Genomic DNA, 100,327 nt, shown 5'->3' with positions numbered 1-100,327 from the left:
AAATTATGCCTGGAAAAAAGAGTTGCGTTCATTATCTCTCGTCAAAAATCAGGTCAGAGGTAAAGAGAGGAGAATATTATAGGTGACCTTTCTACCGATGGGAATGATTATTAATGGCTTATCGCCAATAAATTATCGGGTTTTGATTGGTCACCCACATATTTTTGGTTTTAGCACTGATACATATTGACTATGCTTTTGTTCATTATTCGCGAGTTATTCATCCCGAGTTTCTTCATAATATGTACCTTATGGCTGTGGACCGTTTTATGATCAATGTCGAGAAGCACCGCAATCCTTTTACTGTTATTGCAGGCAATAATTAACTCCAGCACCTGAAGTTCCCTGGCGGTCAGCTTGCGGCGGGTGCATAGCCCCTGGCAGCCATCGGCGGTTGAGGGCCTGCTGATGATAGCTGAGTAATCTGCCAGCGAGGATTTTTCGGTCAGAATCAACAGGTTTTCTAGATCAAGCAGCTCCCGGAACAGGCTGGACAGCTCGCTTTTGACGATCAGCACCAGCAGCGCGCAATGCGTCAGGCGCTTGCGCAAAGTGTTCAGTAATGCGACCGTTGTGGCCGCAGAGATATCTTTGTGGATGATATTGATAATAACGGTGGCTGCCGGGGAGGCGCCGACCCCTTTCACAATATCCTGAAATTTCAGGGTGGTGATATCCCTGGCGCGATCAATCATATAATCATGGATTGATTGCCCGATGATATTGTCATCAGTGTAAAGTAATATACTGTCCAATGGTTCAGACTCTCTTTTTTCTCTTGGCTTCCATAATCAAGTCGAGCAGTACTTTCTCTATTCGCTTCTTGTTATCAAGATGGCGAAATTTAAACTGACAGGAGATCTGGTAGTAGCTATCTGACTTCTCGTTATCATCTAAAGTCACCATAACAACATTTTTTATAACTAAATCTACGGTGATTTCGCCATATTCAGCGAGGGCGAGGATAGCGTTCTTGAGGATGGCGTTATGGCTGAGGAATTTCAGATTGGGGCTCCTGGTCATCAGCGCGCAACCGCCGTCCGAAATGTCTTTGATTTCGAATAGATAGTTTTCTCCGTTTTTGTGTCGGCCGTGACAGAAGAATTCGTGCTCGTGGCGCAGGCGGAATCGGGGATCGCGCCGGCGTTGAACCACCTGGATACATTCCGGTAAGGTAAATGCGACCTTCCTGCATTTCCCTTCGCCGCCGGCATAGCTTTTCTTTAGCGTAGAGCAAAACTCGATTTTCCCTGAATCGCTATGCAGAATAAATTTAACTTTATGCCCCGCGGGGATTTTGCTGGTGGTGGAGATATGAAACTCGGCAAAATCTACCCGCGTTAGCTGGGTAATAGTGCTTTTGTTATTAACAAAAACTTCTATCTCCGCCTGCTTTCGGAGCTCTTCCCTGAAAATAGCAATAATTTCATACTTACTCGTCTTTATCGTTCCCTCTGTCATGTGAAATCCTTGTAAATTGTTATTGTGTGTGGTCGATTTTTTATATAGCAATACAAACATTCTGATTGTGTTAACCAGATGTTTTTATGAGCATTTGATGTTGTTAGCTATCTTTGCAGCTAAATTGATTTGTATAAACTTTGAATGAGATATTGTTTTTCCTGTAATCAAGAGTTCGAAAATTTTGGCGAGACAAAAACGACAGAAGCCTCCAATTAGGAGGCCAGTCGAGAAAGTTTAAATCTATGCTTTGCATAGGGTTATCCGTAAGAGAATAAAGCGGATAACGCCTAATTTGTAGGATGTATAGTGCCAGCGGCGTTAAGGTAATTCCAGGCAAATATTGAGGAGAAGGCTTCTGCGAATATCGATCCGCAGAAGCCTGAAATCAGGAGCGGGGCTGGAGATTATCCAGAATGGCTAACGCTTCTGGTGGGAGCGTTAATTGCGCGGCGGCCAGATTCTCGTGCAGATGCTGTAGCGAGGAGGTGCCCGGAATGAGCAGGATATTCGGCGAGCGCTGGAGCAGCCAGGCCAGCGCCACCTGCATCGGCGTGGCGTCAAGCGAAGCGGCGACTTCGTTAAGCTCCCGGGCCTGAAGCGGGTTAAAACCGCCGAGGGGGAAAAAGGGCACCCAGGCGATATTTTGCGCCGCCAGCTCGTCGATCAGCGGATCATCCTGACGGTTCGCCACGTTATATTGGTTCTGAACGCAGACGATTGGCGTCAGTTTTTGCGCATCGCTCACCTGTCTGGCGGTGACGTTACTCAGCCCGATATGGCGAATCAACCCGCGTTCTTTCAGCTCCAGAAGGGTGGTTAAGGGCCCCTCCAGCGAACCTTCAACCGGGCCATGCGTGCCGAGCATACTGCGCAGGTTCACCACCTCAAGCACGTCGAGGCCCAGATTGCGCAGATTGTCCTCCACCGCCGCAGTGAGCTCCGCGGGCGACATCGCGGGCAGCCAGTTGCCTTTATCGTCGCGGCGAGCGCTGACTTTAGTGACGATGCACAGATCGGCGGAATAGGGATGCAGCGCCTGGCGAATGAGCTGATTAGTCACGTGTGGACCGTAAAAATCGGAGGTATCAATATGATTGACGCCCGACTCGACCGCTTCCTGCAGTACGCGGATAGCGGTTTGCGGATCTTTTGGCGGGCCGAAGACGCCGGGCCCCGCAAGCTGCATCGCCCCGTATCCCAGACGATAAACCTGACGATCGCCTAACGTCGCAGTACCGGATAATTTTACGCTGGACATATAAACCCCTGCTTTCTTGGTATGCAAGGGATAAGTGTATGTCCATCAGGGAGATTGGTGGGGGGAGAATGTTGGCAGAACGTGCGGCGAGGAAAAGACTCGCCGCACGGAGAGGATTAGCTAAAAAACATTACCGACACGCAGAGCAAACCGACAACCAGGGTAATAAAGCTACCCACCGAGCGGTAGGGCTTCAGCGCCGGAATAAGATACGTGGAGAGGGTTGGCATGATGAACAGGATCATCGCGATAAGCGGGCCGCTGACGGCGTAAATCATTGAGATAGCGTTGGGATTGATAAAGCACACCACGAAGGTCAGCGTCGAAACCAGCAGGATCGACATCGCCCGGTTAAACGCGCGGCTTTTACGAATCCCCGCCTGGGCGAGGGACGTTTTGACGATTTCACTGGCCCCTTCAATCACGCCAAAATAGGTGCCAAGGAACGATTTCGACATCGCCACCACCGCCACAATAATCCCGGTGATCGCCAGCCACGCCGGCGACCCCGGCATCATCGACAGGGCGGAAAGAATCGTGACCCCTTGATGGCGGGCGGTTTCAATATAGCTCGCCGGTATCGACAGCAGGCAGCTGAAGACGAAAAACAGCACGCTGGCGCAGATGAGGGTGTAGGCCACCTTCATGATTTTTTTGCATTTACCCATGGCCTGCTCGCCGTATTTCTCCTGCTGATCGATAGCAAAAGTCGATATGATCGGCGTATGGCTAAAAGCGAAAACCATCACGGGAATCGAGATCCAGATTTGGTGGAACGTGTGCGGGGTCAGCTGCATCTGGCTGGTCAGATAAGCCGGCTGCCAGCTCCCCATTAAATAGATGGAGAGGAACAGGAAACAGGCGATCAGCGGGAAGACTAAAAAGCCCATGACTTTAATCGTGACGTGGCGGCCCATTAAAAAGATCAGATTCAGCACCAGCACCACGCCCAGGCTGAGCAGCGCCCTGACCTGAGAAGTGATGGGCACATGTCTGGAGAGCTGCTCCGCGAGCGAGTTAGTAATGGCGACGGCGTAGATCAGCACCACAACGAAAAAGGCGAGGAAATAGAGGCCGGTAATCAGGCTACCGATCTTTTTACCGTAATAGTGATTAACGGCGCCGGTGATCCCCGCGCCCGGGGCGATGTTGGCGGAGAGAATAAACTGGCTCAGCGCTTTATGCGGCCAGTAGGTTAACGGCCAGGCGACCAGCGCGGTGATGAACAGAACGATAGCGCCCGCGGATCCCAGTTGGATCGGCAAGAATAACGTGCCAGCGCCTACAGCAGTGCCATATAAGGCGAAACTCCAGAGAGTTTCTTCTTTAGACCAAATTTTAGACATTATGCGACTTTATCAACCAGAAAACGAACAAAAAGGAGTGCAATTTATCACATTTATGGATGAGCTGTGGCGATAGTTTCTGGCGCAGAAATGAAGCGGCGGAGCGCCCGTTACCGGCCGGGCGCTTTGCTAAAGATTACTCGCGGGCGGCGATCCGCTGCTGGCGAACCTTAATGACCCGCTCGCGCAGCATATCCCAGACCCAGTTAAAGGCCATGGTGTAGGGCAGGAAGAACAGCATAAAGCCGATTTCCAGCATAAACGCCTGCATCAGCGAAACGCCCAGCACCAGTGCGACCATCGTGACGCCGATAATAATAAAGCCTGACTCGAAGCCGATCGCGTGCAGCGCGCGGACCCGCAGGGTACGGACGACCCGGGTTACCGGCCACAGCCGGTCGAAGAGGGCGTTATAGATAATGTTCCAGACCATCGCCAGCGTCGCGAGCAGGATACTGAGCCCGCCCATTTCAACGACCGAACGCTGCATGAGCCATGCGGCGGTTGGGGCGAGGATCAGCGTCGCCAGACCTTCAAAGCTTATCGCGTGGATTACCCGTTCCGTCAGCGTTTTGCGCTGGGCGTTGACTTGTTGCATGGCTTGTTGCCTCCGGTCTTTATATGAAATTACCCGGCATTTTATGGATAAATATGATAAACAAAAGATAGTATCCATCGATAAAGTAGATAGTTCATGCGCTATTCTCCCGAAGCTTTAACCGCGTTTGTCGAATCCGTGGCCTGCGGTTCATTCTCTGCCGCGGCGCGGCGGCTGCGCAAAAGCCAGTCCACCATCAGCACCGCAATCGCCAACCTGGAAGCCGATCTTGGCGTGACGTTGTTCGATCGCACCTCCAGACAGCAGACGCTCACGCCGCAGGGCGAACAGGTGTTGAGCTACGTGAAGGCGATTCTGGCGGCCAGCGACAGGCTGGATGAGCTGGCCATTTCGCTGTCTGGCAACACCGAAGCGCGTCTGACCTTTGTGCTCTCCGATACGCTGCATCCCGATGTGCTGGAAGATCTGCTGGCGCAGTTCGATCGTCGTTTTCCGCACACCGAATTTGAGTGCCTGATTGGCGAAGACGACGACGTTATCGATCTGCTGCAAAAGGAGCGGGCGCAGGTGGGGCTGATTGAGGCCAGGGACAGCTACCCGACAGAAATAGGCAGTATCCGGCTGCCGATGCAAACCGAAATGGCTATCTTCGTGGCGCCCCGGCACCCGCTGGCGGCCCAGGGCAGCGTCACCCGCGACGAGCTGTTCAGCTGGCGCGAGCTGCGCCTGAGCACCTATCTGGAAAATACGGCGGAACCGGCGCGCGGTCTGGTATGGTCGGCGCCTAACTATCTGCTGCTGTTCAGCATGGCGGCGCAGGGGTTGGGATGGTGTATTTTGCCCAGCGCGCTGGTGGAGGAGTTCGCCGGGAGCGGAAGCCTGGTGGCGCTGGATATTGCCGGCTGGCCGCGGATGATCTCCACCGATTTGCTGTGGAATAAAAAGGCGCCGCCGGGAGAAGCGGGAAGCTGGCTGCGTCAGCATCTGCAGCGGCACGGGCGCGAATAGGGGCCATTTTTACCATCGCCGACGATCTTTGTGATTTCCCTCACTTTTTTTAAACAATTGCGAAAATTTTTGATAACAATTCACTACTATGATGCTGTTTCTTTGCGCAGAGGCGGAGCAGAGGTAGAGGATGAAAGATGTCGTAATCGTCGGCGCGTTGCGAACGCCAATCGGCTGTTTTCAGGGCGCGCTGTCGCGTCATTCGGCGGTGGAGCTGGGCAGCGTGGTGGTGAAGGCGCTTGTTGAGCGCAGCGGCGTCGATCCGCAAAGTATTGATGAGGTGATCCTCGGCCAGGTGCTGACGGCAGGAACCGGACAGAATCCGGCGCGTCAGTCGGCGATCCGCGGCGGGCTGCCTAATACCGTTTCTGCTATTACCATCAACGACGTCTGCGGTTCCGGACTGAAGGCGCTGCACCTGGCGACCCAGGCGATTCAGTGCGGCGAAGCGGACGTGGTGATCGCCGGCGGGCAGGAGAATATGAGCCGCGCCCCGCACGTGCTGACCGACAGCCGTACCGGCGCCCAGTTGGGCAATAGCCAGCTTATCGACAGCCTTGTCCACGATGGCCTGTGGGATGCGTTTAACGACTACCATATGGGCGTGACGGCGGAGAACCTGGCGCGCGAGTATGGCATCAGCCGTGAACTGCAGGATGCGTGGGCGCTTAGCTCGCAGCACAAAGCGCGGCGGGCGATTGATTCCGGACGCTTTCGCGATGAAATCGTGCCGGTGGCCAGTGAACTCAACGGTACCCCCCGCCTGGTGGATACCGATGAGCAGCCGCGCGTCGACCCCAGCGCAGAAGCGCTGGCCAGCCTGCTGCCGACCTTTGACCAGCAGGGTTCGGTCACCGCCGGCAATGCCTCAAGCATTAACGATGGCGCGGCGGCGGTGATGATGATGAGCGAAGCTAAAGCCGAGGAGCTGGGGCTGCCGATTCTGGCGCGGATCCGCGCTTTTGCCAGCGTGGGCGTCGATCCGGCGCTGATGGGGATCGCGCCGGTCCATGCCACCCGTCGCTGCCTTGAACGCGCGGGCTGGAAGCTGGATGAAGTCGATCTTATCGAAGCCAACGAAGCCTTTGCCGCGCAGGCCATTTCGGTGGGCAGGGTACTGGAATGGGACGAGCGGCGGGTGAACGTGAACGGCGGCGCCATTGCGCTGGGCCACCCGATTGGCGCTTCCGGCTGCCGCATTCTGGTTTCCCTGGTGCACGAGATGATTAAACGTGATGCCCGCAAAGGGCTGGCCACGCTATGCATCGGCGGCGGCCAGGGCGTGGCGCTGGCGGTTGAACGCGAATAAACCCTTTCTGATATATGCGTTAACTGAGCCTCCCTGTGGAGGCTTTTTTTTTTGCTTCCCGCCAGGCGTTACCCTGCCAAAAATTCCTTTCTGACGCGCTATTTTGTTGAGCGTTGTCACGTCTTTCTGTGCCACCTTTTTTGAAACAAATATTTACGATCGCGATCACTAAAACATTATTGCCTAAAAAATAAAATACGGTTTTATAAAAACGAAACGATATTTTAATTATGAGGGGTAATTTATGTTCGCAAGATCTCTGGCCCTTGCTGCACTCTGTGGCATGTCTTTCGCGGCTTCAGCCGTCACGGTAGATTTACGTCACGAATTCATTGACGGCGGCAAATCGGATAAGAGCAACGCCGACCGCGTCTCCGTCTCCCATCGTTTCGCTAACGGCTTTGGCTTCTCCGTTGAGGCGAAGTGGAAGTCGGGCGGCGATAACACCAGCCAGCCTTATTCAGATTTCGTCGGTAATGGTCATGAAGAGAGCATTACCTGGCAGTGGAAGGCGAATAAAAACTTCTCGGTCACGCCGGGGTTCAATATTGAAAGTAACGATAGCCGCTCGATCTACAAGCCAAACCTGCGCGTGCAGTACAGCTTCGATAATGGCTTCTACGTCGCCGCCCGCTATCGTTACGACTATACCCGCTACCCGGCGAATGCAGGGAAAGATGATGACAAAGTTAACCGCGGCGATGCGTGGGCCGGTTACGTCTTCGGCGACTGGCGTACGGAGCTGAACTACGTTTATGCGCGCAGTACCGAAGGGGTTAAGCGCAACGACAACAAACCGTACTCGCAGGAGTACAATCTCAAGGTTGCCTACAAGCTGGATAAAAACTGGGCGCCGTACGGCGAGCTCGGCAACGTTGGCGTCAACGATCGCAGCGACCGCCAGACCCGTTTCCGCGTAGGTGTTGCCTACTCGTTCTAACTTAAAAAATGTCCTCATCGTTTACCCCGGAGCGGTCAGCCGGGGTTTTCCTTTGGTATTAATCCCTCTTCCCGGAGCGGCGCAATGCGCCCCATCGGCACGGAATGTAGCCCGGATAAGCGCAGCGCGATCCGGGGAAAACGCCGGGCATAAAAAAGCCCTCCGAAAGGAGGGCAAGGCCAGTTACAGAAACACTAACTCAAACAGTGGCTAACGCTATGCCTTCAGCATCTCAGGCTGGGGCGGCAGCTTCGCGATATACACGGCAGGTTTGCCGTCTTTATCGGAGCTGAACAAAATGGCGCTATCGTCCGGCGTAAAGGACGGGTGCGGGTGGGTAACCTGGCGACTATTGGCCACGGTTGCCCAGGAGGTATCGTGACGCGCAACGCGGAAATAGGCCTGCTTCGCGACATCGAAAGCGTACAGATACGGGTCGTTATCAATGGTGTAGCCGCTGGTGTCTTTGACGTCCACCGGGGTACCGGAACCATCGCCAACCAGCATCGTGCCGTCAAAGTTACTCATCAGATGCGAACAGGCGGGCATCTGCATCACCGCTTCATTAACGCCGGTATCCGGGTTGAAGCTGTAAATTGTCCGGCCCTGCTGGCCCTTCAGATAAGAGACGTACACCAGCGCGGAGCCGTTCGGTACCCAGAATTCGTGGGTGCAGCTTTCGCCTTCCGCATGCGCTTTGACTTTACGCACGTTGCTACCGTCTTCATTTACCATCCACATCCGCGCATCGACCAGGTCATGCGGCCCTTCATGGCAGAAGGCGACGGTATGGTCATCAAACGGACGATAAATCGGATGGCCCAGCCATTTCTTCTCTTCGTGGATCACGCTGCTTTCGCCGGTTTGCAGGTCGACGCGCAGCAGGCGGCAGTGGGGGCCTTTGTGGAAGAAATCGTGGAAAATCTGCCAGTCGTTGAGCGGCGTCCAGTCGCTTTTGGCAATCTCGATGCCAACCAGTTTGGTGCAATCGCTGTTGGCCACCCAGGTACCGTAGCCCACCCAGTCATCGGCGACGCGATACACTTCACGCTCTTGCAGCGTGGTGAGGTTAACCTCCAGCAGCGTACGGTCGTTCTTCACGTAATAAAGGGATTTATCATCCGGAGAAAGGAAACCACCAAACGTGTTATCACCGGCGCCTTCCGTTAGCTGCACCGCCTCGGCCTTTGCGAGGTCCAGCAGATAGTAGTTCCAGTTGCCGTCGAATTCGCCGGCAAACAGCAGGTGGCTGCCATCGTTAAAAAAACACTTCTGATAGAAATAGTTACGATGACAGGTTACTTCCGGTGGGGTTAAGCGGGTGATCTCCGCGCCGGTGTCCGGATCGCGGCTGACGTCATAATTCAGTTTAACCCGCATGCCTTTAGCCATGATGTACTCCTTTTCCTTCCTGAGATGTTGCCCGCCTGCGTTGACCGGCCAGTGGAAGTAGATTTAAAAGATGGGTGTTAATTTATCAAAACATCGTTTCATTATTTGTGATGGCGGACGCAATTCGCAACAACTTCTTGCTATAGATCGCCTTTTTTTGCTGACAGTACGGCCGGCATCCCCGCTCTCTTTGTTTTCCTGCCGTTTTTTTTCGATCCGCCGTCTTTTTTTAAAGTTTGAATAACTCATTGTATTTTATTGAATTAAATAGGAGTTTCACGGTTTATCAATCACCGCTTCGTGATCTGTTTTGCATTTTTAACATTTAACAGTCTTAAAATTGAAACGATGTTTTAATAATAATTGAAAATGACTTTAGCCGGGGCTAAGATGTGCTCACTGTAAAACGGAACTCTGTTTTATTTTTAGAAGGGGCAATCCCTGCGAGTTCTTCAAACCATAAGGGTCTGCACAAGCCGCAGGCTGGACTATCAGAACCTTGCCTGTACCTACACAGGCTCTGAAAGATTAAGGAACCAAGTATGATTCTCGACGCATTCTCCCTGCAGGGCAAAGTAGCCGTGGTGAGCGGTTGTGATACGGGTCTGGGCCAGGGCATGGCGGTGGGCCTGGCGGAAGCCGGTTGCGATATCGTGGGTATCAATATTGTTGAACCGACGGAAACCATTGAGCGCGTCACGGCGCTGGGCCGTCGTTTTCTCAGCCTGACCGCCGATCTGCGCCAGATTGACGGTATCCCGCAGCTGCTGGAGCGCGCGGTGGCGGAGTTCGGCCATATCGACATCCTGGTTAACAACGCCGGCCTGATCCGTCGCGAAGACGCGATCGAATTCAGCGAGAAAAACTGGGACGACGTGATGAACCTGAACATTAAGAGCGTGTTCTTTATGTCTCAGGCGGCGGCGAAGCACTTTATTGCCCAGGGGACCGGCGGCAAGATTATCAATATTGCCTCGATGCTCTCTTTCCAGGGCGGGATCCGCGTACCTTCCTACACGGCGTCAAAAAGCGCGGTGATGGGCGTGACTCGTCTGCTGGCGAACGAGTGGGCGAAGCACGGCATCAACGTCAACGCGCTGGCGCCGGGCTATATGGCGACCAACAATACCCAGCAGCTGCGCGCCGACGAACAGCGCAGCAGCGAGATCCTCGACCGTATCCCGGCGGGACGCTGGGGTCTGCCGAGCGACCTGATGGGGCCGGTGGTCTTCCTGGCCTCCAGCGCTTCTGACTACATCAATGGCTACACCGTCGCGGTGGATGGCGGCTGGCTGGCGCGCTAATATTTGCCGCGTTATCAGCGCAAAATGGAACCCTGCTTCGGCAGGGTTTTTTTATGTCTGAATAACAATTGTCCATATGATGAAACTGAAATAGTCCATATGGTTTATTTGTTTTTGAGGTAAGTATCTATATGTAACAGGGGTTGTTGAAGATGAAATGTTTATTTTATGCTCTTCTGAAAGTTGAATGTCCATCACAAAACCATTGCCTGTAGCAACTTAATCCATATCTTTGGCGTGTCCTGCCTGACACCTTACGCCGCCGATCCCGTAGTTTCATCGTATGTCTTACTTCGTCTGGCAGGAAAAAAATGACCACTCTCAGTCACGACTCTACAACCATGCCGCGTACGCAGCGCGATACCCGGCGCATGAATCAGTTTGTCTCCATTGCCGCCGCGGTGGCAGGGTTGCTGTTTGGCCTCGATATCGGGGTGATTGCCGGGGCGCTGCCCTTTATTACCGATCATTTTGTTTTATCCAGCCGCCTGCAGGAGTGGGTGGTGAGCAGCATGATGCTGGGAGCCGCCATCGGCGCGTTATTTAACGGCTGGCTCTCTTTCCGCCTCGGGCGCAAATACAGCCTGATGGTGGGGGCGGTGCTGTTCGTTGCCGGCTCCGTGGGCTCCGCGTTTGCGACCAGCGTCGAAATGCTGCTGGTGGCAAGGATCGTTCTCGGGGTCGCCGTGGGGATCGCCTCTTATACCGCGCCGCTGTACCTGTCGGAAATGGCGAGCGAAAACGTGCGCGGCAAGATGATCAGCATGTATCAGCTGATGGTGACGCTGGGTATCGTGATGGCGTTTCTCTCCGACACCGCGTTCAGCTATAGCGGCAACTGGCGGGCGATGCTTGGCGTACTGGCGCTGCCGGCGGTGGTGCTGATTATTCTGGTGATCTTCCTGCCGAACAGCCCGCGCTGGCTGGCGGAAAAAGGGCGTCACGTGGAAGCGGAAGAGGTGCTGCGGATGCTGCGCGACACGTCAGAAAAAGCCCGTGACGAGCTCAACGAGATCCGCGAAAGCCTGAAGCTGAAGCAGGGCGGCTGGGCGCTGTTTAAGGTCAACCGCAACGTGCGGCGGGCGGTATTCCTCGGCATGCTGTTGCAGGCGATGCAGCAGTTTACCGGTATGAATATCATCATGTACTACGCGCCGCGCATCTTTAAAATGGCGGGCTTCACCACCACCGAACAGCAGATGGTCGCGACCCTGGTGGTTGGCCTGACCTTTATGTTCGCTACCTTTATCGCCGTCTTTACCGTCGATAAAGCCGGACGTAAGCCGGCGCTGAAAATCGGTTTTAGCGTGATGGCCATCGGCACGCTGGTGCTGGGCTACTGTCTGATGCAGTTTGATAACGGCACCGCCTCCAGCGGTCTCTCCTGGCTGTCGGTGGGGATGACCATGATGTGTATTGCCGGCTATGCGATGAGCGCCGCGCCGGTGGTGTGGATCCTGTGTTCGGAAATTCAGCCGCTGAAGTGCCGCGATTTCGGCATCACCTGCTCAACCACCACCAACTGGGTGTCGAACATGATTATCGGCGCGACCTTCCTGACGCTGCTGGACGCGATCGGCGCGGCAGGAACCTTCTGGCTTTATACCGCGCTGAACGTCGCCTTTATCGGCGTGACGTTCTGGCTGATCCCGGAAACCAAAAACGTCACCCTGGAGCATATTGAACGCAGGCTGATGTCCGGCGAGAAGCTGCGCAATATCGGCAATTAATTACAACGACTCGCGCGGCAGCCACGGGCTGGCTACTTTCACCGTCTCCCGATGGCTGTCGCCGTTAATAATGTGCTGGGCGCTCAGGCGCCCGATATCATAGTGCGGTAGCTGCACCGTTGAGAGCGACGGGAAAAACAGATCGCCAATCCCCACCATATTGTCATAACCCACCACCGCCACATCCTGCGGAATGCGCAGCCCGCGCGCCAGCAGCGTCTGATAGACCATAAACGCGATGCGGTCGTTGCCGCAAATCACCGAGTCGAACTGCGGCTTGCGCTGGTGAATATGGGCCAGCACGATGGCGGGAATATCGCGATAGTGCTCATCGCCGTAGGCCATATAGCAGTGAGCGAGCGTATCCGGGTCAACACCCGCTTCCCGGCAGGCGCGTTCCAGCCCCTGACGGCGGCGGACGGTCGCCAGATGATTCGCCGGCAGATGCAGGCACAGCGGCCGGCGATAACCGGCGGCCAGCAGAGCCTGCACCGCCGTATACTGACCCTGTTCGTCGTCCGGGATATAGCTGGCCACCGGGTCGTGCAGGCTTTCGCAGTTGGCCAGCACGCAGGGGAGGGTTAACAGCTTGGCCGGTAGCGGTACCTGACGCAGACCCATCGTGGTGTAGATAATGCCGTCCGGACGATGGGAGAGCAGCAGGTCGACGATAGCGTCCGGGCTATCGTCAGAGAACATGTTGACCACGAAGCTGTTCCAGCCGTGCGCTCGTGCGGTCTCTTCGATGGAGAGCGTAATCTCCACCGAAAACGGCGTGGTGACGGTATCCAGCGCCAGTACACCGATGGTGTTTGGCGTCGCGTGAGCGCCGCGGATTTTCTTCGCCGACAGGTCGGGGACGTAGTTGGTCTCTTCGATAGCCGCCTGGACCCGAGCCAGGGTCTCCGGCTTGAGCCTTTCCGGGCTATTAAGCGCCCGGGAGACCGTCATTAGCGAGACATTCGCCAGCTTTGCTACATCCTTCAGAGATGCCATATTAAGTGCTCCACCCTTGCCGCCAGCAGCGGGGTCAACTAAGTTACTGATGTAAAAGGATCATACAATATTCTATCGTACACGTAGCGCGAGCGAAGAAGATGAATATTTGATCGAGATCTCATCTCCTTTATGTTAACGTTAACTTTTGTGATTAACATCATGAATCGCAACAAAACGAAGTGAGTTTCGCTTTTTGTTAACGTTACCATAATAGCATTACTCCAACATGAGAATGTCATGATGAAAGCGCATCACTCTCACAGCTATCCGTTACTCAGTGCGTTACTCTTTTTCTTTTTCGTGACCTGGTCCTCTTCAGGTTCGCTGCTCTCTATCTGGCTACATCAGGAAGTGGGACTTAAGCCGGGGGATACGGGAATTATCTTCTCAGTGCTTTCCGTCTCCGCGCTTTTCGCCCAGGTGTGCTACGGCTTTATTCAGGACAAACTCGGCCTGCGTAAAAATTTGCTCTGGTACATCACCGTACTGCTGATCCTCTCCGGCCCGGCCTATATGGCGTTTGGCTACCTCCTCAAAATTAACGTCTTACTCGGCAGCATCTTCGGCGGGATTTATATCGGACTGACCTTCAACGGCGGTATCGGCGTGCTGGAATCCTACACCGAGCGCGTCGCGCGCCAGAGCCAGTTTGAATTCGGCAAGGCGCGGATGTGGGGCTCGCTGGGCTGGGCGGTGGCGACCTTCTTCGCCGGTTTGTTGTTCAACATTAACCCGCACTTAAACTTCGCGGTGGCCAGCTGCTCCGGACTGGTCTTTTTTTTCCTACTGGCGCGACTGCGGGTCTCTTCCGCGCCGCATGCCATGCAGGAGGCGGTATCCGGCGGTAAAGTCACGCTGGAAGACGCCCTGCGTCTGCTGACCCTGCCGCGCTTTTGGGCGCTGGTCTTCTTCGTCATCGGCACCTGTATCTACGGCGTTTATGACCAGCAGTTCCCGGTCTACTTCTCTTCCCAGTTCCCGACCCTGCAGGAAGGCAACGCGATGTACGGCTACCTGAACTCGTTCCAGGTGTTCCTGGAAGCCGCCGGTATGTTCTGCGCACCGTGGCTGGTTAACCGCGTCGGCGCGAAAAACGGCCTGATCTTCGCCGGAATGGTGATGGCCATGCGTATGGTGGCTTCCGGGCTGGTGGAGGGGCCGCTGCTGATCTCCATCACCAAGCTGCTCCACGCCGTCGAGCTGCCGGTACTGCTGGTATCTATCTTTAAATACAACAGCTTAAACTTCGACAAGCGTCTTTCATCCACGCTGTATCTGGTCGGCTTTGCCTGCACCAGCTCGGTTATCGCGACGGTTCTGTCGCCGCTCGCTGGCTATAGCTATGAGAAATACGGCTTCGCCCAGTCCTATCTGATTATGGGACTGCTGGTGTTCTGCACCACCTTTATCTCCATCTTCTTGTTGCGCTCCAGTAAGTCCTCTTCGGACCCGCTAATGCCGCAAACTTCCGCTATCTGAATCAAAAGAGTAATGAATATGACGTATTCAATTTCCCGGGCTGAGCAAGAACTGCAGGCTAAACATGAACAGCTGAACCTGCGCTGGTATCCGCGCTATCACCTGGCCGCCCGTGCGGGCTGGATCAACGATCCCAATGGCCTGGTCTGGTTTGACGGCTGGTACCACGCGTTTTACCAGCACCATCCGTACTCCACCAAATGGGGGCCGATGCACTGGGGTCACGCGCGCAGTAAAGATCTGGTGCACTGGGAGCATCTGCCGGTGGCGCTGGCCCCGGAAGGCCCCGAGGATAAAGACGGCTGCTTCTCCGGCTCCGCGGTGGTGGATGGCGATACGCTGGCATTGATTTATACCGGGCATAAATTCCACGGCGATCCCAGCGACGAAGCCAACCTTTATCAGGTGCAATGTCTGGCTACCAGCCGCGACGGCATTCACTTCGAGCGCCAGGGGATCGTGGTCGACACCCCGCCGGGCATGCACCATTTCCGCGACCCGAAAGTGTGGCGAGAAGGGGACAGCTGGTACATGATCGTCGGCGCTCGCGATGGCGACACCGGCCAGGTGCGGCTGTATCGTTCAGCCGATCTGCGCCAGTGGCAGGATGCTGGCGTCCTCGATGAGGCGGAAAAAGAGATGGGCTACATGTGGGAATGCCCGGACTTCTTCGCCCTCAACGGCAAGCATATTCTGATGTTCTCTCCGCAGGGGCTGGCGGCTAAAGGCTATCAAAACCGCAACCTGTTCCAGAGCGGCTATCTGCTCGGTGAATGGCGGCCGGGGCAGGCGTTTGTGCGTGAGGGCGAGTTTGTGGAAATGGATCACGGCCACGACTTTTATGCCCCGCAAAGCTTCCTCACTTCCGACGGCCGCCGCATTGTCATCGGCTGGCTGGATATGTGGGAGTCGCCGCTGCCGGAGCAGCAGGACGGCTGGGCAGGCATGCTGTCGCTGCCGCGTGAACTGAGCCTGAGCGCGGATAATCGACTGCAGATGCGTCCGGCGAAAGAGGTCGAGAGCATGCGCGGCGCCAGCTTCCCGTGGCCGGTGACGACCCTGAAAAACCAGCAGACCACGATGGTGGAGAACTGCGAAGCGATGGAGGTGATCCTGCACTGGGATGGCCTGAACAGCAGCGCCGAGCAGTATGGCCTCAGCTTCGGCGAAGGTTTGCGCGTTTACGTGGATGCGCAGATGCAGCGCCTGGTGCTCGAGCGGCACTATCCGCAGCATGGCCTGTGCGGCACCCGCAGCGTCCCGTTGAATGAAGGCGCCGATCTGAAGCTAAGGATATTCTTCGATAGCTCTTCCGTCGAAGTGTTTGTTAATGATGGCGAGGCCTGTCTTAGCAGTCGTATATATCCGGATGCCGATCGTCGCGAATTGGCTTTATTTGCCTGGAGCGGTTCGGCTTATTTAACCGAAGCCGGCGCCTGGCAGCTGGAATAAGCTTTACTGAATAGTTGTTAATAACCCGTCTTCGACGGTGGACGGGTTATTATTGTCGAGCTTTACCCATAAATAAAAAATACTATTTAACTAAATAATAAAGGGTTATTCCGATGAATAAAATCTGGGTCGGGTGTGTTCTGACGTCTTTATTTACCCCTCTGGCTAATGCTCAGGCGCCGTTATCCCTTGAGGAGCGGCTGGCGCAAATGGAACAACGGCTAAAGGCGACAGAGCAGCGGGCGGCCAGCGCGGAGGCGGAAATCCGCGCGCTAAAAAAACAGGAGGCACAAGCGACGACGGTGGCCAGCGCCGCACCGGCTAAACCCGCTTTACAACTTAATGATTATGGTGAATTAAAATTCTATGGCGACGTTGAGTTTAATATGGACGGCGCCAGCCGCACCGGTAGCCTGACGTCGGTGAAAACCAGCGCCAATAAAAACTGGGCGCCGGGAGATAAAGAGCGCTGGGATATTAACGGCCGTATTCTTCTGGGCTTTGATGGATTACGCAAAGGGGCTAACGGTAAATATGCCGGATTCAGCGTGCAGCCGCTGGCGGATATGAACGGTAAAATGAATCTTGATGATGCAGCCTTTTTCTTCGGTCAGCAGGACGACTGGAAAATTAAAATCGGTCGCTTCGAAGCCTACGATATGTTCCCGCTAAATCAGGATACGTTTGTTGAATATTCCGGCAACACGGCGAACGATCTGTATAGCGACGGCTACGGCTATATTTATATGATGAAAGAAGGGCGCGGACGCAGCAGCAGCGGCGGCAACTTCCTGCTGAGTAAAAATCTCGATAACTGGTATTTTGAGGTGAATACGCTGGTGGAGGACGGCAGCTCGCTGTTCGTGGACCAGAATTATCACGGCAACGCGCTGGATAACCGTAAAAATGTGGTTTACGTGCGTCCGGTCGCGGCCTGGCAATCCGGCGCCTGGTCGGTGGCGGCGGCGATGGAGAGTAACCTCGTTAATAATGCTTACGGTTATGAGAATCAGAATGGACGTTGGGTCGATCAGTCCAGCCGCACCGGCTACGGCATGACGATGAGCTGGAACACGCTGAAAACCGATGCCGAGGACGGGGCGGTGGTGAACTTAAGCACCGCGTATCTGGACGCGGCGGACGAAAAGGATTTCAGCGCCGGTATCAATGCGTTATGGCATCGCGTGGAGCTGGGCTATATCTATGCGCATAACAAAATCGACCAGTTTAATATGTCCGGCGTCAACGCGGAGTGCGATAGCGACTGCGCGATTCTGGCGCCGGGGCGCTACGACATTCACACCATTCATACCTCATGGCATTTGCCGAATATTATGGATATGCCGAACTTTAATATTTATCTCGGGGCCTATGCGTCATGGCTCGATTCATCGGCAGCGAAAAGCGGCAATACCGATGAACGCTACGGCGCGCGGGTGCGGTTTAAATATTTCTTCTGACGGTCTTCCCGGGTCGCGGCGTAAACGCCTTACCCGGGCTACCGGAACTCAGACGGCAGTGAACATGTAGCCCGGCTAAGCACCGCGCGAGCCGGGACGTTGCCGAATCACTACACCTCCGCCAGATACAGCGCCGGCATACCCTCTTTATCGGAGGTAAACAGCACCCAGCGGTTATCCGGTGAAAATGACGGATGCGGATGCGTCGCCTGGCGCTCGCCTTCAATCACTTTCCAGGTGGAGTCGTGGCGGCACACCGCAGTCTGCTTATCGGCGGCAATATCAAACACCCAGATAAACGGATCGTTAAGCTGTATATCGCCGGTGCTGTGCGGCGCGCCGTCGCCGACTACCAGGGTGCCATCGTGATTGCTCATCAGATGTGAGCAGGGGGGAATGGACATCAGCTGGCGATTTTCCAGCGTTGCCGGGTCGGCGCGATACAGATAGCGATGCGGATCGTTTTCCTGATGCGCGACATAGTAAAGCGCGGATCCATCCGGCACCCAGAATTCGTGGGTAAAGCTCTCTCCCGACCGGTGCTGGCGAACCTTGCGCATATGGCTGCCGTCAGCGTTGATAAGCCACATTCGGGCATCGATAGCATCGCGCGGGCCTTCGTGGCAGAAGGCGATGGTGCCGTCATCAAACGGGCGGTAAATCGGGTGGCCGAGCCAGCGTTTTTCCTGCAATATCACGCGCTGCTCGCCGCTGCGCAGGTCGATATTAATCAGCCGGCACTCCGGCTCGGTGAAGTAGAATGCGCGGAACTTGCCCCAGTCGGTCAGCGGCTGCCAGTCGCTTTTTTTGATTTCGATACCCACCATCTGGCTGCAATCGCTATTGGCGACCCAGGTCCCGTAGGCCACCCATTGGTCATCCACCTGATACACCACCTGCTCCTCCAGCGAGGCCAGATCCACGCGGCGCAGCTGCTGGTTGTTTTTCACGTACCACAGCGACCGGTCGTCGGCGGAAAGGAAACCGCCAAAGGTGTTATCGCCCGGCCCGTCGGTGAGCTGGGTGGCCTGCTGGCCGGCGATATCGAGTAAATAGTAGTTCCAGTGGCCTTCAAACGCGCCGCCGAAAATCAGCTTGCTGCCGTCCCGGGTAAAGCATTTTTGATAGAAGTAGTTGCGGTGGCAGATAACATGCGGTGGCGTCATCCGGATCACCTGGTGACCGGTTTCGCTGTCCTGCGTATGCAGAAAGCTCAGCGGGATGATTTTGCCTTTCATGATTCATTCACTCCTTGCTAAAAAAATACCCCGCAGCCGGAGCTGCGGGGTAGGGACCGATAACGGGTTGTTAGCGCATCGCGCGGCGCAGGATGCGGTCAGACTGACGCTGGAAGTCAATTGCCGTCTCTTCTACGGTTTTCTGCCCGTAGTCGATGTACTGCAGAGAGGTGCCAAACTGGGCGACGATCTGCGGGTCATCAAAGTATGGCGACACCGAGAGTTTGGCCGGTAGGGACTGCGCCAGGCGCAGACCTGATACCGCCGGATCGTCCTCTTTGATCGCGCCGTTTTCGGTCAGGTATTGCACCGCGACTTTGCTCAGCGGCACGCCGCGCTCAAGTCCCAGCGTCTCAACGCCTTCTTTGCTGTTCAGCAGGAAGTTGATCACCTTCGCCGCCGCTTCCGGATTTTTGGTGGATTTACCAATGGAGAGCATCTGCGCAGGTTTAAAGAACAGACCCGCGTCGGTAGCGCCCGGCAGCATCGGATAGCTGCCCAGCTCCAGCTTCGCCGGCGGCTTCAGGTTGTCGGAGTATTTGTTAATGGTGGAGTTCCACATATAGGTCCCCGCCCACTCGCCCTGAATCCACGGCTTCATTTCATACATATTGCTCTTACCGAACGAGGCATAGTACTTGGTGTCCGGCATGACGTGGCTGTCGATAAGCTTTTTATACATCTGGAAGAATTCGACCCACTGCTCTTTGCTGTAGGAGAATTTCTTGGTTTTTTCGTCGATAGCCGGCTGGTTGTACTTCTGAATCATATATGAATTGAGCAGCGCCAGGGTGTCCTGGTGCTCCAGCACCACCGGGTAATACTGTTTACCCAGCTTGCTCTCAAAGGTTTTACCCGCCGCCATCAGCTCGTCCCAGGTTTTCGGGTACTCGACGCCGGCTTTTTTCCAGGTCTCGTCGTTGAAGTAGAACACGCGCGCGGTGACGGAAATAGGGATACCGTTAAGCTTGCCGTCCACCGTGGTGGTTTGCAGCTCTTTGGCATCAAACTGGCTCAGGTCGATTACGTCCTTCATCTTATTCAGATCGTAGAAGCCTTCGCCGTTTTTCGAGAAGATCGGCAGCCAGTTCCAGTTAGTTTGCATCACGTCCGGCTCCGTGCCGCCGGCGATTTGCGTGGTCAGGCGCGAAAGATGGCCATCCCAGCCGGTATATTCCGCTTTAACATTAATATCCGGGTTTTGTTTATGAAACTCTTCCAGCGCCTTCAGGGTTACCTGGTGGCGGCCGTTGCCGCCCCACCATGACATACGCAGGTCGACATCCTTCGCCATGGAAGGTAACGCGGTAAGGCCCAAAGTTGCGGAGATTGCGGCGCTTAAAAGCACTTTTTTCATTTTAATACTCCAGGGTTCACAGAGAGATGTTCTGTTCAGTTTTGGCGTCAAAGATATGACACTTGTTGAGATCGAACTTGAAATGCACCGTGCGATGAAGCCCTTTCTCAATCATTGGCTTCGCTTCATCGGACGGCACGCGGGCGGTCAGTTCATAATCGGCAACCTTCAGGTAGACGAAGAATTCATGGCCCATGTTTTCCACCCGCACCATTTCACCGGCGCAGGAGCCTTCAGCAAACGGTTCATCGGAGATGGAGACGAACTCCGGGCGGACGCCAAAGAACACCTGCTGGTTCTTATGGGTCTCGACCTTACTCTGCAATCTGTCGTTTAGCGGCAGCAGCCCGTCGCCAACGGTCAGATGCAGGCGACCCGCTTGCTCAACCAGCTTGCTGGGACGAATATTCATCTCCGGCGCGCCGATAAACCCGGCCACAAACATGTTTTTCGGCTTGTGATAGAGGTTGTCCGGGGTATCCACCTGCATGATATGGCCCAGCTTCATCACGCAGATGCGGTCGCCCATGGTCATCGCCTCGGTCTGATCGTGGGTAACGTACACGGTGGTCGCCGGTTTACCGGATTTCTTCAGCTGCTTATGCAGGTCGGAAATACGGATGCGCATCGAGGCGCGCAGCTTGGCGTCAAGGTTAGAGAGCGGTTCATCGAACAGGAATACATCCGGTTTCTTCACAATCGCGCGGCCAACCGCCACGCGCTGTGCCTGGCCGCCGGAGAGCTGGCGCGGCAGGCGGTCCAGCAGCTCTTCCAGCTCAAGGATTTTCGCCGCTTCGTTAACCTGGGCCTCAATCTGGTCTTTTGGCAGCTTGCTCAGCTTCAGGCCGAAGGCAAGGTTTTCGCGCACCGTCATATGCGGATAGAGCGCGTAGTTCTGGAAGACCATCGCGATACCGCGCGCTTTTGGCGCGAGGTTATTCACGATTTTTTCGCCAATCCGCACTTCGCCGCCGCTGATGGTTTCCAGACCGGCCAGCATGCGCAGGGTAGTGGATTTGGCGCAGCCGGACGGCCCAACGATAACCATAAACTCGCCGTCCGCGATTTTCAGATCGATACCATGTACCGCTTTGAAGCCGTTGGAGTAGACTTTTTCCAGTTTGTTGAAAATAACTTCAGCCATGATATTTCCCTCTTAACCTTTAATTCCGCTGCTGGTAACGCCCTGTACGAAGTAGCGTTGTGCCAGGAAGAACACGATGATGGACGGCAGAATGGAGATGCTCGCCATTGCCAGAATTTCGTTCCACGGAGCGCCTTCCGTGACGTCGATGGACATTTTCAGCGCCAGCGCGATGGGGTATTTATCCACGCTGTAGACGTAAATCAGCGGACCGATAAAGTCGTTCATGGACCACATGAACTGGAATAGCGCCACCGAGATAATCGCCGGTTTCAGAATTGGCACCACCACGTACCACAGCACCTGAATAGAGTTGCAGCCGTCAATCTGCGCCGCTTCTTCCATGTCGCGCGGAACGCCGCGCAGGAACTGAATCAGCATGAAGACGAAGAACCCCTGAGTGGCAAAGGCCAGCGGCAGATACAGCGGCAGATAGCTGTTCAGCATGCCCATTTCACGGAACATCAGGTACTGCGGGATCAGCAGTACGGTGCTCGGCAGGAGCATGGTGGTGATCAGCGTGGCGAACCAGAATTTCTTCCACGGGATCTCGAAGCGGGCAAAGCCGTAGGCCACGATGGTGGAGGAGATAATGGTCAGCAGCACTTTCGGGATCACATACTTGAAGGTGTTCAGCATGTAGTGACCGAAGTTGTACTCGGTGCCGGTTTTCCAGCCGTTGATAAAGCCATCCCATGTCGCGTGGGCAGGCCACAGGCTCAGGGTGGTGAAGATCTCGTGGTTCGGTTTGAACGACGCCGAGAACATCCATACCAGCGGGTAGAGCATCAGCAGGCCGACGAACAGCAGGATCACGTAGCGAATTGAGCGGCTGACTTTTTCACGACGCAGCGTCCGCGCGACTTCACGTTCGGCGATGTCCCTTGCTTCAGAGATTTGTTGGATATCAGCCATTTTTGCCTCCCTTATCGGCGGAGTAGAACACCCAATATTTTGAAGACTTAAACGCAATGGCGGCAAAGACCGCGACCACCAGGAACAGTACCCACGCCAGCGCCGCGCCGTAGCCCATATCGAAGTACTTAAAGGCGGTGTCGTAGATATAGAGCGAGAACAGATAGGTGGAGTAGGTTGGGCCGCCGCCGGTGATGACGTACGGGCCGGTAAACTCCTGGAACGCCTGAGTGGTCTGCATGATGAAGTTGAAGAAAATCACCGGCGTGATCAGCGGCACCGTGACCTTCATAAACATCTGCCATTTTGACGCGCCATCGATCATCGCCGCTTCATATTGTGATTGCGGAACGTTCTGCAGCGCCGCAAGGAAGATGACCATCGCCGAACCGAACTGCCAGACGCGCAGCAGGGTGACGGACATCAGGGCCAGCGAGGGCTCGCCGAGCCAGTTGACCGGGTCGAAGCCAAGTACGCCGATAAAGCTGTTCAGCAGGCCGTCGATAGCAAACAGCGCGCGCCACAGAACGGCGATCGCCACCGAGCTACCGAGAATGGACGGGATATAGTAGGCGGTACGGAAAAAACCGATGCCGCGCAGCTTAAAGTTGAGGACAAAAGCGATCCCCAGCGCGAAAGCCAGCTTTAACGGGATGGTTAAAAAGACATACGCAAACGTCACGCCCATCGATTTCCAGAAGAGGCCATCTTCGGTCAGCATGTAGCGATAGTTTTCGATGCCGTTAAACACCGGTGGACTCATCAAATCGTACTCAGTGAAACTGAGGAAGAAAGATGAAACAAAGGGAAAGGCGGTAAAGACTATCAACCCTATGATATAGGGGGATATCCATGCCAATCCCAGCATTCTGTTTTCATTCATACATACCTACCTGGCTTACGAGTTTGTAATACGGATTCGGGGTTACTGCCTTTCCCGCGGCCCGTGCCGCCGGAAAGTTAATGCGTTCCTGGTATGTCAGCGGTAAATCATTCCTTGTTAACGGTGCGTGTGTTGAGCGCTTTTGCGCGCTTGTCGTCCCTGGAGAACATCTGTTTTTTGATTTTGTCTTACCCGGCGTCCTGATTTTGTAAAACGCCGTTTTAATTTTATTTTATTGCTATTTATTACGGAGTCATTCGGTTGATCGCGGAAATGTGATCAAAGTCGAAACGATGTTTCAAAAAGGTGCTGGCGCGCGCATTTTGCAGGAAGCCAAGTCATAGAAAAGGATGAGCGGCAGGCGCAGTGAGGCTATTCAGGCGGGATTAATTGCTCTGCTAATCATTATGCTACGACATACTTTATGACAATTATTATTAGCGGAAAAGTTCAGAAAATGGTGGGCACGCCTGGCATGCCCTGGGGCAGGAGAAATTACTTTTGCAGAAAATCCTGACGAACGGGAGTAAAGGTATCAAGAAGCGTGCCCGGCTTCAGGCAGACGCAGCCGTGCATAATTTCCGGCTTCTTATAGAGCGTATCGCCGGCGCTGACCACGTGCTTTTCATCACCGATGGTGAACTCAAACTCGCCGGAGAGCACATAGGTGAGCTGCTCGTGCGGGTGATTATGCATCGGCCCGATAGCGCCCGCTTCGAAGTTCACTTCAACCGCCATCATCTTGCCATCGTGCGCAAGGATGCGGCGGGTGACGCCATTGCCCAGATCTTCAAGGGTGGTCTCTTTATGAAAAATAAACATCCGCTGGTCCTGTAATTAAATGAAACAATGTTTCATTTAATCTATCGCATAATCTTCTAAAAGGAAACGATCGTCGGGAGAAGTGGAAAGTCGATCACAACTTTGTTTTACTGAAAACCTCACACAAGGAGGGATGATGAAAACGATTGGTCTGTTAGGCGGCATGAGCTGGGAATCGACGATTCCTTACTACCGGCTGATTAACGAAGGTATTAAAGCGCGCCTCGGCGGCCTGCACTCCGCCAGCCTGCTGCTGCACAGCGTGGATTTCCACGAAATTGAAGCCTGCCAGTCAAGCGGCGACTGGCAGCGCGCGGGCGAGATCCTCGCCCAGGCGGCGGCCGGCCTGCAGCAGGCGGGCGCAGAGGGGATTGTCCTGTGTACCAACACTATGCATAAAGTCGCGCAGGCGATTGAAACGCGCTGCGATGTGCCGTTTTTGCATATTGCCGACGCGACCGGACGGGCGATTACCGCGAAAGGGCAGAACCGCGTTGCGCTATTAGGGACCCGCTATACCATGGAGCAGGATTTTTATCGCGGGCGCCTGCAGCAGCAGTTCGCTATCGACACGCTGATCCCGGAGGCTGAAGATCGTGAGCGGATTAACCAGATCATTTTTGATGAACTGTGCCTCGGCGTCTTTAGCGAGCATTCACGCGACTACTATCTTCAGGTCATCGAGCTCCTGGCGGAGCAGGGGGCGGAAGGGGTGATTTTCGGCTGTACCGAAATCGGCCTGCTGGTGCCGGAAGAGAGCAGCCCGCTGCCGGTGTTTGATACGGCCGCGATTCACGCGGCGGACGCGGTGGAGTTTATGCTGTCGTGAGTACCGCTTCGAGCGGCGTCAGGATACGCGACATGCTGTTTTGCAAATGCAGGGCGAAGGCATCGACCAGCGCGGAGCCGGGGCGGTGAAGCGGGCGCACCAGGCTAACGGTAAAAGGCACTTCAACGCTAAAGCGGCGTACCACCACGCCGTTCCCGGCATAATCGAGGGCGGTGAGCGGGTTAACCACCGAAATGCCGACCCCGGCTCTTACCATCGCGCAGATGGAGGCGGCGCTGTGCGTCTCCACCACCATCCGCCGTTTGACCTGATGTTCGACAAACAGGGCATCGAGCAGCTGGCGATAGCTATCGGTGCGCGACAGGCTAATGTAGTTTTCGCCGTGAAAATCCGCAGGCGTCAGCATCGGCTTAGCCGCTAACGGATGGCCCTGCGGCAGTACGCACACTTCATTCAAGGTCAGCAGCGGCGTACGCTCGGTTCCGGCGGGGGTATGCAGGGTTTCCGTCAATCCCAGATCGTGGCGCTGGGCCGACAACCACTCCTCCAGCAGCGGTGATTCCTGGGGGACAATTTGCAGGCTGACGTCCGGGTAGCGCGCTAAAAACGGCGCCAGCAGCAGCGGCAATAGCGATTGGGAGAAGACCGGCAGACAGGCTATCGACAGCTCGCCCTGGCGGAACTCGCGCAGGCTTTCTGCGGCGCTGACGATTCTGTCCAGACCGTACCAGGATCGCTGCACCTCTTCAAACAGACGTAATCCCTGAACCGTAGGCTGCAGGCGCCCGCGCGTGCGGGAGAATAGCGTCAACCCCAGCACCTTTTCAAAACGCGCCAGCTCGCGGCTGACGGTGGGCTGCGAGGTATGCAGCATGCGTGCGGCCTCGGTCAGATTGCCGGTGGTCATCACCGCATGAAAGATTTCAATATGACGCAGGTTGACGGCGGGCATGGGGGTTCCTTAAGTGGCGCAAGCCATATCATTTTTGCATAGAGTGGCAATAAAACGATATTTTTTATTGCGTACGCGCTGTGGCGTAATCGTAAAAAACAGAAATAACGCACACACAGCACCGGAGTTCCTTATGCCACACTCGCTTTACGCTACCGATACCGACCTGAGCGCAGAAAACCTGCTGCGTCTGCCCGCCGAATTCGGCTGCCCGGTTTGGGTTTACGACGCGCAGATTATCCGCCGCCAGATTGCCCAATTGAGCCAGTTCGACGTGGTGCGTTTTGCGCAGAAGGCCTGCTCCAATATCCATATTCTGCGCCTGATGCGCGAGCAGGGCGTGAAGGTGGATTCGGTGTCGCTGGGCGAGATCGAGCGCGCGCTGGCGGCCGGGTACGATCCGCATCAGCATCCGGAAGATATCGTCTTTACCGCCGATCTGATCGACGATGCAACCCTGGCGCGGGTTAAAGAGCTGCAGATCCCGGTCAACGCCGGCTCAATTGATATGCTGAGCCAGCTGGGCGAAGTCTCTCCGGGCCACCGCGTCTGGCTGCGGGTTAACCCGGGCTTCGGCCACGGCCACAGCCAAAAAACCAATACCGGCGGCGAGAACAGCAAGCACGGGATCTGGCACAGCCATTTAACGGCGGCGCTGGAAGTGATGCGTCGCTATCAGCTCCAGCTGGTGGGGATTCACATGCATATCGGTTCTGGGGTCGACTATGGTCACCTGGAACAGGTCTGCGGCGCGATGGTGCGTCAGGTTGTTGAATTCGGGCAGGATCTGCAGGCGATCTCCGCCGGCGGCGGACTGTCGATCCCGTATCACGAAGATGAAGAGGCGATCGATACCGATCACTACTTCGGCCTGTGGAACGCGGCGCGCGAGCAGATCGCTAAACATCTGGGCCATCCGGTCGCGCTTGAGATCGAACCGGGTCGCTTCCTGGTGGCGGAGTCCGGCGTGCTGGTTTCTCAGGTTCGCAGCGTGAAGGAGATGGGCAGCCGCCACTTCGTGCTGATTGACGCCGGTTTTAATGATTTGATGCGCCCGGCGATGTACGGCAGCTATCACCATATTACCGCTCTCGCCGCGGACGGCCGCGATCTGCGCGCCGCGGCGGAGGTTGAAACCGTAGTGGCCGGGCCGCTGTGCGAATCGGGCGATGTATTTACCCAGCAGGAGGGGGGGAAAGTGGAAACCCGCCTGCTGCCTGCGGTGGCGCCGGGGGATTATCTGGTGCTGCACGATACCGGCGCTTACGGCGCGTCGATGTCTTCTAACTACAACAGCCGTCCGCTGCTGCCGGAAGTGCTGTTCGACAACGGCAAAGCGCGGCTGATCCGCCGTCGCCAGACCATTGAAGAGCTGCTCGCGCTCGAGCTGCTGTAAGGCGCTGCCCGATGGCGCTTCGCTTATCGGGCCCGCTAATTATGCGTAATACGGCCCGGTGGTGACCGACTCGCGCAGCACCAGCTTGCCGGTAAACGGCGGTATGGTCTCGATCGGCTGGCCGTTGGCCAGCTTGATGGCCTGATCGATAGCGGTGGTGATCATGTTATCGATCGGCAGATAGACCGTCGACAGCCCCGGCTCCAGCCATTTCGCGCTCGGCGCGTCATCAAAACCAAACAGCGAAATATCCTGCGGGATCCGCAGCCCTGCCTGATGCAGCGCTTTCGACGCGCCCAGCGCCATATCATCGTTACAGGAAAACAGCGCGCTAAACGGCGTTTTCTCTTCCAGCAGCTCGCAGCAGAGTTCATAGCCGCGGCTCATGGTGGAGTCGCCGTATTTCACCTTCGCCGGATCCCACTTGATGCCGTGCTTCTTCAGCGCGTTGCGATAGCCTTCCAGGCGAGCTTTACCCGTCGGCGTGTGCATCGGCACGGTCAAACAGGCAATATCGCGATGGCCCTGGGCAATGAGGTACTCAACCGCCTGAAACGCCGCGTCCTGCTGTTCGAAGAACACGCAGCGCTCCCGGGCCTGGCTAACGTCGCGGTTGATCACCACCAGCGGCATGGCGATAGACTCAATAAGCGACATAATCTTCTTTTCGCTCATATGGCGCGTGTAGAGCACGATGGCATCGCACTGGCGATCGGCCAGCATCTGCACCGCCTCTTCTTCACGCTCCGGCGCATCGTGGCCGTCGGTGACGATCAGCTGTTTGCCCCAGGCTTCCGTCTGGCGAGAAGCCTGCTGCAGCAGGCGGCCAAAATAGAAACCGTCAAAGGTGGAAACCACCAGACCGATGCTGTTGCTCGTGCGGTTTGCCAGCGAGCGGGCGAGAAAGTTTGGCCGATAGCCCAGCTCTTCCATCGCCTTAAAAACCTGTTGGCGGGTGCTCTCTTTCACCTGACCTGTGCCGTTCAACACGCGGGAAACCGTCGCTTTAGAGACGCCTGCGCGAATTGAGACATCCAGCATTGTAGCCATTCATCCGATTCCTGATATCACGTGGTGAACCGCAGTTTATCACAGACATTCAGGGGGATATGGCTTCATGGCGCGGTAAAAAACCATCGCGATCACGCTTTTACAGGAATTGATCGCAGGGAAAAGAAAACCGCAAATGCGGTATGCCAATTATCGCCTTTCTGGAATACCAATGAACGGGTTGGGAGCTTAATCACAGAACTTATTCTCCCCAGTGGCTATTTTTTGGTATGCCAATAGGTGTTTGGCTGTACACCTGGTGCGCTAAAAGCCCTTAAACCTGAGGTATCCTCTATGGCATTGCAGGACAAACTGATCGACTCACTGGGGAGTTTCGCCACGAAATTCAACAGCTACCGCTACATCATGGCGATAAAATCCGCTTTTATTACCCTGATGCCGGTGATCATCGTCGGCGCCTTTTCGGTGCTGATCTCCAATATGGTGCTGGATCCGAAAAACGGACTCGCCAGCTTTCAGGCGCTCTCTTTTCTGGCGGCGCTGAAACCCATTACCAGCGCGATCAACTACGCCACCCTTAACTTTCTCAATATTGGCGCGGTCTTTCTTATCGGCATCGAGCTGGGGCGGATTAACGGCATCAAGAGCCTGTTCCCCGGTCTGCTGGCGGTGATCTGCTTTATCTGCGTGACGCCGACCACCGTCGAAATGATGGTCGACGGGCAAATGCATGAAGTGAAAGATGTGCTGCTGCGCCAGTTTTCCGATACCCGTAGCCTGTTCCTCGGTATGTTTATCGCCATTCTGTCGGTGGAGATCTACTGCTGGCTGGAGGGCCGCAAGGGGCTGAAGATCAAGATGCCGGATACCGTGCCGCCCAACGTATCGGCGTCGTTCTCCGCCCTGATCCCGGCCATTATCACCACCACGGTGATTGCCACCTTTGGCTTTATTTTCCATCAGGCCACCGGCATGTACCTGTATGACGCGGTCTATCAGGTGGTGCAGCAGCCGCTGGAGCGGGTGGTGCAAAGCCTGCCGGGGATCCTGCTGCTGATGTTTGTCGCGCAGTTGTTCTGGGTTATCGGCATCCACGGCAACCAGATGATCAAACCGATCCGCGAACCGCTGCTGCTGGGAGCCATCACCGTCAATATGAGCGCCTTTGAGCAGGGCAAAGAGGTGCCTAATATCATCACCATGCCGTTCTGGGACGTTTATATGAGCATCGGCGGATCGGGGCTGACGATTGGCCTGCTGATCGCGGTCATGATCGCCACCAAACGCAAAGAGATGAAAGAGATCGCCAAGCTGTCGATTGGGCCGGGTCTGTTCAATATTAACGAACCGGTGATTTTCGGCATGCCGATCATGCTCAATCCGATCCTCGCGATCCCTTTTATCATTACGCCGCTGGTGACCGGCAGCATCGGCTACTTCGCGACCGCCGCCGGCTTTGCCGGTAAAGCGGTGGTGATGGTGCCGTGGACCACCCCGCCGCTGATCAACGCCTGGCTCTCTACGGCGGGTTCGATGGGGGCGGTGGTGACGCAGCTTATCTGCATCCTGACCGCGGTGCTGATCTATCTGCCGTTCGTCAAAATAGCCTCCCGCCGCGCGGAAAACGCTCAGCGCCAGGCAGAGAACGACCAGGCCAGCCAACAGATATGAGGACACAATGACGACAGTAAAGATGGCGATCCCCCGCGACTTTATCCTCGGCGCCGCCGCTTCCGCGTGGCAAACCGAGGGCTGGAGCGGTAAGAAAGCGGGCCAGGATTCCTGGCCGGATCTCTGGTACAAGAACGACCGCCGCGTCTGGCATAACGGCTACGGCCCGGCGGTGGCGACCGATTTTATCAACCGCTTCCGCGAAGACGTGCAGTTGATGAAGCTGGCGGGGCTGACCCACTACCGCACGTCGATTAACTGGTCGCGCTTTCTCACCGATTATGAAAACGTCACGGTCGATGAAGACTATGCGGCGTACTACGACCAGCTCTTCGATGAACTGCTGGCCAACGGCATCGAGCCGATGATCTGTCTTGAGCACTATGAACTCCCCGGCTATCTGCTGGAGCAGTACGGCGGCTGGGCGTCAAAAAAGGTGGTTGAGCTGTTTGTGCAGTACGCGGAGAAAGTGTTCGCCCGCTATCACCACAAAGTCACGCGCTGGTTTACCTTCAATGAACCGATCGTGGTGCAGACCCGCGTTTATCTGGATGCGCTGCGCTGGCCTTACGAGCAGAACACCGGCACCTGGATGCAGTGGAATCACCACAAGGTGCTGACGACGGCAAAAGTGGTCCGGCTGTTTCGCGAGAAAGGCTATCGCGGCACGGTAGGCTGCATTCTTAACCCGGAGGTCACCTACCCGCGCTCAAAAGCGTCGCACGATGTACGCGCCGCCGAACGCTACGATCTGTTTTATAACCGGGTTTTCCTCGATCCGCTGGTCCACGGCCTCTACCCGCCTGAGCTACTGGCCCTGCTCGAACAGCACGGGGTCTCCTGGGATTATGACGCGGAGGAGCTGGCGATAATCCGCGACAACACCGTTGATGAGCTGGGGATTAATCTCTACTACCCGCATCGGGTTAAGGCTCCATCGCGCGCCTGGCATCCGCAGACGCCGTTCCATCCGGCTTACTACTATGAGCCCTTTGAGCTACCGGGGCGGCGGATGAACCACTCCCGCGGCTGGGAGATTTATCCGCAAATCGTTTTTGATATGGCGATGCGGATCAAGCAGGACTACCGCAATATTCCGTGGTTCGTGGCGGAAAGCGGCATGGGCGTGGAAAACGAAGGGCAGTTTCGCAATGGTGAAGGCACCATCGCCGACGACTACCGGATCCGTTTTATCAGCGAGCATCTGTGGCAAACGCTGCGCGCGCGGGAAGCAGGGGCCAACTGTCACGGCTACATGCTGTGGGCGTTTACCGACAACGTTTCGCCGATGAACGCGTTTAAAAATCGCTACGGGCTGATTGAAATCGATCTGCAAAATAATCGTGCGCGGCGGCCCAAGGCGTCCGCCAGCTGGTTCCGTAAGCTAGGCGAGAGCCGGGAATTGACGCTGGATATTGACGATGAGTGGCGCTAGCCGGGCTGAAATTTTGCTAAGATAGCGGCCGATATTGACTCGCAGGCTCATAACGCACAGGTGATATTGTGGAGAAGGCTATCATTCCGCCGGAAAAGAAACCCTACCAGGAAATAGGTGATGATTTACGCGCACAGATTGCGCAGGGGCGCTATCCCATCGGGTCGCGCCTGCCGCCGGAACGCAATATCGCCGAGACCTACGGCGTGAGCCGGACCATCGTCCGCGAAGCGCTGCTGATGCTGGAGCTGCAGGGGACGGTCGACATTCGCCAGGGCTCCGGGGTGTACGTGATGCGCATCCCGCACGAGGACGATAGCGAGGAAGAACAGATGTTGAGCAGCGACGTCGGGCCGTTCGAAATCCTGCAGGCCCGCCAGCTGCTGGAGAGCAATATCGCCGCTTTTGCCGCCAAAATGGCCACCCGCGCCGATATCGATAACCTGAAGCGGATTATCGAGCAGGAACAGCGGGCGATTGCCGCCAACGATACCAGCCAGGATAACGCCCGGCTGTTTCACCTGGTGCTGGCCGGCGCGACGCAAAATCAGATGCTGCTGGCGACGGTTGAGCGCATCTGGCTGCAGATGGACAGCAGCCCGCTGTGGCAGCAGTTCAACGTGCATATCGCCAGCCGGGCGTACCGGCTGAAGTGGCTCGGGGACCGGCAAACGCTGCTCGCCGCCCTGCGCCGACGCGATGTGATGGGGGCCTGGCAGGCAATGTGGCAGCATCTTGAAAATGTCAAAAACAGCCTGCTGGAGCTCTCCGATGAAGACGCGCCGGACTTTGACGGCTATCTCTTTGAATCGGTACCGATTTTTCAGGGAAAGCTGGTATGATTATTCACCCCCTCTACGCTGTGCCGCAGCACGCTTCATGCGTAACGGAGTGGCTCTGGCGAGCGTTTGGCGCTGACGCGCTGCCGTGGGCGTTCTTCGCCAGCATTGTCGAACATAGCCAGACGCCGGGAGCGCTGCCCATTACCTTTGTGGCCGTGGAGGGCGAGAGGCTGCTGGGCACCGTCGGCCTGTGGCGCTGCGATTTAATCAGCCGCCAGGATCTCTATCCGTGGATGGCGGCGCTCTACGTGGCGCCTGAGGCGCGCGGGCAGGGGCTGGCGGGAAAACTACAGCAGCACGTCATCGGATATGCCAGAGCGCAGGGCTATACCGAGCTATTTCTCTACTCCGCCTGCCGCGATTTTTATGAGCGTTTTGGCTGGCAGTATATCGGCGAAGGCCTGGATTATCCGGCCAGCGCCGTCAGTTTATACCGCTACGATTTATCGCTGTCGAGGGGCGCAATCACCGAGTGACGGCGGACCAGCGTGGGGCTGAAAAGGTGGGTAATCTCCGGCGGCGGGCGATGCTCCGCCAGCGCTAACGCCAGCTCCGCGGCCTGCGTCGCCATGGTGACAATCGGATAGCGTACGGTGGTCAGACGCGGGCGCACGTAGCGCGAAATCAGCACGTCATCAAAGCCAATCAGCGAAATCTCACGCGGCACATCAATCCCGTTATCGTTTAATACGCCCATCGCGCCGGCGGCCATCGAGTCGTTATAGCAGGCGACGGCGCTGAAGTTCCTGCCGCGGCCCAGCAGCTCGGTTATCGCCTGTTCTCCGCCGCTCTCATCGGGCTCGGCAAAGGTCACCAGGCGATCGTTGCACGGCAGATCGCTCTCTTTTAACGCTGCCCAGTAGCCCTGCAGCCGGTCTTCAGCATCGGAAATAGCGTGATTAGAGCAGAGATAGCCGATGCGGGTGTGCCCCTGCTGAATCAGGTGGCGGGTCGCGAGCCATGCGCCGTAGCGGTCATCCAGCGCCACGCAGCGCTGCTCGAAGCCGGGCAGGATGCGGTTAATCAGCACCATGCCGGGGATTTGCTGCATCAGCGAGGCCAGTTCGTCATCGGGGATCATTTTGGCGTGGACCACCAGCGCCGCGCAGCGGTGGCGAATCAGCTGTTCAATCGCCTGGCGCTCTTTATGGAGGTTGTGATAGCCGTTACCGATCAGCAAAAAATTGCCGGTATTGTAGGCGACCTGCTCGACGGCTTTCACCATCGCGCCGAAGAAGGGGTCGGAGACATCGCCCACCACCAGGCCGACGGTTTCCGTTGACTGCTGCGCCAGCGCGCGGGCGTTGGCGTTGGGGTGATAATTTAGCGTTTCCATCGCGGCGCCTACCGACTGGCGCGAGGCTTCGCTGGCTTTCGGTGAATTGTTAATAACGCGGGAGACGGTAGCGACGGAGACTCCTGCGAGCCGGGCTACATCCTTAATAGTCGCCATACCAGGCCTTTTTTAGGGTAAGCGTTTACATGGCATTTATGTTACGGGAAAGCGCGGCAGATTCAAGGGTTGGTACTTTTGGGTTAATGCAATTGTGACGCAGATTAGCGTTGCGGGTGAAATAGTTACCCACAGGGGTGCGGAGAATGATTCCGGGAACGGACAATTCACACCTTTGCTTACACTTTGCGATTGGCTGTTGCGAATGTTCGCTGGTTTACCCATTCATTGCATTGATACTCTGGCTATCCCAGAGGTATTGATAGGTGGAGTCAACTTCAGGTTGACCACTTAATTACACCAGCCTGCGCAGATGCGCAGGTTTTTTTTTGCCCGCTGCTAGCCGTTGTTACAGTTCGCGAAAAAAGTAATAACTGGTTGCACTTAGGCTCATTCCCTTGCGTTTTATGGCTGGCGCCGGCGGCGGGAAAAACGAGACAATCAGGATCCCAGAGGTATTGATTGGTGAGTTTTTTAAGTACGCTTTTCGTACTGATTATCTTGCACCGACCTGCGCGGATGCGCAGGTTTTTTTTGTCCTGAATTCCGCTCCTCCTGGTGCATTTTCCGTCCCTTCTCATGTAACCTGCTTTGACTGATTAACCGGTCAAACGGAGTTGTTATGCTTTTGGGATTTTTCAGACTACTTTTCAAAGGATTGTACCGGGTCAAGTTAACCGGTGACCCCCAGGCGCTGCAGCAGCAAAAGGTGCTGATTACGCCAAACCATGTCTCCTTTATTGACGGCGTACTGCTGGCGCTTTTCCTGCCGGTGCGCCCGGTGTTCGCGGTCTATTCCTCAATCAGCGATCGCTGGTTTATGCGCGCGCTAAAGCCGATTATTGATTTTGTGCCGCTGGACCCGACCAAACCGATGTCGATAAAACATCTGGTCCGCCTGATTGAGCAGGGGCGCCCGGTGGTGATTTTCCCGGAAGGGCGGATCTCGGTGAGCGGTTCGCTGATGAAAATTTACGACGGCGCCGCCTTTGTGGCGGCGAAGTCGCAGGCGACCATCGTGCCGCTGAGAATCGAAGGCGCTGAACTAACCCCCTTTAGCCGCCTGAAGGGGCTGGTCAAGCGCCGCCTGTTCCCGCGCATTCAGCTGCATCTGCTGCCGCCGACGCATCTGCCGATGCCCGATGCGCCGCGCGCCCGCGACCGGCGTAAAATTGCCGGTGAAATGCTGCATCAGATCATGATGGAGGCGCGGATGGCGGTGCGCCCGCGCGAAACGCTGTATGAGTCGCTGCTGGCGGCCCAGGACCGCTTCGGCGCGCGCAAACGCTGCGTGGAAGATATCAATTTTCAGCCGGACACCTACCGTAAGCTGCTGACCAAAACCCTCTTCGTGGCGCGCATTCTGGAAAAATACAGCGCCCAGGGCGAAAAAATCGGCCTGATGCTGCCGAACGCCGGAATAAGCGCGGCGGTGATTTTTGGCGCGATCGCCCGCGGACGAATCCCGGCGATGATGAACTATACCGCCGGGGTCAAAGGCCTGAGCAGCGCCATTACCGCGGCGGAAATCAAAACCGTGTTTACCTCACGCACCTTCCTCGAAAAAGGCAAACTCTGGCACCTGCCGGAGCAGCTGACTCAGGTACGCTGGGTATTTCTCGAAGATTTAAAAGGCGAGGTTACCGCCGCCGATAAGCTGTGGATTTTTGGCCATCTGCTGATGCCGAAGCTGGCTCAGGTTACGCAGCAGCCGGAAGACGCGGCGATGATTCTGTTTACCTCCGGCTCGGAAGGCAATCCGAAAGGGGTAGTGCATAGCCATAAAAGCCTGCTGGCCAACGTCGAGCAGATTAAAACCATTGCCGACTTTACCGCCAACGACCGCTTTATGTCGGCGCTGCCGCTGTTTCACTCCTTTGGCCTGACGGTCGGCCTGCTGACCCCGCTGTTTACCGGCGCGGAGGTCTTCCTCTACCCCAGCCCGCTGCACTACCGCGTGGTGCCGGAGCTGGTATATGACCGCAACTGTACCGTGCTGTTCGGCACCTCCACCTTCCTTGGCAACTACGCCCGCTTTGCGAATCCGTATGATTTTTATCGCCTGCGTTACGTTGTCGCCGGGGCGGAGAAGCTGCAGGAGAGCACAAAGCAGATCTGGCAGGACAAGTTTGGCCTGCGCATTCTTGAAGGCTACGGCGTCACCGAATGCGCGCCGGTGGTATCGATCAACGTGCCGATGGCGGCGAAAGTGGGCACCGTCGGCCGCATTCTGCCGGGGATGGACGCGCGTCTGCTGGCCATGCCCGGTATTGAAGAGGGGGGCCGTTTACAGCTTAAAGGGCCGAACATCATGAACGGCTATCTGCGAGTGGAGAATCCCGGCGTGCTGGAAGCGCCCGCGGCGGAAAATCAGCACGGCGTAGTCGAGGCCGGCTGGTATGACACCGGGGATATCGTCAGCTTTGACGAACAGGGCTATGTGCGGATTCAGGGACGCGCGAAGCGCTTTGCCAAAATCGCCGGTGAGATGGTGTCGCTGGAGATGGTCGAGCAGGTGGCGCTGGCGGTTTCGCCGGACAAAATGCACGCCACGGCGATTAAACAGGATGCCAGCAAAGGCGAGGCGCTGGTGCTGTTTACCACCGATAATGAACTGAATCGTGAAAAACTGCTGCGCTATGCCCGTGAACACGGCGTACCGGAGCTGGCGGTACCGCGCGACATTCGCTGGCTGAAGCAGCTCCCGGTACTGGGCAGCGGCAAGCCGGACTTTGTCACCCTTAAAGGCATGGTTGAACAGGCGGAAGATTCGAATGAGTGAGTCAGTACACACTAACACATCTCTGTATTCGAAAGGGATGATGGCGGTTATCTGCGCCCAGTTTCTTTCAGCGTTTGGCGATAACGCGCTGTTGTTCGCCACCCTGGCGCTGATGAAGCAACTGTTCTACCCGGAGTGGAGCCAACCGGTATTACAGATGTTGTTTGTGGGCGCTTACATTCTCTTCGCGCCGTTTGTCGGACAGTTTGCCGATAGCTTTGCCAAAGGGCGGGTGATGATGGTGGCGAACGGCCTGAAGCTGATCGGCGCGGGGTGCATCTGCTTTGGCGTGAATCCGTTTGTTGGCTATACGCTGGTGGGCATCGGCGCTGCCGCCTATTCTCCGGCTAAATACGGCATTCTCGGCGAGCTGACCACCGGCGATAAGTTAGTGAAAGCGAACGGCCTGATGGAGTCCTCGACCATTGCGGCGATCCTGCTCGGCTCGATGGCGGGCGGTATCCTGGCGGACTGGCATATCATGGCGGCGCTCGGCGTCTGCGCGGTGGTGTACGCCGGCGCGGTGGTCGCCAACCTGTGGATCCCGAAGCTGCCGGCGGCGCGTCCCGGGCAATCATGGCGTTTCAGGCCGATGACCCACAGCTTCTTTAGCGCCTGTACGATGCTATGGCGCAACGGTGAGACCCGCTTTTCGTTAGTCGGCACCAGCCTGTTCTGGGGGGCGGGCGTGACGCTGCGCTTCCTGCTGGTGCTGTGGGTGCCGGCGGCGCTGGGCATTACCAGCAACGCCATGCCGACCTACCTTAACGCGATGGTGGCGGTGGGGATTGTGCTGGGGGCCGGCGCGGCGGCGAAGCTGGTGACGCTGGAAACGGTGTCGCGCTGCATGCCCGCCGGGATATTGATTGGCGTGGCGGTCATCTTTTTCGCCATCCAGCAGGCGCTGCTGCCGGCGTTTGCCCTGCTGCTGCTGCTCGGCGCGTTCGGCGGCTTCTTTATCGTGCCGCTTAACGCCCTGCTGCAGGAGCGAGGGAAACATACGGTCGGCGCGGGCAACGCTATCGCGGTGCAGAACCTCGGCGAAAACGTGGCGATGCTGCTGATGCTGGGCCTCTATTCGCTGGCGGTGAGCATCGGTATTCCTGTCGTCGGCGTAGGGATTGGCTTTGGCGTGGTGTTCGCCCTGGCGATTACTGCCCTGTGGATTTGGGGACGGCGTAAATAATCTCCCGGAGGCGGCGCGTCGCGCCTGTCCGGGCTACAAACCGCACGAACTTGTAGCCCGGACAGATGCGTAGCATCGCCTCCGGGAGCTTTTACGGCCTTACGGTGCCGGGTAGGTATAAACCTGATGCACCGCTTCAATCTCGGCTAAAACCTCTGCGCTCAGCTCCAGATGCAGGCTTTCGACGTTGGTTTTCAGCTGCTCCATGGTGGTCGCGCCCAGCAGGGTGCTGGCGACAAACGGCTGACGACGTACGAAGGCCAGCGCCATCTGCGCCGGGTCAAGGTTGTGCCGCTTCGCGATATCGACATAGGCCGCCACCGCTTTTTGCGTCTGCTCGCCGCTGTAGCGCGTAAAACGGCTGAACAGCGTATTGCGTGCGCCTGCTGGTTTTGCGCCGTTGAGGTATTTCCCGGTCAGCGTGCCGAACGCCAGGCAGGAATAGGCCAGCAGCTCCACGCCTTCATACTGGCTAACTTCCGCCAGGCCCACTTCAAAGCTGCGGTTCACCAGGCTGTACGGGTTCTGGATCGTCACGATGCGCGGCAGGTCGTGCTTGTCCGCCAGATGAAGATAGCGCATCACGCCAAACGCCGTTTCGTTAGAGACCCCGATATAGCGAATCTTGCCGGCGCGCTGGAATTCGGCCAGCGCGTCCAGCGTATCCAGCAGGGTGACGACCGGGGCGGAATCGGCCCAGGTGTAGCCCAGCTTGCCGAAACAGTTGGTCGGGCGCTGCGGCCAGTGTACCTGATAGAGGTCGAGATAATCGGTCTGCAGGCGCTTCAGGCTGTCGTGCAGCGCCTCGCGGATATTTTTACGATCCAGCTTGTGGTCAGGACGAATGCTGCTGTCGTTATTGCGGGCAGGGCCGCTCACTTTAGAGGCGATAATCAGCTTTTCGCGATTGCCGCGCTTCGCCAGCCAGTTACCGACGTAGGTTTCCGTCAGGCCCTGGGTTTCCGGGCGCGGCGGGACGGGATACATTTCCGCGACGTCAATCAGGTTAATGCCCTGACTCACCGCGTAATCGAGCTGCTCGTGCGCGTCTGCCTCGCTATTCTGCTCACCAAACGTCATTGTGCCCAGCCCCAGCGTGCTGATTTCAAGAGAACTGTGTGGGATACGGTGATACTGCATAGCCGGCTTCCTTTTTTATCAACAAGGTCAGGCGTTCCCCGACAAAGGAATATAAAAATGGCAGAGGGGGAGAAAAAGGGGAAGTAAAAAAATCAAAAAAGCCGGGCTGACGGAATCCGGCCTGATGAATCCTCGCGGACAGATCAGGTTTATCCCGACTTTTCTCTGAATGCTGAAGAATAAAGAACGCTGCTCAACGGTGCGATAAAACGCTAAATCGCGACCTGACGGCGGGACTTAACGTTTAATAATCTGCGAAACGTCGTCACGATTGATCTGCATTTTATTACCCTGCTGATCTTCGTAGCTGATAAGGCCGGTGTCGTCGTCTATGGCGGGTTTGCCGTCGGTCAGAATCATGCGACCATCTTTGGTTGCCATGACGTAATCGCTGCTGCAACCGGAAACCGAGAACGCCAGTCCTACGGCGGAAATCAATACTGCCCATTTTTTCATCGCTATCACCCCTATTATAGCCGCACCTCGTACCAGTATATTAATAGCCTGATTTGTGAGACATAAAAAGCAGTTAAGTCTTAAAAAAGAATTGCAGCCCGTTTCAGGGCTGCGTTTTAGCGGGCTACAGCGGATTTTTTTTATTGCGCAGCAGGTTGAGACTTTCAACCGCAATCGAAAAGAACATCGCGAAATAGATGTAGCCTTTCGGCACGTGCACGTCGAAACTTTCGAGCATCAGCGTAAAGCCGACGAGGATCAAAAACGACAGCGCCAGCATTTTCACCGAAGGATGGCGGTCAACAAAATCGCCTATCGAACGGGCGGCAACCATCATCACCAGCACCGCGATTACCACTGCCGCCATCATAATAAACAGATGGTCCGACAGCCCGACGGCGGTGATCACCGAATCGAGGCTGAAAATAATATCCAGCAGCATAATCTGCACGATGGCGCCCATAAATGAATGGACGTTGGTTTTCAGCCCTTCTTCTTCGCCTTCAATGGATTCGTGAATTTCTTTACTCGCCTTCCAGATCAGGAACAGCCCGCCCAGCAGGAGGATCAGATCGCGAAACGAGATCTCCTGGCCTAGCACGGTAAAGAGAGGATTAGTGAGCTTGACGACCCACGCGATTGACGCCAGCAGCGCCAGACGCATGATCATCGCCCCCATCAGCCCAATACGGCGGGCGTGGGCCCGTTGCGCTGTGGGCAGTTTTGCCACCACCAGAGAGAGGAAAATAATATTATCGATCCCGAGCACTATCTCCAGCAGCGTCAGCGTACCAAGCGCCAGCCAGGCGTTAGGATCGGTTACCCATGCAAATAACATCGTTCAAAGTCCTGCAAAATAGAAAGATGCGATTATATGCAACCGCCACGGCAGAACAAAAAATTAATCATCTCCAGGCCGTTATTTCGAGGAGAGAAGGAAATGGCGGGCGAGCAGGGCGGCGGTAAAGTTTTTCTTCAGATAGAAACCGCGCGGTAGGGTGAGGATCGGTTCGCCGCGGGCGCCTACCGCCTCGGTCAGCGCTTTGCTGTTTGCCGCTTTCGGGCGCAGCTGCAGCACTTCGCCGTGGCGGGCGGTGATGCGCTCGACCTGGCCGAGGACGATCAAATCCATCAGCTCTTCCCAATCCATACGCAGCTGGCGATCTTCTTCTTCGCTGGGGCTCCACAGCAGCGGTGCGCCGACGCGGCGTTCGGCCAAAGGAATCGCGCGATCGCCCTCTACCGGTACCCACAGTACCCGCTTGAGCTTATGACGCACGTGGCTGCTCTCCCAGGTGACGCCGCTGTTGCCGGTCAGCGGCGCGACGCAGACAAAGGTGGTTTCCAGCGGGCGACCTGATGAATCGATGGGGATGGTTTTCAGCTCGACGCCGAGGGCGGCGAAATCCTGCTCCGGCTTGCTGCCTGCGCTGGCGCCAAGCCATATCTCCAGCAGGATGCCGATCCAGCCTTTATCACGTTTTAAATCGCGCGGAATCGGAATCCCGGCAAGCTGGGCCAGCTCCCCCAGCGAATAGCCTGCCAGCTGCTGCGCCTGGGCCAGAAGCTGCTCCTGGCTTTGCGGGGGGGATAAGAGCGGCGCGATGGTCGGCATAGCGTAAAACCTCTGGCTAAAAAGTGAGCAGTAATTTCATCCGTTGTGGATAGAGTTTACCTTTTCTTGAGTAAGTATGACAATTTGATGATTCATATGGTTTTTTTTGCGATTTTTTGCCACGGTGAAAATGGTGAAACCGGGTTTTCCAGAACTGGTCACCGACAATGAACAGGATCTTACACCCTGTTATCCACAGAAAAATGGGATAACTGGGGAAAAGCCCCACTACTGTTTCCATTTACAGCCTTGACGTGAGATGAAAATCGAGTTTTTAGACAAAATATGCCCAGAGCACATGCGTAATCTGTGGATAAAACCAACATTGCTCGATCTTTCATCAGTTCCAGGATCTCTTATGTGATGATCGTCACGTTATACTGTGAATTATGAAATTTTAACATGCTAACTTTATGAAAATTAGGTCATTATAATCAGGTGCTATCGCTACGCTGTTCGGATGATTCCGGGTTTTCCCTGGTTAATTCCGTACTTCTTCACAACTCTATCCACAGAAAAAGTGAATAAAATCGTCCGGGTATGGCTTTCGCTGTTTATAACTCCGGGTATTACTGTGAGTTATTCAAATGTTATTCGATCTCATCCCCCTCACAGAGTGGTTTACCGTTTCCAACGAGTGTGAAACAATCATTCACATTGAAGCTTATTTTGAGGTAGTCCGGTGATTGATGACGATGGCTACCGCCCAAATGTCGGTATTGTAATCTGTAATCGCCAGGGCCAGGTTATGTGGGCCAGGCGCTATGGTCAGCACTCGTGGCAGTTCCCGCAAGGGGGCATAAATCCAGGGGAATCAGCAGAGCAGGCGATGTATCGGGAATTGTTCGAAGAAGTTGGGCTAAGCCGTAAAGATGTGCGGATCCTTGCTTCAACCCGTAACTGGTTGCGTTACAAATTGCCTAAACGTTTGGTGCGTTGGGACACAAAGCCGGTATGTATCGGCCAGAAACAGAAGTGGTTTCTCCTGCAATTGATCGGCAGCGATGCGGATGTCAATATGCAAACCAGCAGTACACCTGAGTTTGATGGCTGGCGATGGGTAAGCTACTGGTACCCGGTGCGTCAGGTGGTGTCGTTTAAGCGCGACGTATACCGCAGGGTGATGAAAGAGTTTGCCAGCGTCACCATGGCGCTGGCGGAAAGCACGCCTAAGCCGCAAAGCGCGCCTGCATATCGACGTAAAAGAGGTTAAGCCACGCACATTATGCTCACTCGGTTGCGAGAAATAGTCGAGAAGGTCGCGAGTGCGCCGCGTTTAAACGAGGCGCTGGATATCCTGGTCACCGATATCTGCGCCGCGATGGAGACGGAAGTCTGTTCGGTTTATCTGGCTGACAATGACCGACGCTGTTATTACCTGATGGCGACGCGCGGGTTGAAAAAGCCGCGCGGGCGCATCGTTGCGCTCGCTTTTGACGAAGGCCTCGTGGGCCTGGTTGGCCGCCTGGCCGAACCCATTAACCTCGCCGACGCGCAAAAGCACCCCAGCTTTAAATATATTCCCGCGGTCAAAGAGGGCCGCTTTCGCGCCTTCCTCGGCGTGCCGATTATCCAGCGGCGTCAGCTGCTCGGCGTGCTGGTTGTGCAGCAGCGCGAACTGCGCCAGTTTGACGAAAGCGAAGAGTCCTTCCTGGTCACCCTGGCCACGCAAATCGCCGGCATTCTCTCTCAATCCCAGCTGAACGCGCTGTTTGGTCAATATCGTCAGACCCGCATCCGCGCGCTGCCCGCCTCGTCAGGCGTGGCGATTGCCGAAGGCTGGATGGACGTCAGCCTGCCGCTGATGGAGCAGGTTTATGAAGCCTCGACGCTCGATACCGCTTCCGAGCGCGAGCGGCTGACCGGCGCGCTGGAAGAGGCGGCGAATGAGTTTCGCCGCTACAGCAAACGCTACGCTGCCGGCGCGCAGAAAGAGACGGCGGCCATCTTTGACCTCTATTCGCACCTGCTTTCCGACGCGCGCCTGCGCCGCGAGCTGTTCGCTGAAGTGGATAAAGGCGCGGTGGCCGAATGGGCGGTGAAGAAGATCATCGAGAAATTCGCCGAACAGTTTGCCGCGCTCAGCGACGGCTACCTGAAAGAGCGCGCGGGCGATCTGCGCACGCTGGGCCAGCGGCTGCTTTTCCATCTCGATGACAGTATCCAGGGGCCCAATACCTGGCCGGAGCGCATCGTGCTGGTGGCGGATGAACTGTCGGCCACCACCTTAGCGGAGGTTCCTCAGGATCGTTTAGCCGGCGTGGTGGTGCGCGATGGCGCGGCGAACTCCCACGCCGCGATTATGGTGCGCGCGCTGGGCATTCCGACGGTGATGGGGGCGGATATTCAGCCTTCGCTGCTGCACGGCCATACGCTGATTGTCGACGGCTATCGCGGCGAGCTGCTGGTCGATCCCGAGCCGGTGCTGCTGCAAGAGTATCAGCGCCTGATCAGCGAAGAGAACGAGCTTAGCCGCCTGGCCGAGGACGATCTTGAACGCGCTTCCGAACTGAAAAGCGGCGAGCGGGTAAAAGTCATGCTCAACGCGGGCCTGAGCCCCGAGCATGAAGAAAAACTCGGCAATTTCGTCGACGGTATTGGCCTTTACCGTACCGAAATCCCCTTTATGCTGCAAAGCGGCTTCCCTTCCGAAGAGGAGCAGGTTGCCCAGTATCAGGGCATGCTGCAGATGTTCAACGAGAAATCGGTGACGCTGCGCACGCTGGACATCGGCGCGGATAAACAGCTGCCGTATATGCCGATCAGCGAAGAGAATCCGTGCCTTGGCTGGCGCGGTATTCGGATCACGCTCGATCAGCCGGAGATCTTTCTGGTACAGGTCCGCGCGATGCTGCGGGCCAACGCGGCAACCGGAAACCTCAGCATCCTGCTACCGATGGTCACCAGCCTGGATGAAGTGGATGAGGCTCGTCGCCTGATCGATCGCGCCAGCCGCGAAGTGGAAGAGATGATCGGCTACGCCATTCCCCGCCCGCGTCTTGGCGTGATGCTGGAAGTGCCGTCGATGGTCTTTATGCTGCCGCAGCTGGCGAACCGCGTTGATTTTATCTCCGTTGGCACCAACGATCTGACCCAGTACATTCTGGCGGTGGATCGCAACAACACCCGGGTCGCGAGTATGTATGACAGCCTGCATCCGGGGGTACTGCGGGCGCTGGCGATGATTGCCCGCGACGCCGAGCGTTTTGGTATCGACCTGCGCCTGTGTGGCGAAATGGCGGGCGATCCGATGTGCGTGACGATCCTGATTGGTATGGGCTATCGTCATCTGTCGATGAACGGTCGTTCGGTGGCGAGAGTGAAGTATTTGCTGCGGCGCATCGATATCAATGAAGCCCAGGAGCTTTCCCAGCGTAGCCTGGAAGCGCAGATGACCGCCGAAGTGCGCCATCAGGTCGCGGCTTTTATGGAGCGACGCGGACTCGGCGGCCTGATTCGCGGCGGCCGCTAGCACGGGCTACGGTTCATGAATTTGTTGCCCGGGTAAGGCGTTAGCCGTGATCCGGGACAACGCTGACGAGGTTCGGGCGGCCTGAGGGTTGGGTAGCCCGGACAGGCGCAGCGCGCCGCCTCCGGGAATGCTCAGCCGCGAATTCGCATTCGTATACATATCTTTTACATGTCCGGCGCGGATCGCCCTTCGCGCTTATGCTATCATTCGCAGCCTTTGGAGCGCCCGTTTCTGACGCGCGCGAACGATCCCCGCTGTCCACTTTCGGCGGAATAACAAGTGTTTATGGTGACAGATGAATAGTGGCTACCTGCATTTTCCGGAGTTTGATCCGGTAATTTTTTCCATTGGACCGGTCTCCCTCCACTGGTACGGTCTGATGTACCTGGTTGGGTTTGTTTTTGCGATGTGGTTGGCCACCCGTCGGGCCAATCGTCCGGGCAGCGGTTGGACAAAAAACGAAGTTGAAAACCTGCTGTACGCCGGCTTCCTCGGGGTTTTCCTCGGCGGGCGTCTTGGCTATGTCTTCTTCTACAACCTGCCGGTGTTCCTCGACGATCCGCTCTATCTGTTCCGCGTCTGGGACGGCGGTATGTCCTTCCACGGCGGTCTGATCGGCGTGATTCTGGTGATGATCATTTTCGCCAAACGCACGAAGCGCACCTTCTTCCAGGTTTCCGACTTCATTGCGCCGCTGATTCCGTTTGGCCTCGGCGCCGGGCGTCTGGGCAACTTTATCAACGGTGAACTGTGGGGCCGCGTCGATCCGAACTTCCACTACACCATGATTTTCCCCGGCTCTCGGGCGGAAGATCTGGCGCTGCTGCCGTCGCATCCTGAGTGGCAATCGCTGTTTGATACCTACGGCGCGCTGCCGCGTCATGCTTCGCAGCTCTATGAGCTGGCGCTGGAAGGCGTCGTGCTGTTCCTGATACTGAACCTGTTTATCCGCAAGCCGCGTCCGGCCGGTTCGGTTTCCGGCCTGTTCCTCATTGGCTACGGTCTGTTCCGCATCATCGTGGAGTTCTTCCGTCAGCCCGATGCCCAGTTTACCGGCGGCTGGGTACAGTACATCAGCATGGGGCAGATTCTTTCGATTCCGATGGTGCTTGCGGGTATCATCATGATGGTCTGGGCGTACCGTTGTCGTCCGCAGCAACAAAATTCTTGAGGAACCATGAAACAGTATCTTGATTTGATGCAGAAAGTGCTCGATGAGGGCACGCAAAAAAATGACCGCACCGGTACCGGCACCGTCTCCATCTTCGGTCACCAGATGCGTTTTAACCTGCAGGAAGGATTCCCGTTGGTGACGACCAAGCGCTGTCATTTACGCTCCATCATCCATGAACTGCTGTGGTTCCTGCAGGGTGACACCAACGTGGCGTATCTGCACGAAAACAACGTCACTATCTGGGACGAATGGGCGGATGAAAACGGCGATCTGGGGCCGGTTTACGGCAAGCAGTGGCGCTCCTGGCCCGCGCCAGACGGCCGTCATATCGACCAGATCAGCACGGTGATGGAACAGCTGAAAAACGACCCGGATTCTCGCCGGATTATCGTCTCGGCATGGAACGTCGGCGAGCTGAACAAAATGGCGCTGGCCCCGTGCCACGCGTTCTTCCAGTTCTACGTCGCCGACGGCAAGCTCTCCTGCCAGCTCTATCAGCGCTCGTGCGACGTATTCCTCGGCCTGCCGTTCAATATCGCCAGCTACGCGCTGCTGGTGCATATGGTGGCGCAGCAGTGCGACCTCGAAGTGGGCGATTTTGTCTGGACCGGCGGCGATACGCACCTGTACAGCAACCACATGGAGCAGACGCATCTGCAGCTGAGCCGCGAACCGCGGGCGCTGCCGAAGCTGGTGATCAAACGTAAGCCGGCATCGATTTTCGACTACCGTTTTGAAGACTTCGAAATCGAAGGCTACGACCCGCATCCGGGGATTAAAGCGCCAGTGGCGATTTAACCCGGAAGTGACGACGAAAAACCGGCGCCTGCGAGCGCCGGTTTTTTTATGCCTCAGCCGAGCCGACGGCCAGCTTTATTCCCCCAACGGAACGCTTTTTTGCGAGCAGATTTCCGGCACTGTTGAAACCCGCTGCAACGCCTTTAATACTCTCCGGCGCGCGCCGCAAACCCGCATTTTACCGTTCGAATAAAGCCTCAATGCTCCGCATACTTGGCCCATGAACAGAGAACATGGCTATACCCTGATTGAAACCCTGCTCACCATGGTCGTGGTCGTCATTCTCGGCGCCAGCGGGCTGTACGGCTGGCAGAGCTGGCAACGGCAGCAGCGCCTGTGGCAAACCGCCTGCCAGGTCCGCGACTACCTGGTGCTGCTACGCGATGACGCCAACTGGCACAACCGCGACAGGGTATTAAGCGTCGGCCAAAGCGCGGAGGGCTGGTGCCTGAGCGCCAGCGGGGCGATGGCCGACTGTCTCCGCAGGGACGCTTTCACGCTGCAACCGCTATGGCCGGAGGTTTCGCTCAGCGCGATGACGCCGGGGCTGGGGTTTTATGGCCTGCGTAATACCGCCTGGGCCGGGCATATCCGCCTGCAAAGCGCGGCGGGCGGCTGGAACATTATCGTTTCTCACTGGGGGCGCATCCGCCTGTGTCGCGGCGAGGAGACGGCATCGTGTCTGTAAAACAGCGCGGCTTTTCCCTGCCGGAAACGCTGATCGCGATGGCCATCAGCTCCGTGCTGCTGCTCGGCAGCGCGCGTTTTCTTCCGGCGCTGCAGTGGGCCGCGCTTCGCCAGACCCGGCAGCAGTCGCTGGAAAATGAGCTCTGGCAGCGAATCTACACCGTCGCGAAGCATCTGCAGCGCGCCGGATACTGCCGCGGCCGCTGTTACGGGCAGGCGCTGTATATCGCAGAGGGCGGTGATTGCCTGCTGGTGAGCTGGGATAGCAACAGCGATGGCGTCTGGAATAGCGCGCCGTCATCGGAATCGGATACCACCGGGTTTCGCCTGCGCGATGGCGCGCTGGAAACCCTGCGCGGCGCAAGCGCCTGCAGCGGCAAAGGCTGGGAGAAAATGACCAACCCGGCGGCGATTCAGGTCACCGCGTTTCAGGTTACGCGCCTGGAGAGGGCGGGCTTCGCGCCTGAATTATCGATTACCCTTGCGGCGCACTCGGTCGCCGACCCGCAAATCCGCGCGCGGGCGGAATACGGCGTAACGGGATATAACCTGTGAATCGCCAGCGCGGGCTCTCTTCGCTGCTGATGGTGCTGCTGCTGTTAGCGCTCGGCACGCTATTACTCCAGGGGCTGCACCAGCAGCAGCGTTCGCTGTTAGCGCAGACGGCCAGCGAAACGCGGGCGCTTGGCGATGCCGCTGATGCGCATTCCGCGCTGCAGTGGGGAAAGGGGCTCGTCTGGCCGCTTCAGGAAACGGTTAGCTGCCAGCAGAACGCGGCGCTCGGCTGGCGCGCCTGCCTGCGAGTCTTTAGCGACGCCTCGGTATTGCTGATTGGCGGCAGCGATGGCGGCGGCATACTGCTGTGGCAGTCAGGCGTAATCGAACAAAACCGCGTCCGCTTTTCGCCTCACGGCTGGAGCGATTTTTGCCCGTTAAAGGAGGCAAGCCTATGCCAGATGCCCTGAGGCGGCAGAGAGGGTTTAGCCTGCCCGAAACGCTGCTGGCTTTAGTCTTGCTTATCGCAACCGTGACCGCGCTGGCGGGCTATCAGCGTGGGCTGGCCAACGGCTTTATGCAGCTCAACCAGTACCGTCAGCTGTGGCGCGATGCGTGGCGATTCAGTCAGCTTAGCCCACCGGTGATTCCCGCGAATCGCCAGGTATCCCGCATGCAGACATCGGTGCAAAGATGTGTCAGCATCACGGTAACGATCACGATGCCCGCAGCCAGGCGGGCGCAGATGACCCGGCTGCACTGCCCGGTCAGTCAGTAGCCAGGAGCGAATATGTTAAGGGTGTACCACTCAAACCGTCTGGATGTGCTTGAAGCCTTGATGGAGTTTATCGTCGAGCGCCAGCGGCTGGATGACCCTTTTATGCCGGAAATGGTGCTGGTACAGAGTACCGGGATGGCGCAGTGGCTGCAGATGACGCTGGCGCAGCGCTTTGGGATTGCGGCCAACATTGAGTTCCCGCTACCCGCCAGTTTTATCTGGGACATGTTCGTGCGGGTGTTAAAAGATATTCCCGGAGAAAGCGCGTTCAGTAAGCAAAGTATGAGCTGGAAACTCATGACCCTGCTACCGCAGCGGCTGAACGATGAAGCCTTTACGCTACTGCGCCACTATCTGCACGACGATAGCGACAAGCGCAAGCTGTTTCAGCTGGCCGCCAGAGTGGCGGATCTCTATGATCAGTATCTGGTTTATCGCCCCGAGTGGCTGATGCGCTGGGAGGCCGACCAGCGCGTTGACGGGCTTGGAGACGCGCAGGAGTGGCAGGCGCCGCTGTGGAAAGCGCTGGTGGAATATACCGCTGAGCTGGGCCAGCCGCTGTGGCATCGCGCCAATTTATACCAACGCTTTATCAGCGCGCTTGAGGCCGCCGAACAGCCGCCCGCCGGGCTACCGTCGCGGGTGTTTATCTGCGGGATTTCGGCGCTGCCGCCGGTATACCTGCAGGCGCTCCAGGCGCTGGGTAAGCATGTCGATGTATATGTTCTCTTCACTAACCCGTGCCGCTACTACTGGGGCGACATTAAAGATCCGGCATTTCTGGCAAAGCTGCTCTCCCGCCAGCGCCGCCACCACCGCGAAACGACGCGAGAGCTGCCCCTGTTTCGCGATACGCAACAGGCTCCGGGATTATTCAACGATGCCGGGGAACAGGATGTCGGCAATCCGCTGCTGGCCTCCTGGGGCAAGCTGGGGCGCGACTATATCTACCTGCTGGCGGGTCTTGAGCGCTATGAAGAGCTGGACGCCTTTGTCGATATCGCGCCGGATAACCTGCTGCATAATCTTCAGGCGGATATTCTCGAACTGCGTAATGCGGCGGTGGCCGGGCGCAGCGCCGAGGAGTTTGCCAACAGCCGCAGCAAGCGGTTGCTGGCGGCGGACGACCGCAGCCTGACGATTCATGTCTGCCATAGCCCGCAGCGCGAGGTTGAGGTACTGCACGACCGGCTGCTGGCGATGCTCGAAGAGAATCCCGAGCTCACGCCGCGCGATATTATCGTCATGGTGGCGGATATCGATAGCTACAGCCCCTATATTCAGGCGGTCTTCGGCAGCGCCAGCGGCGAGCGCTGGCTGCCGTGGGCGATATCCGACCGGCGGGCCCGCGAATCGCATCCGGCGCTGCAGGCGTTTATCACCCTGCTTTCGCTGCCCGACAGCCGCTTTGCCAGCGAAGACGTGCTGGCGCTGCTGGATGTGCCGGTGCTGGCCGCGCGCTTTAACATTAACGAAGAGGGGCTACGCTACCTGCGCCAGTGGGTTAACGAATCCGGCGTACGCTGGGGAATGGATGACGACAACGTGCGTGAACTCGATCTCCCGGCTACCGGCCAGCATACCTGGCGCTTTGGCCTGACGCGTATGCTGTTGGGCTACGCCATGGACAGCAGCGAAGGGGAGTGGCGCTCGGTGCTGCCTTATGATGAGTCGAGCGGGCTTATCGCCGAGCTGGTGGGCAACCTGGCATCGCTGCTGATGCAGCTTAATCTCTGGCGCCGCGGGCTGGCCCAGGATCGCCCATTAGCCGAGTGGCTGCCGGTATGCCGCGACCTGCTGAACGACTTCTTCCTTCCGGACAGCGAAACGGAAGCCGCCCTGGCGCTGATAGAACAGCAGTGGCAGGCGGTGATTGACGGCGGCGTCGACGCGCGGTATGGCGAAACGGTACCGCTCTCTTTGCTGCGCGATGAGCTGTCCCAGAGGCTCGATCAGCAGCGCATCAGCCAGCGCTTTCTCGCCGGCCCGGTTAACATTTGTACCCTGATGCCGATGCGTTCGATTCCTTTCAAGGTGGTCTGCCTGCTGGGGATGAACGACGGCGTTTATCCGCGCACCCTGGCGCCGCTGGGCTTCGATTTAATGAGCCAGAAGCCGCAGCGCGGAGACCGTAGCCGTCGCGACGACGACCGCTATCTGTTCCTTGAAGCCCTGATGTCGGCCGAGCAGAAGCTCTATATCAGCTATATCGGCCGTTCCATTCAGGACAATAGCGAGCGCTATCCCTCCGTTCTGGTTCAGGAGCTGGCGGACTACATCGGCCAGAGCCACTGTCTGGAAGGGGACGAAGAGCTGGACTGCGATGCCAGCGAACGGCGGGTCAAAGAGCACATCACGCATCTGCATACCCGCATGCCTTTCGATGCCGCAAATTTTCTGGCTAATGAAGATCAAAGCTATGCCCGGGAATGGCTGGCGGCCGCCAGCCAGCAGGGGGAAGCGCACGGCGCGTTCATCCAGCCGCTACCGGTACCGGACATCGATCACTTACCGTTCGAACAGCTGCTGCGCTTCTGGCAGCATCCTGTGCGCGCGTTCTTTCAGCAGCGGCTGCGGGTGAATTTCCGCTCGGAGGAGAGCGAGATCCCCGACGATGAACCTTTTACCCTCGAAGGGCTGAGCCGCTATCAGCTGAACCAGCAGCTGCTCAATACGCTGATTGAGCAGCAGGATGCCTCGGCAATGTATCGCCGCTTCCGTGCCGCCGGGGAGCTACCCTATGGCGCGTTCGGCGAACTGGCCTGGGAGACCCAGCGTCAGGAGATGCAAAATCTGGCCGAACGGGTGATCGCCTGCCGCCAGCCGGGGCAGAGCATGGAAATCGATCTGCAATGCAGCGGAGTCAACATAACCGGCTGGCTGCAGCAGGTACAATCCGACGGTTTGCTGCGCTGGCGGCCTTCGCTATTAAGCGTGGCGCAGGGGATGCAACTTTGGCTGGAGCATCTTGTCTATTGTGCTAGCGGCGGTACCGGCGAAAGCCGGCTGTTTGTGCGCAAAGAGGGCGAGTGGCGTTTTCCACCGCTGGCGCAGGAGCAGGCCCAGGGCTACCTCAACGATCTGGTTGACGGTTACCTGCAGGGAATGTCCAAACCGCTGCTGCTGCTGCCGGAAAGCGGCGGCGCATGGCTAAAAGTCTGTTATGACGCCGAAAAGGATGTCATGTTAATGGACGAAGAGACGCAGCAAAAAGCGCGCAGTAAATTTCTTCAGGCTTATGAAGGGAACATGGTGGTCAGCGGCGAAGGTGCCGACGTCTGGTATCAGCGCCTGTGGCGCACGCTGGAAGCGGAATACTATGAAGAGATCCTGACGCAAACGCAGCGTTATTTGCTACCGGTGTTTCGTTTCCATCAGTCCGAATAACATTGTAATAGTATAAAAATTGCGCACTGGATGGCAGTTCATTTATGATGCGCAACGAATCACGGACTGATGTTTATAAAGGCTGCCAATTATGCAGCGCCAGGTTTGTTAATGATGAGGTCCGTGAATGCCCCGCAGTTTATGGTTCAAGGTTATTGTTTTACTGGCCGCCCTTTGGGCGCCGTTAAGTCAGGCAGACACCGGATGGCAACCGATCCAGGAAACCATCCGTAAAAGCGAAAAAGATACCCGTCAATATCAGGCGATCCGCCTCGATAACGGCATGGTAGTGCTGCTGGTTTCCGATCCCCAGGCGGTAAAATCGCTGTCGGCGCTGGTCGTTCCCGTGGGATCGCTGCAGGATCCCGCCGAGCATCAGGGGCTGGCCCACTTCCTGGAGCATATGACGCTGATGGGCTCGAAAAAGTATCCCCAGCCTGACAGCCTCGCCGAGTATCTCAAAATGCACGGCGGCAGCCACAACGCCAGCACCGCCCCGTATCGCACCGCCTTCTATCTTGAAGTGGAAAACGATGCCCTGGACGGCGCGGTCGATCGCCTGGCCGACGCCATCGCCGCGCCGCTGCTGGATAAAAAATATGCCGATCGCGAGCGTAATGCGGTTAACGCCGAGCTCACGATGGCGCGTACCCGGGACGGGATGCGAATGGCGCAGGTTAGCGCGGAAACCATTAACCCGGCGCACCCCGGCTCGCAGTTTTCCGGCGGTAACCTTGAAACGCTGAGCGACAAGCCCGGCAAACCGGTGCTTGATGCCCTGCACGCCTTTCGCGATAGCTGGTATTCCGCCAACCTGATGAAAGCGGTGATCTACAGCAACAAGCCTCTGCCGGAGCTGGCGAGCATCGCGGCGGCCACCTACGGTCGCGTGCCGAACCACGATATCAGCAAACCGGAGATTACCGTCCCGGTGGTGACCGATGCGCAAAAGGGTATCATCATTCACTACGTTCCGGCGATGCCGCGTAAAGTGCTGCGCGTGGAGTTCCGCATTGATAATAATAGCGACAAGTTCCGCAGCAAAACCGACGAGCTGGTGACCTATATGATCGGTAATCGCAGTCCCGGTACGCTCTCAGACTGGCTGCAAAAGCAGGGGCTGGTTGAAGGGATTCGCGCGGACTCCGACCCGGTGGTGAACGGCAACAGCGGGGTGCTGGCTATATCCGCGACCCTGACGGACAAAGGTCTGGCGCACCGCGATGAAGTTACCGCGGCCATCTTCAGCTACCTCAACCTGCTGCGCAGCCAGGGAATCGATAAGCGCTATTTTGATGAGCTGGCCCACGTGCTGGCGCTCGACTTCCGCTACCCGTCCATCAACCGCAATATGGATTACGTCGAATGGCTGGCGGACACCATGATCCGCGTGCCGGTCGAGCATACGCTGGACGTTGTCAACATTGCCGATCGCTACGATCCGCAGGCGATCGAAGACCGCCTGGCGATGATGACGCCGCAAAACGCCCGCATCTGGTACATCAGCCCGAAAGAGCCGCATAACAAGACCGCCTACTTCGTCAATGCGCCCTATCAGGTGGATAAAATCAGCGAGCAGACCTTTGCCGACTGGCAGCAGAAGTCCAGCGCCATCGACCTCAAGCTGCCGGTGCTGAACCCCTATATTCCGGATGATTTCAGCTTAATCAAAAGCGACAAGGCTTACCCGCATCCGCAGCTGATTGTAGATGAACCGACGCTGCGGGTGATTTACGCGCCGAGCCAGTACTTCGCCAGCGAACCGAAAGCGGATATTTCGCTGGTTCTGCGTAACCCGCAGGCAATGGACAGCGCCCGCCGGCAGGTGATGTTTGCGCTCAATGATTATCTGGCGGGCATTGCGCTCGACCAGCTCAGCAACCAGGCGGCGGTCGGGGGGATAAGCTTCTCTACCGGCGCGAATAACGGACTGATGGTTAACGCCAACGGCTATACGCAGCATCTGCCTGAGCTGTTTAACGCCCTGCTCGATGGTTACTTCAGCTATACGCCAACCGAAGAGCAGCTGGAGCAGGCTAAATCCTGGTACGCCCAGATGATGGATTCGGCGGATAAAGGTAAAGCCTACGATCAGGCGATCATGCCGATTCAGATGGTTTCTCAGGTGCCGTACTTCCAGCGCGAAGAGCGTCGGGCGCTGCTGCCATCGATCACCCTGAAAGAGGTGCTGGAATACCGCGATAATCTCAAGGCGAAAGGGCGACCGGAGCTGATGGTCATCGGTAATCTTACCGCCGATCAATCCACCGCCATGGCGCGGCAGATTCAAAAACAGCTGGGCGCCGACGGCAACGAGTGGTGCCGTAACAAAGACGTTCTGGTCGATCGTAAACAGCTGGCGATTTTTGAAAAAGCGGGCAACAGTACCGATTCCGCGCTGGCCGCCGTCTTCGCGCCGCCGAACGTGGACGAATACGCCAGCTCTGCCGCCAGCTCGCTCCTCGGGCAAATCGTACAGCCGTGGTTCTATAACCAGCTACGTACGGAAGAGCAGCTGGGCTACGCGGTCTTCGCCTTCTCGATGAACGTTGGCCGCCAGTGGGGGATGGGCTTCCTGCTGCAAAGCAGCGATAAGCAGCCGGCTTACCTCTGGCAGCGTTTCCAGGCCTTCTTCCCCACGGCGGAAGCCAAACTGCGGGCAATGAAGCCGGAAGAGTTTGCGCAGATTCAGCAGGCGGTGATCGGTCAGATGCTGGAAGCGCCGCAAACGCTGGGCGATGAAGCGTCGAAGCTGAGCAAAGATTTCGATCGCGGTAATATGCGCTTCGATTCACGTGATAAAGTAGTGGCTCAGATTAAACTGCTGACGCCGCAAAAGCTTGCCGACTTCTTCCATCAGACGGTGGTGGATCCGCAGGGCATGGCAATTCTCTCCCAGGTTTCCGGTAGCCAGAATGGCAAGGCGGAATACGCGCATCCGCAGGATGGCAAAGTCTGGGAGAACGTCAGCGCATTGCAGAAATCCTTACCCCTGATGCGAGAGAATGAATGACCGACACCGCCGAGTCTCTTGACCCACTGCGCTTGCCCCTGACGGGCGAGCGCCTGATAGAAGCCTCTGCGGGCACAGGAAAAACCTTTACCATTGCCGCCCTCTATCTGCGGCTGCTGCTGGGGCTGGGCGGGGAATCCGCCTTTCCCCGCCAGGTCAGCGTGGAAGAGCTGCTGGTAGTGACCTTTACCGAAGCGGCGACCGAAGAGCTGCGCGGGCGTATTCGCAGCAATATCCACGAGCTGCGTATCGCCTGCCTGCGCGAAAGTACCGACAATCCTCTCTACGCCGGGCTGCTGGCGGAAATCGCCGATAAAACCCAGGCGGCGCAAACGCTGCTGCTGGCCGAACGGCAGATGGACGAAGCGGCGGTATTTACCATTCACGGCTTCTGCCAGCGGATGCTGAGCCTTAACGCCTTTGAGTCCGGCATGCTGTTCGAACAGCAGCTGATTGAAGATGAATCCCGCCTGCGCTATCAGGCCTGCGCCGACTTCTGGCGTCGCCACTGTTACCCGCTGTCGCGTGACATCGCGGCGGTTATCCACGAAGCGTGGAAAGGGCCGCGCGATCTGCTGAAATCCATCGACCGCTGGCTACAGGGAGAGGCGCCGCAGCTCAAATCGCCGCCGCCGGCTGACGAAACGCTGGCCGAACGCCATCAGCAAATTATCGAACGCATCAACGCGCTGAAGCAGCAGTGGCTGGCACAGGTGGGCGAGGTTGAGGCGGTGCTGGAAAACTCGGGCCTCGACCGGCGCAAGTTTAATCGCGGCAATCAGGGGAAATGGCTGGAGAAAGTGACCGCCTGGGCCCAGGAAGAGACCCTCAGCTACCAGCTTCCGGATGCGCTGGAGAAGTTCTCCCAGGCCTTCTTGCTTGAGCGCACCAAAGCGGACGGTGCGCCGCCGGTACACCCGCTGTTCAGCGCGGTAGAAGCGCTGCTGGCGACACCGTTAACCTTGACCGATCTGGTGATTGCCAGGGCGATGGTTGAAATCCGCGAAGCGGTCGCGCGGGAGAAACGCCGCCGCGGCGAGCTGGGCTTTGACGATATGCTTAGCCGCCTGGATGACGCCCTGCGCGGGGAGAGCGGCGAAGTGCTGGCCAGCGCGATTCGCCAGCGCTTTCCGGTGGCGATGATCGACGAATTTCAGGATACCGACCCGCAGCAGTACCGCATCTTTCGCCGCATCTGGCGGCGCCAGGCAGACACCGCGCTGCTGCTGATTGGTGACCCCAAACAGGCCATTTACGCCTTCCGCGGCGCGGATATCTTTACCTACATGAAAGCGCGTGGGGACGTCACCGCCCACTATACGCTCGATACCAACTGGCGCTCTGCGCCGGGGATGGTTGATAGCGTCAATCGCCTGTTTAGCCTCAGCGATAACCCCTTTATGTTCCGCGAAATCCCGTTTATGCCGGTGAAGTCGGCCGATAAAAACCAGGGGCTGCGCTTTACCGTCGATGATGCTGCGGTACCGGCGATGAATATCTGGCTGATGTCGGGCGAGGCCGTCGGGGCGGGGGATTACCAGGCGTTTATGGCCCAGCTGTGCGCGGCGCAAATTCGCGACTGGCTCAGCGCGGGCCAGCAGGGCAAGGCGCTGCTGTGGCGCGGTGAAAAAGCTGAACCCGTGCGGGCTTCGGACATCACGGTGCTGGTGCGCAATCGTCAGGAGGCGTCGTTAATTCGCGATGCCCTTCAGCTGCTGTCGATTCCCTCCGTCTATCTCTCCAACCGCGATAGCGTGTTTGAAACCCCCGAGGCGCAGGAGCTGCTGTGGGTGCTGCAGGCGGTGCTGGCCCCCGAGCGGGAAAATACCCTGCGCAGCGCGCTGGCAACCGCAATGTTCGGCCTCAACGCGCAGGACATTGAAAACCTCAACCAGAGCGAACGGGCCTGGGATGAGCTGGTAGAAGAGTTTAGCGGCTACCGGCAAGTCTGGCGGCAGCGCGGCGTGATGCCGATGCTGCGCGCGCTGATGACCGCGCGGCGCATTGCCGAAAACCTGCTGGCGACCAGCGGCGGCGAGCGGCGCCTGACCGATATCCTGCATATCAGCGAGCTGCTACAGGAGGCGGCGAACCAGCTGGAGAGCGAACATGCGCTGGTGCGCTGGCTGGCGCAGCATATCGCCGAGCCGGATAGCAACGCCTCCAGCCAGCAGATGCGCCTGGAGAGCGATAAGCACCTGGTGCAGATCGTCACCATCCATAAATCGAAAGGGCTGGAGTATCCGCTGGTCTGGCTGCCGTTTATTGCGCGTTTCCGTAAACAGGATCAGGCGTTTTATCACGACAGAACCTCCTTTGCCGCCGTTCTCGACCTGGGGCAGGCGGAGGGCAGCATGGAGCTGGCGGAGGCCGAACGCCTGGCCGAAGATCTGCGCCTGCTTTACGTCGCGCTGACCCGTGCGGTCTGGCACTGCAGCCTTGGCGTTGCGCCGCTCAGCACCCGGCGCAGCGACAAGCCCGGCGCCAGCGATTTTCACCACAGCGCGCTGGGCCGACTGCTGCAGGGCGGGGAAGCGATGGATGCCGCAGGGCTGATGGCCCGCCTGCAGGCGTTCTGCAGCGGGGAGATCGCCCTACGGCTCCCGGATACGGCTGCGCCAACTCCGTGGCAGGCTCCGCAGGCGGCGCTACCGCCGCTTTCAGCCCGTTTGCTCGCGCGTTCGGTGACCGATGACTGGCGGGTCACCAGCTACTCCGGCCTGCAGCAGAATGGACACAGCGCGGCGCAGGATCTTCTGCCGCGTCTGGATGTCGATGCCGCCGGCGTCGGTGAGGTCGCGGAAGAGCCGCAGCTTACGCCGCACCAGTTCCCCCGCGGCGCGTCGCCGGGGACGTTTCTCCACAGTTTGTTCGAAGATCTCGATTTTACCCAGCCGGTTCCCGCCGACTGGATGGCGGCCAGGCTCCAACTGAACGGCTTCGAGGAAAAGTGGACCCCGGTGCTGACCGCATGGCTCGACGGCGTGCTGCGTACCCCTCTGCCCGGCGCGGGCATCGCCCTTAATCAGCTGGGCGAAGGCGATAAACAGGTGGAGATGGCGTTTTATCTGCCCATCGAACAGCCGCTGGATCCCCTGCGTCTGGATGCGCTGATTCGTCAGTACGATCCGCTCTCCGTGGATACCCCAACGCTCGATTTCCGCCAGGTGCGGGGGATGCTGAAAGGCTTTATCGACCTGGTGTTTCGTCACAACGGTCGCTATTACCTGCTGGATTACAAATCCAACTGGCTGGGGGAAAATCGCGAGGCCTATACCCAGGACGCGATGCGGCAGGCAATGCGTTCGCACCGTTACGATTTGCAGTACCAGCTCTATAGCCTGGCGCTGCACCGATATTTACGCCACCGCATTGCCGATTATGATTACGAACGCCACTTCGGCGGCGTTATTTATCTCTTTTTACGCGGCATGGACGGGCAGGACGGCGGGCAGGGTATCTTCACCACCCGGCCGGCGCTGCCGCTGATTAACGGCCTCGATGCGCTGTTTGCCGGGGAAACCCAGGAGGTTGTGCTATGACCATGGATGAACTGTTACTGCAGGCGGTTGAACAGCGCCTGCTGCGCCCGCTGGACGTCCAGTTTGCGCTCATGGTGGCGCAGGAGGCGCATCCGGCGGTGAAGCTCACCGCCGCCATTCTCAGCCGCGATGCCGGTGAAGGCCACGTCTGCCTGCCGATTTCGCGTCTCGCCGAGGATGAGCTGCTGAGCGCAAAAGCGGCAGGCCTGAGTGAGCAGATCCTTGAGCTGACCGGCGCCCCGGACGGCTGGCTGCCGCTGCTTAACGATGCTGAGGCGGTCAGCGGCGGTGAGCGCCCGACGCCGATGATCCTCTGCGGCGAACGGCTTTACCTCAACCGCATGTGGCGCAACGAATTAACCGTCGCGCGCTTTTTCAATGAGGCCAATCAGGTTCTGGAGGTGGATGAAGCCCGGCTGGCTTCGACGCTCGACGCGCTGTTTCCGCCCGCTGAGGAAACGGACTGGCAAAAAGTGGCGGCTGCGGTCGCCCTGACCCGACGGATTTCGGTGATTTCCGGCGGTCCGGGCACCGGTAAAACCACGACCGTCGCTAAACTGCTGGCCGCGCTGATCCAGACGTTCTCCAGCCCGCGCTGCCGGATTCGTCTGGCGGCGCCGACCGGTAAAGCCGCGGCGCGCCTGACCGAGTCCCTCGGCGCGGCGCTGCGCCGCCTCCCTCTCAGCGACCAACAAAAGGCGCTGGTGCCCACCGAAGCCAGCACCCTCCATCGCCTGCTGGGCGCGCAGCCCGGCAGCCAGCGGATGCGCTATCACGCCGGCAACCCGCTGCATCTTGACGTGCTGGTGGTGGATGAAGCCTCAATGATTGACCTGCCGATGATGTCGCGCCTGATCGACGCGCTGCCTGAGCACGGAAGGGTGATTTTCCTTGGCGACCGCGATCAGCTGGCGTCGGTAGAGGCCGGAGCGGTGCTGGGGGATATTTGCGCCTGGGTTAATGCAGGCTATACCCCGGCGCGGGCGGCACAGCTCGCCCGGTTGACCGGCCAGCCGGTGCCGGCGGGCGAGGGCAACGTTGCCGGTGCGCTGCGCGACAGCCTGTGCCTGCTGCAAAAAAGCTACCGTTTTGGTCGCCATTCCGGTATCGGCCATCTGGCGTGGGCGGTGAACAGCGGCGAGCGCAGCGCGGTACGCGCAACGCTGCGTCAGTCGTTCGACGATATCGCCCTGTATCCGCTGAGCGCCACCGAAGAGTATGAAGCGATGCTGAATCAGGCGCAGGCGGGCTACGGCCGCTTCCTGCAGCTGCTGCGCGCGCGGGCTGAGCCCGAAGAGATGATCGCCGCCTTTGGCGAATTCCAGCTGCTGTGCGCGCTGCGCGAGGGGCCGTATGGGGTCAGCGGCGTGAACGAACAGCTGGAGCAGATGCTGAACCGCAAGCGGGCGATCGCGTTACCGCGGCATTCGCGCTGGTATGAAGGACGGCCGGTGATGATCTCCCGCAACGACAGCGCGCTGGGACTGTTTAACGGCGATATCGGCATCGCGCTGGAAAGAGGCGATGGCCTGCGCGTCTGGTTCCCGATGCCCGATGGCAGCATCAAGTCGGTACAGCCAAGTCGTCTGCCGGAGCACGATACCGCCTGGGCGATGACGGTGCATAAATCGCAGGGATCGGAGTTCGATCACGCGGCGCTGATCCTGCCTTCGCGCAGCGTGCCGCTGGTAACCCGCGAGCTGGTTTATACCGCCATTACGCGTGCGAAACGGCAGCTGTCGATCTATGCCGATGAGCAGGTGCTGACTCAGGCGGTGGCTGCGCGTACCGAACGACGCAGCGGCCTGACGGATATCTTTTCCGCCCAGTAAGGTTTTCCCCGGTCGGCCGCGCGCTTTCCGGGGAGAAGGGATCAGGCCAGGTCTGCCATCAGCACCTTGGAGCGGCGCTGATAGTTGTACATCTCTTTTTTGCTCTCCGGCAGCAGGTCGACGTCGACCGGCGTAAATCCGCGCTCCTGGAACCAGTGAATGCTGCGGGTCGTAAGAACAAACAGCTTGCTGAGGCCCATTTGCTTCGCCTGCGCGGCAATACGTTCGAGCAGCACTTCACCGCGCGATGAGCTGCGGTAATCCGGATGCACCGCCACGCAGGCCATTTCGCCGATCTTCTCTTCCGGGAAAGGATAGAGCGCGGCGCAGGCGATGGTGGTGTTGTCGCGCTGAATAATGGTGAATTTATCGATTTCCATCTCCAGCTGTTCGCGCGAACGCCTGACCAGAATGCCCTGCTGCTCCAGCGGGCTAATCAGCTCGAGGATGCCGCCGATATCGTTAATGGTGGCGCGGCGGATCTGCTCGGCGCTCTCCATCACTATCTGGGTACCGATACCGTCGCGTGAGAACAGCTCCTGCAGCAGGGTGCCGTTTTCCTGATAGCTGATCAGGTGGCAGCGGCGCACGCCGCTGCGGCAGGCTTTTACCGCGCCGCGCAGAAAGCGCACGGTGCCGGAGCTGTAGTCTTCGTCCGCTTCCATCTCTTCCACCCGCGCCTGGGCTTCGTTGGGGAACAGCTCGGGGACGATCTCGCCATCCTGATTGTGAACCCCCTGCGATGAGCAGAAGCCGATCATCTTTTCGGCCTTCAGCTTAATCGCCAGCTGGGTCGCAATCTCTTCCGAGGTCAGGTTAAAGCTTTCGCCGGTGACCGACACCGCAACCGGGCCCATCAGCACGATTGCGCCGTTATCCAGCTGGCGGTGAATGGCTTCTTCATCGATGCGCCGGATGCGCCCGCTGTGACAGTAATCCACGCCGTCGTCCACGCCTAACGGCTGCGCGATAATGAAGTTGCCGCTGACCACGTTGATATGGGCGCCCTGCAGTGGGGTGTTGTTGAGGCTCATCGACAGGCGAGCGGTAATTTCCAGCTGCAGCATGCCCGCCGCCTGCTTAACCAGCTCGAGCGTTTTGGCGTCAGTCACTCGGGTTTGTTTATGATAAACCGGCTCGTGACGATGCTCCGCCAGGTTGGCATCGATCTGCGGGCGGGCGCCATAGACCACCACCAGACGAATTCCCAGGCTGTGAAGCAGGCCAATGTCATTGACTATACTAGAGAAATTATCATGCTCGATGGCTTCCCCGCCCAGCATGATGACAAACGTTTTACCCCGATGGGCATTAATATAGGGGACAGAATGGCGGAATCCCTCTACCAGTTCGGTGCGACGTTCCTTCACCATGACACAACCTCAATGCATGATTATTCGTAATTACTGTATTTTTATTCTGTTTTGCCGGCAAACGCAAGCCCCAATTTTTGGCTGAGCCGGGAAAACAGTGTGAGCCAAATCAGGGTGTCAAAGATTGTTTACCCTTTTATAGATGACAGGTTATGCGCCTTTCGTTAAAGTTTCCGGTCAATCTGTTTGTTTTAAATACGAATGATTTCTTACTGCTTGGGAGTGGCATGTCGGGATACAAGTCAGGATTAAGCCGCCGCCGATTTTTACAGGGGGCGGGCGCCATGTGGTTAATGAGTGTGAGTCCGGTTGGGTTGGCTGCCGCGGCGCAGGTGGTTGCCGTACGCGTCTGGCCATCATCGACCTACACGCGCGTCACCGTGGAGTCCAACCATATCCTGAAATATCGGCAGTTTGCGCTCAGCAATCCTGAACGTGTGGTGGTGGATCTGGAAGGGGTTAATCTCAACTCCGTACTGAAAGGTATGGGGAGTCAGATTCGCGGTGACGATCCCTATATTCAATCCGCTCGCGTGGGGCAGTTCGATCCGCAAACCGTGCGCATGGTGTTTGAGCTGAAACAGAACGTGAAACCGCAGCTGTTTGCGCTGGCTCCGGTCGCCGGGTTTAAAGAGCGTCTGGTCATGGACCTCTATCCCGCTAACGCCACCGACGTGCAGGATCCGCTGCTGGCGCTGCTCGAAGATTACAACAAAGGCGATCTTCAGCGGCAGGTTCCGCCTGCGGAGAGCGGGCCTAAACCGGGTAAAGCCGGGCGCGATCGACCCATTGTTATCATGCTCGATCCCGGCCACGGCGGCGAAGACTCCGGCGCGGTGGGAAAATACCGCACCCGCGAGAAAGACGTGGTGCTGCAGATTGCCCGGCGGCTGCGCGCGCTGATCGAGAAAGAGGGCAATATGAAGGTCTATATGACCCGCAACGAGGATGTCTTTATCCCGCTGAAGGTCCGCGTCGCCAAAGCGCAGAAGCAGCGCGCCGACCTGTTTGTCTCTATTCATGCCGACGCGTTTACCAGCCGCCAGCCCAGCGGATCGTCGGTGTTTGCCCTGTCAACCAAAGGGGCCACCAGTACTGCGGCTAAATATCTGGCGCAGACCCAGAACGCCTCGGATCTGATTGGCGGCGTCAGCAAAAGCGGCGATCGCTACGTCGACCACACGATGTTCGACATGGTGCAGTCGCTGACCATCGCCGACAGCCTGAAGTTCGGCAAGGCGGTGCTGGAAAAGATGGGCAACATTAATAACCTGCACAAGAACCGGGTTGAGCAGGCGGGCTTCGCGGTGCTGAAGGCGCCGGATATTCCATCGATTCTGGTGGAAACCGCGTTTATCAGTAACGTCGAAGAAGAGCGTAAATTGAAAACGGCGAAATTCCAGCAGGAAGTTGCAGAGTCGATTCTGGCAGGGATTAAAGCCTACTTCGCCGACGGCGCGACGCTGGCAAGGCGAGGGTAACGCAACAGGAAAGGTAAATGGCTCTACTTAAGAGCGCGCACGGCGGCAATATTCGCGAGGCCGCCGCGCTTATGGGCATCTCTGCGGCGCAGCTGCTGGATTTTAGCGCCAATATTAATCCGCTGGGGATGCCGGAAAGTTTAAAGCGCGCCATCCTCGACAATATGGCCTGCGCCGAACGCTACCCTGACGTTGAGTATCAGCAGCTGCACCTTGCGCTGGCGGAACACCATCAGATCCCCGCCTCGTGGATCCTCGCCGGAAACGGCGAAACCGAAGCGATCTTTACGCTGGTTCAGGGGCTGAAGCCGCGCCAGGCGATGATCGTCACCCCGGGCTTTGCCGAATACCGCCGGGCGCTGCAGTCGGTGGACTGCGCGGTGCGGGAATTTCTGCTGCGCGAGGCGGATGGCTGGCAGCTCACCGGGGCGATTCTTGACGCCCTGACGCCGGATCTGGACTGCTTATTTCTCTGCACGCCGAACAATCCTACCGGCCTGTTGCCCGAGCGCCGTCTGCTGGAGATGATTGCTGAACGCTGTCGGTCGCTGGGCATTGCCCTGATTCTCGATGAAGCGTTTATCGATTTTATCCCCGACGAGCCGGGATTTATTCCGCTGCTGGGCCACAACCCGCACGTGTGGGTACTGCGTTCGCTGACCAAGTTTTATGCTATTCCCGGCCTGCGTCTGGGGTATCTGGCCAATGGCGATGCGCGGGCGGTGGCGAGAATGCGCGAGCGCCAGATGCCGTGGTCGATAAACGCGTTTGCCGCCCTGGCGGGGGAAATCATTCTCCAGGATAGCGCCTACCAGCAGCAAACCTGGCAGTGGCTGGCGGAGGAGGGGCAGCGCTTTAACCATCAGCTGCGCCATATTCCCGGCCTGACGGTCTATCCCGGGCGGGCAAACTATCTGTTTCTGCGCTGCGACGTGGCGGATCTGGATCTGCAATACGCGATGCTGCAACAGCACATCCTGATCCGCAGCTGCGCCAACTACCCGGGGCTCGACGGGCGCTACTTCCGCGTCGCGATCCGCAGCCAGCAGGAAAATACCCGGCTGCTGACGGCCTTCAGGCGGGTATTTAACGAGTAGATGTCTGCCGCCATTGTTCGTCTGCGGTTCTTCCCGGTGGCGCTGCGCTGACCGGGCTACGGGTTTACAGCCATCTGCGGACCGGTAGCCCGCCTCCGGGGGATGTGCACAGCATGAGGTTTTGTTGCGGTCTTCTTCCCGGCTCGCGCTGCGCTTAGCCGGGCTACGGGTTCATAGCCGTCTGCGGACCGGTAGCCCGCCTCCGGGGAAGGTGCACAGCATGAGGTTTTGTTGCGGTCTTCTTCCCGGCTCGCGCTGCGCTTAGCCGGGCTACGGGCTCATAGCCGTCTGCGGACCGGTAGCCCGGACAGGCGCGCAGCGCCGCCTCCGGGGAAGGTGCACAGCATGAGGTTTTGTTGCGGTCTTCTCCCCGGCTCGCGCTGCGCTTAGCCGGGCTACGGGTTTACAGCCGTCTGCGGGCCGGTAGCCCGGGTAAGGCGCGCAGCGCCGCAACCCGGGGAATGCGTCGGGATGAATGTATCGGTGCGGCTTCTCCCCGGCTCGCGCTGCGCTTAGCCGGACTACGGGCTCATAGCCGTCTGCGGGTCGGTAGCCCGGGTAAGGCGCGCAGCGCCGCAACCCGGGGAATGTGCCGGGATGAATGCATCGGTGCGGTCTTCTCCCCGGCTCGCGCTGCGCTTAGCCGGACTACGGGCTCATAGCCGTCTGCGGGTCGGTAGCCCGGGTAAGGCGCGCAGCGCCGCAACCCGGGGCATGGCTGCGGAAGCGTTAGCGCAGCTCGACGCCGCCCTGCACCATGCGCAGCAGGTGCTGCCGGGGCCAGAGCTCGCTAAGCCGCGTCTCTCCCAGCCGTCGCTGCAAATACTCAATATCGTGACGCTGGCGGTCGAGCATCAGGCCGACCACGCTGCCGCTGTGCGCCACGTTAATACCGTATAAATCGCACTCTTCCACCAGCCCCCGCAGCGTATCAAACCCCGGCTTCGGCAGCAGATGCTGGCTGGCGACGGCGCTGAGCGTCGCGGCCTCTCCCATCCGCCGCGGATTATCCGTCTCGCAGGCCAGCTGAACTTTCTCCCAGGCTAGTTGCAGAGACGCGGAGTGGGCGTGCAGCTTTTCAAGCCGGGGAAGGCGGTGGTAATCGGTGGTCAGCAGCGTGGCGGGGCTTTCCAGCACCAGCAGATCGAGCTGCGGCTGGCTGCCGCAGGCAATCTGCGTGGCGGCGGTGTTGTGGTCGAACAGGGTCAGCTGGCGGAACAGAGTGCTGTCGGTGGGCTCCAGGGAGACGCAGAGCCGGGCGAGGGTGGTTTCATCCAGCGGATGGCCGAGATGATGCGCGGTGGCCACCGCCGTCGCGGCGATATCCGCGGTGCTGCTGGCCATCCCCTTGGCGACCGGAATCGTGGAGCAAATATCGATCCGAATCTCTTTGCCGAGCTCCGCCGGATAACGCCAGTAGCTCAGCAGCTGGTCGACCATCGCCCGCGCCAGCGGACGTTCATCCGCGCGAGGCGAACCGTAGTCCACCTCGACGGTGCTGTACCAGTCAACGGGGCAGGAGACCAGCTTCTCGCTGCCGAGGATCCAGCCCTGGATGAGTTCACCGCAGGAGGCGGGGCATTGTGCTACGGCCACGTATTCACCTATTGCTCAGGTTTCCAGGGCGCATAGTGTCATGCCGATCCCGCTATTACCATGATTCACCGCAACTTGCCGGGCGGCGAGCTCAGGCTGAAACGGTTAACGTCTGCGCTTCGGGAAGCGCCAGGCGCATCACATCGCGGGCAATCATCAGCTCTTCATTGGTATTGATGACCGCCACTTTAACCATCGCATTCTCGGCCTGGATAAAGGTGGCGTTGTGCTGGTTTTTCTCTTCATCGACCGACAGCCCGAGGAAATTCAGGTTATGGCAGATGGCGCTCCTGGCGCGGGCGGAGTTTTCGCCGATGCCGCCGGTAAAGATCAGCGCGTCCAGGCCGCCCATCTGCATAATATAGCTGCCGATGGTGGCGCGGATGCGCTCGGCAAATAGCGAGAGCGCCAGGGCCGCCCGACGATTGCCGCTGTCCGCCGCCTGCTCGACATCGCGATAATCGTGCGACACGCCGGAAACGCCCAGCAGGCCGGACTCGTTATTCAGCAGCTGATTAAGCTGCTCCGGCGTTTGCCCCTCATGCAGCGCCAGCCACGGTAGAATCGACGGATCGATATCGCCGCTGCGGGTGCCCATCATCACGCCGGACTGCGGCGTAAAGCCCATTGAGGTATTAACCGAGCGCCCGCCTTTGATTGCGCATACGCTACTGCCGTTGCCGAGATGGCAGCTCACCACGCGCAGGGCGCTCAGCGGCACGCCCAGCTTTTCCGCCAGCGTCGCGCTGACGTACTTATGGCTGGTGCCGTGGAAGCCGTAGCGGCGAATGCCCAGCTCGCTGTAGTAGCGCCACGGCAGCGGATAGATAAAGGCGCGCTCGTCCAGCGTCTGGTGAAAAGCGGTATCAAATACCGCCACCGACGGCGTTTCGGGCAGCAGCTGGCGGAAAACGTTAATGCCCAGCGCGTTGACCGGGTTGTGCAGCGGGGCCAGCTCCGCCAGGCGCTCGATTTCCGCTAAGGTATCATCGGTGACCGGCGTCGAATCTTTAAAGCGCTCTCCGCCGTGCGCCACGCGGTGGCCGACGCCGTCAATATCCTGCAAACTCTGGATAATCCGGTGGTCGAGGAGCTTTTCCAGCAGCAGGGTGACGGCTTCGCGGTGATCGGCAATCGGCGCCGTCTCCTGCCATTTTTGCGCCGGCGTTTTGAGGGTCACCTGGGCGTTTGCCATGCCGATACGTTCAATCAATCCCTGGCAGATCATATCGCCCTGAGGCATCTCCAGCAGCTGGAATTTTAACGATGAGCTGCCGGCATTAATGGCCATTATTTTGTAAGACATAGAGGTTCCTTCGAATTCAGAAAATCCAGCACGGCATCAAGACCCAGATTATTCAGCGCGCTGGTGACAAAAATCTGCTGCGCCCCTGCCTGCCTGAGCCACTCCTCGATGAGCGATAACCGCTGCGGGTCGGCCAGGTCGGCTTTGGTGATCAGGCCAATCGTCAGGCGGTTCATCGGGGCGGTAAAACCCGGAGAAAACGGCGACCACTGGGCGTCGGCGTTCAGCACCAGAGCGATAACGTCGGCCTCGCAGGCGCTGGTCAGCAGAGCGCTATAAAGGCAGCGGTTCTCCAGATATTCGCCCGGCGTGTCGATGGCCATCGGCGACCATTCAATCGCCTGGGTTTTCTTGTAATGGAGCGCTTCGCCGCGCAGGCCCTGGGTCAGCGAGGTTTTGCCGCACTGGCTGGGGCCGATAAACATCAGACGTTTCATCGCGCTACGTCCGGGTTATTGAGCAGGTAGTAAACTGCATCATCTCGCCCAGGGTGCGCGTCACCTGCTTGAGGGCGTACTCGACGGCGGAAACGTCGCCGGTCAGCACCACGGCGCCGGTAAAGCGGTCAAGGAAACCGATCTCCACCGCGCCGGATTTGGTGGCGATATCGCAGGCGATAATCGACGCCTCGCTGGGCGTAATGGTGAGGATGCCGATGGCGGAAACCGCATCCTGCAGGCCGAGTTTCTTAAAGAGATCTTTCCCGGGGTTGGCAATCAGGTGCGCGAGGGTCACCTGTTTCCCGGGAACGTATTCCTGAATCATGCGATCCGTGGTCGGCTGTCTTTCCATTATCCCTCCACCATCTGTCGCCACATGGCTTCATGCGGGCGCGGGATCACCGAACGGTAAACCAGCAGCCCTTTTTCGCCCGCGCTTTCGCTGGCTACCGTGACCGCGTTGTTGACGTCGGAAACGTCGCCCGCCACCACCATGTAGCATTTACCGCCGATGCCGAAGGCCATATGCACCCGCACCAGGGTGACGTTTGAGCCTTTTACCGCCCGATCGGCGGCGCTGATGCAGGCCGCAACGCTCCAGGTTTCAACGATGCCGACCGCCTGGCGCTTGTCCACGCTGTTCAGGCCGCTGATGGCCGGAAGGACGCTGGGGTGAATATTCGCCAGCACCAGGCTGTCGACGAGCATTTCGCCGGCCTGCGAGGCACCGGTTTCAATAGCCTGCTGGATAGCGCCGATATCCCCGCCGAGCATCAATAAAAACTTACCCGGGCAGATAGTCTTGCTGACCAGCAGATTGACGTTGGCGCTTTTCAGCATCGCATCGCCGAGTTCCATTCCTTTGGCAATGCTGGTGAGTTCTAAAATTCCTATAGCCTGAGACATGGTTAACCTCTTACCACCGTGATGGCCTGTTCGCTGATGGCCGCAACCACGCCGTCGATGCTGGCGTGAATCGGCGCGCCTAATGCGCCTGCCGGGATATCGGCAACGCATTGCCCGCGCGTAACGCGCTCTCCCACCGCAACGTTCGCTACCGCGCTGGCGCCGATATGCTGGCGCAGCGGCAACGTCACGGTTTCTACTGCCGGTTCGTCCTCCACCAGCGGCGCCTCCTGATACCAGGGGCTCAGCCCCAGTTTGGCGATCAGCCGCTTCACCGGCACGAGGCGATATTTCGCCATTTCGTCGGCCGGATAGAGCGGCCCTTCATAGCGCTGGTTTTGCGCCCGCAGCTCGCGTTTGAGCATGCGGTTGATGCGCATCGGCGAGATCCCCACCGGGCAGGCCACGCTTTCGCAGACGTTGCACTCCGAGCAGGTGAGGGCGCTCAGCAGCAGCTGCGGCGTAGCGGCCTGATGAAAGTTCACCGCCCGCACCAGCAGGTGCGGAGAGAGTTCGTGGCCGATCAGATGCCGCGGGCAGAGATCGGTACACAGTCGGCACTGCTCGCAGACGGTACGGGCCACGGAAAGCACCGTGCGCTCGTCCTGCATCCGCCGCTGGATAAGCGGATGGCTTTTCGGCAGCACCAGCAGGCCGCCGGTGGTTTTGGTTACCGGGCTATCGAGGGAGGTAATCAGGCCGCCCATCATCGGGCCGCCGTTAATAAAACCGGGGTCGTCGACCGTCGCGCCGCCCGCCAGCGCCAGCACTTCGCGCAGCGACATGCCGATGGGGACGGTGACGGTCAGCGGTCGTGCGACCGCGCCGTTAACGGTCAGCGTACGGCGGGTCACCGCAAACTGCTGCTCAACCGCGCGGGCAATATTGAGCACCGTTTGCACGTTATTCACCACGACCCCGACGCTGGCCGGCAGCGCGGCGGGCGCGACCCGGCGACCGGTAGCCAGCCAGATAGTCAGCACCTCATCGCCTGCGGGATAGACATCCGGCAGAATATGCAGGCGAATACCGGCAGGCAGCAGCGGGGTGAGCGCATCGATAGCCCGGCGGTACTTCTCTTTCAGGGCTATCACCCCTTCGCGCGCGCCGGTTGCCGTCATCGCGTACTGCACGCCGCGGACAAGACGTGCAGCCTGCTGCCACATCAGCTGCTGGTCGACCTTGAGCATCGGTTCGCACTCGGCGGCGTTCACCAGAAAAATCTCTACCTGCGCCTGCAGCTTCACGTGGGCGGGAAACCCCGCGCCCCCCGCGCCGACCACGCCCGCCGCGCGCACGCGCTCGCGGATCTCCTCGGCGCTCCAGGCCATTTCAGCAGCGTTGACGGCGGTACTCATAGCAGATCCTCCAGCAGTTCCTGAATCTCCCCGGCGCTGGCCGGGCGAGGATTGGTGCGTAGCGTCACGTCAGCCAGCGCGGCCTGCACCATTGCCGGAATACGCGCTGAGTACTGGGATCGTCCCTCTTTCAGCGCGACCGCCAGTGACGGCAGCGCGCAGCGCTGCTTGAGCCGTTCGATTTGCTGGATCAGCGCATTGATCGCCGTACTATCGCTGGCGTCTGCCGGACAAAAGCCGCAGGCTTTGGCCAGCCGCGCGTAGCGTTTTGCGGCGCGCGGATGACCGGCGTTAAAGCGGATAACCGCGGTTAACAGCAGCGCGTTGGCCAGCCCGTGCGGCAGATGAAACTGCCCGCCGAGCTGGTGGGCGAGGGCGTGGTTAAGCCCCAGCCCCGCCTGGCTGAACGCCATTCCGGCAAGCGTTGAGGCATTGTGCATTTTCCCGCGCGTCGCCACGCAGTCGCCTTTTTCCACCGCCGTGGGCAGATACTGAAACACCAGCCTGGCGGCTTTTTCCGCCAGCGCGTCGGTAAAGTCGCTGGCGTGCGGAGAGACCCACGCCTCCAGCGCGTGGGTCAGCACGTCCATGCCGGTGTTGGCCGTAATCTGCGGCGGCACGCTGACCACCAGATCCGGGTCAAGGATCGCCATATCGGGATAGAGCGCATTGTCGAACAGCGGATACTTGATGCCTTTATCCGGGTCGCTAATCACGCAGGCGCTGGTCACTTCCGAACCGGTACCGCTGGTGGTTGGTATCGCCACGCAGGTTTCGATATTGATGCCGCTCTGCTGGCTAAACCAGACGATGGCTTTCGCCGCGTCCATCGCCGAGCCGCCGCCGAAGCCGATGACCACCTGCGGCTGCAGGGCCTGCATTTGCGCAATGCCCTGCACCACGGTATGGATAGTAGGGTCCGGGGTTATCTCGCTAAAGACGCTGATGCGGTTATCTGCGGGCAACGCCTGGCGCAGGGTTTCCAGCAGCGGCGAGCGCGCAAGAAAGCCATCGCAGATGATCCAGATGTGCTTGTGGGTAAAGCGCCTGAGCACCGCCAGGCTACCCTGACCGCTGTACAACCGCGTTTGTAGTGAGAAAGTCTTCATCGCGACCTCGGTTAGCGAATGGAAAAGCCGTTGGTCAGCACGCAGCGACGGGAGCGGGCAAACGTACGCGCCGAGGTAGTCCCTTCACCGGTCGGCGTGGCGATAGTAAAGGTGGTAAAGCCTTCGCCGCCGACGCCAATCCCGGCATAAGAGGGGCCGTTCTTAACGAATATCGAGGTTTGCAGAGTGCGGGCCGCGAGGTTCAGGCGCGAGACATTTTGCGAGTGCATAATGGCGGTATGATGCAGCCCCTCTTCAACCTTCAGCGCCAGCGCCAGCGCGCTATCGAAATCGCTGACTTTCACCACCGGCAGCATCGGCATCAGCTGCTCGCTGGTGACCCACGGATCGTCGGCGTTAACCAGCGCTATCAGCAGACGCGGCGCTTTCGCCGGAACGGCGATGCCGGCCGCTTCCAGCATGGCCGATGGGCTTTTGCCGACCAGTTTTTTATTCGCCAGGCCTTCAGGCAGGCAGGCGGCGCGGAGTTTGTCGGTGTCGGCAGGGCTCAGCAGCAGCGCGCCGAAGGTTTGCATTTGCTGCACCAGACGTTCGGCGACGCTCTCCACCACAATCAGGCTCTTCTCGGCAATGCAGGGCAGGTTGTAATCGAACGAGGCGCCGTTGATGATATCTTCCGCCGCTTTGACCAGATCCGCCGTTTCATCGACGATGCAGGGCGGGTTGCCCGCGCCGGCGCCGATCACTTTTTTACCGCTCTTCATGCCCATCGCCACAATGCCGGGGCCGCCGGTGATAGCGAGGACCGCAATGCGCGGATGGGCCATCATCTGCTGGGTGGCTTCAAACGTCGGTTCCGCCACGGTGACCACCAGATTGCGGATGCCGCAGCAGCGGAAGGCAATCTCTTCAATCATGCTAATCAGCTTCAGAGAGACCTTTTTTGCTCCCGGATGCGGGCTGAAATAGACGCTGTTGCCCGCCGCCAGCATGCTGATGCTGTTGTTGATGATGGTCTCCGTCGGGTTGGTGCTCGGCGCGACCGACCCGATAACGCCAAACGGCGAATACTCAAACAGCACCATGCCGCCGTCGCCGGTCAGCGCGGTGGTGGTGAGATCTTCCACGCCCGGCGTGTTGTCCAGCGCAGCCTTGTTTTTCAGGAGCTTATCTTCTTTGTTGCCCATCCCCGTTTCATTGGCGCTCTCTTCCGCCAGCGCGGCCAGGTGCGGCGTCAGCTCCTGACGGATTGCGCTGATGATGGCGCTGCGGGTTTTCAGCGGGCACTGCTGATAACGTAAGAACGCCTGGTGCGCGGCGTCGATAGCCTCGCTGACGGACTGAAAAATCCCTTTGCCCTGCGGCTGGCCCGGCGTTTGCCCTGGGGTTAACTGTTCGCTAAGAATGGTGCGAATAAGGGTTTCGAGTTCGGAAGTATTCATTGATGAGTTCCCACGTTAATGGCCGCGATGGCGGCCAGTGCTATGTCCATGTCCTGCTCAACGCTGCCGCCGCTGATACCAAGACCCCCGATTAATAAGCCGTCGCGCCACAGGGCGTAACCGCCGCCAAAGGTGACCACTTTTCCCTGTAAATGCGTTTCGAGGCCATAAAGCGCGGCGCCTGGCTGAACGGCGTCGCTCAGCTCATGGGTCGCCGTTTTCATCGCCACCGCGGTCCAGGCCTTTTTCGGCGCCAGCTCGCTGCTGACCAGCAGAGCGTCCGGCATCCGCCAGGTCACGGTTTCGGTGCCGTGCGCGTCAACGATGCTGATCACCACCGGCACCTGTAGCTGCTGCGCGCGCTCAACGGCGGCGCGGGTAAGCTGGTGCAGATCGTGGAATGAGAGGGCCACGGGCGTCGTCTCCTTGCTGCGGCTCGGCTGGCTGGCGGCCAGATAGCGCCGGCTCACTTCGCGGATGATGTTGTTCTGGTGCGCATCGCTATCTTCCGCGCGCGCCAGGGCGTACAGGCAGTCTGATAAGCGATTGATGTAGCGCATCAGCACCTGGCGCACGTTGACTTCCGCCGCCAGCTCAACCAGCCGGCGTTCGGCCCGGCGGGCCAGCGTGCGGGCGAAATGCAGGCGGCTCGCGGCTTCGCAGCGGCCGGGTAAAATAAAGCTGTGCAGCGGTTCGACGCGGGCCATGGCCCGATCGATAGCGGCTTCCAGAGCGGAAATCTCTTCGCTGCTGATGTAGCGCTGTTTCGGCGACGGCCGTTCGCTGTCGCTGGCCAGTTCTGCGCTAAACCAGAAAATTTGCTGCTGGATAGCTTCGAGCAAGGCGCGGTGGTGTTCATCCGCGGCGGCGCAGGCGCACAGGCTCAGCGCGGCGTTCAGCTCATCCAGCGTGCCGTAGGCTTCAACCCGCGGGTGGGTTTTGCTCACCCGCTGGCCGGTAAAGAGTGAGGTGGTGCCAGCGTCGCCCGTTCGGGTATAAATCGCCATAGTCGCTCCTTAACGTGAAAGCGTATCGACAATGCCGACAACGGCGAGGTCGATGGCCTCGTTTGGCCCGGAAAAAACGTGCCTGGCGCTGGAACCGCCGCTGAGCAGCACCAGCTCGCCAACCCCCGCGCCGACGGAATCCACGGCGACTTCATCGCCGGAGGTCGGCGAGGTGGGGAGCTCGCCATCGGCGCTGACCCGCCGCACCAGCAGCAGCTTTTTGCCGACCAGGGAAGGCGATTTTTGCGTGGAGACAACCGCGCCCGTGACTCGTGCCAGATGCATGATTTACTCCTGCTTAATGAGTTCAATATTCCGCGCCTGCGCCGCGTCGCGCGCCAGCGCGGTCACGAGGCATTTGCGGTGGATAACCAGGCGCCCCTGGCCCAGCGGCGCGACGTCGCGATAGCTCAGCACCGAACCCGCGTGCAGGATCAGCGGCACTCCGCGCTCGTCGGTGAAGTTCACCGGCAGGCGGGCCAGTTTTTTAACCGGGATAACCGGCAGCAGCTGGCGGTGCAGGGTGAGCTGTACGCGGAGGCCAAAAGCCAGCGCGTCGTGAATGTTGCGGGCCGCGGGATCGTCGGTTTCCGCCTCCGTCAGCCGGCCCAGCAGGGGCAGGTCGACGAGCAGAATGCGCAGCGACGCGTGCTGGCAGAACAGGCTCCGGCAGTCGGCATCGCGCAATTGCGCCACGCTCAGCGTCGCCGTGCTAAGGGCGCGACGCTGCAGCCGGGAGACAATCTCCCCCACGATGCGCTGCAGAACTTCGCCGTTCATCGCGGGCCTACCAGCCGGGCAAAGACCTGCGGGTTATCGGCGCCGGCGGCGTTGGCTTCATCGGTATCGATGTGCATTTCGAGGCGCATATCCGGCGAAACGCGAACCGCCACGTTGTTGAAGATCAGCCCGCGCGCGTCGCCTTCAATGGCCACCGAAACTCTGTCGCCGTGGGCGACCCGCAGGATCAGCGCATCGAGCGGCGACATATGAATATGCCGCTGCGCGACGATAACCCCTGACGCCAGCTCCAGCTCGCCAAAAGGGCTGACCAGGCGGATGCCCGGTGTCCCTTTCAGATCGCCGGACATCCTCAGCGGCGCCGCAACCCCCAGGGTTCGGGCATCGGTACGCGAGATTTCCACCTGGCTTACCGAGCGCAGCGGACCGAGCAGGCGCACATTTTTAAGCTGCCCCTTCGGCCCCACCAGGGTGACGGTTTGCTCCGCGGCGTACTGTCCCGGCTGCAGCAGCGCCTTTTTCTCGCTGATGGGATGGCCGGGGAACAGGCGTTCGTAATCCGCCGCCGACAGGTGGATATGACGATTTGAAACCCCCAGCGGGATGGGGCGTAGCCGCATCTCGTCGAGAACTTTGCTGACCGTTGATTCCAGAAGCTGTTTATCCATTACGCTTCACCTCGCTTGCCGGGATGAATGCAAAGCGAGCGCGGCTCACCCTTCTGGCGTGGACATTTTGGATCGAGGCACAGGTTGCAGCTGACCACGCCGTGTTGCTGGGGAAGTTCTTCTGCTGGCGCTGGCGAAACGACAGCTTCAGGTTCAGGTTGCATGACGGAGGGCGGGGGCGCCTCCGCGCGCAGGATCCCTTCTCCGGGCCTGGCGATGACTTTGTGGGCCACCAGGCCGTTTCGCTGCTCGGCAAACTGTGCGCCGGTGGTGATGGCCGCCTGCACGGAGGCCACATCACCGGTAATTTTAATCACCGTCCAGCCTGAACCATTGGTCTTTTCGAGGGCGACCAGCGTGATAGAAGCGGATTTCGCCATGATATCGGCGCAGCTGATAGCCAGTGCCAGACCACAAACTTCAAGTAATCCCAGTGATTGCTTCACGCGGTGCTCCTTATTCGCCATCAATCAGGCTGATTTCGGTAAAATGGCCTCAACGTCGCTGTGCGGACGCGGGATCACGTGGCAGGATTTCACTTCGCCCACCGCGCTCGCCGCCGCGCTGCCCGCGTCTACCGCCGCTTTGACCGCGCCGACGTCGCCGCGCACCATCACGGTGACGAGGCCCGAGCCAATTTTTTCGTAGCCGACCAGCTGCACGTTGGCGGATTTCACCATCGCATCGGCGGCCTCAATGGCGCCCACTAACCCTTTTGTTTCAACCAGTCCCAGTGCGTTATTCATCCTGCTGTTCTCCTGTTGCTTCGCTATTCAGATCCCGGAAAGGGATCCCTTTGACCAGCCGTGCCGCGTTATTACCGGTGTTGCGATGGGCCTGACTGTCCTGATGATGCATCAGCGTAAAAAGCGGCGCCGATGCGGGTAAATTCTTGTAGTGCACGACCAGCGTATGGCGGTCGCAGGCGATGCCCACCAGCAGCGGCGAGCTGCGCGCCGCCTGCCAGGCGCTGTCCACGACCTCTCCGGCCGGGTGATGCTGGAGCCGGAAAGGGATACCTTCCTCTTCGATACCCAGCAGCACTTCGCGCCAAATGCCGTCGCAGCCGTCGATGACGGCGATCGCGATGGCCGGGGCGCTGTGATTACCGTTCATGCGCAAACTCCTTATGCCAGGAGAGAATCAGGCCGGTGGCCACCGCGTTTCGGGGGCCCTCGCTGCCGCGAATATTTCCCCGTCCGGCAACCAGGCGGTAGTGCGCCAGCGCATCGGTGACCAGCTGCGGGACTTCGAAATCCAGCGACGAACCGCCGACCAGCACCACGAACGGAATATCGCGAATGTTGCCGGTGGGGCTGACCTGACGCAGCGCGCGCAGGGCGTTGGTGACAAAGACCCGCTCTTTGGCGCTGCGGCGAATGGCGCGCACTTTTTCCAGCGCTAAATCGCCGGGCAGCGGCACCAGTTCGTCCGCTTTCACCACGCAGACGCGGGCGAACACGGCGGGCGGCAGCGGCGTGGAGAAGAACTGCACGCTGCCGTCCTCGTGGCGTAAATGGAACAGGCTTTCCACCTTGGCCAGCGGGTACTTCTTGATCTCTTCCGCCAGATAGCGGTCTTCCAGCCCCAGCTCGCGGGCAATAATCATCGTCACCATGTCGCCTGCGCCGGCGAGGTGGGTGGCGATGATGTCGCCTTTGGGGTTGATGATGGAGGCATCGGTGGAGCCCGCGCCGAGGTCGAGGATCGCCAGCGGTCGGGTGGTGCCCGGCGTGGTCAGCGCCCCCAGGATGGCGGCTTCGGCCTCGGCGCCGCCGATCTGCACGTCGATATTGAGCTTCTGCTCGATTTCGCGGGCGATCATTGCCATCTGCAGGCGATCCGATTTCACCATCGAGGCGATGCCGACGGCCTGCTCCAGCGAGAACTCCCCGGCCAGACCGCCGGTGACGCTCACCGGTACCGAGGTATCAACGGCCAGCAGGTCCTGAATAAATATTTCGCTGCTCGGCTTGTTGGTCAGCTCGGCCATGGTCTGGCGCACGTGTTCCAGCATGCCGCCGATATTGGTGCCGGATTCGCCGGTGACGTTATCGAGCCTGCCGCAGCCGTCGACCGCTTTCATGATGGCCTCGGCGCCGGCGGCAACATCTACGCGCACGCTACGTCCCTGAGCCAGCAGCTCAAGATTACCGGCGGGTATCGCGCGCGCTTTGACGTCGCCGGATGGCGTTTTGACCACCACGGCGGAACGGTTGCCAATCAGCGCCCGGGCCATCGGGACGATGTTTTTCGTCTCCTCGGGGCTGAGGTTAAAGACGGTGGCGATGCCGTAAGGGTTAGAGAGGGTTTCGATGACCTTCCCCGGTACGGCGACCTCAATCGCCGCCAGCATCCCCAGCGGAATGCGGTCGATGTACAGCACTTCGTCAACGATCGGCAGCGGTTTTTCCAGCCGGTTGCTGACCAGTACGCCATCGTCGCGCTGCAAAATGACGCCGGTAATCTGATACCCGGCGCGCAGGGAAGCGTTAATCACACTGGCGATATCGGCAAAATCGAACGCCGACGATACCACCAGGATATAGGGCGCGTCCGCCGGGCGGGTTAGCAGCTCCTGCGGCGTAATGGTGATGCCTGTGCCAAGCCCCGCGCCGCCGGGCGTTTTCGGGTTATGGCCGATCATGGTCGATTCGGTGATGATGGTTTCGGTAATGGTTTCCATCGCCACATCGCCAATCACCGGCGTCGCTTCGTTGATGCGGATGAGCGAAATATCGCTGACGGCGATCCCGGCGCCTCTGGCGACGAGGGCGAGCGCCTCCTGAATCCCGAACACGTTACGCAACGTGCCTTTGATTCCGGTGGTTTCCGCCAGTGCGCTGTGGGTGATCGTCAGCGCGCCAGCCTCATCCAGGGTCGCCAGGGCGACTTCCGTCGATGAGTTGCCGATATCAATGCCAGCTATATATCGCATCACATGCCCCTGTAATTAATCGTCGCCTTTGAGTTTTTTACGCTCGACGTACAGCGTGGCCGCTTCGCGAACGAAAGCGGCGCAAATCTTCGCCTGATAGCGGCTTTCGAGATCGTCGGCGATCGCCAGCAGCTCCTCTTTCGTCGAGCGATAGGGGCGGAGGGCGTTGTAGATTTCAAGAATGCGATCGTCCGGTACCGCGGTCAGCTCGGCGGCGCGCTCGAAGTTCATCGCCAGCCGGTCGCGGCCCGCGTCTTTGGCAATAGAGGCCTGTAAGCGCAGGGTTTCCGGGGTAATACGCATATCCTGGGCGGTGACTTTATTGCTCAGCACGTTTTCCAGCGTAAAGTCGTCCAGCGTTTTATTGGTGGCGGTTTTCACCCATTCCGGGTGCTTGTTCGCCAGCGGGTAGTCGCTGACCCTGGCGCTACGGGACGCGCCGCCAGCCGCCGGAGCCGCCGCAGGCGCCTCGCCCTGCAGGCTGTTCATGCGGCTCAAAACGTCGCGTACCATCGATTCAATTGCGTCGGTATTCATGGAGTTATCCTTTATCAAAGCGCCACGCGCAGTTCCTGCGGGTTTTTGCCCGTCACCACGTACTTGGTCTCTTTAATGTGCAAAATGGCCGATTTCGCCTGGTACTTCGGCCGCGCCATCTGGTCATTCAGCGTCGGGACCGGCTGCGGCGATTCTCGTTTCGCATAGCGGGCGGCGTTTTTGCCGATCTGGCGATAGGTTTCCAGGGTCAGCAGCGGCGCCTGCGGGAACAGCTCCAGGTTAGAGAGCGGCGGCAGCCCCTGCTGGTGGATCACCGTGGTGCCTTTCGACTGGATGCCGATAGAGATGCCGGAGCCGCTCAGGCGATTGCCTTCAACGGCGACGAAGGCCACGTCGGAGGATTTAAAGCAGCGAATCACGCGCGCCTTAATGCCTTCTTCTTCAATACCGGCAATGACTTCGCGCAAAATGCTCTTATGCGGGATGCCGACGATATTGACGGTCTGCGCCAGGCCGAAAGCCGGGCCGACGGCGATAATCACTTCGTCCTGCTGGGTGCCCTGACGCGCTTCGCCCACTTCCGTCAGGAAGCCGTCGCCGGCGGGCGGCGTGGCCTGGGGCGCCGCGGAGGCCGCCGGCGCATTAAACGAGACCGGTTTATCGCTGCCCTTCATCTCGCTGAGCACGTCTTCAATTATCTGGCGCAGCAATTTTTCATTAATTTCCATTTCTCACCCCTTAATCAATCTCGTTGGGATCAAGAGCGCCAGGGATGTTTTTAATCTCTTCCCAGCGTTCGCCCTGCAGGCGATAGCCCGTTGCCGGACCGGCATAGTCGTTGACGTCGTTGACGGCCGACAGCACCTGCCCGTCGCCGACGATAATCGCGGAGGTATGCAGGTAGTCCCCGGTCAGCTTGGCTTTCTGGATGTTGAGCATGTCCTGGGCCACGTCGGTGAATCCGCCCTGCGCCAGCGCTTTCACCACTTCCAGACCGTTGCGGTTTTTATTGATGATTTCCTGGGCGAACTTGATGTCTTCGACGATGTTGCGCTCCGGCATATCTTTCGAACCGTGGGCGTAGGTCGCGGCTTCAACTTCTTCATCGGTAATCGGCGGCAGCCCCATTCCGGCAAACACGGCCTGCAGCGCGCGGGCGGCTTTGTTACGGATGGCGATGACGTCCTCTTCGCGAACCGGACGCAAACCGCCGTCCACCTTCAGGTCGCGCTGGATGACGTTGTAGTCGTCAAAGTCTTCGGCATCTTCGTTGGAGCCGGCGAACATGTTGTCGTAGTTCGGCACCGCGGAATAACCGGAGGAGATAAAGTCGGTGCCCGGCAGGAACTGCATCAGCAGGCGCGCGGTACGACGCATATCGGAGTGGGTGAAGGTCTGGTCGTTGCTGGAGGCGCACTCCAGATCCAGCGACGAACAGATCAGGTTTTCCGCCAGCACCGCGCGAATGCCGGAAGGCACCGCAGACGGCACGCCGATGCAGCTGACGGAACCGTTTTGCAGACCCTGTACGCCCGCGGCTTTGGTGATGTAGATGCAGCGCGCTTCCAGATAAAGCATGGATTTGCCTTCGGCGTAGCCCATCTGCACTTCCGAGCCGGAGCCGGAGGTAAAGCGCATTTTCAGCCCGCGAGAGGCGTAGGACGAGGCGAGGAAGCCCTTCGACCACGGCGTGTCGTCGCCGTCGGTAAAGACCGGCTCGGTGCCGTAGACGGAGATGGTTTCGGCGTAGCAGGTGTGGCCCAGCATGCCGAGCTTCAGCTCGGTGGCTTCTTCCAGCGAGCACTGCGTCAGCACGCCCGGACGGCCTACCTGCGAGCCCACCAGCAGCGCGATGGCGTTGAACGGCGCATAGCGCGCTACCGCAACGGTGGTTTCCTGTTCGTCAAATCCGCGCCATGCCCCTTCGGCGGCGTCGGCGGCAATCTGTACCGGGTTATCTTTGACGTTGGTGACGTGCGCCTGCTGGGACGGGGTGCGGCGGGCGCGCATTTTCTGCATCGCCATCATCATCTCGACGACGTTCATATGCGAAACTACTTCGACAATTTTCGCCGGCGTCATCGCGGTGGTCAGCGGGACGATTTCGCTGCGTTTAACGTTCGGATCGCACAGCATGTTGGCCAGCTTGACCGAATCCATCGCCATCACTTCTTCGGCGCGGTTCAGGTTGATACCGTAGCGGGCGATAAAGTGGTCGATCAGGTCAAAATCGCTTACCGGTTTCCCGTCCAGCTCGGTCACCGCGCCGTTAACGATTTTAATCGACGGTTTCGGGTCGTTCGGGCTTTCCATCGCGATAAAGCCTTCTTCGATCCACTCCTTAACGAAGCCGTCCTGATTCACAGGGCGTTTCGCCAGTGCTTCAAATCTTTTCGATCTCATGAATCAGCCTCGTGGGTATCAGATGTAGGACGGGCGATCGTTTTTCGGTTCAGCACCGAGGGTCGCAAGGACGGTTTTGCCGATTTCGCGCGCGGAGGTGACCGCCTGGCGGACCGCGCCGGAGTCGCCGGAAATCACCAGAATGGCTTCGTTACTGAAGCTGGTGCCGTGCGCCGGAGAGCTATAGGCCACGACTTCCACGTTGGCTGACTTCAGGGCGGTATCGGCCATCAGCACGCCCACGGAGGCCGGTGCGCCGACGATGATGCCGCAGGCCCGGCCAATCGGCGCGCCGAAGGCTTTTTCCAGCGCGTAGCTGGCGCGAGCGGTGTACTGCAGCTCGATATGCCCGGCTTCGTTGCCGTAAACATCGCCAAAGGTGCGGTCGAGCTCTTTCAGCGCGACTTCGATACCGCGCTTAACGTCGGAAACGTCGTTACCGCCCAAAATAATCAGCGAACCGTGGCCCGCTCCGCCTTTGGTATCGCGCGGCAGCTCAATGCTGACCACTTCGGTATTGGTGGCTTTCACCGCTTCGTCCGCCGCCATAATGTGCGGGCCAGCGCCGGTGCGGGCGCCGAGAATGCCGATGGAGCGATAGCGCTTTTCAAGCTTCATCGCATCCAGCAGGGCGGTATCGACGTTGGCGATAACCAGACCCAGGGTGTCGCCAATGGCGGTCCCGACAAATTCCGTTAAACTGCAGCTTTTTTCTGCCATAGCCGTCTCTCGTATTGGATGGTTTTCAGTAGGGATGGCCTGCTGTTCCGGCGTTGCCACGCGGGCAATCACCTGAGCCATGATCTGTTCCACCAGCTCATTGCTGCTCATTGGCTAATTCCCTTCGGTAAGATTTTTTCTACATCGGTGTGGGGGCGTGGGATGACGTGTACGGCTTTCACTTCACCCACGTTACGTGCGGCGGCGGCTCCCGCATCGGTGGCCGCTTTTACCGCGCCAACGTCGCCGCGTACGATGACGGTCACCAGTCCGGAGCCAATCTTTTCGTAGCCCACTAACATCACATTGGCTGACTTAACCATTGCATCAGCGGCCTCTATGGCTGCGGTTAAGCCTTTGGTTTCTACCATTCCTAGTGCTTCTTGTTGCATAAAGACCTCGCATGGAGTGTTCCGATAGTTGGGACTATAAGAAGATGCGAGGAAAAAGAATGGCTGACTTGAATTTGATGGTGAAAAAATAGTGGGTATTGAATAATATAAAATTGCCAGATTTAAATTTAATCTATTGATTTTAAGTGTTATTTTTATTTGTTTTTATGTGATTATCTTGTTTTGTATATTCCATATTTACAAATTTGTTCATGACGAATTTAATTTTATCTGCTATGCGAGAAAAACTGATTTGTGATGTTTGTTGGAAAACGATGAGTTGGTTTTAGCAATATTTTTGCATGTCATGGCGATGGCGTAATTGCGAAATCCGCGCGTGAGCAATGCTATTCTGAGTTATTCAATGACAATAATTTGTTATTGATGCCCGAATTTTCCGGGGCCGCCGTCAGCAGGTTGCCAACAATTTGCGGAGCGGAGTTCATATAGTGGTGCCCGTTGTACTCTACTGCCAGCAGGAGGTTGGCTGGTCAGGACACGAACTCTGCTAAGAAGGTGTCACCATGAATGATTCGTTAAAAGCGCAATGTACCGCCGAGTTTCTGGGCACCGGGCTGTTTTTGTTTTTCGGCATCGGCTGCCTGAGCGCGTTAAAGGTGGCGGGAGCCAGCCTCGGACTGTGGGAGATATGCATTATCTGGGGTCTGGGGATCTCGCTTGCCGTCTATCTGACGTCGGGAATATCCGGCGGCCATCTCAACCCGGCGGTGACCGTTGCGTTATGGCTATTTGCCTGTTTTCCTGGGCGCAAAGTCTTCCCCTATATTGTCTCCCAGGTCGCGGGCGCCTTCGGCGGCGCGGTGCTGGCCTATGTGCTGTACAGCACTATGTTTACCGAGTTTGAATCCGCCCACCATATCGCTCGCGGCAGCGTTGAGAGCCTGCAGCTGGCGAGTATTTTCAGCACCTACCCGGCGGCGTCGCTGAGCATCTGGCATGCGGCGCTGGTCGAAGTGGTGATCACCTCCATGCTGATGGGGATGATTATGGCGCTGACCGACGACGGCAACGGCGTGCCGAAAGGGCCGCTGGCCCCGCTGCTGATTGGCCTGCTGGTGGCGGTGATTGGCGCGTCAACCGGGCCGCTGACCGGCTTTGCGATGAATCCGGCGCGTGATTTTGGGCCGAAGCTGTTTACGTGGGTGGCGGGCTGGGGCGATATCGCGATGACCGGCGGAAGGGATATTCCGTACTTTATTGTGCCGATTATTGCGCCGCTGATCGGCGCCTGCCTCGGCGCGGCCATCTATCGTTATCTGATAGGAAATAACTTACCGTGTAATACCTGTAAATTAGAGGATTAATGCATCCGCTGAAATAGCGAAAAATTTTCATGAACCGGTATCACGAACTGGCCAAAAACGTCTCCCACGGATGGGAGACTTTTGCTATCGTAATATTCTTTTATCGTTGGCGGTAAATGATGATGAAAGGAAGTGAATATTAAAGAAATGTTTTATTTATAACAAAAAATTAACTGAGAGGTTTTATCATGATTTCTGCGAGCACACTGAACTCAGAACTCATTAATAAAATCGCACAGGATTTTGCGCAGGCCACCAGTCTGGCGGTTGTGGTTGTCAATATTCACGGTGATGAAATATCTGAACTGTTTAACTTCACCCCTTTCTGCCAGCTGATGCGCCAGCACCCTCAGCACAGCACCCGCTGCCGGATGAGCGACCGCTGCGGCGGCCTCGAGGCGTCAAAAACCGATCAGCTCTGTATCTACCGCTGCCACGCCGGGTTAACTGATTTTTCCATTCCTCTGGTTATCGCCGGGCACCTTGTGGGCTTCGTGCTATGCGGGCAGGTGCGCTTAAGCAACGATGTAGAACTGGTGGATATCCTCAACGTGGACGACGGCTGGCAGGCGGACCCCGAGCTGCTCAACGCATTCCGCGACGTGCCGGAGATGGACTACTCCAGAGTGATTGCCTCCGCGGATTTACTGAAGCTGATCGTCGAGAACTGCCTGAAAAAGCAGCTCAACTTTGTGGTGATTAAAGATAATCCCCAGCAGCCGGAACCCACGCGCGCCAGCCGGGTCGCCAGCCCTCACGACAGCAAAATGAAGAAAGCGCTGCGCTACATTGACGCCCATTTATCCGATGAGCTTCGCCTGGAAGACGTCGCCGCCCACGTTTATCTCAGCCCCTATTACTTCAGTAAGCTATTTAAAAAATATCAGGGTATCGGTTTTAACGCGTGGGTGAACCATCAGCGGATGGTGAGCGCCAAAGAGCTGCTTTGCCACAGCGACTGGAGCATCGCCAGCATTGCGCGGAATTTAGGATTTTCGCAAACCAGCTATTTTTGCAAAGTTTTTCGCCAGGCTTATCAGGTCACTCCGCAGGCCTATCGCCAGCAAATTAACGCCAGATCACAAACTGAGTCATTTTAAATGACAATATTTTGTTATTGCCGATTTTTGATATGCCCTTGTATCTGGCTCATTCTAAAATGAAAATATCTCATTCAGAGCAATAAATTGTCATAGCGCAACAAAATAATAATGAGAGAACGATAAGCTGCACCAGTTTTTATTTATTTGATGGGATAGAGTGATATCTGAAATGGCTTTCAGCGCGCCATCGGCGTAATGAAACGGCCTTGGTAATTAAAAATTAAACACGACGGGAGCCATCCAGCTTCCGTAAGATATTCCGGAAATCATGCGAGCCGGGCAGTCCCGCTCGAATCATGACGGACTAAACCGACAGGCGCCAGGGAAGGGGGTGTGAATCCCCCGCAGCCCCCGCTGCTGTGATGCTGACGAACCCATATTTAGCCACTGATCTGCTTAGCGGATTGGGAAGGATGGGAGAGGACGACGCTAAGCCAGAAGACCTGCCTGTCGGTAACAATCAACAACTTCGGTGGGAAGTGGGTTGCTCAGATGCGTACAGTCGAAAGACTGGGAATGCACGCAGCCCTACCACCCGGCACAGGATCGGGGTATGGCAGCCAGGCAGCACGCATTTATTCTCGCAGGTACCGGCAGCGGTTGTGGTAAAACCACCGTTACGCTTGGTCTGCTCAGCCTGTTGAAGCAGCGCGGTATGCGGGTTCAGCCCTGCAAAGTCGGCCCGGACTACCTCGATACCGGCTGGCACACCGCCGTCAGCGGCGTCGCTTCCCGCAACCTCGACAGCTTTATGCTCCCGGAACCGGTGCTCAATGCGCTGTTTTGCGAACGGATGCAGCGGGCGGATATCGCGGTCATTGAGGGCGTGATGGGACTGTATGACGGCTTCGGTACCGACCCTGGCTACTGCAGCACCGCCGCGATGGCTAAACAGCTCGGCTGTCCGGTCATTTTGCTGGTAGATGGCAAAGCGGTTTCCACCTCTATCGCCGCCACGGTGATGGGATTTCAACACTTCGACCCCAGCCTGAATATCGCCGGCGTTATCGTCAATCGCGTCAACAGCGAATCCCATTATCAGCTTCTCAAAGGCGCCATTGAACGCTATTGCGGGCTGCCGGTGCTCGGCTACGTACCGCGAGTGGAAGGGGTGGCGTTACCTGAACGCCATCTGGGGCTGGTCACCGCCCGCGAGTCGCTGGTCAATCAGCAGCCGTGGCGCGATTTTGCCCAAACGCTGGCGCAAACGCTGGATATTGAACGGCTCCTGGCTCTTAGCCAGCTCACCGCCCTACCCGCCGGGGAGTGGCCCCCGCTGCCGTCGCCCGACGCCGGCACGGGCCTGACGCTGGCGCTGGCCGACGACGAAGCCTTCAACTTTTACTACCCGGATAACCTTACGCTGCTTGAACGCTGCGGGGTGAATATCGTGCGCTTCAGCCCGCTGCGCGATAGCGAGCTTCCGCCGTGCCAGATGATTTGGCTCGGCGGCGGCTATCCGGAAATTCATGCCGCCGGGCTGGCGGCCAATACGTCGATGCTGGCGCAGCTGCGGGAGGTGCACCGGCGCGGCGTGGCGATTTACGCCGAGTGCGGCGGTTTGATGTATCTCGGCAGCACCCTTGAAGACGCCAGCGGCGACATCTATCCGATGGCCAATCTGATTCCCGGCCACAGCAAGATGGGCAAACGGCTTACCCGCTTTGGCTACTGCGAGGCGCGGGCGATGCGGCAAACGCTGCTGGCGGCGCCCGGCGAAACCCTGCGCGGGCATGAGTTTCACTACTCGGATTTTACCCCTGATATCCCGGCGGTCCTGGCCTGCCGCAAAGTCCGCGACGGTATGACCCTTCAGCAGTGGTCGGGCGGCTGGCAGGTGGGCAACACGTTCGCCAGCTATCTGCACCTGCACTTTGCGCAGCGTCCCATCATGCTTAACCACTGGCTGGCTGCGGCAAGGAGCGCGCTATGACGCTGCTGGCATGGGGCGTTGCCTGGCTCCTCGATTTTATCATCGGCGATCCGCAGAGCTGGCCGCATCCGGTGCGCTGGATAGGCAACCTGATCGCCGCCGTTCAGCGCGGCGTGCGCCGCTATTGCTGCAGCGATGTCGCCCTGCGCGTCGGCGGCGCCGTGATGTGGCTGGTGGTGGTCGGGCTAACGTGGAGCCTCTGCTGGGGCGTGCTGGCGCTGGCGCGGACGGTTCATCCGTGGCTTGGCTGGCTGGTTGAGGTATGGATGATTTTCACCGTGCTGGCCGGACGCTGCCTGGCGCAGTCGGCGCGGGACGTCGAGCGCCCGCTGCGCGCGGGGGATCTGGCGGAGAGCCGTATCAAGCTGTCGTGGATCGTCGGGCGCGACACGTCGCAGCTTGCGCCGCAGCAGATTAATCGCGCGGTGGTGGAAACCGTCGCAGAGAACACCGTCGACGGCATTATCGCGCCGCTCTTCTTTCTGCTGCTGGGCGGCGCGCCGCTGGCGATGGCCTATAAAGCGGTCAACACCCTGGATTCGATGGTCGGCTATAAGCACGAAAAATATCGCGCCATCGGCATGGTCAGCGCCCGCCTCGATGATGTCGCCAACTTTATCCCCGCTCGCCTGAGCTGGCTGCTTATCAGCCTCGCCGCTCTCCTCTGCGGTGAAGCGGGCGGCCGCGCGCTGCGCATCGGCTGGCGCGACCGCTACAACCACAGCAGCCCGAACTGCGGCTGGTCGGAAGCGGCGGTCGCCGGGGCGCTCGGCATCCGGCTTGGCGGCCCTAACGATTACTTTGGACAGCGCGTGGAGAAGCCGTGGATCGGCGACGCGACGCGCGATATTTCCGTAGACGATATTTCCCGAACGATTCGACTGATGTGGGTGTCTTCGACCCTGGCGCTGGCGCTATTTATGGCGGTCCGGTACTGGCTGGTCGGCGCTGCCTGAGGACAAATGAATGCACTATATCCAGCAACCGCAGGCGATTGAGGCGAAAAGCTTCGACATTATTGGCGATATTATTGCGCAGACCCGCCCGGACTACCGCTTTGCCAGCCCGCTGCACGAAGCCATTATCAAGCGGGTGATCCACACCACCGCTGATTTTGACTGGCTGGATATCCTGTGGTTTTCGCCCGACGTGCTTCCGCGCTTGAGCGCCGCCCTGAGCCAGCCCTGCACGCTTTATACCGATACCACCATGGCCCTGTCCGGGATCAATAAAACCCTGCTGGCGAAATTCGGCGGCGAGTGCCGCTGCTATATCAGCGATCCGCGGGTGGTGGCGGAGGCCAAAGCGCAGGGGATGACCCGCTCGATGGCGGCGGTTGATATCGCGGTCGCCGAAGAGGGCGAGAAAGTGTTTGTTTTCGGCAATGCGCCCACCGCGCTGTTTCGTCTGCTGGAGCATGACGTCGCGGTCAACGGCGTGATTGGCGTGCCGGTCGGTTTCGTCGGCGCGGCGGAGTCGAAAGAGGCCCTGACGCAGAGCGGCCTGCCGGGCATCGCCGCGCTGGGTCGTAAAGGCGGCAGCAACGTCGCCGCCGCCATCGTCAACGCCATTTTGTACCACTTACAGGGGGCGCGATGAGCGAGCAATCCTTTGACGCCCCGGTATGGCACAACGGCAAGGCGCTGCGCAAAGGCTATACCACCGGATCCTGCGCCACGGCGGCAGCAAAGGTCGCGGCGCTGATGGTGATGCGTCAGCATCTGATTCATCAGGTCTCCATTGTCACCCCTTCCGGCGTCACCCTGTGCCTTAACGTCGAGTCGCCGCACGTTGAAGGGCAGCAGGCGATCGCCGCCATCCGTAAAGACGGCGGCGATGACGTTGACGCCACCCACGGGATGCTGATTTTCGCCCGCGTGACGCTCGACGATTCCGGCGAGATTACCCTGCGCGGCGGCGAAGGCGTCGGCACGGTCACCCGCAAAGGGATCGGCCTGCCCATCGGCAGCCCGGCGATTAACCGCACCCCGCGCCACACCATCGAGTCGGCGGTGCGCGAGGCGATTGGCCCGTCGCGCGGGGCGACGGTAGAGATTTTCGCCCCGGAAGGCGAGGCGCGGGCGCAGAAAACCTATAACTCGCGGCTGGGGATCCTGGGCGGCATCTCGATTATCGGCACCACCGGTATCGTGACGCCGATGTCGGAGGAGAGCTGGAAGCGTTCGCTGTCGCTGGAGCTGGAAATTAAGCGCGCGGCGGGGCTGGAGCGGGTAGTGCTGGTGCCGGGCAACCACGGCGAGCGCTTTGTACGCGAGCAGATGGGCATTGATGCGCAGGTGGTGGTCACCATGAGCAACTTCGTCGGCTACATGATTGAAGAGGCCGTGCGCCTCGGGTTCCGCCAGATCGTGCTGATTGGCCATCCCGGCAAGCTGATTAAAGTCGCCGCCGGGATCTTCCACACCCACAGCCATATCGCCGATGCGCGGATGGAAACCCTGGTCGCGCATCTGGCGCTGCTGGGCGCGCCGCTGGCGCTGCTGCAGCTGGTGAGCGAATGCGATACCACCGAAGCGGCGATGGAGCACATCGACGCGTACGGTTTTCAGCATATCTATCACCATCTTGCCGAACGCATCTGCCTGCGGGTGATGCAGATGCTGCGCTTTACCAAAACGCCGCCCGTCTGCGACGCCATCATGTTCTCCTTTGATAACAAGGTCCTCGGCAGCAATCGGCCGATCGTCGAGATTGCGCGGGAGATGGCATGTTAACGGTCGTCGGCATGGGCCCGTCAGGCCTGCATCTGATGACGCCGGCGGCGCGGGACGCGGTCGCCAGCGCGGACGCGCTGGTGGGCGGCAAGCGGCATTTACAGCAGTTCCCTGAGTTTGACGGCGAACGGTTTGCGCTGGGCGCCAATATTGCCGAACTGCTGGTATGGCTCGGCGAACGCGAAGCGCAGAAGGTGGTGGTGCTGGCCTCCGGCGACCCGCTGTTTTACGGCATCGGTACGCGGCTGATAGCCCACTTTGGCATCGAGCGCGTGCGCATTATCCCCGGCATCAGCGCGGTGCAGTATCTCTGCGCGAAGGCCGGTATCGATATGAACGATATCTGGCTGACCAGCAGCCACGGGCGGGACGTCTGTTTTGATGAGCTGGCTCGCCAGCGCAAGGTGGCGATGGTGACCGACGGGCGCTGCGGGCCGCGGGAAATCGCCGCCCAGCTGGCGGCGCGGGGTAAAGGGTATCGCTGGATGGTGATTGGCGAAAATCTGGCGATGGATAATGAGCGGATCCGCTGGCTACCGGTCAGTGAGGTCGACGGCGAATATGAGATGAACGCGGTGGTGATCCTCGATGAAAGATGAGCTTTTTCTGCGCGGCGAGAAGGTGCCGATGACCAAAGAGGCGGTTCGCGCGCTGGCGCTGGCCAAACTTGAGCTACACCGGGCAAGCCACCTGATTGATATCGGCGCCGGTACCGGCAGCGTGTCGATTGAGGCGGCGCTGCAGTACCCCTCGCTGCAGGTAACGGCGGTCGAACGCAATCCCGCGGCCCTGCAGCTGCTGGACGAAAACCGCCAGCATTTCGCCTGCGGCAACATTGAGATGCTGCCCGGCGAAGCGCCGATGGTGATCACCGAGCGGGCCGACGCCATTTTTATGGGCGGCAGCGGCGGCCGCCTCGACGAGCTCATTGACTGGTCGTGGCAGCAGCTCTACCCCGGCGGTCGCCTGGTGATGACCTTTATCCTGCAGGAGAACCTGAACGCCGCTCTCGACTATCTGCGGCTGAAGGGAATCGAACAGGTTGATTGCCTGCAGCTGAACGTTTCATCGCTGACCGCGCTGGGCAGCGGCCACTATTTCAAACCGAATAATCCCGTTTTTGTTATCGCCTGTCAGAAGGAAGAAAACCATGGCTGAGACATTTGACCCCCGTTGTGTGTGGTTCGTTGGCGCAGGGCCGGGCGACCGTGAGCTGATTACCCTCAAGGGCTACCGCTTGCTCCAGCAGGCCCAGGTGGTGATCTACGCCGGGTCGCTGATAAACACCGCGCTGCTGGAGTACTGTCCGCCCGGCGCCGAGTGTCACGACAGCGCCGAACTGCATCTGGCGCAAATTCTCGACCTGATGGAAGCCGGGGTTAAAGCCGGGAAAACGGTGGTGCGTTTACAGACCGGGGACGTGTCGCTGTACGGCTCGGTCCGCGAGCAGGGCGAAGAGCTGACCAAACGCGGCATCGACTGGCAGGTGGTGCCGGGCGTCAGCGCGTTTCTGGGCGCCGCGGCGGAGCTTGGCGTCGAATACACCGTCCCGGAAGTCTCCCAGAGCCTGATTATTACCCGCCTCGAAGGGCGCACGCCGGTGCCGGAGCGCGAGCAGCTTGAGTCGTTTGCCAGCCACCAGACCTCGATGGCGATTTACCTTTCCGTACAGCGCATTCACCGGGTGGCGGAGCGCCTGATGGAAGGCGGCTACCCGGCAACCACGCCGGTGGCGGTGATCTACAAAGCGACCTGGCCGGAAAGCCAGACCGTACGCGGTACCCTGGCGGATATCGGCGACAAGGTGCGCGAGGCGGGGATCCGCAAAACGGCGCTCATTCTGGTCGGGAATTTCCTGGGCTCTGAGTATCACTACTCAAAACTCTACGCGGCGGACTTTAGCCATGAATACCGTAAAGCCTGAATCAATCGCGCTTTTCTGCCTGACCCCTGGCGGCGTGCGGCTGGCGAAACGGCTGGCGGCGATGCTGCCGTTAACCTGCTTTACCAGCGAGAAGCTGCTGGAAGAGGGGTTTCTCCCCTTTGAAAACGGTTTTGCCAGCGCCGCGCGCGAGGCCTTCAGCAGCTATTCGGCGCTGATTTTCATCGGCGCCACCGGGATCGCGGTACGCGTACTGGCCCCGCTGGTGAATGACAAGTTCAGCGACCCGGCGGTGGTGGTGATTGACGAGCGCGGCCAGCACGTTATTAGCCTGCTTTCCGGCCACGCGGGGGGCGCGAATGCCCTCAGCCGCTATCTGGCCGGGATGCTCGGCGCCGACCCGGTGATCACCACCGCCACCGATGTCAACGAGATGGCGGCGCTGGATACCCTGGCATTCCAGCTTAATGCCAGGATGAGCGACTTCCGCGCGGCGGTGAAAACCGTCAACCAGATGCTGGTCAGCCAGCAGCGCGTCGGCCTGTGGTGGGACGACGAGTTGGATGAAGACGTCAGCCGCTGCGACCGGCGGGGATTTATCACCGTGACCGATCTGCACCAGCTTCCCGAGCTGGACGCGCTGGTCTGCGTCACGCTGCGCAACGAGCTGCCGGCCATCGCCGTGCTGCACTGGAAGCTGGTGCCGCAGCGGGTGGTCGCCGGAATTGGCTGCCGTCGCGATACGCCATTCCCGCTGTTAGCAGCGCTGCTGGCGCGCCAGCTTGAGGCGCAGCGCCTGGATCCGCTGGCGCTGAAAGCCATCGGCAGCGTGACGCTGAAGAAGCACGAGCAGGGGCTGATTCAGCTGGCCTCCTGCTGTCGCGTACCGTTCGAAACCTTTCCCGCTGATGCGCTGCGCGAGCATGAGCACCATTTCCCCGCCTCATCGTTCGTCAGAAAAACCGTCGGCGTGGGGAGCGTATCCGGCCCGGCGGCCTGGCTGCTGAGCCATGGGCAACTGTTGGGCGAAACCCTGCGCGAACAGGGCGTCACTATCACTTTGGGAGTTTCACACTGATGTTAAGCGTAATCGGAATCGGCCCTGGCTCGCAGTCCATGATGACCATGGAAGCCATTGAAGCGCTGCAGGCGGCGGAAATCGTCGTTGGCTATAAAACCTACACGCACCTGGTGAAAGCCTTTACCGGCGATAAGCAGGTGATCAAAACCGGCATGTGCAAAGAGATTGAGCGCTGCCAGGCGGCGATTGAGCTGGCGCAGGCCGGGCATAACGTGGCGCTGATCAGCAGCGGCGACGCCGGTATTTACGGCATGGCCGGACTGGTGCTTGAGCTGGTCAGCAAGCAGAAGCTGGATGTGGAAGTCCGCCTGATCCCGGGGATGACCGCCAGCATCGCCGCCGCCTCGCTGCTGGGCGCGCCGCTGATGCACGACTTCTGCCATATCAGCCTCAGCGACCTGCTGACACCGTGGCCGGTGATTGAAAAGCGTATTGTCGCCGCCGGGGAAGCCGACTTCGTGATCTGTTTTTACAATCCGCGCAGCCGCGGCCGCGAGGGCCATCTGGCGCGCGCCTTTGAGCTGCTGTCGGCCAGCAAAAGCGCGCAGACTCCGGTGGGGGTCGTGAAGTCCGCCGGACGTAAAAAACAGGAGAAATGGCTGACCACCCTGGGGGAGATGGATTTTGCACCGGTCGATATGACCAGCCTGGTGATCGTTGGCAACAAAGCGACGTATATCCAGGATGGCCTGATGATCACCCCACGAGGCTACGTGCTGTGAGCCACGGCGAGGTGCTGGTGATGGGCGGAACCAGCGACGCGCGGGCGCTGTGCCAGCAGCTTGACGCGGCGCAGGTTAAATACACCCTGTCGGTGGCGACGCCCACCGGCCAGCAGCTGGCGGGAGACATTCGCGGCCAGGTGCGCTGCGGGCGTCTCGAGCTGGAGGAGATGATCGCCTGGCTGAAGGCTAACCGGACCCGCTGGGTGATCGATGCTTCGCACCCCTATGCCGAAGCGGTGAGCCGCAATATCGTCCGGGCCTGCGAAACCGCCGGCGTGCTGCTGAGCCGCTATCAGCGCCCTGAACAGCTGAGCGGCCTGACGCATCCGCTGCTCTATACCGTGGAGAGCATTGAACAGGCCTGCGAGGTGGCGCGGCGCTTCGGCCAGCGCGTGCTGCTCACCACCGGAAGCAAAGATCTGGCGCGCTGGCGGGCGGGATTAGGCGAAAAAACGCTGCTGGCCCGGGTGTTGCCGGTCGCCGATGTCATCGCCCAGTGCGCCGGACTGGGGTTCGGCGTTGGCGAGATCTTCGCCCTGTGCGGGCCGTTCAGCGCCGAGTTCAACGCCGCTTTCTACCGCCAGTGCCGGGCCGATGTGGTGATCACTAAGGCCTCCGGCGCCGAAGGCGGCTATCAGGAAAAAGTACAACCCTGTCTGGATGCCGGTATCCCCTGCATCGTGATTACGCGCCCGGCACCGCTGGTGACCGGTGAAGAATTACTGGAAAGTCAGGCTGCCTTTGCCCGGCGCTTAGCGCGCTGGCTGGCCGCTGCTTAAGGAGTCCGAAATGAAAAAAGCGCTTCTGGTGGTCAGTTTTGGCACCAGCTATCCCGACACCTGTGAAAAGAATATCGTCGCCTGCGAGCGCGAGCTGGCGGCCAGCTGCCCGGACCGCGACACCTTTCGCGCCTTCACCTCCGGGATGATTATCCGCAAGCTCAAGCAGCGCGACGGTATCGAGATTGATACGCCGCTGCAGGCGTTGCAGAAGCTGGCCGAGCAGGGCTACCAGGATGTGGCGATTCAGTCGCTGCACATTATCAACGGCGATGAATATGAAAAGATCGTCCGTGAAGTGCAAAGCCTGCGCCCGCTGTTCCTCCGCCTGACGCTGGGGGCGCCGCTGCTGAGCAGCCATAATGATTATGTCCAGCTGATGCAGGCGCTGCGCCAGCAGATGCCGCCGATTGCCTCCGATGAAACGGTGGTCTTTATGGGCCACGGCGCCAGCCATCACGCTTTCGCCGCCTACGCCTGTCTGGACCATATGATGACGGCGAAGGGGTTTCCGGCGCGGGTCGGCGCGGTCGAGAGCTATCCGGAAGTCGATATTCTTATCGACAGCCTGCGCCGGCAGGGGGTGAAGGGCGTGCACCTGATGCCGCTGATGCTGGTGGCCGGCGATCACGCCATTAACGATATGGCCTCGGACGAAGAGGACTCCTGGAAAACGCTGTTCAACGCCGCCGGTATCACGGCGACGCCGTGGCTGAACGGGCTGGGAGAGAATCCGGCGGTGCGCGCAATGTTCGTCGCTCACCTGCAGCAGGCGCTGAGCCTGGCGATGGAGGAGGCGGCATGAGCGGCAAACTGTATGCCCTGAGTACCGGCCCTGGCGCCGCCGACCTGATCACCGTGCGCGCGGCGCGGGTGCTGGGCAAGCTGGACATTCTCTACGCGCCCGCCGGACGTAAAGGCGGCGACAGCCTCGCGCTCTCCATCGTGCGGGAGTATATCGGCGAACGGACCGAAGTACGCTGCTGCCATTTCCCGATGAGCGCCGACAGCGCGGAAAAAGAGGCGGTATGGGATGAGGTCGCCGCCGCGCTGGTGCAGGAAGTGGAGGCGGGCAAGCAGGTCGGGTTTATTACCCTCGGCGACGCCATGCTGTTCAGCACCTGGGTGTTCTTACTCCAGCGTATCGGCAGCCCGGAGTGGCTGGAGATTGTTCCCGGCGTCACCTCTTTCGCCGCCATTGCCGCGCGTTCAAAAACGCCGCTGGCCATGGAGCAGCAGTCGCTGGCGGTGATCTCCTGCACCGCGCCGGAAACGGAAATCGAGCAGGCGCTGCGCCAGCATGAAAGCCTGGTGCTGATGAAAGTGTACGGGCGGTTTCCCCGCATCAAAGCGCTGCTGGCGAAAAACGGTCTGCTGGATGCCGCGCTGATGATGTCCGAAGCCACGCTGCCGGGCGAGCAGTGCTGGCGCCATCTCCGTGACGTCAGCGACGACCAGCCGCTGCCCTATTTCTCGACCATTCTGGTCAATAAACAGTGGGAGTATGCAGAATGAAACTTGAACAACAGCTAAAACAGCTGTCTTTCAGCGGGTTAGCCGCGGCGCTATTGCTGATAGTGGTACCCGAAAAGGCTTTCGCGATGCACATTATGGAGGGGTTTTTACCGCCGATGTGGGCCCTGGCATGGTGGCTGCTGTTTTTACCCTGCCTGTGGTACGGGCTGGTGCGCCTGCGCCGCATCGTGCAGGAAGATAACAACCAGAAGGTGCTGCTGGCGCTGTGCGGGGCGTTTATTTTTGTCCTCTCGGCGCTGAAAATTCCTTCCGTGACCGGCAGCTGTTCGCACCCGACCGGCGTCGGCCTGGCGGTGATTCTCTTCGGGCCTGGCGTGGTGGCGATCCTTGGCGCCATCGTGCTGCTGTTCCAGGCGCTGCTGCTGGCGCACGGCGGGCTGACGACGCTCGGCGCGAACGGGATGTCGATGGCGGTCATCGGGCCGGTGGTCGGCTATATGGTGTGGAAAATGGCCTGCCGCGCGGGCATTCGCCGCGATGTCGGGGTGTTTCTCTGCGCGATGCTGGCGGATCTGGTGACCTACTTTGTCACCTCCGTACAGCTCGGCGTGGCCTTCCCGGATCCGACCGCCGGCGCGACCGGATCGATCGTCAAGTTTATGGGGATCTTCTGCCTGACCCAGATCCCGATCGCCATTGCTGAAGGACTGTTAACCGTCATGATCTACGACCAGTTGACCAAACGTCAGCTGATTACCGCACAGGGGCATTAACATGAAAAAGACGCTGATATTGTTAGCCATGGTGGTGGCGCTGGTGATCCTGCCGTTCTTTGTCGATCACGGCGGCGAGTTTGGCGGTTCGGACGGCGAGGCGGAGAGCCAGATTCAGGTGGTCGCGCCGCATTATGAGCCGTGGTTCCAGCCGCTGTACGAACCGGCGAGTGGAGAAATTGAGAGCCTGCTGTTTACGCTCCAGGGATCCCTCGGCGCGGCGGTGATTTTCTATATTCTGGGCTACAGCAAAGGCAGACAGCGCCGTGATGACCGGGTTTGATCGACTCAGCTATCAGAGCCGCTGGTTTCACGTCGCGCCGGAGCGCAAGTTTCTGTTCTGGCTGCTGCTGATGGTGCTGGCCTTTACCCTGCCTCCGCTGGGGCAGGGTATCGAAATGGCGCTGATTGCCGCCTTAACCTGCTGGCTGCTGCGGGTCTCGCCGTGGCGCTGGTGCCGTTGGATGGCGCTGCCGTTTGGCTTCCTGCTGATCGGTGTGCTGACCATTCTGTTCAGCGTTAGCCGCAATCCGCAGGATCTGCTGGTGAGCCTGCCGCTGGGCAGCGTCTGGCTGGGCATGACGTCGGAGGGGTTGACGACCGCCAATCAGACCTTCTGGCGCAGCCTGGCGGCGCTGGCGTCCACCTTCTGGCTGGTGCTGAATCTGCCGTTCCCGCAGCTTATTTTGCTGCTCAAGCGCGGACGGGTACCGCGGCTGCTGACCGAGCAAATCCTGCTGACCTGGCGTTTTATTTTTATTCTGTTAGACGAAGCGCTGGCGATTCACCGTGCGCAAACATTACGTTTTGGCTACCGTAGCGTGCCGAAGGGCTATCGTTCGCTGGCGATGCTGGTAGGACTGCTGTTTACCCGGGTGATGATTCGCTACCAGCAGATGAGCACCACGCTGGATATCAAACTGTATCAGGGTGACTTTCACCTCTAAGGATAAGTATGCTTGCCACGACCGATCTCTGGTTTCGCTATCAGGACGAGCCGGTGCTGAAGGGGCTGACGCTGGATTTTTCCCGTCACGCGGTGACCGGACTGGTGGGGGCGAACGGCTGCGGAAAATCCACGCTGTTTATGAACCTGAGCGGTCTGCTGCGCCCGCAGAGCGGGGCGGTGCTGTGGCAGGGAAAACCGCTGGACTACAGCAAACGCGGCCTGCTGGCGCTGCGTCAGCAGGTGGCGACCGTTTTCCAGGACCCGGACCAGCAGATTTTCTATACCGATATCGACAGCGATATCGCCTTTAGCCTGCGTAACCTGGGGGTTGCGGAAGAGGAAATTGCCCGCCGGGTGGACGATGCCCTGACTCTCGTCGATGCCCAGGGGTTTCGTCACCAGCCGATTCAGTGCCTGAGCCACGGGCAGAAAAAGCGCGTGGCGATAGCCGGCGCGCTGGTGCTGCAGGCGCGCTATTTACTGCTCGACGAGCCGACGGCGGGGCTCGATCCCTCGGGGCGCGCGCAGATGATCGACATCATTAAGCGCATTGCCGATCGGGGCAACCACGTGGCGATCTCCAGCCACGACATCGATCTGATCTATGAAATCAGCGATGCGGTTTACGTGTTACGCCGCGGCGAAGTGCTGGCGCACGGCGAACCCGGCGAGGTGTTTGCCCGCAGCGAACTGATGGCCCAGGCCGGGCTAACCCAGCCGTGGCTGGTGAAACTGCACGCGCAGCTCGGGCTGCCGCTGTGTAAAACCGAAGAAGAATTTTTTACGCGGATGCGAAGCAACGCGATGAAGGAGGCGTCATGACGCTGGCAATTATGTTACAGGGCACCGCTTCCGACGTCGGCAAAAGCGTGCTGGTCGCGGGGCTGTGCCGCATCTTTTATCAGGACGGGCAGCGAACCGCGCCTTTTAAATCGCAGAATATGGCGCTTAATTCCGGTATCACGCCGGATGGCAAAGAGATGGGCCGCGCGCAGATTTTCCAGGCCGAAGCGGCGGGCATTACCCCGGATGTGCGCATGAACCCGGTGCTGCTTAAGCCAACCAGCGACCGTAAAGCGCAGGTGGTGCTGATGGGCAAAGTGGCGACCGATATGGACGCGGTGAGCTATCACGAGTACAAGCCGCGCCTGCGAGAACAGATCCTCGCGGTTTATAACAGCCTTGCCGCCGAACATGATGTGCTGGTGCTGGAAGGGGCGGGCAGTCCGGCGGAGATCAACCTGCGCGATCGCGACATCGTCAATATGGGCATGGCCGAGATGGCCCAGTGCCCGGTGATCCTCGTGGCGGATATCGATCGCGGCGGCGTATTCGCCTCCATCTACGGCACGCTCGCGCTGCTGCACGATCGCGAGCGCGCGCGGGTCAAAGGGGTGATTATCAATAAATTTCGCGGCGACGTGGCGCTGCTGTATTCCGGGATCGAGCAGATAGAAGCGCTCACCGGCGTCCCGGTGCTCGGCGTCATGCCGTGGCTGGATGTCGATCTTGAAGATGAGGACGGCGTCGCGCTGCAAAAAGGGAAATATCTGCGTACCGACAGGCGTGATATTGAGATTGCCGTGATACAGGTGCCGCACATCGCCAATTTTACCGATTTCAACGCGCTGGCGGCGCAGCCGGACGTCCGCGTCCGCTATGTTCGCCAGCCCCAGGAGCTGGCGGGCGTGGATATGATTATCCTGCCGGGCAGTAAAAATACGCTCGGCGACCTGGGCTGGCTGCGCGAGAGCGGCATGGCGCACGCGGTACTGCAGGCCCGGCGCCAGGGCGTACCGGTGCTGGGGATCTGCGGCGGCTACCAGATGCTCGGCGAAACCATAATCGATGAGGTGGAGTCGGGGCTTGGCACCCAGCCGGGGCTGGGGTTGCTCAATACCGTCACCCACTTTGCGCACAGCAAAACGACCACTCAGGTAACGGCGACCCTGGCAACGGCGCTGCCGGCGTGGCTGGCGGCAACGGCGGGGCTGGCGGTAAGCGGCTACGAAATTCATATGGGCGAAACCGAGCTGCGCGACGGCTGCCGTTCGCTGATGCAGTTACATAAAGGCGGCCAGAATGTGGCGGACGGCGCGGTCAGCGATGACGGCCTGGCGTTTGGCACCTATCTGCACGGCCTGTTCGATAGCGATGCATTTACCCGCGCGCTGGTTAACGGCCTGCGCCAGCGTAAAGGGCTGGCGGCGCTGGATAACGATTTCGAGTATGCGCAGTATAAATCTCGCCAGTTCGATCTGCTGGCGGACGCGATGCGTCAGCATATTGATATCGAAAAAATCTACGCCATCATGCGCCAACATCAGGAGCCCGTATGCTGACTTTAGTGACCGGCGGGGCGCGCAGCGGTAAAAGCCGCCATGCCGAAGCGCTGATCGCCCATGCGCCGCAGGTACTCTATATCGCCACCTCACAGATCTTTGATGACGAGATGGCGGCGAGGATCCAGCACCACCGCGACGGCAGGCCCGCGCACTGGCGCACCGCCGAGCGCTGGCAGCAGCTTGATGAACTGATCACCCCGGATATCGCCCCGGAGGAGGCGATTTTGCTGGAATGTATCACCACCATGGTAACCAACCTGCTGTTTGCGCTGGGGGGCGACAGCGCGCCGGACGACTGGGATTATGCGGCGATGGAGCGGGCGATCGACGCCGAAATCGCGGTACTGATTGCCGCCTGCCAGCGCTGCCCGGCCCGCGTGGTGCTGGTGACCAACGAAGTGGGGATGGGGATTGTGCCGGAAAACCGTCTGGCCCGCCATTTCCGCGACATCGCCGGGCGCGTCAACCAGCGCCTTGCTGCGGCGGCGGACGAGGTGTGGCTGGTGGTGTCGGGCATTGGCGTAAAAATCAAATAGGCCAGGCGCGCCGTACCGGGCGTTATTCTTCCTGCTGGCTCTGCCATGAGCCAGCCAACAAGACGAGAACCTCTATGCAAAGCTTAACCTCTCTACTGGGCGCGATCCCGGCGCCTGATGAAAGCGCGATGGCGCGCGCCCGGCTTCATATCGACGGCCTGCTGAAGCCGCCCGGAAGCCTTGGACGCCTTGAAGATCTTGCCGTACAGTTGGCGGGCATGCCCGGTCTTGACGGCGTGCCGCAGGTGAAAAAGAAGGCGCTGCTGGTGATGTGCGCCGACCACGGCGTGTGGGACGAAGGAGTCGCCATCTCGCCGAAAGCGGTGACCGCCATCCAGGCGGCGAATATGACGCTGGGCAAAACCGGCGTTTGCGTGCTGGCGGCGCAGGCGGGCGCGAAAATGCACGTGATTGATGTCGGGATCGATGCTGAGCTGATACCGGGCGTTATCAACATGCGCGTGGCGCGCGGCTGCGGCAATATCGCCGTCGGTCCGGCAATGCGCCGCGGCCAGGCGGAAGAGCTGCTGCTGGAGGTGATGCGCTATACCCGAGGGCTGGCGCAGGATGGCGTCACCCTGTTTGGCGTCGGGGAGCTCGGAATGGCCAATACCACCCCGGCGGCGGCGATTGTCAGCGTTCTGACCGGCAGCGATGCCCAGGAGGTGGTCGGGATTGGCGCTAATCTGCCGTTGGCGAAGGTCGCTAATAAAGTGGAAGTGGTGCGCCGGGCTATCGCCGTCAACCGGCCTGACCCGAACGATGGTCTCGACGTGCTGGCGAAAGTGGGCGGTTTTGATTTATTGGGGATGACGGGCGTGATGCTGGGCGCGGCCTCCTGCGGCCTGCCGGTGCTGCTCGATGGTTTCCTCTCCTACGCGGCGGCGCTGGCGGCGTGCCGAATTGCGCCGGAAGTGAAACCCTATCTGATCCCGTCCCACTATTCGGCGGAGAAGGGGGCGCGTACGGCGCTGATGCATCTCGAGCTGGAACCCTACCTCAACATGGGGATGCGCCTGGGCGAAGGCAGCGGCGCGGCGCTGGCGATGCCGATCGTGGAAGCGGCCTGCGCGATGTATCACGAGATGGGCATGCTGGCGGCGAGCAATATTGTGTTGCCGAAGGGCTGAAAAAGGGCCGGGGAGCGGCGCTTAGCCGTTCCCTGAATCAGGTATAAGATTTTGCGCAGCGCAGAAACAAAAAAACACCCTTGAGGGTGTTTATGATGTTGGTTGCGGGGGCCGGATTTGAACCGACGACCTTCGGGTTATGAGCCCGACGAG

94 protein-coding genes, 1 pseudogene and 1 riboswitch are annotated in these 100,327 nt (G+C 58.8%); of the genes and pseudogenes, 52 read left to right on the top strand and 43 right to left on the bottom strand.

All coding sequences use genetic code 11. The annotated features are described in order from the left end of the window. Positions 1-170: 170 nt before the first annotated feature. From ABLU87_RS03900 to ABLU87_RS03880, 5 genes are all read right to left on the bottom strand, one after another. On the bottom strand, positions 171-755 hold the full coding sequence (locus ABLU87_RS03900) for a helix-turn-helix transcriptional regulator (protein ID WP_049083397.1): 585 nt from the start codon (positions 753-755) through the stop codon (positions 171-173). Positions 756-759: 4 nt separating this feature from the next. Continuing rightward, on the bottom strand, positions 760-1,461 hold the full coding sequence (locus ABLU87_RS03895) for a pilus assembly protein PilZ (protein WP_014226694.1): 702 nt from the start codon (positions 1,459-1,461) through the stop codon (positions 760-762). A gap of 388 nt (positions 1,462-1,849) precedes the next feature. After that, entirely contained in the window at positions 1,850-2,722 is an 873-nt protein-coding gene (locus tag ABLU87_RS03890) for an aldo/keto reductase family oxidoreductase (protein WP_064378366.1), read from the bottom strand. Between the two features lie 116 nt (positions 2,723-2,838). Continuing rightward, positions 2,839-4,068: an amino acid permease gene (locus ABLU87_RS03885; RefSeq protein ID WP_032720123.1), complete on the bottom strand. Its 1,230-nt coding sequence runs from the start codon at positions 4,066-4,068 to the stop codon at positions 2,839-2,841. A 136-nt stretch (positions 4,069-4,204) separates the two neighbouring features. After that, positions 4,205-4,666: a multidrug/biocide efflux PACE transporter gene (locus tag ABLU87_RS03880; protein ID WP_025107400.1), complete on the bottom strand. Its 462-nt coding sequence runs from the start codon at positions 4,664-4,666 to the stop codon at positions 4,205-4,207. Positions 4,667-4,762: 96 nt separating this feature from the next. Here ABLU87_RS03880 and ABLU87_RS03875 point away from each other — a divergent pair, with 96 nt between their 5' ends. The 3 genes from ABLU87_RS03875 (at position 4,763) to ABLU87_RS03865 (ending at position 7,884) form a co-directional block, all read left to right on the top strand. After that, positions 4,763-5,635, top strand: coding sequence for a LysR family transcriptional regulator (locus tag ABLU87_RS03875; protein WP_122117691.1), 873 nt, complete (start codon positions 4,763-4,765; stop codon positions 5,633-5,635). Positions 5,636-5,765: 130 nt separating this feature from the next. Continuing rightward, positions 5,766-6,944 carry an acetyl-CoA C-acetyltransferase gene (locus tag ABLU87_RS03870; RefSeq protein WP_064378369.1) on the top strand — a complete coding sequence of 393 codons (1,179 nt, stop codon included), beginning with the start codon at positions 5,766-5,768 and terminating at the stop codon, positions 6,942-6,944. 244 nt (positions 6,945-7,188) lie between these two features. Continuing rightward, positions 7,189-7,884, top strand: coding sequence for a porin (locus ABLU87_RS03865; protein ID WP_032720124.1), 696 nt, complete (start codon positions 7,189-7,191; stop codon positions 7,882-7,884). A 216-nt stretch (positions 7,885-8,100) separates the two neighbouring features. On the opposite strand, the gene ABLU87_RS03860 is transcribed toward ABLU87_RS03865, so the two are convergent. Next, complete coding sequence (locus ABLU87_RS03860; protein WP_004853909.1) at positions 8,101-9,276, bottom strand: oligogalacturonate lyase family protein; 1,176 nt, start codon at positions 9,274-9,276, stop codon at positions 8,101-8,103. Positions 9,277-9,818: 542 nt separating this feature from the next. Between ABLU87_RS03860 and kduD the strand changes: the two genes are divergently transcribed. Further along, a complete protein-coding gene (kduD, locus tag ABLU87_RS03855; RefSeq protein ID WP_004124661.1) occupies positions 9,819-10,580 on the top strand; it encodes a 2-dehydro-3-deoxy-D-gluconate 5-dehydrogenase KduD in 762 nt (253 codons plus the stop codon). A gap of 311 nt (positions 10,581-10,891) precedes the next feature. Then, positions 10,892-12,310, top strand: coding sequence for a sugar porter family MFS transporter (locus ABLU87_RS03850; protein WP_014226687.1), 1,419 nt, complete (start codon positions 10,892-10,894; stop codon positions 12,308-12,310). Here the strand turns inward: ABLU87_RS03850 and ABLU87_RS03845 are convergent, their stop codons facing one another. Continuing rightward, positions 12,311-13,306 (bottom strand): LacI family DNA-binding transcriptional regulator, encoded by a 996-nt coding sequence (locus ABLU87_RS03845; protein ID WP_049103129.1) that lies wholly within the window; start codon positions 13,304-13,306, stop codon positions 12,311-12,313. It abuts the gene before it with no gap. Positions 13,307-13,546: 240 nt separating this feature from the next. On the opposite strand from ABLU87_RS03845, the gene ABLU87_RS03840 reads away from it, so the two are divergent. The 3 genes from ABLU87_RS03840 to ABLU87_RS03830 all read left to right on the top strand — a co-directional run bounded on the left by ABLU87_RS03840 (position 13,547) and on the right by ABLU87_RS03830 (position 17,700). Continuing rightward, positions 13,547-14,788, top strand: a complete 1,242-nt coding sequence (locus ABLU87_RS03840) for an MFS transporter (protein ID WP_014226685.1) — start codon at positions 13,547-13,549, stop codon at positions 14,786-14,788. 18 nt (positions 14,789-14,806) lie between these two features. Next, entirely contained in the window at positions 14,807-16,240 is a 1,434-nt protein-coding gene (locus tag ABLU87_RS03835) for a glycoside hydrolase family 32 protein (RefSeq protein WP_181918992.1), read from the top strand. Between the two features lie 113 nt (positions 16,241-16,353). After that, positions 16,354-17,700: a carbohydrate porin gene (locus ABLU87_RS03830; protein ID WP_049078707.1), complete on the top strand. Its 1,347-nt coding sequence runs from the start codon at positions 16,354-16,356 to the stop codon at positions 17,698-17,700. A 110-nt stretch (positions 17,701-17,810) separates the two neighbouring features. Here the strand turns inward: ABLU87_RS03830 and ABLU87_RS03825 are convergent, their stop codons facing one another. The 6 genes from ABLU87_RS03825 to ABLU87_RS03800 form a co-directional block, all read right to left on the bottom strand. Beyond that, positions 17,811-18,938: an oligogalacturonate lyase family protein gene (locus ABLU87_RS03825; protein WP_122117395.1), complete on the bottom strand. Its 1,128-nt coding sequence runs from the start codon at positions 18,936-18,938 to the stop codon at positions 17,811-17,813. A gap of 70 nt (positions 18,939-19,008) precedes the next feature. Then, positions 19,009-20,295, bottom strand: coding sequence for an ABC transporter substrate-binding protein (locus ABLU87_RS03820; RefSeq protein WP_004105307.1), 1,287 nt, complete (start codon positions 20,293-20,295; stop codon positions 19,009-19,011). A 16-nt stretch (positions 20,296-20,311) separates the two neighbouring features. After that, positions 20,312-21,439 carry an ABC transporter ATP-binding protein gene (locus tag ABLU87_RS03815; protein ID WP_014226681.1) on the bottom strand — a complete coding sequence of 376 codons (1,128 nt, stop codon included), beginning with the start codon at positions 21,437-21,439 and terminating at the stop codon, positions 20,312-20,314. Positions 21,440-21,451: 12 nt separating this feature from the next. Continuing rightward, a complete protein-coding gene (locus ABLU87_RS03810; RefSeq protein ID WP_014226680.1) occupies positions 21,452-22,354 on the bottom strand; it encodes a carbohydrate ABC transporter permease in 903 nt (300 codons plus the stop codon). Continuing rightward, on the bottom strand, positions 22,347-23,237 hold the full coding sequence (locus tag ABLU87_RS03805; RefSeq protein ID WP_014226679.1) for a sugar ABC transporter permease: 891 nt from the start codon (positions 23,235-23,237) through the stop codon (positions 22,347-22,349). Before ABLU87_RS03805 ends, ABLU87_RS03810 begins: the two co-directional genes overlap by 8 nt. 495 nt (positions 23,238-23,732) lie before the next feature. After that, a complete protein-coding gene (locus tag ABLU87_RS03800; protein WP_004853896.1) occupies positions 23,733-24,059 on the bottom strand; it encodes a cupin domain-containing protein in 327 nt (108 codons plus the stop codon). Positions 24,060-24,195: 136 nt separating this feature from the next. Between ABLU87_RS03800 and ABLU87_RS03795 the strand changes: the two genes are divergently transcribed. Beyond that, complete coding sequence (locus ABLU87_RS03795; RefSeq protein ID WP_025107407.1) at positions 24,196-24,888, top strand: aspartate/glutamate racemase; 693 nt, start codon at positions 24,196-24,198, stop codon at positions 24,886-24,888. Here ABLU87_RS03795 and ABLU87_RS03790 read toward each other — a convergent pair. Then, positions 24,875-25,801, bottom strand: a complete 927-nt coding sequence (locus ABLU87_RS03790) for a LysR family transcriptional regulator (protein WP_025107408.1) — start codon at positions 25,799-25,801, stop codon at positions 24,875-24,877. The genes ABLU87_RS03795 and ABLU87_RS03790 overlap by 14 nt on opposite strands. A 133-nt stretch (positions 25,802-25,934) precedes the next feature. On the opposite strand from ABLU87_RS03790, the gene lysA reads away from it, so the two are divergent. Further along, positions 25,935-27,197, top strand: a complete 1,263-nt coding sequence (lysA, locus tag ABLU87_RS03785) for a diaminopimelate decarboxylase (RefSeq protein ID WP_046876736.1) — start codon at positions 25,935-25,937, stop codon at positions 27,195-27,197. Positions 27,198-27,236: 39 nt separating this feature from the next. Here lysA and ABLU87_RS03780 read toward each other — a convergent pair whose 3' ends face one another. Continuing rightward, positions 27,237-28,238, bottom strand: coding sequence for a LacI family DNA-binding transcriptional regulator (locus tag ABLU87_RS03780; protein WP_162140818.1), 1,002 nt, complete (start codon positions 28,236-28,238; stop codon positions 27,237-27,239). Between the two features lie 303 nt (positions 28,239-28,541). Here ABLU87_RS03780 and ABLU87_RS03775 point away from each other — a divergent pair, with 303 nt between their 5' ends. The 4 genes from ABLU87_RS03775 to ABLU87_RS03760 all read left to right on the top strand — a co-directional run bounded on the left by ABLU87_RS03775 (position 28,542) and on the right by ABLU87_RS03760 (position 32,632). Beyond that, entirely contained in the window at positions 28,542-29,879 is a 1,338-nt protein-coding gene (locus ABLU87_RS03775) for a PTS transporter subunit EIIC (protein ID WP_047722968.1), read from the top strand. A gap of 7 nt (positions 29,880-29,886) precedes the next feature. Further along, positions 29,887-31,314 (top strand): glycoside hydrolase family 1 protein, encoded by a 1,428-nt coding sequence (locus ABLU87_RS03770; RefSeq protein ID WP_122117394.1) that lies wholly within the window; start codon positions 29,887-29,889, stop codon positions 31,312-31,314. 68 nt (positions 31,315-31,382) lie between these two features. Then, complete coding sequence (locus tag ABLU87_RS03765) at positions 31,383-32,156, top strand: GntR family transcriptional regulator (RefSeq protein ID WP_004105268.1); 774 nt, start codon at positions 31,383-31,385, stop codon at positions 32,154-32,156. Then, positions 32,153-32,632: a GNAT family N-acetyltransferase gene (locus ABLU87_RS03760; protein WP_116279884.1), complete on the top strand. Its 480-nt coding sequence runs from the start codon at positions 32,153-32,155 to the stop codon at positions 32,630-32,632. The genes ABLU87_RS03765 and ABLU87_RS03760 overlap by 4 nt, the downstream gene beginning before the upstream one ends. On the opposite strand, the gene galR is transcribed toward ABLU87_RS03760, so the two are convergent. Further along, entirely contained in the window at positions 32,593-33,609 is a 1,017-nt protein-coding gene (gene galR, locus ABLU87_RS03755; RefSeq protein WP_014839434.1) for an HTH-type transcriptional regulator GalR, read from the bottom strand. The two genes, ABLU87_RS03760 and galR, sit on opposite strands and share 40 nt — an antisense overlap. 622 nt (positions 33,610-34,231) lie before the next feature. Here galR and aas point away from each other — a divergent pair. Together aas and lplT are read left to right on the top strand one after the other, a co-directional pair. Next, on the top strand, positions 34,232-36,391 hold the full coding sequence (gene aas / locus ABLU87_RS03750) for a bifunctional acyl-ACP--phospholipid O-acyltransferase/long-chain-fatty-acid--ACP ligase (RefSeq protein ID WP_049078714.1): 2,160 nt from the start codon (positions 34,232-34,234) through the stop codon (positions 36,389-36,391). Continuing rightward, positions 36,384-37,577 (top strand): lysophospholipid transporter LplT, encoded by a 1,194-nt coding sequence (gene lplT, locus ABLU87_RS03745; RefSeq protein ID WP_122117393.1) that lies wholly within the window; start codon positions 36,384-36,386, stop codon positions 37,575-37,577. Before aas ends, lplT begins: the two co-directional genes overlap by 8 nt. A gap of 99 nt (positions 37,578-37,676) precedes the next feature. Here lplT and ABLU87_RS03740 read toward each other — a convergent pair whose 3' ends face one another. The 5 genes and pseudogenes from ABLU87_RS03740 to ABLU87_RS03720 all read right to left on the bottom strand — a co-directional run. Next, entirely contained in the window at positions 37,677-38,717 is a 1,041-nt protein-coding gene (locus ABLU87_RS03740; protein ID WP_014226662.1) for an NADP(H)-dependent aldo-keto reductase, read from the bottom strand. Between the two features lie 237 nt (positions 38,718-38,954). Next, a complete protein-coding gene (locus ABLU87_RS03735; protein WP_004105255.1) occupies positions 38,955-39,173 on the bottom strand; it encodes a YgdI/YgdR family lipoprotein in 219 nt (72 codons plus the stop codon). A gap of 124 nt (positions 39,174-39,297) precedes the next feature. Continuing rightward, on the bottom strand, positions 39,298-40,011 hold the full coding sequence (locus ABLU87_RS03730) for a TerC family protein (RefSeq protein ID WP_004105253.1): 714 nt from the start codon (positions 40,009-40,011) through the stop codon (positions 39,298-39,300). Positions 40,012-40,092: 81 nt separating this feature from the next. Then, complete coding sequence (gene mutH / locus ABLU87_RS03725; RefSeq protein ID WP_014226661.1) at positions 40,093-40,788, bottom strand: DNA mismatch repair endonuclease MutH; 696 nt, start codon at positions 40,786-40,788, stop codon at positions 40,093-40,095. 88 nt (positions 40,789-40,876) lie between these two features. After that, a pseudogene (locus tag ABLU87_RS03720) lies at positions 40,877-41,017 on the bottom strand (hypothetical protein); the annotation flags it as partial. Between the two features lie 453 nt (positions 41,018-41,470). Here ABLU87_RS03720 and rppH point away from each other — a divergent pair. The 12 genes from rppH to recD all read left to right on the top strand — a co-directional run bounded on the left by rppH (position 41,471) and on the right by recD (position 59,966). Beyond that, a complete protein-coding gene (gene rppH / locus ABLU87_RS03715; protein WP_004124593.1) occupies positions 41,471-42,001 on the top strand; it encodes an RNA pyrophosphohydrolase in 531 nt (176 codons plus the stop codon). 12 nt (positions 42,002-42,013) lie between these two features. Next, entirely contained in the window at positions 42,014-44,260 is a 2,247-nt protein-coding gene (gene ptsP, locus ABLU87_RS03710) for a phosphoenolpyruvate--protein phosphotransferase (protein WP_014226660.1), read from the top strand. Positions 44,261-44,555: 295 nt separating this feature from the next. Beyond that, complete coding sequence (gene lgt, locus ABLU87_RS03705) at positions 44,556-45,431, top strand: prolipoprotein diacylglyceryl transferase (protein ID WP_014226659.1); 876 nt, start codon at positions 44,556-44,558, stop codon at positions 45,429-45,431. Between the two features lie 6 nt (positions 45,432-45,437). Further along, positions 45,438-46,232 (top strand): thymidylate synthase, encoded by a 795-nt coding sequence (gene thyA / locus ABLU87_RS03700; RefSeq protein WP_004124584.1) that lies wholly within the window; start codon positions 45,438-45,440, stop codon positions 46,230-46,232. 220 nt (positions 46,233-46,452) lie between these two features. Continuing rightward, positions 46,453-46,920, top strand: a complete 468-nt coding sequence (locus ABLU87_RS03695) for a prepilin peptidase-dependent protein (protein ID WP_025107415.1) — start codon at positions 46,453-46,455, stop codon at positions 46,918-46,920. Next, entirely contained in the window at positions 46,911-47,474 is a 564-nt protein-coding gene (locus ABLU87_RS03690) for a prepilin peptidase-dependent protein (protein WP_014226658.1), read from the top strand. Before ABLU87_RS03695 ends, ABLU87_RS03690 begins: the two co-directional genes overlap by 10 nt. Beyond that, entirely contained in the window at positions 47,471-47,884 is a 414-nt protein-coding gene (locus ABLU87_RS03685; RefSeq protein ID WP_014226657.1) for a DUF2509 family protein, read from the top strand. The genes ABLU87_RS03690 and ABLU87_RS03685 overlap by 4 nt, the downstream gene beginning before the upstream one ends. Then, positions 47,869-48,192 carry a prepilin-type N-terminal cleavage/methylation domain-containing protein gene (locus tag ABLU87_RS03680; protein ID WP_014226656.1) on the top strand — a complete coding sequence of 108 codons (324 nt, stop codon included), beginning with the start codon at positions 47,869-47,871 and terminating at the stop codon, positions 48,190-48,192. The genes ABLU87_RS03685 and ABLU87_RS03680 overlap by 16 nt, the downstream gene beginning before the upstream one ends. Positions 48,193-48,204: 12 nt before the next feature. Continuing rightward, positions 48,205-51,579, top strand: coding sequence for an exodeoxyribonuclease V subunit gamma (recC, locus tag ABLU87_RS03675; protein ID WP_122117098.1), 3,375 nt, complete (start codon positions 48,205-48,207; stop codon positions 51,577-51,579). Positions 51,580-51,706: 127 nt separating this feature from the next. Continuing rightward, entirely contained in the window at positions 51,707-54,592 is a 2,886-nt protein-coding gene (ptrA, locus tag ABLU87_RS03670; protein ID WP_025107418.1) for a pitrilysin, read from the top strand. After that, entirely contained in the window at positions 54,589-58,134 is a 3,546-nt protein-coding gene (recB, locus tag ABLU87_RS03665; protein ID WP_122117099.1) for an exodeoxyribonuclease V subunit beta, read from the top strand. Before ptrA ends, recB begins: the two co-directional genes overlap by 4 nt. Continuing rightward, complete coding sequence (recD, locus tag ABLU87_RS03660; protein WP_038423517.1) at positions 58,131-59,966, top strand: exodeoxyribonuclease V subunit alpha; 1,836 nt, start codon at positions 58,131-58,133, stop codon at positions 59,964-59,966. The genes recB and recD overlap by 4 nt, the downstream gene beginning before the upstream one ends. A gap of 41 nt (positions 59,967-60,007) precedes the next feature. Here the strand turns inward: recD and argA are convergent, their stop codons facing one another. Beyond that, positions 60,008-61,339, bottom strand: a complete 1,332-nt coding sequence (gene argA / locus ABLU87_RS03655; protein ID WP_004853841.1) for an amino-acid N-acetyltransferase — start codon at positions 61,337-61,339, stop codon at positions 60,008-60,010. Between the two features lie 227 nt (positions 61,340-61,566). On the opposite strand from argA, the gene amiC reads away from it, so the two are divergent. From amiC to ABLU87_RS03640, 3 genes are all read left to right on the top strand, one after another. Further along, a complete protein-coding gene (amiC, locus tag ABLU87_RS03650; RefSeq protein WP_014226651.1) occupies positions 61,567-62,820 on the top strand; it encodes an N-acetylmuramoyl-L-alanine amidase AmiC in 1,254 nt (417 codons plus the stop codon). A gap of 17 nt (positions 62,821-62,837) precedes the next feature. Then, positions 62,838-63,917 (top strand): threonine-phosphate decarboxylase CobD, encoded by a 1,080-nt coding sequence (cobD, locus tag ABLU87_RS03645; protein ID WP_122117100.1) that lies wholly within the window; start codon positions 62,838-62,840, stop codon positions 63,915-63,917. A gap of 356 nt (positions 63,918-64,273) precedes the next feature. Continuing rightward, complete coding sequence (locus ABLU87_RS03640; RefSeq protein ID WP_122117101.1) at positions 64,274-64,579, top strand: hypothetical protein; 306 nt, start codon at positions 64,274-64,276, stop codon at positions 64,577-64,579. A 67-nt stretch (positions 64,580-64,646) separates the two neighbouring features. Here the strand turns inward: ABLU87_RS03640 and ABLU87_RS03635 are convergent, their stop codons facing one another. The 21 genes from ABLU87_RS03635 to pduA form a co-directional block, all read right to left on the bottom strand. Beyond that, positions 64,647-65,513, bottom strand: coding sequence for an L-threonine kinase (locus tag ABLU87_RS03635; protein WP_122117102.1), 867 nt, complete (start codon positions 65,511-65,513; stop codon positions 64,647-64,649). A 91-nt stretch (positions 65,514-65,604) separates the two neighbouring features. After that, complete coding sequence (locus tag ABLU87_RS03630) at positions 65,605-66,819, bottom strand: acetate/propionate family kinase (protein ID WP_122117103.1); 1,215 nt, start codon at positions 66,817-66,819, stop codon at positions 65,605-65,607. Then, a complete protein-coding gene (pduV, locus tag ABLU87_RS03625; RefSeq protein ID WP_122117104.1) occupies positions 66,804-67,256 on the bottom strand; it encodes a propanediol utilization protein PduV in 453 nt (150 codons plus the stop codon). The genes ABLU87_RS03630 and pduV overlap by 16 nt, the downstream gene beginning before the upstream one ends. A 4-nt stretch (positions 67,257-67,260) precedes the next feature. After that, positions 67,261-67,611, bottom strand: coding sequence for a propanediol utilization microcompartment protein PduU (pduU, locus tag ABLU87_RS03620; protein ID WP_000441103.1), 351 nt, complete (start codon positions 67,609-67,611; stop codon positions 67,261-67,263). Then, on the bottom strand, positions 67,611-68,165 hold the full coding sequence (pduT, locus tag ABLU87_RS03615; RefSeq protein ID WP_004124543.1) for a propanediol utilization microcompartment protein PduT: 555 nt from the start codon (positions 68,163-68,165) through the stop codon (positions 67,611-67,613). Before pduT ends, pduU begins: the two co-directional genes overlap by 1 nt. A 2-nt stretch (positions 68,166-68,167) precedes the next feature. Further along, positions 68,168-69,523 carry a cobalamin reductase PduS gene (pduS, locus tag ABLU87_RS03610; protein WP_025107423.1) on the bottom strand — a complete coding sequence of 452 codons (1,356 nt, stop codon included), beginning with the start codon at positions 69,521-69,523 and terminating at the stop codon, positions 68,168-68,170. Next, complete coding sequence (gene pduQ, locus ABLU87_RS03605) at positions 69,520-70,632, bottom strand: 1-propanol dehydrogenase PduQ (protein WP_122117105.1); 1,113 nt, start codon at positions 70,630-70,632, stop codon at positions 69,520-69,522. Before pduQ ends, pduS begins: the two co-directional genes overlap by 4 nt. Positions 70,633-70,643: 11 nt before the next feature. Then, a complete protein-coding gene (gene pduP, locus ABLU87_RS03600) occupies positions 70,644-72,035 on the bottom strand; it encodes a CoA-acylating propionaldehyde dehydrogenase PduP (RefSeq protein ID WP_122117106.1) in 1,392 nt (463 codons plus the stop codon). Then, positions 72,032-73,042 (bottom strand): two-domain cob(I)yrinic acid a,c-diamide adenosyltransferase PduO, encoded by a 1,011-nt coding sequence (pduO, locus tag ABLU87_RS03595; RefSeq protein ID WP_046876755.1) that lies wholly within the window; start codon positions 73,040-73,042, stop codon positions 72,032-72,034. The genes pduP and pduO overlap by 4 nt, the downstream gene beginning before the upstream one ends. Before the next feature lie 9 nt (positions 73,043-73,051). Next, entirely contained in the window at positions 73,052-73,327 is a 276-nt protein-coding gene (gene pduN / locus ABLU87_RS03590; RefSeq protein ID WP_014839410.1) for a propanediol utilization microcompartment protein PduN, read from the bottom strand. Between the two features lie 3 nt (positions 73,328-73,330). Further along, positions 73,331-73,822, bottom strand: a complete 492-nt coding sequence (gene pduM, locus ABLU87_RS03585) for a microcompartment protein PduM (RefSeq protein WP_122117107.1) — start codon at positions 73,820-73,822, stop codon at positions 73,331-73,333. Beyond that, entirely contained in the window at positions 73,819-74,451 is a 633-nt protein-coding gene (locus tag ABLU87_RS03580) for a phosphate propanoyltransferase (protein WP_014226641.1), read from the bottom strand. Before ABLU87_RS03580 ends, pduM begins: the two co-directional genes overlap by 4 nt. Further along, positions 74,451-74,918 (bottom strand): BMC domain-containing protein, encoded by a 468-nt coding sequence (locus ABLU87_RS03575; RefSeq protein WP_122117108.1) that lies wholly within the window; start codon positions 74,916-74,918, stop codon positions 74,451-74,453. Before ABLU87_RS03575 ends, ABLU87_RS03580 begins: the two co-directional genes overlap by 1 nt. 3 nt (positions 74,919-74,921) lie before the next feature. Continuing rightward, positions 74,922-75,197 carry a propanediol utilization microcompartment protein PduJ gene (gene pduJ / locus ABLU87_RS03570; RefSeq protein WP_004853788.1) on the bottom strand — a complete coding sequence of 92 codons (276 nt, stop codon included), beginning with the start codon at positions 75,195-75,197 and terminating at the stop codon, positions 74,922-74,924. Next, on the bottom strand, positions 75,190-75,567 hold the full coding sequence (pduH, locus tag ABLU87_RS03565) for a propanediol dehydratase reactivase beta subunit PduH (protein ID WP_122117109.1): 378 nt from the start codon (positions 75,565-75,567) through the stop codon (positions 75,190-75,192). Before pduH ends, pduJ begins: the two co-directional genes overlap by 8 nt. Then, positions 75,557-77,389 carry a propanediol dehydratase reactivase alpha subunit PduG gene (pduG, locus tag ABLU87_RS03560; protein WP_014226638.1) on the bottom strand — a complete coding sequence of 611 codons (1,833 nt, stop codon included), beginning with the start codon at positions 77,387-77,389 and terminating at the stop codon, positions 75,557-75,559. The genes pduH and pduG overlap by 11 nt, the downstream gene beginning before the upstream one ends. 15 nt (positions 77,390-77,404) lie before the next feature. Then, complete coding sequence (pduE, locus tag ABLU87_RS03555; RefSeq protein ID WP_004133648.1) at positions 77,405-77,926, bottom strand: propanediol dehydratase small subunit PduE; 522 nt, start codon at positions 77,924-77,926, stop codon at positions 77,405-77,407. A 14-nt stretch (positions 77,927-77,940) separates the two neighbouring features. Continuing rightward, positions 77,941-78,615, bottom strand: a complete 675-nt coding sequence (gene pduD, locus ABLU87_RS03550; protein WP_004853784.1) for a propanediol dehydratase medium subunit PduD — start codon at positions 78,613-78,615, stop codon at positions 77,941-77,943. A gap of 10 nt (positions 78,616-78,625) precedes the next feature. Beyond that, complete coding sequence (gene pduC / locus ABLU87_RS03545; RefSeq protein WP_004105132.1) at positions 78,626-80,290, bottom strand: propanediol dehydratase large subunit PduC; 1,665 nt, start codon at positions 80,288-80,290, stop codon at positions 78,626-78,628. 18 nt (positions 80,291-80,308) lie between these two features. Beyond that, positions 80,309-81,121, bottom strand: a complete 813-nt coding sequence (gene pduB / locus ABLU87_RS03540; RefSeq protein WP_004205485.1) for a propanediol utilization microcompartment protein PduB — start codon at positions 81,119-81,121, stop codon at positions 80,309-80,311. Next, entirely contained in the window at positions 81,118-81,402 is a 285-nt protein-coding gene (pduA, locus tag ABLU87_RS03535; RefSeq protein ID WP_001183618.1) for a propanediol utilization microcompartment protein PduA, read from the bottom strand. Before pduA ends, pduB begins: the two co-directional genes overlap by 4 nt. Before the next feature lie 524 nt (positions 81,403-81,926). Between pduA and pduF the strand changes: the two genes are divergently transcribed. From pduF to cobT, 21 genes are all read left to right on the top strand, one after another. After that, positions 81,927-82,727, top strand: coding sequence for a propanediol diffusion facilitator PduF (gene pduF, locus ABLU87_RS03530; RefSeq protein WP_032453955.1), 801 nt, complete (start codon positions 81,927-81,929; stop codon positions 82,725-82,727). A 188-nt stretch (positions 82,728-82,915) separates the two neighbouring features. Then, the gene (gene pocR / locus ABLU87_RS03525) at positions 82,916-83,827 is read left to right on the top strand and encodes a regulatory protein PocR (RefSeq protein WP_025107430.1); all 912 of its coding nucleotides are present in this window, start codon (positions 82,916-82,918) and stop codon (positions 83,825-83,827) included. A 300-nt stretch (positions 83,828-84,127) separates the two neighbouring features. After that, positions 84,128-84,296, top strand: a riboswitch (cobalamin riboswitch). Between the two features lie 87 nt (positions 84,297-84,383). Then, positions 84,384-85,763, top strand: coding sequence for a cobyrinate a,c-diamide synthase (locus ABLU87_RS03520; protein WP_064378226.1), 1,380 nt, complete (start codon positions 84,384-84,386; stop codon positions 85,761-85,763). Further along, the gene (gene cbiB, locus ABLU87_RS03515) at positions 85,760-86,719 is read left to right on the top strand and encodes an adenosylcobinamide-phosphate synthase CbiB (protein WP_122116683.1); all 960 of its coding nucleotides are present in this window, start codon (positions 85,760-85,762) and stop codon (positions 86,717-86,719) included. Before ABLU87_RS03520 ends, cbiB begins: the two co-directional genes overlap by 4 nt. A gap of 10 nt (positions 86,720-86,729) precedes the next feature. Next, the gene (locus ABLU87_RS03510) at positions 86,730-87,362 is read left to right on the top strand and encodes a cobalt-precorrin-8 methylmutase (protein WP_004133657.1); all 633 of its coding nucleotides are present in this window, start codon (positions 86,730-86,732) and stop codon (positions 87,360-87,362) included. Beyond that, the gene (cbiD, locus tag ABLU87_RS03505; RefSeq protein ID WP_047722980.1) at positions 87,359-88,498 is read left to right on the top strand and encodes a cobalt-precorrin-5B (C(1))-methyltransferase CbiD; all 1,140 of its coding nucleotides are present in this window, start codon (positions 87,359-87,361) and stop codon (positions 88,496-88,498) included. The genes ABLU87_RS03510 and cbiD overlap by 4 nt, the downstream gene beginning before the upstream one ends. Next, positions 88,492-89,097 carry a cobalt-precorrin-7 (C(5))-methyltransferase gene (locus ABLU87_RS03500; protein ID WP_025107434.1) on the top strand — a complete coding sequence of 202 codons (606 nt, stop codon included), beginning with the start codon at positions 88,492-88,494 and terminating at the stop codon, positions 89,095-89,097. The genes cbiD and ABLU87_RS03500 overlap by 7 nt, the downstream gene beginning before the upstream one ends. Continuing rightward, positions 89,087-89,656, top strand: coding sequence for a decarboxylating cobalt-precorrin-6B (C(15))-methyltransferase (locus ABLU87_RS03495; RefSeq protein WP_196942052.1), 570 nt, complete (start codon positions 89,087-89,089; stop codon positions 89,654-89,656). The genes ABLU87_RS03500 and ABLU87_RS03495 overlap by 11 nt, the downstream gene beginning before the upstream one ends. Next, on the top strand, positions 89,649-90,422 hold the full coding sequence (locus ABLU87_RS03490; protein WP_014226631.1) for a cobalt-precorrin-4 methyltransferase: 774 nt from the start codon (positions 89,649-89,651) through the stop codon (positions 90,420-90,422). The genes ABLU87_RS03495 and ABLU87_RS03490 overlap by 8 nt, the downstream gene beginning before the upstream one ends. After that, complete coding sequence (cbiG, locus tag ABLU87_RS03485) at positions 90,403-91,458, top strand: cobalt-precorrin 5A hydrolase (protein ID WP_025107436.1); 1,056 nt, start codon at positions 90,403-90,405, stop codon at positions 91,456-91,458. Before ABLU87_RS03490 ends, cbiG begins: the two co-directional genes overlap by 20 nt. Then, entirely contained in the window at positions 91,458-92,183 is a 726-nt protein-coding gene (locus ABLU87_RS03480) for a precorrin-3B C(17)-methyltransferase (RefSeq protein ID WP_004105101.1), read from the top strand. Before cbiG ends, ABLU87_RS03480 begins: the two co-directional genes overlap by 1 nt. Further along, positions 92,180-92,965: a cobalt-precorrin-6A reductase gene (locus ABLU87_RS03475; protein ID WP_025107437.1), complete on the top strand. Its 786-nt coding sequence runs from the start codon at positions 92,180-92,182 to the stop codon at positions 92,963-92,965. The genes ABLU87_RS03480 and ABLU87_RS03475 overlap by 4 nt, the downstream gene beginning before the upstream one ends. A 10-nt stretch (positions 92,966-92,975) precedes the next feature. Then, positions 92,976-93,770, top strand: a complete 795-nt coding sequence (locus tag ABLU87_RS03470; protein WP_122116682.1) for a sirohydrochlorin cobaltochelatase — start codon at positions 92,976-92,978, stop codon at positions 93,768-93,770. Next, the gene (locus ABLU87_RS03465; protein WP_032751062.1) at positions 93,767-94,480 is read left to right on the top strand and encodes a cobalt-factor II C(20)-methyltransferase; all 714 of its coding nucleotides are present in this window, start codon (positions 93,767-93,769) and stop codon (positions 94,478-94,480) included. The genes ABLU87_RS03470 and ABLU87_RS03465 overlap by 4 nt, the downstream gene beginning before the upstream one ends. Next, entirely contained in the window at positions 94,477-95,214 is a 738-nt protein-coding gene (gene cbiM, locus ABLU87_RS03460) for a cobalt ECF transporter S component CbiM (protein ID WP_004124457.1), read from the top strand. Before ABLU87_RS03465 ends, cbiM begins: the two co-directional genes overlap by 4 nt. 1 nt (position 95,215) lies before the next feature. Beyond that, positions 95,216-95,497 (top strand): energy-coupling factor ABC transporter substrate-binding protein, encoded by a 282-nt coding sequence (locus ABLU87_RS03455; RefSeq protein ID WP_004133685.1) that lies wholly within the window; start codon positions 95,216-95,218, stop codon positions 95,495-95,497. After that, positions 95,484-96,161, top strand: a complete 678-nt coding sequence (locus ABLU87_RS03450; RefSeq protein WP_004105090.1) for an energy-coupling factor ABC transporter transmembrane protein — start codon at positions 95,484-95,486, stop codon at positions 96,159-96,161. Before ABLU87_RS03455 ends, ABLU87_RS03450 begins: the two co-directional genes overlap by 14 nt. Positions 96,162-96,169: 8 nt before the next feature. Beyond that, positions 96,170-96,985, top strand: a complete 816-nt coding sequence (locus tag ABLU87_RS03445) for an energy-coupling factor ABC transporter ATP-binding protein (protein ID WP_025107439.1) — start codon at positions 96,170-96,172, stop codon at positions 96,983-96,985. Beyond that, complete coding sequence (locus tag ABLU87_RS03440; RefSeq protein ID WP_122116681.1) at positions 96,982-98,505, top strand: cobyric acid synthase; 1,524 nt, start codon at positions 96,982-96,984, stop codon at positions 98,503-98,505. Before ABLU87_RS03445 ends, ABLU87_RS03440 begins: the two co-directional genes overlap by 4 nt. Beyond that, positions 98,499-99,044 carry a bifunctional adenosylcobinamide kinase/adenosylcobinamide-phosphate guanylyltransferase gene (cobU, locus tag ABLU87_RS03435; protein ID WP_004853703.1) on the top strand — a complete coding sequence of 182 codons (546 nt, stop codon included), beginning with the start codon at positions 98,499-98,501 and terminating at the stop codon, positions 99,042-99,044. Before ABLU87_RS03440 ends, cobU begins: the two co-directional genes overlap by 7 nt. Positions 99,045-99,118: 74 nt before the next feature. Further along, positions 99,119-100,174 (top strand): nicotinate-nucleotide--dimethylbenzimidazole phosphoribosyltransferase, encoded by a 1,056-nt coding sequence (gene cobT, locus ABLU87_RS03430; protein WP_004853701.1) that lies wholly within the window; start codon positions 99,119-99,121, stop codon positions 100,172-100,174. The last annotated feature ends 153 nt before the right edge of the window (positions 100,175-100,327 follow it).

This window comes from Klebsiella sp. CB_Kp196 (assembly GCF_040061575.1).
GTDB classification, from domain to species: domain Bacteria; phylum Pseudomonadota; class Gammaproteobacteria; order Enterobacterales; family Enterobacteriaceae; genus Klebsiella; species Klebsiella michiganensis.
Note: the sequence above shows the minus strand (reverse complement) of the source record. Positions and strands in the feature narration are given on the sequence as shown.

What these genes read in the sequence shown, in the direction of transcription:
- ABLU87_RS03895 (WP_014226694.1), bottom strand. Translation starts at nt 1,461, where the DNA reads ATGACAGAGGGAACGATAAAGACGAGTAAGTATGAAATTATTGCTATT.
- ABLU87_RS03890 (WP_064378366.1), bottom strand. Translation starts at nt 2,722, where the DNA reads ATGTCCAGCGTAAAATTATCCGGTACTGCGACGTTAGGCGATCGTCAG.
- ABLU87_RS03885 (WP_032720123.1), bottom strand. Translation starts at nt 4,068, where the DNA reads ATGTCTAAAATTTGGTCTAAAGAAGAAACTCTCTGGAGTTTCGCCTTA.
- ABLU87_RS03880 (WP_025107400.1), bottom strand. Translation starts at nt 4,666, where the DNA reads ATGCAACAAGTCAACGCCCAGCGCAAAACGCTGACGGAACGGGTAATC.
- ABLU87_RS03875 (WP_122117691.1), top strand. Translation starts at nt 4,763, where the DNA reads ATGCGCTATTCTCCCGAAGCTTTAACCGCGTTTGTCGAATCCGTGGCC.
- ABLU87_RS03870 (WP_064378369.1), top strand. Translation starts at nt 5,766, where the DNA reads ATGAAAGATGTCGTAATCGTCGGCGCGTTGCGAACGCCAATCGGCTGT.
- ABLU87_RS03865 (WP_032720124.1), top strand. Translation starts at nt 7,189, where the DNA reads ATGTTCGCAAGATCTCTGGCCCTTGCTGCACTCTGTGGCATGTCTTTC.
- ABLU87_RS03860 (WP_004853909.1), bottom strand. Translation starts at nt 9,276, where the DNA reads ATGGCTAAAGGCATGCGGGTTAAACTGAATTATGACGTCAGCCGCGAT.
- kduD (WP_004124661.1), top strand. Translation starts at nt 9,819, where the DNA reads ATGATTCTCGACGCATTCTCCCTGCAGGGCAAAGTAGCCGTGGTGAGC.
- ABLU87_RS03850 (WP_014226687.1), top strand. Translation starts at nt 10,892, where the DNA reads ATGACCACTCTCAGTCACGACTCTACAACCATGCCGCGTACGCAGCGC.
- ABLU87_RS03845 (WP_049103129.1), bottom strand. Translation starts at nt 13,306, where the DNA reads ATGGCATCTCTGAAGGATGTAGCAAAGCTGGCGAATGTCTCGCTAATG.
- ABLU87_RS03840 (WP_014226685.1), top strand. Translation starts at nt 13,547, where the DNA reads ATGATGAAAGCGCATCACTCTCACAGCTATCCGTTACTCAGTGCGTTA.
- ABLU87_RS03835 (WP_181918992.1), top strand. Translation starts at nt 14,807, where the DNA reads ATGACGTATTCAATTTCCCGGGCTGAGCAAGAACTGCAGGCTAAACAT.
- ABLU87_RS03830 (WP_049078707.1), top strand. Translation starts at nt 16,354, where the DNA reads ATGAATAAAATCTGGGTCGGGTGTGTTCTGACGTCTTTATTTACCCCT.
- ABLU87_RS03825 (WP_122117395.1), bottom strand. Translation starts at nt 18,938, where the DNA reads ATGAAAGGCAAAATCATCCCGCTGAGCTTTCTGCATACGCAGGACAGC.
- ABLU87_RS03820 (WP_004105307.1), bottom strand. Translation starts at nt 20,295, where the DNA reads ATGAAAAAAGTGCTTTTAAGCGCCGCAATCTCCGCAACTTTGGGCCTT.
- ABLU87_RS03815 (WP_014226681.1), bottom strand. Translation starts at nt 21,439, where the DNA reads ATGGCTGAAGTTATTTTCAACAAACTGGAAAAAGTCTACTCCAACGGC.
- ABLU87_RS03810 (WP_014226680.1), bottom strand. Translation starts at nt 22,354, where the DNA reads ATGGCTGATATCCAACAAATCTCTGAAGCAAGGGACATCGCCGAACGT.
- ABLU87_RS03805 (WP_014226679.1), bottom strand. Translation starts at nt 23,237, where the DNA reads ATGAATGAAAACAGAATGCTGGGATTGGCATGGATATCCCCCTATATC.
- ABLU87_RS03800 (WP_004853896.1), bottom strand. Translation starts at nt 24,059, where the DNA reads ATGTTTATTTTTCATAAAGAGACCACCCTTGAAGATCTGGGCAATGGC.
- ABLU87_RS03795 (WP_025107407.1), top strand. Translation starts at nt 24,196, where the DNA reads ATGAAAACGATTGGTCTGTTAGGCGGCATGAGCTGGGAATCGACGATT.
- ABLU87_RS03790 (WP_025107408.1), bottom strand. Translation starts at nt 25,801, where the DNA reads ATGCCCGCCGTCAACCTGCGTCATATTGAAATCTTTCATGCGGTGATG.
- lysA (WP_046876736.1), top strand. Translation starts at nt 25,935, where the DNA reads ATGCCACACTCGCTTTACGCTACCGATACCGACCTGAGCGCAGAAAAC.
- ABLU87_RS03780 (WP_162140818.1), bottom strand. Translation starts at nt 28,238, where the DNA reads ATGCTGGATGTCTCAATTCGCGCAGGCGTCTCTAAAGCGACGGTTTCC.
- ABLU87_RS03775 (WP_047722968.1), top strand. Translation starts at nt 28,542, where the DNA reads ATGGCATTGCAGGACAAACTGATCGACTCACTGGGGAGTTTCGCCACG.
- ABLU87_RS03770 (WP_122117394.1), top strand. Translation starts at nt 29,887, where the DNA reads ATGACGACAGTAAAGATGGCGATCCCCCGCGACTTTATCCTCGGCGCC.
- ABLU87_RS03760 (WP_116279884.1), top strand. Translation starts at nt 32,153, where the DNA reads ATGATTATTCACCCCCTCTACGCTGTGCCGCAGCACGCTTCATGCGTA.
- galR (WP_014839434.1), bottom strand. Translation starts at nt 33,609, where the DNA reads ATGGCGACTATTAAGGATGTAGCCCGGCTCGCAGGAGTCTCCGTCGCT.
- aas (WP_049078714.1), top strand. Translation starts at nt 34,232, where the DNA reads ATGCTTTTGGGATTTTTCAGACTACTTTTCAAAGGATTGTACCGGGTC.
- lplT (WP_122117393.1), top strand. Translation starts at nt 36,384, where the DNA reads ATGAGTGAGTCAGTACACACTAACACATCTCTGTATTCGAAAGGGATG.
- ABLU87_RS03740 (WP_014226662.1), bottom strand. Translation starts at nt 38,717, where the DNA reads ATGCAGTATCACCGTATCCCACACAGTTCTCTTGAAATCAGCACGCTG.
- ABLU87_RS03735 (WP_004105255.1), bottom strand. Translation starts at nt 39,173, where the DNA reads ATGAAAAAATGGGCAGTATTGATTTCCGCCGTAGGACTGGCGTTCTCG.
- ABLU87_RS03730 (WP_004105253.1), bottom strand. Translation starts at nt 40,011, where the DNA reads ATGTTATTTGCATGGGTAACCGATCCTAACGCCTGGCTGGCGCTTGGT.
- mutH (WP_014226661.1), bottom strand. Translation starts at nt 40,788, where the DNA reads ATGCCGACCATCGCGCCGCTCTTATCCCCCCCGCAAAGCCAGGAGCAG.
- ptsP (WP_014226660.1), top strand. Translation starts at nt 42,014, where the DNA reads ATGCTCACTCGGTTGCGAGAAATAGTCGAGAAGGTCGCGAGTGCGCCG.
- lgt (WP_014226659.1), top strand. Translation starts at nt 44,556, where the DNA reads ATGAATAGTGGCTACCTGCATTTTCCGGAGTTTGATCCGGTAATTTTT.
- thyA (WP_004124584.1), top strand. Translation starts at nt 45,438, where the DNA reads ATGAAACAGTATCTTGATTTGATGCAGAAAGTGCTCGATGAGGGCACG.
- ABLU87_RS03695 (WP_025107415.1), top strand. Translation starts at nt 46,453, where the DNA reads ATGAACAGAGAACATGGCTATACCCTGATTGAAACCCTGCTCACCATG.
- ABLU87_RS03680 (WP_014226656.1), top strand. Translation starts at nt 47,869, where the DNA reads ATGCCAGATGCCCTGAGGCGGCAGAGAGGGTTTAGCCTGCCCGAAACG.
- recC (WP_122117098.1), top strand. Translation starts at nt 48,205, where the DNA reads ATGTTAAGGGTGTACCACTCAAACCGTCTGGATGTGCTTGAAGCCTTG.
- ptrA (WP_025107418.1), top strand. Translation starts at nt 51,707, where the DNA reads ATGCCCCGCAGTTTATGGTTCAAGGTTATTGTTTTACTGGCCGCCCTT.
- recB (WP_122117099.1), top strand. Translation starts at nt 54,589, where the DNA reads ATGACCGACACCGCCGAGTCTCTTGACCCACTGCGCTTGCCCCTGACG.
- recD (WP_038423517.1), top strand. Translation starts at nt 58,131, where the DNA reads ATGACCATGGATGAACTGTTACTGCAGGCGGTTGAACAGCGCCTGCTG.
- argA (WP_004853841.1), bottom strand. Translation starts at nt 61,339, where the DNA reads ATGGTGAAGGAACGTCGCACCGAACTGGTAGAGGGATTCCGCCATTCT.
- amiC (WP_014226651.1), top strand. Translation starts at nt 61,567, where the DNA reads ATGTCGGGATACAAGTCAGGATTAAGCCGCCGCCGATTTTTACAGGGG.
- cobD (WP_122117100.1), top strand. Translation starts at nt 62,838, where the DNA reads ATGGCTCTACTTAAGAGCGCGCACGGCGGCAATATTCGCGAGGCCGCC.
- ABLU87_RS03630 (WP_122117103.1), bottom strand. Translation starts at nt 66,819, where the DNA reads ATGTCTTACAAAATAATGGCCATTAATGCCGGCAGCTCATCGTTAAAA.
- pduV (WP_122117104.1), bottom strand. Translation starts at nt 67,256, where the DNA reads ATGAAACGTCTGATGTTTATCGGCCCCAGCCAGTGCGGCAAAACCTCG.
- pduU (WP_000441103.1), bottom strand. Translation starts at nt 67,611, where the DNA reads ATGGAAAGACAGCCGACCACGGATCGCATGATTCAGGAATACGTTCCC.
- pduT (WP_004124543.1), bottom strand. Translation starts at nt 68,165, where the DNA reads ATGTCTCAGGCTATAGGAATTTTAGAACTCACCAGCATTGCCAAAGGA.
- pduS (WP_025107423.1), bottom strand. Translation starts at nt 69,523, where the DNA reads ATGAGTACCGCCGTCAACGCTGCTGAAATGGCCTGGAGCGCCGAGGAG.
- pduQ (WP_122117105.1), bottom strand. Translation starts at nt 70,632, where the DNA reads ATGAAGACTTTCTCACTACAAACGCGGTTGTACAGCGGTCAGGGTAGC.
- pduP (WP_122117106.1), bottom strand. Translation starts at nt 72,035, where the DNA reads ATGAATACTTCCGAACTCGAAACCCTTATTCGCACCATTCTTAGCGAA.
- pduO (WP_046876755.1), bottom strand. Translation starts at nt 73,042, where the DNA reads ATGGCGATTTATACCCGAACGGGCGACGCTGGCACCACCTCACTCTTT.
- pduN (WP_014839410.1), bottom strand. Translation starts at nt 73,327, where the DNA reads ATGCATCTGGCACGAGTCACGGGCGCGGTTGTCTCCACGCAAAAATCG.
- pduM (WP_122117107.1), bottom strand. Translation starts at nt 73,822, where the DNA reads ATGAACGGCGAAGTTCTGCAGCGCATCGTGGGGGAGATTGTCTCCCGG.
- ABLU87_RS03580 (WP_014226641.1), bottom strand. Translation starts at nt 74,451, where the DNA reads ATGGATAAACAGCTTCTGGAATCAACGGTCAGCAAAGTTCTCGACGAG.
- ABLU87_RS03575 (WP_122117108.1), bottom strand. Translation starts at nt 74,918, where the DNA reads ATGGCGAATAAGGAGCACCGCGTGAAGCAATCACTGGGATTACTTGAA.
- pduJ (WP_004853788.1), bottom strand. Translation starts at nt 75,197, where the DNA reads ATGAATAACGCACTGGGACTGGTTGAAACAAAAGGGTTAGTGGGCGCC.
- pduH (WP_122117109.1), bottom strand. Translation starts at nt 75,567, where the DNA reads ATGAACGGTAATCACAGCGCCCCGGCCATCGCGATCGCCGTCATCGAC.
- pduG (WP_014226638.1), bottom strand. Translation starts at nt 77,389, where the DNA reads ATGCGATATATAGCTGGCATTGATATCGGCAACTCATCGACGGAAGTC.
- pduE (WP_004133648.1), bottom strand. Translation starts at nt 77,926, where the DNA reads ATGAATACCGACGCAATTGAATCGATGGTACGCGACGTTTTGAGCCGC.
- pduD (WP_004853784.1), bottom strand. Translation starts at nt 78,615, where the DNA reads ATGGAAATTAATGAAAAATTGCTGCGCCAGATAATTGAAGACGTGCTC.
- pduC (WP_004105132.1), bottom strand. Translation starts at nt 80,290, where the DNA reads ATGAGATCGAAAAGATTTGAAGCACTGGCGAAACGCCCTGTGAATCAG.
- pduB (WP_004205485.1), bottom strand. Translation starts at nt 81,121, where the DNA reads ATGAGCAGCAATGAGCTGGTGGAACAGATCATGGCTCAGGTGATTGCC.
- pduA (WP_001183618.1), bottom strand. Translation starts at nt 81,402, where the DNA reads ATGCAACAAGAAGCACTAGGAATGGTAGAAACCAAAGGCTTAACCGCA.
- pduF (WP_032453955.1), top strand. Translation starts at nt 81,927, where the DNA reads ATGAATGATTCGTTAAAAGCGCAATGTACCGCCGAGTTTCTGGGCACC.
- pocR (WP_025107430.1), top strand. Translation starts at nt 82,916, where the DNA reads ATGATTTCTGCGAGCACACTGAACTCAGAACTCATTAATAAAATCGCA.
- ABLU87_RS03520 (WP_064378226.1), top strand. Translation starts at nt 84,384, where the DNA reads ATGGCAGCCAGGCAGCACGCATTTATTCTCGCAGGTACCGGCAGCGGT.
- cbiB (WP_122116683.1), top strand. Translation starts at nt 85,760, where the DNA reads ATGACGCTGCTGGCATGGGGCGTTGCCTGGCTCCTCGATTTTATCATC.
- ABLU87_RS03510 (WP_004133657.1), top strand. Translation starts at nt 86,730, where the DNA reads ATGCACTATATCCAGCAACCGCAGGCGATTGAGGCGAAAAGCTTCGAC.
- cbiD (WP_047722980.1), top strand. Translation starts at nt 87,359, where the DNA reads ATGAGCGAGCAATCCTTTGACGCCCCGGTATGGCACAACGGCAAGGCG.
- ABLU87_RS03500 (WP_025107434.1), top strand. Translation starts at nt 88,492, where the DNA reads ATGTTAACGGTCGTCGGCATGGGCCCGTCAGGCCTGCATCTGATGACG.
- ABLU87_RS03495 (WP_196942052.1), top strand. Translation starts at nt 89,087, where the DNA reads ATGAAAGATGAGCTTTTTCTGCGCGGCGAGAAGGTGCCGATGACCAAA.
- ABLU87_RS03490 (WP_014226631.1), top strand. Translation starts at nt 89,649, where the DNA reads ATGGCTGAGACATTTGACCCCCGTTGTGTGTGGTTCGTTGGCGCAGGG.
- cbiG (WP_025107436.1), top strand. Translation starts at nt 90,403, where the DNA reads ATGAATACCGTAAAGCCTGAATCAATCGCGCTTTTCTGCCTGACCCCT.
- ABLU87_RS03480 (WP_004105101.1), top strand. Translation starts at nt 91,458, where the DNA reads ATGTTAAGCGTAATCGGAATCGGCCCTGGCTCGCAGTCCATGATGACC.
- ABLU87_RS03470 (WP_122116682.1), top strand. Translation starts at nt 92,976, where the DNA reads ATGAAAAAAGCGCTTCTGGTGGTCAGTTTTGGCACCAGCTATCCCGAC.
- ABLU87_RS03465 (WP_032751062.1), top strand. Translation starts at nt 93,767, where the DNA reads ATGAGCGGCAAACTGTATGCCCTGAGTACCGGCCCTGGCGCCGCCGAC.
- cbiM (WP_004124457.1), top strand. Translation starts at nt 94,477, where the DNA reads ATGAAACTTGAACAACAGCTAAAACAGCTGTCTTTCAGCGGGTTAGCC.
- ABLU87_RS03455 (WP_004133685.1), top strand. Translation starts at nt 95,216, where the DNA reads ATGAAAAAGACGCTGATATTGTTAGCCATGGTGGTGGCGCTGGTGATC.
- ABLU87_RS03450 (WP_004105090.1), top strand. Translation starts at nt 95,484, where the DNA reads ATGACCGGGTTTGATCGACTCAGCTATCAGAGCCGCTGGTTTCACGTC.
- ABLU87_RS03445 (WP_025107439.1), top strand. Translation starts at nt 96,170, where the DNA reads ATGCTTGCCACGACCGATCTCTGGTTTCGCTATCAGGACGAGCCGGTG.
- ABLU87_RS03440 (WP_122116681.1), top strand. Translation starts at nt 96,982, where the DNA reads ATGACGCTGGCAATTATGTTACAGGGCACCGCTTCCGACGTCGGCAAA.
- cobU (WP_004853703.1), top strand. Translation starts at nt 98,499, where the DNA reads ATGCTGACTTTAGTGACCGGCGGGGCGCGCAGCGGTAAAAGCCGCCAT.
- cobT (WP_004853701.1), top strand. Translation starts at nt 99,119, where the DNA reads ATGCAAAGCTTAACCTCTCTACTGGGCGCGATCCCGGCGCCTGATGAA.